An 85,852-nucleotide genomic window follows, 5' to 3' on the forward strand; every position below is an offset into this window, starting at 1 on the left:
CCCTGTCTGGAGTAATCACCAGATGAATCTAGAACTGAGTGATGATGCTATGTATTTTCAAAAGCAAAGAGGTTTTTATCCTAATGGAGATGCTGTTGAAATTACTGCGATGGATAAACTTAAGAACAAGATATGGAGTGCAAGTGTGCCTGCAATTAGTAGAATGTCAGTAAATTCCTCTGGGGTTTATATACTTACTTTAGACGGGATACTAGTGAGATTAAACTTATCTGATGGTCGCTCGAACGATTTGATAGAATTTATACCTCCTCCTGCCCTGTCTAGCACATTAGAAAATGGAGACGTAGCAGGGTATGGATATTATGTCGCCGTTGACCCTAATAATCAAACTATTTTTGTATATTCGGGGGATAGTGCCCAATTGTTTGCTTATCGTTTACCGATTTCTCCGTAAAGTAACAGCACCTTCAAATGCTCCTTGCGCCATTCTCGGCGATTTGAGCCTCTGGTGAGGAATATAAGGCCATGAAAAATCTGCTAAGTTTTTATGCGTTCGTTATCAGCATATTCATTTTCGGATGCTCAAGCAATATCGCATCCAATCCTGCTTCTACGCCATCGCCTGAGCAAATGGATAAGAGTCCATTCACAGGTATCCCTTGTGCCGCACCATGTTGGTATGGGCTTGAAGTTGGAGAATCGAGTGAGGGCGATGTGATGGCTGTTTTGCCTACATTGGCATTTATTCATCAAGATTCGATACAGGTGATTCGAAGGGATTCAATCACAAACCTTGACTATAAAACATTTTCCCCAGGAGTGGAAATTCGCGCAAGTTGTGTCAACCCTTTTCGAGAGTGCTTAACATTGACTATTGCGAACGATGCCTTAACTAAAATCGTCCTCGGACTGAATTACGAAATCATGGCCGATGAAGCGATCGGATATTTGGGAAATCCAGATTATTTAGGAGTTGCACCCATAGGTAGCGAATATTTTGTTTGCGAGGTGTACATGGTTTGGAGTCATAGCGGTCTAGCGCTCACATCAACTTTTGAGGCCCGAAACAATATAAAAGACATTGAAAAATATTGTGACATTGTTTACCAGACCGGTAAGCTTCCATCCAGTTTGTTAATTCAAGAAGCAAAATATTTGTCAGATGCGGAATTGAGGGCAATAATGTCGCCGGAAAGCTCCAATACGTTTTTTGAATTCACAGGAACAGCCCCAGACAATTGATAATTGAAAAATGTCGCGGAAACAAAAAAGACTGCGACCCCAAAAATCAAACCGATATCAAGTCTTTGATCTCATCAAAGGTGGAGGGGCCGATACCTGGCACTTCCATGATCTCTTCAATGGTGGAAAAGAGCCCGTTCTCGGTGCGATAGTCAATGATGCGTTGGGCGATGGTGGGGCCGATGCCAGGCAGGGTATCCAACTCTTCAGCGGTGGCAGTGTTGATATTGATCAAATCTGTGTTTGTACTCGTGCCCGAAGGTTCAACCGTCTCCGTGGCGCCAGGCAATTCCAGCGATGAAGCCTCCTCGGGGGGCTCTTGCCCCGTCAGATAAGGGATGACCAATTGCTGGCCGTCAGTAAGAAGCGCGGCCAGGTTGATCGCCTCAACATTTGCACTCGATAATAATCCGCCTGCCGCATCGATCGCATCCTGAATGCGCGCGCCTTCCGCGAATTCATATAAACCCGGGCGCGGCACAGCGCCGATCACATGTACCGCAATCGGTGCCTTGGTTGGCGCAGGCTGCAAGATGATCGGCTGACCCGCCGGTGCGCGCGAAACAAATACCAGCACGCCCGCCAGCACAAAACCTGCCATCACACCCAGCAATACATATAAAGCATTTTTCATAACTGCAATTCTACTCCAACTTCATCACCAGCAAGTCCTCGCCTGTTTGCCTGAACACGTCAGCAATATCAAATACCTTTTTCATTCGTTGAAAATAGCGCGGCATTCCTTCATAAGGAACCGCTTTGAACCCAAACTTTTCATACATCGGTCCGTTGTGAGCAATGCACATTAAGTATAACGGCCTCGAAGACCTTCTCAGCAACTCCTCAATCACCTTCCGCGCAATCCCCTGTCCGCGATATTCGGGCGGCACTGCAATCGAAGCCATTTCCTGGATGTCTGCCCCGTGAGGCTTGATCTGCCCGCAGCCGATCACTTCGCCTTTGTCATTCACCGCCACGATAAAACGCTTCCAATCCAAACCTGTGGGGTTGATCCCGACTAAATGAATCAGATCCTTAATTTGAGTGGATTCTGATTCCAAAGCAGGGCGAATTTCGTAATTGACCATAAGCTTATCCCGCTCCCGCCGCCACGATAATAATAAAGGCGGCAATGAACCAATGGATCAAAAAAGGCCAGACGAAGGATTTTGTTCGGTACGCCACCCAGCCGAAGGCAAATCCGCCAAAAATAGTGGAGAGGGTTTCGAGTTCTGGCTTGGTGATATGTGCCAGCGCAAATGGAACAGCCTGCAACCACATGGCTTCAGGCCCAAATTTGCGGGCATAGGCAAACAGAATCCAACCGCGAAAAATAAATTCCCAACCGATCAGGTCAAGGAATTGTATCCACGGCACGCCATACACATAGCGCTCATAATAGGCCTGCATGATAGGGTCGCCACTGCCTACAAAGTAAATAAGGGGAGCCAAAAAGAGAACACCAATGGCAGTGTAGGTCAGCCCGAGTTTCCAATCGCCAAGAGAAAACCCATACTCCCTCGGATTCTCACGGAATATGATCAGGATAATAAAAAGCGGAACTATAAGATATAAGATGACACGATCCCAATATTTATGGGCTGTCAGCCTGTGATAATGATCCACCATCAGCAACAAAGTGCTGACAATGGTGACGGTCACTACTTTCCAATCAAAGTTCAGTTTTTCGCCGAGAAGATATTTCATTATATTGTCTCTCAATCAGAATCTTTATTAAGGTGTCACCCTGAGCGACAGCGAAGGGTCTATAAGATAGTCGGAGAATTCTTCGCTATCGCTCAGAATGACAAGCAAAACAACTATCAATACGGGAAGTGCGCTTTATTTCCATCTGGAGCAAGTAAGGCTGCAATTTTATCCGCATCGCGCGATAACTCAAATCCCCAGTTCAGGAAGAGCAGGAAAATGCCAAAGACCGCAAATGCAACAATCCATTTTCCTGTATTCGACTCATTCCATCGTATCAAAACAACTTTAAGTCCCGCTGCCCAGAAATTGGCCGCGAGAATGGCAAAGTATGGGATCAACGCAAGGTGAAATCGGTCTTCTGCGAGGATGAAGACGTGAGGTAGTGTGTAAAAAGTTAAAAGCAAAAGCAAGAGAACCGTTTGCGGATTCCACTTCAAAAGTGTTAATCCAAATGAAGCAGAGATGGAAACTAACACAAACGGCAATAGCAAAATCGCAGAAATGGCAAGCAGGATTGGTTTTGGAATAAACCCGATAATATTATTGGAATAAAAATACATCAAGACGCGCTTTTCCAAGCCGAAGAAGAAGCCAAGCCTGTTGACAGCCAGTGGGATAAATCTCTCAGGTTGGGCTTTGATGAACTCCAATGCTTTTTGAGTGCCAACCTCATCACGCTCTGCATCGTCCATGATGGTGAGCAGATCCAGTGAGGGGCCAAAGATGAATGACCCGTTCCCTTGCGGGTGATAGCCGAGATAAAGGTTATATCCCATGGATGTCTCGATCCCTATGAGTTTGTGATGTAGCAGAGAATTGCGAATGACCCAGGGAGCGATGACTAAAACAAAAACTGCTGCAATCAACAAGGCTTTCCTGCGATGTAAATAAAATAGATAAAGAATAGCCAAACTTGCAAATGGAAGAATCACGGAACGTGTAAGAGCGGTTAATCCGAGGAAGAGGCCAGAAAATACGATGTTGAATTTAGACGGATTTTTAATGGATTTGAGAAGAAAGAGAAAAGAAGCAAGCAGGAGGATGAAGAAGGGATTCTCTGTGCCAAGCCCAAGGGGATAAACCAAAAGCATTGGATATGCAGCAGCAACCCATGCAGAAGCCTGAGCGGTTCTCTCAATCTTCTTTCTTCCTTCTTCTTTCATTTCAGTAGAGGAAAAAGGAAAGAAGGAAAGATGTTTTGCAACCCAATACGTCAACGGGGCCAGTGGCGCACCAAGAAAAATGACTTGCGCAAGGCGGGCGGCGAAGAAACGCGAGAAATCCAATCCATTGAAAAAATAGACAACCGCTAAGAACGCAGGGTAAAGCGGCGCGCGGAATGATGTATAGAGTCCGTATTTTGGGTCGTATCCATTTGCAGTTGAAAGGTCAAAGCTCACATATGGCGCAAGCAATTTCAAATCTTCTTGGGCATACCAGCGAAAGCCATGTCCAGAAGCGAGGCTGCGTGCGAGCATGTCATACTGGAACATGTCATCGAGGCCGATTCCCAGTCCGCGGGTAAGCAGGATGGGGATTAAACGCAAAACTAGCGCGATGATATAAATGCGAATTGGAAAAGATAATTTCATTTTCGCAATTTTTCAATTCGACGCACAAGATAAGGAGAGAAACGGTCTTTGTACTTTTCCCACAGTTCAGGCAGTTTCCAATCGTTGCCAGTTATTTTATGGCGACAATTTGGTGAGCCACAATAGCATTCGAATTCATCATAAGGGCCGCCGTCAGACATGGCGTAATCGAATGTCAACTCTTCACCCGAGTCGATATCGCGCATGGCTACCAAGCCTATCTGACCGAAGAAGCCTAAATTTGGATCGCAGGAATGATTGAAGCAATCATTCGGTTCTTTTTCCTCAGCGGTCAATAAATAAAGTTCTTCATTCACTTGCAAAACGCGTTGGGTGAAACGCGGCATGGTTGGATCCAATTCATCCTTATGGACGATCTTACCGCCCCACATGGAAACCAGCTCATCCTTCAAAATTTTTTCGCGCGCAAAAACACCGCATCCACCTTCAGCATGGTCACGCGCTTCACATTTTGGGTTGAGATAGGAAAAGGTCATTTCACCTCAGGTATTGAAAAAACTCTTAACACGAAGGGCACAAAGGGATTCTTAAGGGTTTCATCGAAAATAAAGTGGAGATAAAAGCTATAGAAAGCGAATCAGGCATAAAGTCCAGAAAGAAGCGAGGGAATGCTAGAGATAAGTTAGCGGGTGATAAGTCTGATTAAAATTTCCAGAGGGGATTCGGCATGAGTTGAATTATACAAAGAAAACGAGCGACAAGGAGACGCCTCGTCGCTCGTACAAGGATCAATCAATGTTTATTTGTTGCTGCCCTCTGTATCGGCTGTGCCAGCGGTGATTCTCTGAGCAAGCAGTATCGGCAAGGCTGTGATCAAAACAACCAGCATGGCAGTGACATTGGTGATGGGACGGCTGCGTGGCTTGAACATTTGACCAAGGATCCAAATCGGCAAAGTTTCCTGTTGGCCTGCGGTAAATGTCGTCACGATCACTTCATCGAAGGAAAGCGAAAATGCGAGGATCGCTCCTGCAAGCAGGGCTGTTGCAATATTTGGGAGAACGATATGCCAGAATGTTTGGAAGGAATTCGCACCCAGGTCCATCGAGGCCTCGATCATGGAGCCGCCAGATCGGCGGAAACGTGCAAGCACATTGTTATAAACGACAACCACACAAAACGTCGCATGTCCAATGACGATGGTCCAGTATGAAAAAGGAATGGTCATCAAACTCATGGCGGAGCGCAAGGCAATGCCTGTCACAATACCTGGCAGGGCAAGCGGCAGGATCAACATGAAGGAGATCGCTTCCCTGCCAAAGAAATTACTGCGATAAACAGCCGAAGCTGCAAGTGTGCCCAACACCAAAGCACTGACGGTTGCAAGCGACGCCACACGAAGAGACAACCCCAACGCTGATTGCATTTCTGGATTTGCAAGCGCTTGAGGAATCCATTTAAGGGTCAAGCCGGGTGGAGGAAAAGTATAAGCTGCGGTATCTGTGGTAAATGAATACAAAAAGATCAACCACAAAGGAATATGCAGGAAGAGGATGACTGCGAAGGCGCTAGCTTGCAAAAGCCACGATCCCCGCTCGCTGGAGGCGTGAGATAACTTTTTAGATAGCATCCAGGGCTCCTAACTTGCGGGCGATCAGAAGATAAACGACCATGATCAAAATAGGCCCCATCGTAAAGGCGGCAGCGAGAGGAATGTTATTGGATGTCCCTTGAAACGAGAGCACAGCGCGGCCAATGGTATAAGCTGAATTGCCGAAGAGCTGAGGGACGATGAAATCGCCGAGGGTCAACGAGAAGGTAAAGATCGAGCCTGCGATCACACCAGGAAAAGCCAGCGGCAAGATGACGTTACGAAAGGTCTGCGCAGGTCTTGCTCCGAGATCGCTGGAGGCTTCGATCAGGGATTTTGGCACACGTTCCAAAGCCGTTTGAATCGGAATCACCATATAAGGCAGCCAGATGTATACGAATACAAGAAAAATGCCTGTATAAGAAATTGCAAGCGAAGGCCCCCCAACTATGGGAAGCGATAAATACCAATCTAATAATCCATCCAGATGAACGATTCTGGCGAACCAGGAGACGATCCCCTCTTGAGCGAGCAGCAACTTCCAGGAATAGACGCGCACCACGTAACTTGACCAAAGCGGAAGTGTGACGCCAAGATACAGCAAGGTCTTCATGCGCGGGGAGGCAAAACGTGCCATGTAATAAGAAAGTGGAAAAGCCAGAATCGCACAAGCAATGGTCACTAATGCCGCCATCACTGTTGTGCGGGCAAATATCTGCAAATTGGATGTCTCAAATAACTTGGCGTAGGTATTCAGGGTGAACTCGCGCACGATCTGCCCAGTGAAACTATCCAATGAAAAAAAGCTGTTGATCAACAGGGAAATCAATGAGCCTACATAGATCACCAAAAACCAGATCAGAGGCGGCAGAAGTAGAAGCGCCAATACAAGTTTCGGCCTTAAGTATAAATAAGTTGAAATACGGCTTAACATGCTAGCCTCCCAACTTGCTGATATGTTCTTTCTTCCACAACAAACGAGCAGGTTGGCCTTTGGCTTTCATCACATCCATTGAAGTGGACTTGAGATTTTGTTCCACTACCACCAGGTCGCCGCCACCTTCCAATTCAACGAGGTAGCGCGTATATAAGCCAAGATAGATCACATCACGTACCTTACCTATCGCTGAGTACATATCGGTATCTGCTTTGGCATCCAAACTGGAGAGATGAATCTTTTCAGGGCGGATGGAGAATTTATCCTCCGAGCCTGTGATGCGTTTTGCCACTTCCCCGCCAATAAGGTTCGACACTCCCACAAAGCCTGCCACGAACGGAGTCTGTGGGTGCTCATAAATTTCAGCGGGCGACCCAATTTGCTCGACCTTGCCTTCGTTGAACACTGCGATGCGGTCACTCATGGTGAGCGCTTCTTCCTGATCGTGTGTTACAAAGATAAAAGTGATTCCCACTTCGCGTTGAATGTTCTTTAATTCGACCTGCATCTGCTGGCGCAATTTTAGGTCGAGTGCGCCAAGCGGCTCATCGAGCAGCAAAACTTTGGGATGATTGATCAAGGCACGGGCCAGCGCGACGCGTTGTCTTTGCCCTCCTGAAAGTTGGGACGGCTTGCGATATCCAAACCCAGGTAAACGCACAAGGTCGAGCATTTCGCCAACGCGTTTCATGCGCTCCAGTTTGGACATTCCCTTGATCATCAGGCCATAAGCAATGTTATCGTCGATGGTCATGTGAGGGAATAACGCATAGTCTTGAAAAACCGTGTTTACAGACCGCTCATAGGGCGGCAGGTTGGAGACATCCTGTCCGTATAAAAATATCTGCCCGCTGGAAGGGCGGTCAAACCCCGCGATCATTCGGAGGCAGGTTGTTTTCCCTGAACCCGAAGGCCCAAGCATGGAGAAGAATTCCCCATCTTGGATCTCCAACATTACATCATCCACCGCTTTCACTTCCCCAAAATGTCGGCTTACGTTTTTGAATAAAATTGCAGATTCGCTCATGCGCACTCTCTGGTGTCGTTTGTTTTTTATTAGGATATGAATTATACAGATGATTCCATTTAAGTCACTCAACTTGCGCGCCCAATTGTGATTCCCTGAGCGGAGCGAAGGGTCTCTACCTCTGAAATACGAGATGTTTCGCTCCGCTCAACATGACACTCCGCAGGATAAGTAATTCATATCCCAGAACAAATTTCAAGCCGCGTGGAGCTTCTCCACGCGGCTTGATCTTAATAGTTGAGAAATTTATTGGCTTTGAATCGCGATGTAATCTTCAGTCCACTTGTCGTATGTGACGCAGGTCAGGCCGTTGTAACATTCAGCCGTCGGTGTCTTCCAGAAATAAATCTTATCGAAGTCATCGAAGCCATTGACGGAACATCCCTCATCGGTCAGCAATTCGTTGCCAGTACAAGCGGCAGGAACAGCAGGAACGGAACCGAACCAGGCAGCCAGGTCACCCTGAAGCTTTACATCCAAAGAATGTTCCAGCCACAAGTAGGAACAAACGGGATGTGGAGCATCCTTGTGCATCATAGTGGTATCTGCCCAGCCAGTGGCGCCTTCCACAGGAATGACGGAGGCAATGGGTTGACCATCGTATTGCAAGAGGTTGACTTGAATAGGCCAGCTTGAGGAGGCTGCAAAGCCCTCGTTCGTGAAGTCTTCCATGTGAACGAGATAATCGTGCCAGTACTTCGGAACGATCTCGGCCTGTTGCTTCAGCAAATCGATGACAGCATCGTACTGTTCCGGTGTGAGGAAGTACGGATCATCGATGCCAAGCTCAGGGTTGTGATACTTCAAGTAGACAGCCGCATCCGCAATATAGATCGGGCCATCATAGGCCTGAACGCGGTCCTTGTTGGATTTACCGTCAGGAAGGGTCTGCTCTTCAAACACGACATTCCATGATGTAGGAGGTTCGGGGAATACATCGGTGTTGTACATCAACACATTCGGGCCCCACTGGTAGGGAACGCCATAATGTTTTCCATCAACAGTATGCCAGGGTGCATTCTGCAAACGTTCATCAACAGTATTGTAGGAAGGCACTTTGCTGATGTCGACTTCCTGCACAATACCACCCTGAATCAAACGCAGGCTGGCATCACCGGAAGCAGTTACGAGGTCATAACCGCCATCAGACATCAAACGAACCATTTCATCGGAAGTAGCGGCATCTTGAACTTTTACAACACAACCCGTTTCCTGTTCAAAGGTGGTAACCCAATCGTAGGCAGGGTCAGTTGCACCACGCTCGAGATAGCCAGGCCAGGCAATGATGGAAACTTCGCCTTCACCTTCGCCACCGCTTCCTGAACCTGATCCTCCAACAGAAGGCAAGACGACAGTCGGTACATCAGGCAGGTTACCTCCACCACCCCCACCACCGCTGCCTCCTCCACCGCCGCCACCAGTCTCAGGGGCGGAAGGCGCGCCACATGCAACGACCACAAAGCTGGCCAGCACCAGGATTACCAACAAGTTAAAAACAAACTTCTTCATTATTCTCTCTCCTTTAGAATATCAAAACACGTTTAGACAAAAGACGAGTTGAAGATAAAGCTCCGCCGCCACCTCCTTTCAAGCAATCATAATTACACCTAGGTTGCCCTTTGACCTAAAAAGAATGTGTCAACCTGAGGGAGCGTGTTCGTTGCGACCGAAGGGTCTCCGATTACATTATCACAGATGCTTCGGGCGAAGAACGCCCTCAGCATGACACAACGAGAGTATGGCAACACCTGAATTAATTACACCACCGTCATATATTGGATACGATTTATCTTGTTTTCACAATTATATTGAACGCGAACGGGAAGTCAATCACTAGTTGCCGAATAGGACATAGCGCATCTCGCCGCACTCAAACCTGCTGCAACAAAACCAGCCAAATCCAACGCTGACGGTGATTTCATAGCCTCTCATGGCGGTATAATCCCACATGGTAAAAAAATAATTTTGGAGAAAACAACCAATGACAGACCTTCCTATTCATGCGCTTAGCGCTGAACATAAAATGCTCCGGGATGCGGCGCGTGATTTTGCACAAAAAGAGATCGCCCCTATTGCCGCGCAATTCGATGAGAGCGGAGAGTTCCCATCTGCAACGATCAAGAAAATGGGCGAGCTGGGGTTCATGGGCATCGAAGTCCCTGAGCAATACGATGGCGCAGGCATGGATTCGCTTGCCTATGTTCTCGCCCTCGAAGAGATCTGCAAAGTGGATGCTTCGCATGGCGTCATTATGTCGGTCAATAATTCCTTGTATTGTCATGGCATTCTAAAATTCGGCACCGAAGAGCAAAAGAAAAAGTTCATTCCCCCCATCGCTTCTGGCAAAGCCATTGGCGCATATTCTCTCACCGAATCCCAAAGCGGATCGGATGCCGCCACCATGAAAAGCCGCGCCATACGCGATGGCGATTTTTATATATTGAATGGGCGCAAATCCTGGGTTACTAGTGGGCCCGTTGCAAATTATTTTGTCGTCTTTATGATGACAGACCCAACTAAAAAACAAAAAGGTGTAAGCGCATTTTTGGTGGAGGGCAATGCTCCTGGTTTGATACGTGGGAAGAAAGAACCGAAACTAGGCATCCGTGCTTCAGCCACCAGCGAGTTGATCTTTGAAGATTGCCGCATCCCCGCTGAAAATAGACTCGGCCAGGAAGGTGAAGGCTTCAAAGTCGCCATGACCGTTCTGGATGCAGGTCGCATTGGCATTGCGACACAAGCGCTTGGGATTGCAGAAGCGGCCTACGAAGCAGCGAGGCAGTATGCGAGTCAGCGTGAAGCGTTTGGCAAGCCAATCGGCTCATTCCAGGGAACAGGCTTCAAGATCGCAGATATGAAGACCCGCATCGAAGCATCCCGTTTGTTGATCTACAATGCCGCAATCGCAAAGGAAAATTCCAAACATAGCAGCGGACGATATTCCTTGGAAGCCTCCATGGCGAAATTATTTGCATCCGAAACCGCGATGTTCGTTGCACATCAGGCTGTGCAAATTCACGGCGGCATGGGCTATAGCAAAGAACTGCCCGTTGAACGATATTTCCGCGATGCGAAGATCACCGAAATTTACGAGGGCACAAGCGAAATTCAGCGCCTTGTGATCTCGCGCAGTGAATTGGGAATGAAATAATTCCACAAATGTACAGCAATAAAATAAAGGACTTTCTGGGTAAAACAGAAAAGGTCTTGCCCAAGCGTGGACTCCTCGCGCTTGGGTTTATTTTGCTGGTTTGTGCGCAGGTTTATTTTGAAACACGAGGGCCTTTTGGGGAACACATCACTTGGGCAATCATCTGGAATGCGGTCCACAAACTTGAGATCGTCAACTACGATAATGTTTGGTCTGCCCTGCCCTATTTGTTCGGCGGCCTTTTGCTCTGGCTATGGCTGGGGAATTTTCAATGGAATGAAGCGCCACATACTGGCGAAGTAGCGAAAGTAAAAAGTATTCGTTGGGCGCATATTTCTCCACAGCTAATCATCATTGGAACGCTTTACGTTTATCTTATCTTCCGCATCACACAGCATCACACTACAAATCTTGAACCCTTTTTGTGGATACTCTCTCTCATCTGGCTGACCTATCTTATTTGGAATTGGGACAGGCAAAGCAATACAGACCTTTCCCTGGATTTCGACGCATCCGACTTAACCTCCATTTTGCTCCTGCTCTTCATCGGTATCGCCATTGGAGCCTTTGCACTTACCGATCTTCCGATCCAGATCATCCATGACGAAGACCCATTTTGGGAAGCAGGCCGCATCATTACATTAGGGGAATATAAAGCCTCATTCTTTGATGTTGGCGTATTCACATTTCCGCTTTTGACTTCGATCTTTCAAAGCTGGGTCATGCGGATATTCGGCTTAACCTTTTGGAGTTGGAGATTTTCCTCTGTACTTGCAGGAGTTGCCACAGTTGTTCCTCTTTACCTCTTTGCGCGTAGTTGGTTTGGTCAACGTGTGGCATTCACGGCGGGGATGATGATGCTGGTCAACCCGTATTTTCTTTCATTCAGCAGGTTTGGCTATAATAACATCCAATCTTTATTCCCCGTCACACTCGCAATTTTTCTTTGGGAAAAAGGAATTCGTAAAAACAGCATCTTTTATCTCTGGCTGGGCGGGCTGGTCGCAGGGCTTGGTTACTACAGTTTCTTCGCCGCATGGATTGGCACAGTCGCCATAGGGTTGAGCATCTTCTATTTATGGTTTCGCAAACAGATTTCGCAAAAACAAGTTTGGATATTCCTCGCCATTCTCGTCATCGCCTTCACCCTCATGGCAGCCCCGCGGATTGCCTTTGCCACAAGCAGTGGCCGCAGTGAGGCATTGGTTTACAAGATATTTGAGGTAAGTTTCATAAACGTCACATATGGCAGGCATTATTATGCGGATACGGAGCTCGTCGACATAGCCCCGCTAATCGAAGTCGGCGAGCATCACGAATTGTTTTTTCATCCGCGCCTTTATTGGGAACTAATCACACGCGGCACAATTCGAACATTTCTTGCTCTGGTTGACCCATACATTGCTACAGAACATTTTCTTGTCTCTGGTTTTGCTGGAGTCATTGCACCGGTATTTTTCGTGATCGGGCTTGCCCTTGCGCTAAAAAACTGGAAGCAATATCGAATTGTCCTACTCCTGCTCTGGTTTTTTGGCGGGCTGCTTTTTCTGAGCATCCTGAATGCCATCCCGCCACGCCAGACTCATTTGGTGATCATAATTCCCGTCATTGCACTCTTCAGCGCGCTTGGATTAATCTCAACGATTGAGCAACTCATCAGGCATGATTCCATAAGCAAAGGCATATCGTCGCTGGCATTGATTGCCATTGTTTTCTTTAGCCTGCGCGCATTTTTCGTAAAACTCCCCAAAATTTATCCTGCGGGCTTTGAAGATTATTCCGCGTGGATCGCATTGCGCGCAGACAAGCCCGTCACCATCATTTACGCTGGTTCGATAGAGGAAACACATCGCATACAATATCTTGCCAATGTGAAGATGATTCCGAATAGATATCTTGCCATCCCTACACAAAATGTAGCGCAAGAAGCAGGTAAATATGCAAACATCCCCACGCTTATATTCTATGATGGTGAAAATGAAAATATCGTTGGCGATGTACAGGAATTGGGATTTGACAATTACACAACATATCAGAACAACAGCACATTCGGATATGCCTTCACCAACACATCCTTAAACCTTACACCTGATACCAGCCTATATGCCGAGCTAATCCTATTGCTCAAAAGTCCTGTGTCCGTTTTGCTAGGACTTTTGCTTGCGGCATTGGGGATTCATATCGTGAGGGAAAGGCATATCCGCCGCGCTCATCAATTGAAAGACATACCATAGTAAAATTGCTCGCCATCAAAAAGGATGCAGGATAATAAATGAAAGCTGTACTATTTCACAAACATGGTGGACCTGAAGTCCTTGAATATGCTAATTTCCCCACGCCTGAACCTAAAGCAGGGGAAGCTTTAATCCGATTACATGCCGCGGCCATCAACCGCATGGATGTGACGGTGCGCAATGGATGGCCTGGATTAAAACTTGAACTGCCTCACATCAATGGTGCAGATGGCGCAGGAGAAATTGTTGCATTCGGGAAGGGTTTGGAAAAATCAGAGACTGGGGAATTAAAGGTTGGCGATAGGGTTGTCATCAACGCAAATTTTGGATGTGGAAAATGTGAATTCTGCCTAAGCGGACGAGACAACCTGTGTATTAATTGGCATCTGCTTGGCGAAACCATCCGCGGGACGTATGCAGAGTATGTGTGCGCACCAGTGCGTCAGCTTTACAAATTACCAGGTGACTTCGACTTTCACGCGGCGGCTGCAGCAGCTTTGGTGTATCAAACTGCATGGCACTCTATGGCAAAGCGCGGGGGAGTAAAGGCCGGGGAAACAGTGGCAATTGTCGGCGCGGGCGGAGGCGTGAATTCTGCCAGCATCCAGATCGCAAAACACCTTGGCGCGCGAGTCATTGTCATTGGTTCAAATCAAAAGAAATTGGAACAGGCCGAGTCGCTTGGCGCAGATATTTTGATCGACCGCTCGAAAGAGGAGGATTGGTCGAAAGCGGTTTTTATTGCGAGCGAAAAACGCGGCGTGGATGTGATCGTGGATAATGTGGGCACTACATTTCCATTGAGTTTGCGCGCGCTCAGAAAAGGCGGGCGGCTGCTGACTGTTGGTAATAGCGGTGCACCGCGCTTTGAAATTGACAACCGTTACATTTTCGCAAAACATCTTTCGATCATCGGCTCAACCATGAGCACACTCGCAGACTTTGCCGAAGTCATGGACCTGGTGGTTGCTGGTAAACTTAAATCCGTTATAGATAAAACTTTTCCCCTGCAAGATGCCGCTACCGCACAAGAAAGATTGTGGCGCGGCGAAAATTTCGGCAAGATCACACTTAAAATTCCATAGGATTTTTACAAAACACATAATGAATTTTCTTAAACGATTCTCTTTATTTGAAGTCTCGCTCATCACCGTAATACTTGGCGTCCACCTTTATGCGGCACTTGCCGATGCATACACCTTTCCCAATGTATGGTTCAAGCGTGACGACGCCTATTATTATTTCAAGGTTGCACAAAATATTACCGAAGGGTATGGCAGCACTTTCGATGGCATTAACCTAACCAATGGATATCATCCACTATGGTTGGTCGTCTGTATTCCCATCTTTGCCCTCGCGCGCTTCGATGTGATCCTGCCTTTGCGTGTACTCTTGATGGTTGTGGCAGGTATCCAGGCGGCGAGCGCAGTGTTGATCTATAGGCTGGTGAAAAACCATCTGTCATATGCGGTTGCAATCCTGGCGGCAGTATTCTGGTCGTTTAATTATTACATTCACTTGACTGTATACGAGTATGGGTTGGAGACACCTGTCGCTGCGCTGGCGGTCATCTATTTCATTTACAAACTTTCTCAATTTGAAAAAGAATGGCGCACCAAAACGGTTTCATCGCGTGAAATTGCGACGCTTGCGTTAATTGCAGTAGTTGTCATGTTCAGCAGGCTCGACCTGGTCTTTCTTGCGATCATCGCAGGTGCGTGGATCATCTTCCGCAGCAAAGCCATTCGTTTCCTGCTTCCGCTGGATATATTCATCATATTCCTATCCATGATGAGCTCCGTTGCCTTGCGAACAGGCATTGTGCTTTATAACAACCAATACGCTTCCTCAGCTGTGGAAGCAGCCATCCTTGCGATGGCCGTCAAGTTGATTGCGTTGTACTTCTTCGGTGCGTATCAACACCCACACACAAAATCCATCTGGGTTATTTTCCGCCAAACTCTTTACGCCATTACAGTCAGCACCGCGATCACCATTGCCATATATATGCTCTTCGTTCAACTCGGATTCGGCAGGGCCTTTCCCAACACCGCCTTTCTGCTGGACTGGGGCATCAGCTTGTTCCTTATTTTTGCGCTCAGACTAACCGCATATTGGTTCAGCAGCACAAACAGTTCGCCACCCGAATCCCCTCTGTTTGAGTTCAAATCAAACTGGAAGAAATGGCTCACCGAAGGTTCTGCGTACTATGGCGTCGTCGGCGGATTTCTCGCTTCGTATATGCTCTTCAACAAGATCCTGTTTGGCACAACCAGCCCGGTCAGCGGGCAGATCAAACGCTGGTGGGGAAGCATACCCGATACAATTTATGAGCCTCCCGCTTCCAACTGGCCTTCCTTTTTAGGAATCGCCACAGAAGGAACATTTGAAACATGGCAGCCTATTTCTGAATTATTTTCATGGGTTGGAGAAGCCTTGCGCCGCATATACCCAGGCACAGACCAGGTGGATGAACGCTATTACATTGCAATGTTCATTTTCATCCTGCTTGTGTTCGTACTGCTTTTACTAAACAAACGCCGCTCCCTAAACATCTTTTCAAAATTAGGATTTATTCCATTGATAGCTGCCAGCGGAATTCAAGTCCTTTCATATTCAGCGACTTCCTATGGCGGGGCCAAAGAATGGTATTGGGTAACTCAAATGGTACTAATGACATTAGCAGGTAGTTTTCTGATCGACCTGCTTCTGAAACCATTACAGAAAATAAAAACAGCCCGCCTTGCATTGGAGATCACAGCGGTTCTGGTAGGCGCATATCTTGCGTACAGCCTTGGGAATTTTGTAGTCACCTCCATGCGCCACGGCTATTTTCCGCCTGACCGAGCCTACATGGAAGTAGTGCAATATCTCGAGGCAAACACACCGCCCGGCAGTATCATCGGCATGACCGGTGGAGGCAACGTTGGCTACCTGATACGTGATCGCACAATCGTCAACATGGACGGGCTGATCAATAGCAATGAATATTTCCACGCATTGCAAAACGGAGATGCGCCCACTTTCCTTTATGAGCGCGGCATGACCATCGTCTTTGCAAACCCACAATTGCTTGCAACTCCGCCCTACTACGGTCAATTTGCACCCTATCTCGAAAGATACAGCAGCTATGGCGGCAAAGGGTTATTGTATCTTTTGGAAGAACCAAAATATTAGGAGGATGTTTTGAAAACCAGATTGATCTCATTAATGACCTTTATCCTGCTGGCGGCTTGTGCCGCACCCCAGGCAACGCCTCAAAGCGCGGACCTTCAACCTGCTCCCGTTTTTACAGCCTTCCCCACGCTGACGGATGCTGACAAATTTGCAGTTTGGGTCGAGCCGCGCATTTTTAGACATCCTGGCATTTCCACACCCACACCATGAAGCGTCCTTTCCCTGTAACCCTCACCCTATGGCTGGTGTTAATTATCATCATATGGAACATCCTGCGAGTATGGACATCCATTGCCTGGCGCAGCGTACTGGTTGAGTTTTCGGCCACGATTACACCTGAAACCAGCGCGATCATCGGCGGAATATGGGTTGTCATCGGATGTATCCTGTACTGGGGAATTTGGCAGAAAAAAACATGGGCGGGAAAAATGCTCTTCGGGACTGCAGCAGGTTACACGGTCTGGTATTGGAGCGAGCGATTAGTCTTCCAAAATCCGCGACCAAATGTAATATTTGCTGTTATAGTAAATCTGGGATTGCTTATCTTGATCCTGTTTGCCATAAAATCACTTTCGAGAGAGGCCTATGAGCGAAAAATCGAAAATCAATAAGTTGAATGACTTAAAAGCTCAATCGCGGCTTGGCGGCGGCCAGTCACGAATTGATGCCCAACATAAAAAGGGACGCCTGACTGCGCGCGAAAGACTCGAGCTGTTATTAGACAAAGGTTCATTTCATGAAGTGGATTCTTTCGTTGTCCATCGCACGAATGATTTTGGACTCGATGAACAAAAATTCATGAGCGATTCGGTTGTAACAGGCTGGGGCACAATAGATGGACGTCTCGTTTATGTGTATTCGCAGGATTTCACCGTCTTCGGTGGAAGCCTGGGCGAAGTACATGCCGAAAAAATTTGCAAGATCATGGATATGGCAATGAAGAGTGGCGCGCCAATCATTGGGTTGAACGACTCAGGCGGTGCGCGCATTCAGGAAGGCGTCGTATCGCTTGCAGGCTACGCAGATATTTTCCTGCGTAACACGATGGCATCGGGCGTCATTCCGCAAATCTCTGCAATTATGGGGCCGTGCGCTGGCGGAGCAGTATATTCCCCCGCGCTCACAGATTTTATTTTCATGACCCGCAACACATCTTATATGTTCGTGACCGGGCCCGATGTTGTAAAAGCCGTAACTCATGAGGAAGTAACACAGGAAGAACTAGGCGGCGCAAGCGTACACTCCGAAAAATCGGGCGTGTGTCATGTTGCCGCAGACAGTGAAGCAGACACGCTATACCTGATCCGCAAGCTGCTTGGCTATTTGCCGCAGAATAACATGGAGGATTCGCCTTTTGTTTCAAGTGATGATCCGCTGCGCATGGAAGAAGGATTGAATGATATTGTCCCCGATGATGCCAACAAACCTTATGACATCAAGGAAGTGATTGGCATGATCGTGGATGGCGGGCAGTTCTTTGAAATCCACGAAAATTATGCGCAGAATATTGTGGTCGGCTTTGCACGGTTAGGTGGGCATTCTGTCGGCATCGTGGCAAATCAACCTGCTGTTCTGGCTGGTGTATTGGATATCGATGCAAGTGAAAAAGCCGCCCGCTTTGTGCGCTTCTGTGACGCATTCAATTTCCCGATCATCACTTTCGAAGATGTGCCGGGTTTCCTGCCCGGTACTTTTCAGGAACATCACGGTATTATCCGCTCTGGTGCAAAGTTATTGTATGCCTATTGCGAAGCGACTGTTCCAAAGTTAACCGTTATCACTCGCAAAGCCTATGGCGGAGCATATTGCGTGATGTCATCGAAACACATTCGCAGTGATGTGAACCTTGCCTGGCCGACTGCTGAAATCGCAGTGATGGGCCCAGACGGCGCTGTAAATATTATCTTTCGCAAGGAACTTGAAGCGGCAAAAGATCCTGTCAAAAAGAAGGCGGAATTGGTGGCAGAGTACAAGGAAAAATTTGCCAACCCATATGTCGCTGCACAGCGCGGATACGTTGACGATGTGATCGAGCCCAAGGAAACCCGTCCGCGCTTGATCAACGCCTTGGAGATGTTGAGCAATAAGCGCGATGCCAACCCAGCCAAGAAACATGGCAACATTCCATTGTAATGACCAACATGCAGCCAGAAGCAACCGAAAGATTAAGAAAAATTTCCGCATTTGTACTCGCCCGCCGCGCTGAAACAGAAGCCAAAGGCTACAAGAAATTTACAGCCTTCGATTATGAATATCGCTGGAAACACACCCTGCGTGTCGTGCAATATGGAAAACAGATTGCTGAAGCCGAAGGCGCGGATGTTGAGTTAACGATGGCGGCTTGCCTGCTTCACGACATTTCCAAGTTCGACGATGTGGAATATGGCAAAGACCATGGCCGTGTCAGCGCCAGAATGTCCCGTCCATTTTTAGAGACGCTTGGCTACACACCTGAGCAAATCAACAATATTTGCTTTTCCATTGCAGTTCATGTGGACGACAAGGCTGACTTCGAACACCCTGTTACGATTGAATCTAAAATCGTCAGTGATGCCGACAATGTAGATAGGTTCGGAGCCTATCGCCTGCTTCTTCAATTCAAAGACCATACGGAGAAATACGAGTCATTGGTTGAAAAAGCAAAAAACAGATTGCTAACTTTGAAAAAATATCGTTCCGAAAACATCATGGGAACTGCCAGCGGCGAACGCCTTTTCAACCGTCAGCTTGATTTACAGATTTCCTTCCTTGAGCATCTGGTAGAAGACAGCAAATTGATGGTTGAAGTATAAAATCCTTTAGAAGGATGGAGTATTTATGTTCAAAAAAGTATTAATTGCAAACCGTGGTGAGATCGCTGTCCGTATTATCCGCGCCTGCCGTGAGCTTGGTATTGAAACCGTGGCTGTGTTTTCAGAGGCAGACCGCAATGCGCTGCATGTCCGCTATGCAGACGAAGCCTATTTACTTGGGCCAGCCCCATCACGCGAATCCTATCTGCGGGCGGATAAGATTCTGGAGGTGGCAAAGAAGTCTGGCGCGGGTGCAATCCATCCTGGTTATGGTTTTCTGGCAGAACGCGAAGACTTTGCCGCAAAATGTGCGGAATTGAAGATCAATTTTATCGGCCCCAAACCCTCATCCATTGCGGCCATGGGAGATAAAGGCAAAGCTCGCGCAACGGTCATCAAGGCGGGTGTGCCTGTTGTCCCTGGTACCGAAGATGTGGGCAACATGACGGATGACGATCTATTAAGAATCGCACCAACCGTTGGATTCCCATTGCTGATCAAAGCCACCGCGGGTGGCGGCGGAAAAGGCATGAGAGAAGTAAAAAGCCTGGAGGAAATGCCGACCCTGCTCCAGTCCGCAAGACGCGAGGCCGAATCCGCATTCGGCGATGGAAATGTTTATCTTGAAAAATTAGTCGAAGGTGCGCGCCATATCGAATTCCAGATCATGGCGGATACGCACGGCAACGTGATCCATCTTGGCGAGCGTGAATGTTCCATCCAACGCCGCCATCAAAAACTATTGGAAGAAGCGCCTTCTGCTTTCCTGGATGCGGAATTGCGCGAAAAAATGGGAAGCGTTGCGGTAAAAGCTGCGCAGGCAGTGGATTACGTCAATGCAGGAACAATCGAATTTCTGGTGGATAAAGACCGCAACTTTTATTTTCTGGAAATGAACACCCGCCTGCAAGTGGAGCATCCCGTGACTGAAATGGTGACAGGGGTGGACATCGTCGCTGAACAGATCCGCGTCGCACGGGGCCGACAACTGAGTTATACACAAGAGCAGATTCAAATCAATGGGCATGCGATTGAGTGCCGTGTCAACGCCGAAGACCCATTCAACGGATTTCTGCCATCCACAGGGCGGATCACCCACAGCCTGATCCCCACAGGGCCCGGTGTGCGTGTGGATACTGGTGTATACCCAGGCTTTGAGATCACTGCATACTACGACCCAATGATCGCAAAATTGATCGTATGGGGCGAGACGCGCGCGCAAGCCATTTTGCGTATGCGCCGCGCGCTGGAAGAATATCGCATCGTTGGTGTGCGGACAAATATTCCATTTCACCAAACCCTGATGGATTCACACCGCTTCATGGGCGGGCAATTTGACACGCGCTTTGTAGAGGAACGTTTCTCGATGGAAACCGCTTCGGAAACAGAAAGCTCGCAAGCTGAGATTGCCGCCATTCTCGCTACACTGGTTGCGCACAAAGAGACCGAGCGCTCGGCACAAATCGTCCGCCGTAACGAACGTGATACCAGCAACTGGAAGTGGGTCGGGCGTTGGGAACGAATGCACAGGTAAGCGGATTTTAGATTTACAATTTTGGATACTTCGACAGGCTCAGTACAAGTTTACGATTGGTGGTCGAGTAATGTTGAGTGGCTTTCTCTGCTCAGATCGAGAATACGGTTTGCAAATGAAATTATCGATTGAGGTTAACCTATGAAGTATGTGACAACAATAGAGAATCAAAATTTTGAGATCGAGATCGTGGACGACCACCACATCCGCATCGGTGATCGTTTGCTGCAAGTGGATTTTGAAACGGTCAGCGGACAACCTGTCTTCTCACTGATACTCGATGGCAAATCCTATGAGTCTTTCGTTTATCAGGGCGAGGAAGACTGGGAGGTGCTTTTGCGCGGACGGCAGTATCAGGTCAAGGTTGAGGATGAACGTGAAAAACGCCTGAAATCGGCAGCAGGTGCAGGGGTTGCTGAGGGAGGCGAATTCCATCTTAAAGCACCCATGCCCGGGCTGGTGGTAAGCGTGCTCGTAGAGGAAGGCCAGGAGATCAAGAAAGGTCAGGTCATGTTGATCCTTGAATCCATGAAAATGCAGAACGAGCTTAAAGCCCCGCGAGACGGCACGATGGGACGCATCCGCGTAAAAGCTGGCGAGAGCGTGGAGCAGAAACAAACTCTATTGAGTATGCATTAACATGAACGGACAGGAAACCGAAGTAAAATTTTATGTGCACGATCTCAAAAAGATCGAATTGCGCCTTCTTGAATTGAAGGCGCAATTGATTCAACCACGTGTGCATGAGATCAATTTCCGCTTCGACACTTCAAACAACGAACTACGAAAGAGTAGCCGTGTCCTGAGGCTGAGGCAGGATAACAAAGCGCGCTTCACCTATAAAGGCCCAAGCCAGGAAAAAGAAGGCGGCGTGTTAACACGCGAAGAGATCGAATTTGTGGTTGGTGATTTTGAAAGCGCCAAACAATTTTTGCAGGCACTGGGGTTTGAACCGAAGATTTTTTACGAAAAATTCAGAACGACATTCGAGTTGGATAAAATTCACATCATGCTGGATGAATTACCTTATGGCGATTTTGTAGAGATCGAGGGCGAAAACGTTGAGGCCATACGGAATGTTTCTGATCTGCTCGGATTGAATTGGGATACAATGATAAAGGCTGGCTATCATTCATTGTTCGAGCGTGTAACCGCAAAATATGGACTGGATAAATCCAGATTAAGCTTTGAGGCACTAAAAAACATAAAGGTAGATTCAGCCGATCTAAGAATCATCTCAGCAGATTAATGCAGAAAATGGATGGTTGGCATGAAAATCAAAGGTTTTGACGCGCTTGCCAGGCACGTCCCTGAATTGAATACCGTGGGCGGGAAACTCAAGATCATATTGTATTTCATCAGCATTTTTACACTCACTACGATTTACTTCATCCTTACAGACCAAATCCCCACCTGGACTCTCGATAGCCAAATCGTAGTCATGGCCTTGGGATTTTTATTGCTCAGCCGTTTCTTTACCCAGAAAAAAACCTTCATCGAAAAATATAAGGATATGGCATATCGCCATGCTTTCGGGCGATATGTGCTTCCCGGTCTTGCCGTCATTTTCGCATCCGTTGTACATATTACCTACATGAACGGTCCAAAATTCACCCAGCCAACGATCACAACCATCCTTTCCGTTTTAGGGTGGCTTACTTTGATCATCGGCATAATATTGTGGCTTCGCGCGGTGTTGGCGTTTGGTTTCGACAATCTGGCCATGTTGTATGTTTATTATCCCGATGAAAGCAAAATTGTTAATTCCAGCATTTATAGCATTCTGCGTCATCCCGTTTATGCGGGCGTCATGCGAATCTGCATCGGGCTGGCCTTGCTCAACATGGGCATTTACCCCATCACCTTCATACTTCTTTTGCCATTGGGGTTTACAGGCTGGGTTCGGCTGGTGGAAGAAAAGGAATTGATCGAGCGCTTTCCAGGTTACGCGGAGTATCGAAAACGAGTTCCAGCATTTTGGGTAAGCCCTGGCAACATCGGTCGGTTCTGGAAGTTCATCGTCACTGGCAAATAGGTAACACACCATGAAAACCATTTTCATTCTCGGCGGCTACGGCTATACGGGGAAATTCTTAACGCGCCATCTGCTTAAGCAGACAGACGCAAACATCATCATCTCCGGGCGGCGTCTTGAGATGGCAAAATCTTTTGCAGATGAATTAAATGACTCGCGTGTGGCCGTGAGACAGGCCGATGCATCCAACCCTGACAGTCTCTCACAGGCGCTTCGAGGCGTGAACCTCTGCCTAGTCGCTGCCCCAACCACTCACCACGCCGAGACAGTTGTCCGCGCATGCCTGGACGCACACGTGGATTATCTGGATGTGCAGTTCTCGTCGAAAAAATTAAGTGTGTTGTATGCTGCGGAAAATGAGATCAAGCAGGCGGGGCTTTGCTTCATTACCGAAGGAGGCTATCACCCCGGCCTTCCCGCGGCTCTCATCCGCTATGCAGCCACAAAGTTAGACTACATTGAATCGGCAGTCACGGCTGGCTATCTCAACATCACCGACATCCCCTACACCGAAGCAGTGGATGAGCTTATGGAAGCCTTTATCGAGTATCAAGCGCAGGTCTACAAAAACGGTTCATGGACTAAACCCACAGCATGGGATTCGCGTTCCTTCAACTTTGGCAAGGACATCGGCAAAAGAACGTGCTACTCCATGTTCTTTGAAGAGTTACGCAACATCCCCAACATGTATCCATCTCTCAAAGAAGCAGGGTTTTATATTTCAGGTTCAAACTGGCTGGCAGACCTCATCATTACCCCGATTGTATTGATAGGCCTCAAACTTGCGCCAAAGCGCGGCATTCGCCCGCTGGGGAAGATGATGTGGTGGGCCATGGGAAAGTCCAAGCCGCCATATCTGGTGGCGCTCAAGGTGGAAGCCAAAGGTCAGTTGAATGGCAAGCAGGCTCAAGTCCAGGTGCGAGTCGCGCATCCCGATGGATACGAACTCACGGCGATCCCCGTCGTCGCGTATCTGCTTCAATATCTTGATGGCACAGCACGAAAAGCCGGCGTGCATATGATGGGACATATCGCCGAGCCAGTGCGCTTATTCAAAGATATGCAAAGAATGGGAGCGGAGATTATTGAATCTCCCGATCATTTTTCCACGTAACGGTTTCAACTTCACCCTCTGCGCCTAACAACAAAGGCAGCAGAGATTTGACCAGGGCGGCATCTCCCGAAGTGAAAAAGAGGACCCTTGCCTGCCTTCCCTTTTGATTCAACATCCCCCCCGCCTCCAGCAGACGTTGGGCCTGTTTCGCCACCGAGGGGGCTGGGTCGATCACCCGAACATTTTCTCCCACGATCTGCTCAATCAGCGGAATCACAAATGGATAGTGAGTGCATCCAAGCACAACTGTATCGATATTTTTTTCCAACATAGGGAGCAAAGCATCTTCAAGGATAGTACGAGTTTTTGTTGAGTCGAGTTCACCCGCCTCGATCTGGCTGACCAGCCCCGGGCAGGTATGTTGGAATAATTCCACGCCTACACCAAAGCGCTCCACCACGGAAGCATATAAAGCGCCCTGAAATGTAGCAGGCGTTGCCAGCACGCCCACCTTGCCAGTCTGTGTTTTTTCCGCAGCAGGTTTGACCGCAGGTTCCATGCCAACAAATTGAACATCGGGGAAGGTAGCACGCAAATATTTCAACGCCGCTGCTGAAGCCGTGTTGCATGCCACAACTATTATTTTCGAATTATGTTTAAGTAGAAATTTTGTGATCCCCTCTGAAAAACTTTGGATCTGCTCCATCGAGCGCGGCCCGTATGGTACATGCCCTTGATCACCAAAGTAAATGACATTCTCTGCGGGCATCAGTTTGCGAATCTCACGCAGGACGGAAAGCCCGCCCACACCCGAATCGAACACACCGATTGGATACTCTTGTTTTGTCATTTTCGGATTATGAGTTTACAAAATCCAGCGCGCGAGCCAGCGCTGCATCATAAGCAGGGTTGTAATCGTGTGTTGCATCAGGGACGGTATCCACTTTACAGGCAATTCCCGCTGATTTCAGTTTTTCAGCAAATACATGAATTTCATCTGGCTCAATATCCATATCCTTTTCGCCGATGATGAAATAAGAACGCAAACCGCGTTCACGAGCTGAGGGAAGTAGTTTTTCCAATTCATCCTGTTCATCACCAAAAGGTATGGCGGGGCCGTTGGCAATAAAACCACGCAGGTTCAACTCACCCGTCAACGCCATTTGGATCGCAATCAAACCACCCATTGAATGTCCCGCCAGGATGACTCGGTTTGGATCAAACTTTATTTCATTTTCCATTGACTCAAAACTTGACACGACGTCTTTGAATGAAGCGTCCAGGTTATCCCAGATATACGCTCCCTTGAACATCGCCTGTGATGACTGCGGTAATGCCAGCGCGTATCCCTTGTTCACTGACTCTTGCCAAAAAGGCAGAGTATCAGAGGCCATGCGTTGATTGCCGTGCAAGGCAATTAGGAGAGGTGATTTTTCAGAATGATTTTCGGGAAGATATTTTAGAAGAACTGATTCTTTTGAAGGCGAATTTTTTTCCTGCAAGGCCAGCGATTCTGTAACAATGCTTTCAAAGTCCGCATCACCCTGCAAGGCTTGGAAAGATGGGGTCATGCGCCACATCATTTCCCCGTACCACAGGCCATCGGCGAGGCATTTCTCAGCAACTTGATAAACCAGCTTACGATTGTCCAACCTTGCCGCTGAACACATTACCCAATAATCCACCAGGAGACGGTCTTTGGGGAAACCCGAACCTTCAAGGGAAATCAAATCAAGCGCTTGCTGGTATTCCTTGTTTTGAAAATGAAGGATCATTTGCTGGTTTAGTTCTGCGTAAGTGGAAAATGACATTACGACTCTCCATTTGGGTTAGTGGCTGATTTTCGACGCACATAAAGCAATTTCTCCACCTGGGCAATGATTTGCCCATCATCATCCAACACATCAACGGAGAAAGTTGGCTCTATTTTACCTGCCCGATCTACATCCACGCGGATTTGATCCACTCTTTCCTGCGGAATATGAAACCGCGCCCTAACCTTGCCGCGGCCAGGTTTTTTGAATTTGATAGCAGCAGCCTTATCCCACACTATGTAATCGGAACCAAGGAGACGCATTAAGATAAGCATGAACCAGGGATCACACATGGCATAGAGCGAACCGCCAAAATGTACATCAACAATGTTGCGATTGAAGACATTTAACTTCATTTCAACTTCAATCGTACGCTTATCAATGGAACGGGAGCGAATTCCTGCTCCAACGAGTGGTGGGTAGAAGTTGATAAATTTCTCAAGAAAGCGCTGGCGGAATGTAGCCATTCTAAACGAGAAAGTTATTTCCCCGAAGCATCCACGAAGGACTTGAACAATCTCTGCATGGCAGGCTGGTCTGTCAACCACTCAGGATGCCATTGTACAGCTACTGCGTAAGGGTGATCTGTTATTTCCACAACCTCCACCAGGCCATCTGGAGCATGGCCCGCAACTCTTAAACTTGGCGCAATATCCTTCAGGCCTTGATGATGCAAACTGTTAACGTTCAAGAGGGTTTCGCCAAATATCTCTGCGGAACGTGTGGTTTCATCCACATTTACAGGGTGGACGATTGTCCTGCGCAAGTCACCGGGATAGGCATGATCCAATGCGCCTTTCATTTGGTCATAGATGTGAGTATAAAGAGTGCCGCCCAGGGCCACGTTCATTACTTGAGCGCCGCGGCAGATTCCAAGGATCGGTTTGCCATCGTTAACTGCGGTACGCATCAAAACAAGCTCGGTAGTATCCCGCGCATCGTCCACCTCACCAATTCTCGGGTGGTCGGAGCCGTTGAAATGCTCAAGGGAAATATCCCCGCCTCCAGTGAAGAGAATCCCATTAAGGCGGGAATACAAATCGAGGAAGTCTTCTTCAGGCAAAATCACGGGAATCATTACAGGCAAACCGCCCGCCTGCAAAATCGCATTGATGTATGAATGTTGAAGCGCGGTTATCGGGTGCTCGTTCGCATCTTTTCCGTTGCGGGTGGTGATACCGATCAGTGGTTTTGCCATCATTCCTCCAAATAAAAAACCCTAAAGCCTTGGAGACCTTTAGGGTTTTATCCTTTAGGGCTTCCCAGAAACCCTAGTCGAATTTTTGCTTGAGGCGCGCACCCTTACCTGTGCGGTCACGCATGAAGTATAACTGTGCGCGGCGGACTTTGCCGTGGCGTTCGACAACGATCTTGTCGATGCGCGGGGAGCGAAGGAGAAAAGTACGTTCCACGCCGATACCGTTGGAGGCCATGCGGCGGACTGTGACATTGGCGTCGTTGCCGCTTTTGCGCAAACGAATCACAATGCCTTTGAACTCCTGAATACGTTCGCGCTCGCCTTCCTTGATCTTGACATGCACGCTAACTGTATCGCCAGAGCTTAACTGCGGGATTTTTTCATTAACTTTGGCCTCTACGGCCTTTATAAGATCTGCCATTTCCGTTCTTCCTAACTTTTGATATAGTTTCCAAAACGCGACTGCGGATTATAGCACGCATTTTTCGGCTTCACAAGACCGATTTCAGTTATATTTTCTGAGGGCCAGCACTGCATTATGCCCGCCAAAACCAAAGGCATTGCTAATGGCAAATGAGATATTTGCTTCACGCGCTTTATTCGGGATGTAATCAAGATCACATTCGGGGTCTGGAGTTTCGTAATGAACTGTGGGAGGCAGTATGCCCTCTCTGATTGCCTGAACACAGAAGATGGCCTCCAGAGCGCCCGTAGCACCCATCATGTGGCCCGTCATGGACTTTGTGGAAGAAATGGGAAGTTGATATGCCAACTCGCCAAATGCGGCTTTCACAGCGCGAGTCTCAGCCTGGTCATTCAAGAGCGTGCCTGTTCCATGAGCATTGATATAACCAATATCCTGCATATTTGCATTTGCAGATGACAAAGCCATCAGCATGGCCGCCGCGCCGCCCGCGCCATGCTCATGCGGCGCGGTGACGTGATAAGCGTCCGCGGTCGCGCCGTAACCTGCCAATTCAGCCAGGATATTCGCGCCGCGTGCTTTTGCATCAGATTCTCGTTCAAGCACCAATACAGCCCCACCTTCGCCCATCACGAGGCCATCACGGTTTTTATCAAATGGCTGAGGCGCCATGGAATAATCATCATTCTTGCGTGACATTGCACCGACACGGTCAAAGGCTGCCACACCCGTTGAGGTGATGGTGCACTCCGCAGCGCCCGCAAGAGCCGCATCGATCATGCCTGTCCGCAGCATCATCAAAGCCGTACCAATTCCATCCGAGCCTGAAGCGCAGGCAGAAGCCACCGAGAAGCTCGGGCCTTTGATTCCAAACTCAATCGCTGCCATGCCGGCGCCGCCATTTGCCATTAACATTGGGATCAAAAACGGGCTTACACGCCGAGGTCCTTCTGTGTGATTTGTCAGGATTGCATCTTGCAGTGATTGCAATCCGCCAATAGCCGATGAAATGATCACGCCGACCCTCCCGGCGTTTTTTTCTGTGATCTCCAAACCTGATTGAAACAACGCCTCTTTGGCCGATGCAATTGCGAATTGCTCAAAACGATCACGGCGGCGAGCTTCCTTCGCATCCATAAATTCGCCAGGATTAAATCCCTTTACCTCCGCAGCAATATGCACTTGGAGAGCCGCTGCATGAGAGTCAAATAAAGTGATCGGCCCAACACCTGAATTCCCCGCAACCAAATTACCCCAGGTTTCCTTTACATTCAAACCAAGGGGATTTACTGTCCCCATGCCTGTTATGACGATACGCTCCTGCATTGTTCCTCCAGCGATGAGTATTAGATAAATACGAGTCCAATATAGAACACCATTAGGTAAAAATCGTCACGCAGACAAAACGCTTCTCACCCCGCTCAAATCTGATCAGTCCCAAAAGGCTTTTATTCACACCCGGTCATTGGGATAGGTTATAAATGCATCAAGATCGCTTTCCACGAAATTACACAAGATCAATCGCTCAGTATGTAAAAACATATTATTCGCCAGGCTTGGGGATGTAATCGCCTTCCACCCATTCCTCGCCATGGGGGCCAATTTCCTTTTTCCACACGGGTACAATTTCCTTGAGACGGTCAATGCCATAACGTGCGGCATCAAAGACTCCTGTGTCACGATGCGCAGCGGTGCACGCAATTAGTACTGTCGGCGTCTTTGGGTATAACTTACCAATCCGCTGGACGATCGCAATCCCTTCGATGACAGGCCATTTTTCACGGATCTCATCCGCAACTTGTTTCATCTTGGCTTCTGCCATAGGGACGTAAGACTCATATTCAAGGTATTCGGTTTCGTGGGCATCGCCGCGTGTCGTCACACCGCGCACCATGCCCGTAAAAATCGCCGCCGCGCCGGTGCTGGTCAGTGTGATTTTCGCGAGCAGGTCGTTCAAGTCAATTTCGGATTCGGTGATTGAAAAGATGGTTGGAAAAGAAGATGTCATTTGGGCCCAAATTTGTGATTCGCAATACGTGATGCGTAAAAGGCGGTTATCCACCAGAGACAGGCGGGAACATGCCAATCTCTGCATTCGAAGGGACAACCGCTTCGTCAAAAGCATATTCACGGTTAATGGTCATAAGCACTGATTTCATGGATTCTTTCAAATTCGGAAAATCTGTTGAAAGTTTATCTTTCAATCCTTGTATGGTCATATCGGCAGGAATGTCCATTTCCATGAATTTAGTACCTGCACGATCCCGTAATGTTGCAAAAAATAAAAGTTTAATATGGTTCATTCCTATATCCAGACATCATTTGGAGCTGTAAGATCATCTTTAACGTCGCCAGTGTTGACCGTGCCCGCAGGTTCGATCAAAAGGATTTGACATTCGCTTTCGGCAACAGGCTTGTGCTGCACGCCCTTTGGCACAACGAACATCTCGCCTTCATTCAACGAGACTTTTCCATCGCGGAAGAAAATATCCAGATGACCTTTGATGACAATAAAAACCTCATCTGCTTCAGGATGGTCATGCCAAACAAATTCTCCCTGCACCTTCGCCAACTTGAGATGATAGTCATTCATCTGAGCAATGATCTTTGGCGACCACTGCTCAGAGAATTTCGAGAATTTTTCTTCAAAGTTAATTGAGGAGTATTCCATTATCTTCATTTTTCCATTGTGTCATTCTGAGCGGAGCGACACTTGCGCCTCGCGCCAGTGCGGTGAACATCTCTACGCCAATCCCTGAGATCCTTCAGTCGCAACGAACGCTCCCTCAGGATGACACATCAGTTATTCATTCACCACATCGCCCGACTGACCGCCATGTTTTTCAACAAGGCGGATATTTTGAATCCGCATCGTTTTCTCAGCAGCTTTCGCCATATCATAGACAGTCAATGCTGCAACAGAAACTGCCGTCAACGCTTCCATTTCGACGCCTGTTTTGCCAGTCACCTTGACGGTGGCTGTGATGACAACGCCAGGCAAAGAATCATCGAGAGCGAGGTCCACGTCAATTTTCGAGAGTGGGAGAGGATGACATAGCGGAATCAGGTCCGAGGTCCGCTTTGAGGCGGTGATGCCAGCGATCTGTGCCACAGTTAGCACATCGCCTTTCTTTATTTGCCCAGCGCGGATCAATTCCAGTGTCTCTTTTTTCATGTGTACTTCACCGCGCGCGATGGCAGTTCGTTCAGTATCGGGCTTGTGACCAACGTCCACCATTTTTGCGTGGCCTTGTTCATCAATGTGAGTTAGTTTTGACATGGGTGCGATTATACACTGGTATAATTCCGCCGCTATGGAAGGCATTTTAGGACATCAAATTGGCGGATATAAAGTGCAAACCTCGGTTTACGAGGGGCCGCTCGATCTTTTACTTAGCCTGATCGAACGCACCGAACTGGATATTACCGCTATTTCACTCGCATCGGTTACAGACCAGTATCTGTCGTATTTGCACGGGCTGGAACAGATGATGCCTGATGAGATTTCGGCTTTCCTTGTCATCGCGGCAAAGTTAGTGCAGATCAAATCGGAGGCGTTGCTGCCGCGCCCGCCAGAACGCGAACCTGGTGAAGCAGATCCCGGTACGGAACTGATCGACCAATTAAAACTTTACAAGCGCTACAAGGAAATTGCGGGCTGGCTGATGGAGCGGCAGGAAAATAATTTGCGCACCCACCTGCGTATCGCGCCCCCGCCGAAAGTGGAGGTAAAACTCGATCTTTCAAACCTGACTCTGGAAGGTTTGGTCACAGCCGCCGAATCGGCTTTCGCGAAAGGCAAAGAAAAGGAACCGCTGGGTGTCATCATTACTGCTCCCAAAGTTACCATACGCGAAAAGATCGAATACATTACGAAGACGATGAAGAATATTCAGCGCATGGCTTTCAGCGGGTTAATCAGCGACAAATCCACTCGCGTGGAGATCGTTGTTACGTTTTTGGCCCTTCTGGAACTGATCAAACGCTATCACATCGTCGCAAAGCAGGATCAATTATTTGGGGATATAGAGTTTGAACGAGTCGGTGAATGGACAGATGACGAAGAAATTGAAATAGAATTTGAATAGAATTTGTGAACGGAGCAAAAGGGAGGCCCCTACAAGGCTTCCCTTTTTTCATGCTACCTCCAAAAAACATAATGCAAGGACAACGCAAACATCGCACCAAGGTTGTCGAATATCAGCACATCCGTAATGGAAGCATGGCGGCCAGGTACAAAGGACTGATGAAACTCGTCGGTGGCAGAATACAACAATGCCATCAGCCATGCCAGCCAGTAATATTTCTTGTCCCGTTTATAAATATGAAGATATGACAAGGCAAGCAGACCGTACCCAATCATATGTGCCCCTTTCTTGATCAAATAGTCCCAGCCTTGAAAACTTGGGAGGGCATCATCAGGGCGCGAAGAAAATACAAAGATGGCTAGCATCAGAAGAAGAGCGGGAATCCAGCGAGGTACAATTGAAAGGAATTTTTTCATTTTGAGGGCACCTTGATCGAAACAAATGAAGTTTTGTTGAAAAACAACAGCGACTGGCTATATTATTCCCGCCCACATAAAGTCCTGCAATCAGAACGTGTGCGTGATGTGCTTGAGACGCTCAGGGAAGTGGAGAACCTTGTCAACAAAAATGGCTGGCATGCAACGGGGTTTCTCAGCTATGAGGCAGCACCTGCCTTTGACAGTGCCCTGCATGTTTTGGGCACAAGTGATTTTCCGTTGCTTTGGTTTGGCTTATATTCAGAACCACGTATCATTCAATTACCCACACCAAAAGAAACTTTTACGTCTCTCGATTGGCAGGCAACCACTGAGCGCGAGAGTTATAACACCGCCATTGAAAAAATAAAAGATGCAATCGCGGAGGGAAAGACCTATCAAGTCAATTACACAATGCGCCTGAAAACGGACTTCGTCACCGACTCGCGAATGAAAACAGACGAAGTTGCATGGCAATTATTTTTGCATCTTGCAAAGTCACAAAATAAATACGCAGCTTACATCAACACAGAACGCTATATCATTTGCTCGGCTTCGCCTGAATTGTTTTTCAAACTGGATGGAAACAAGATTTACAGTCATCCCATGAAAGGGACCGTAAGGCGCGGGCGGACAACACGGGAGGATAAAAAGCAAATTGAGTGGCTGCATCATTCCGCAAAAAACCGCGCTGAAAATGTAATGATCGTGGACATGGTTCGCAATGACCTTGGGCGAATTGCGGAAGTTGGAAGTGTGCAAGTTCCTGACTTATTTAAAGTGGAAAAATATCCAACTCTTTTCCAAATGATATCCACTGTACAGGCAAAGACAAATGCATCATTGTCTGAAATCTTCTCTGCGCTGTTTCCCTCCGCATCTATCACGGGCGCGCCGAAGGTCAGTACGATGAAAATCATTTCAGAGTTGGAAACCACTCCGCGAAATATTTATACAGGCAGCATCGGCTATATTGCACCAAACCGCAAAGCACAATTCAATGTTGCAATCCGCACAGCTTCGATCGACAAAGAAAATAGGCAAGCAGAATATGGTGTGGGCGGCGGCGTTGTCTGGGATTCGACCAGCGCAGATGAATACGACGAGGCTTTGCTCAAATCTCGTGTGCTGACCGAACGTCAACAGGAATTTTCCCTTTTTGAAACCATGCTTTGGGCGCCAGAAGAAAGTTACTTCTTATTGGAGAAGCATATTGCACGAATGGAAGATTCAGCAGGATATTTTGATTTTCCGTTTTCAAAAGAAGAGCTGGAAGTTTTTCTCGAACAAATTGCTAGTAAATTTGCATCACCAAAACGGGTAAAGATTTCACTCAACCGTTTGGGTGAACTTTCGCAAGAGACAAAAGATTTTCAACCGCAAGATAAGTCTTTCAAGGTTCGCCTTGCGGAGAAGGCAATAGATTCAAGCAATGTATTTCTTTTCCACAAGACCACACACCGCAAAATCTACCCAACAATCCCTGCACTAACCGTTGATGACATTCTATTATTCAATGAAAAGAATGAATTGACCGAATTCACTATCGGCAACCTGGTTGTTGAAATAGAAGGAGAACTCTCTACCCCTCCGCTCTCCTGCGGACTATTGGCTGGCACATTCCGCGCGCATTTGCTAGAGACGAATCAAATCAAAGAGAGAGACATCCGCAAAGACGAATTGCCAAAGTGCTCAAAAGTATTTTTGGTGAATTCCGTAAGAAAATGGGTGGAAGTTGAAATGAAAAAAGAGCCGACACTTTAGCAGTATCGACTCTTTTTCATCAAGCTAAACTAAACATCCTGGAGAGAAATATTTATATTTACAGTGCCATCGCCAAGGTCCACACCTTGAATGACGAGGGCTTGTCCGCTTTCGTGGCCGTCAAAGACAAAACTGAAAACGCCGTCCGAGGTTGTGGTCAATAGTTCGCGTTCGGTGAAACCTTGCTTACCAAGCTCGTCACGGTAGAAAGCCATGGCCTCATCCAAACTCAGATTGGTTTGGAAATTAACCACGCCGCCTACATCAACCACATTAAAGGCATCGCCAGGCATGGGAAATTCGACATCACCACTCAGGGAAAAATTAAAATCGTCTGATGACTCAGGTGAAGAGGTTGGGATGTCGCCTGTGTCATCAAGCGGGGGAAGGGTTTCCGTCTCATCGCTACCACTTCCGCCGCCCAATACCGTCTGGCAGGCAAGTGATGCGAATACAAGCACCAGGATCGCAAGTAAAATTCCGTACTTTTTCATCTCATTTCTCCTTATGATTAAATAATATTAATTTACATTTGGTATTATAGCTGCATACAGATTAGCGTTAATCCCCCATAAAGCATAATTTACGCAATATCTGAACAGGTATGGTGACATCCGCCATTCATGAAACAACGACCTTCGCTAGGTCAATTTTTGCAGAAATACGTAAAAATGAATAGGATGCCGTAATGCCGATGTGATATTTGTTATAATAGTTAGACAAGTAAAAAATTAAGTAAAAGAGGAATATTATGTATATTGACCCAAGTTCTGGTGGAATGTTATTCCAAATTCTCGCGGTAGTTTTTGGTATCCTTTCTGGCACGATTCTCATGTTTGCCGGTAGGATTAAGATTGGCATCGCAAAACTTCGCCGATCCATGCGAAAAAAGACTGATGAAGGCGAATCACCAGAAAAACAATCTGAAGCCGACCAATAACACCTAGCTTTCACATATATGCGCACATTTATTATTGGTCTGGATGCATTCGACCCACATTTTTTTGAACAACTCCATTCAAAAGGCAAAACCCCCAATCTGAGCAAGCTTGCCCGGTCAGGGGGTTATTCACGTTTCCGTGTAGCTGATCCGCCTCAAAGCGAAGTTTCGTGGACGAGCATTGCCACTGGGACGAACCCCGGCGATCATGGCATGTTTGACTTTGTGCATCGCAACCCATCCAATTATAGTTTGCAGGTTTCCCTGCTTCCTACTCAAAAAAACCTGCTTGGCCTCCAATTTGTCCCTCCGTACAATACACAGACTATCTTTGACGAGGCGGTCAACGATGGCTACCCCGCAACCTCTCTATGGTGGCCCGCAACCTTTCCGGCTCGTTACGCATCACCTGTTGCAACTATTCCTGGGCTTGGTACGCCGGATATTCTTGGCCGCCTTGGTGTGGGTACATTTTTTTCGCCAGAACAGCGGGCCGCGAATTCAGAGCAAAAAACTCCAACTCGCGTTTTAACGAAGAAAAGCGCATCTTCATATTCAGGTGTTTTGGAAGGTCCTGCAAAAAAGGGAGGTAACGTCAATGTCAGTTTTGAGCTGGACGTTGACAATAAACAAACCCCAACATTGCGGATCGGGAAACAAACGGTCGGGCTCAAGCAGGGCGAATGGAGTGAGATCTTTGAGCTTCCTTTCCCCGTTGGTTTTGGAATGACCGTCAAGGCAATTAGCCGTGCCATCTTAACTCAGCTGGATCCAATAGGTTTGTATTTCCTGCCGCTTCAACTTCACCCGCTTGCCTCACCGTGGCCTTATAGCACACCGAAAGGATTTATTCAGGATCAATGGAAATCGAATGGGCCCTTCCTTACGCTTGGGTGGCCTCAAGATACCACTGCGCTTAACGAGGGTTTCATCAACGATGATCAATTCCTCAAATTGTGTGAAATGGTCGATGCCGAACGCGAACGCGTACTGACCCGTTCCTTGAATAATTTTGATGAAGGCGTACTTGCTTGTGTTTTCGACAGCCTGGACCGAGTTCAACATATGTTCTGGAAAGGTCGCGAGGACGTCATTGAGGCGTACTACATTAAGCTTGATCTATTGATTGGTCGCATTCTGGAAAAAGCAACCACTAAAAATAATATAAGAGTTCTCGTTTTATCGGATCATGGTTTTGGAAGGTTCGATTACAAAGTTCATTTAAACCGATGGTTAATCGATCATGGATACATGACGACAAAGAACGCTTCTTCCTCCGACCTCAAAGAGGCTGACTGGTCCCAGACGGATGCCTACGCTTTAGGTTTGAATAGTCTCTATCTGAACATCGCTGGAAGAGAGGGCAAGGGTAAAGTTTCCGAGGGTGACAGCACCAACCTTCTCAACAAACTAAAGGATGACCTTCTCCAGTGGAAAGGCCCAGGTGGCGGGCAGGTCGTTCAAAAAGTTCTCATGCGTAAGGAAGCATTCCAGGGTCAACTTGCGGAATATGGACCCGATCTATTTATCGGCTATGCCCCTCCCTATCGTGGCTCGGCTGAAACAGGATTAGGTCAGTGGCGAAGCGAAGAAATCGAGATCAATCGAGAACATTGGGGAGCCGATCATTGCTTCGATTCCGATTCTGTGCCAGGTGTGATTTTCTCATCGGAAAGTCTTTTAAATTGGCCAACGCCCTCCTATCAAGATATTCCTGCCATAACAATCGGCAAGAATCTAAAGAAGACCAAAGACTCAGCTCCTCCCCCGTCATACAGTGACGAGGATGAAGAACAAGTTGAAAAAAGGTTGAAAGATCTTGGCTACCTCTAACATGAACTTCAAACTCTACTCACGCCAGGGATTGTGGTCATTGTTCCTGATGTGTGCACTTCCGCTTCACATCTGGACCTTCATCCTAGCCTTCAACGATTTTTCCTGGGTTACGGAGCGCACAAACTCGTGGGATGCAATTGGGGTAATGTCCTATGGGCTCATCTTCACTTTCGTTGAAAGCGTGGCTATATTCCTCATATCCGGCATACTTGGCCTATTGATCTCAACAAAGTGGGAGGAAAAAAGACGAATTGCCTTATCAAGTGTGCTGATCGTTGTTGCATCGCTTTGGGCAATGGTAAATCATCTGTATTTTCTCTGGGGAATTTCACCTTCACCACAAATAATCAGTTTCTTTGTAGGGTTTGATCATCCCTTGAGAATTCTATATGCGTCCATTCTCCTGATCGTTTTTCCAACTATTCTGATCCCAGCTTATTTCGTACTGAAATCTGATAAATTTCTTCAGTTCATTCAAGAGGGGATCGAGCGGCTCTCGCTGTTAATGACCATATATTTGTTCATTGATATTGCTGCGCTTGCCGTCATCCTTATCCGTAATTTTCAAGGTTGACAACATTGAAACACAGTCTTAGCCGCCGCGATTTTCTAAAATTAGCGGGAATACTTCCTTTTGGTATAGCGGCGCCTCCACTCATGAAAAAGCTTGGTGCAACACATCTGCTTCAGGGAGAAAAGAAAAATGTGTTGGTGATTCTATTCGACGCCCTCTCTGCTTACAACATCTCCTTGTATGGATACGGACGCAAGACCATGCCTAATTTGGAGCGGCTGGCAAAACGGGCAACCGTATACCACAATCATTTTGCTGCCGGTAATTTCACAACACCAGGCACAGCCTCATTGCTAACGATGACACTGCCCTGGACGCATCGCGCATTTCGATTCGGCGCAAAAGCCAGGGATGTGCTTACAAATAAAAGCGTGTTTCATGCATTTGATGACTATTACCGTGTTGCATATACACACAATCCGCTGGCGAATACCCTATTACAACAATTTGAAATGGATATCGACGAGTACATCCCGCGGGAAACGCTGTTCATCAACAATGATGGCTTGATCCGTAATTTATTTTCAAAGGATGAAGACATTGCCACGGTGAGCTGGGCAAGGGAAATGAAGCTCAGTGAGGGCGGCTACTCGTATTCCCTCTTTTTGTCACATTTATATGAAAAATATCAAGAAGGGAAAATCGCAGGTTATAAAGATCTCTTTCCCTACGGGCTGCCAAGTACCAACGGTGACAATTATTACACGCTTGAAGAGGGCATCAATTGGCTCGAAGATCAAGTAATCAATCTCCCCCAGCCTTTTTTCACATATTGTCATTATTTCCCGCCTCATTTTCCATATAAACCACGGCGCGAATTCACCAATACCTTTGTAAACGATTCGTGGAAGCCGTTAGATAAGCCCGACGATCTCTTTACAGAGGAAAATCCGTATGAGGTTTTGGCAAAGTCACGGGCTTATTATGACGAATTCATCTTGAACGTAGACAGTGAATTCGGACGACTATTTGACACCCTGGAATCATCAGGGCTGCTTGAGAACACCTGGGTTGTACTCACTTCCGATCACGGCGAGATGCAGGAGCGCGGCATATCAGGCCATACAACGGCTACTTTATATCAGCCCATCGTTCGGATACCCTTGCTGGTTTTTGAACCAGGAAGACAAACTGGCCGGGATATCTACACACCGACCAGCGCAGTTGATGTGATGACGACCCTCCTGCACGTAACAGACCACAACATTCCCGAATGGTCTGAAGGTGTCATTTTGCCTCCTTACAATTCACAAATCCTCCAGCAACATGAAGAAGTGTACTCGGTGCAGGCCCGGCAAAACGACCCCGCGCTTCCATTAACAAAGGCAACAGTTATGCTGGTTGAGGGAAACTACAAGCTAATTTATTATCTTGGATACGATGAACTCGGAAGCGATGGAGAACGTATTCAACTCTTTGATATCAGAACTGACCCTGAAGAATTTAACGAATTATCTCTTATAAAAAAGGATGTTGCTTCAGAATTACTCGCCTGGGTAAGAGCAAAACTAAAGGAAGTTAATGAACCTTTTTTGCCTGACTAGCCCAGGCAATCAATTTTGGGAAGAAGGCTTTCGCTGACGATAAAACTTCTCCTCGGGGACGCCCGCCATGACTTGAACATCCAGAGGCGTATCGAGAAAGCGGGCAATTTCCGCCGACATACTTTTGGGGTCTGACAACAAGTCGTTATATTTTATATAGGCGACCTGGATATTAGCCTGATCGGCAAGCCAGGTTTTTACTTTCAAGAGATGTTTTTTGTAAAGATTTGAAAACATCTCGTCATCATTCTCGTTACTGGGTTTCCCTCTTCGTTCCAGCATTTTTCTTTGTGACGCTAAAATCTCTGGCAAATTGCGTTCCATAAATATAATCTTATATCGGTAGTCTGCGGGCAGGTATTCCAACAGGGCGGATATGATTTTTACGACTTTTCCACAGGCATCTTCCACCCACGCCGAATCCCCTTCCTTTAATTGCTTTACTCTTTCGAATTCATAATATCCCTGCAAATTATCGTCATCTGCCGTGCGGATATTATCTGTTACTGTTTGCAATCCACCTGCTTCAAGCATTTGCATCATCATGGAAGTGCCCGACCTAGGCAATCCCGAAACGATATAAATTGTTTTGGCTGAGTCGCTCATTTTGAATAATCAATCCTTTTATCTTTATTGGTGAGTGTAATGAGTATACACTGAAAACCATCTCATGAATTGATGGGAGCAATTTGAAAATCGAGGCTATGCCTGCAAACAACAATGCAACAGCGATGAAAACTATATGATGAAACCCGAACAGTTAAAGGCGCGGAAAGAGAGGCGTGCATGCGTCATCACTTTTCATCGCAATAGGTATTGATGTCGCCTCAACCGTTTCTGTGAAAGTTTGAACGAGATCTGATAGCAGTCTATACAAGTAGCCCATTTGACCCATAACAAATCCTTGCATTTTTGTTAGGAATGACTATAATAACTTTAATAATTTGGTCTTATTTATCTTGTTTAGTGGGATTGTCCCACCACAATAAATGAAACGCGTTTGGTTTTACCTTCTCCTTCATTTATCAGTAGTTATCAATCAGACGGAGGAAACGCTATGGATCGGGTAAGTTATCAAAGAACAGTCATTTAGATAAAGGGGCAATGATGATCAACCTACGGCCTATTTCGTCTGGCGACGAAGAATTCCTATTCTCCGTTTATTCGAGCACGCGCATGGATGAAATGGCGTTGGTGGATTGGAACGTCGAGCAAAAAGACACCTTTTTGCGAATGCAATTTAATTCCCAGTATCAATACTACAAAGAAAACTATCCCGGTGCACAATATCAGGTAATCCTGCTTGATGACCAGCCGGTAGGACGGCTGTATCTGTATAAACGTGACGATGAAATTCGCATTATGGATATCACACTGCTGCCCGAGTTTCGGAAACAGGGTATCGGATCAGGCTTACTCAATAAGATTCTGGAAGAGGCGGCGAAAGATCATCTGGTGGTGACAATTCATGTTGAACGATTTAACCCAGCCTTGCATTTATATGAAAAGCTGGGTTTTCATTTGGCTGAAGACAAGGGTGTTTATTATTTTATGAAATGGTCACCTAAAATGAGGGAAGAACATGCTTACATTGGATAAACTGCAGAGTAGTCACTTTACTCCACACTTAAATCAGCCCTTTAGTATTCAGCTTGAGGGGATGGAATCTATCAGCCTGGAATTGGTTAGTGTAACAGAATCAGGCTCCCCGTCCCAGCCGGATGCGAGAACTCCATTTTCACTGCAATTCCTTGGCCCCGTCAGTCCACATTATCTGATGCAGCATATTTATCGTCTTGAACATGAAGAAATGGGCATGCTTGATCTATTCATCGTGCCGCTCGGCCCCGAAAGCGGGCGCATGCGTTATGAAGCGATCCTAACGTAGAAAATTCACAGCATATGGTCATCCATTTTTGTTTTATCCATAGTTAGGGAAAGGAACTCTTTATGTCTAAACTATCCACTTTCTTTTTGATCACAGTCATGGCACTTGGCTTGCTGGCCCCTGCGACTGCCGCCGCATCAAAAGGCCCGGCTGCGCCAGCCAACGTCCTGGAGCCTTTCTGTGGAGATCCAACCATTGTTCCGCTGCTCAGTGACAAAAATGTTGACATAGGCACGGTGACGGTTGCCAATAGCGAGACCACATTGTTCGTCACCTATACCGTCACGCCGCCGTGGACCTTGGTGAAAACCGATTTGGCCGTGACCAATTCACTGGCTGACATACCTGTCACCAATAAGGGCAACCCAAAGGTAGGCCAATTCCCTTATCACACCTCGCACTCTGGGATCACCGAGTTTACTTACGAAATCCCACTGAGTAGCTTGGGGAGCACTATATATATAGCGGCTCATGCAGATGTGCAAAATTCGGACTCGACTCAAACTGCCGGTGCATGGGCGCAAGGCACCCTCTTCGTTCCGAACAAGGGCAGTTGGGGCATGTACTTCACATATGCTATCCAGCCCTGTAATGAGCCTCCAGTGGCAGTGGATGATACAGCTACCGTTGCAGAAGATTCGGGCGCAACAGTCATTGATGTGCTTGTGAATGACACTGACCTGGAAGGCGACCCCTTCACTATTGACTCAGCTAGCGATCCTGCCAACGGGACAGTTGTTGTGGCAGTCGATGGGCTCAGCCTCACCTATGAGCCTGACCCGAATTACTGTAACGACGGCTCATCCACGGACGATTTCACATACACCTTAGACCCCGGCGGAGCAATAGCTACCGTTGTAGTCACAGTAACGTGTGTGGATGATTTACCAGTTGCAGTCGATGACTCGGCAACGGTTGCTGAGAATTCTGGCGCGACAACGATCAACGTGCTCACCAACGATAGCGACGCGGAAGGTGATCCATTTACCATTGCCTCTGCAAGCGATCCTGCCAACGGGACAGTTGTTGTGGCTGGCGACGGACTCAGCCTAAGCTATCAGCCTGATCCCGGGTATTGCAATGGCGGCTCACCCACCGACGATTTTACATATACCTTAACACCCGGCGGCTCAACAGCCACTGTGACTGTGACAGTTAGCTGTGAGGATGATCCACCTGTGGCAGTTAATGATGCAGCGACTGTTGCAGAAAATTCTGGAGCGACAACGATCAATGTTCTCGCCAATGACACCGACACCGATGGCGGCCCGATCAGCATCGACTCGGTCACACAACCCACAAATGGGACAGTGGTCATTACAAATACTGGCGCAGACCTCACCTATGAACCTGATGCCGACTACTGCAATGACGGCACGCCAACCGATGATTTCACATACACACTGACCCCCGGTGGCTCAATCGCTACAGTCGCTGTGACAGTCACATGTGTGGATGAAGCGCCGGTAGCAGTAGATGATACTGCAACTGTCGCCGAAGATTCTAGTGCGACAACAATCAATGTTCTCGCAAACGATACCGATGCAGATGGAGGTCCGATCAGCATTGACTCGGTCACCCAACCCACAAATGGCGCAGTGGTCATTACCAACGCTGGGGCAGACCTTACCTATCAACCCAATGCCAACTATTGCAACGATGGCTCACCCACCGATGACTTTACATATACCTTAACACCCGGTGGCTCAACAGCCACAGTCGAGGTGACGGTGACCTGCGTAGACGATCCGCCCACCGCGTTTGACGATACGGCAACAGTCGCCGAAGATTCAAGCGCAACAATGATAGACGTATTAGCCAACGATACGGATTTGGATGGCGGCGGCGGTTCCTTCACGATTGCTTCCGCCAGCGACCCCGCCAACGGGGCAGTTATTGTAGCAGGCGATGGACTTAGCCTCACCTATCAGCCCGACGCCAACTACTGTAATGGCGGCGTTCCAACCGATGACTTTACTTACACTCTAACGCCCGGCGGTTCGATAGCCACTGTCGCGGTCACAGTGACCTGCGTGAATGATGGACCTATCAATACCGTACCCGGTGCGCAGAATGCAAACGAAGATACCGATCTCTTTATCGCTGGCATCAGCATCGCTGATGTTGATTCTGGCGCTAGCAACATCCAAGCGACCTTCTCAGTAATTAATGGCGTTGTAACAGTCAAAACAACAGTTGCCAGCGGCGTAACAGCCGGGCAGGTTAGTGGCAACGGCACCAGCTCAGTGGTTGTGACTGCACCTCTCAGTGCCATCAATACAACGCTCGCCGATGCACAGGGACTTAAATATCGCGGCAATTTGAATTTCAATGATACGCGTGGCTCCGAGACACTAACTCTTGCCACAGATGATCTGGGTAACACCGGCTCTGGCGGCGCGCTCACTGATACAGATTTGGTGAACATCACGGTCAACGCGATCAATGATGCACCGAGTGCTATAGCGAAAAACTATAACGCGCAAGCCAATATGAAGATCACCGGCCTAACCGGGCTTTTGACCGGTGCAACGGATCCAGACACCGGCGACGGCGGCTACAGCGCTACATTCACCGTCGGCACTGTCAGCGCTACCACTCCGGCTGGCGGGACGATCAGCAATCTCAACAATGCCACTGGCTCCTTTGACTTTGATCCGCCCCCCGGAGCGACTGGCAATGTCACATTCACCTATACAGTCTGTGATAGCGGTAACCCTGCTCCCTCCGTTTGCAGTGCGCCTGCAACTGTCACAGTCAACGTTGCTGGCCCGGTCATCTGGTTCGTAAACCCAGCCGTTGCTGGACCGGGAGATGGGCGACTAAGCAACCCATTCAATCTTCTCTCCGCTGCAGCGGCTGTGGATGCATCCGGTCATCGCATCTTCGTCTACACCGGCACAGCCATAAGCGGTATCACCCTCAACTCCGATGAATGGTTAATCGGGCAGGGCGTAACTGGCGCAGGCTTCGACACCCTCTTCGGCATCACACCTCCGGCAGGCACGATAGCCCGTCCAAGCATCGGCGGGACTCGCCCAACGATTCAAGGCAATGTTGTGATGGCAACCAGTGATGCGGTGCGCGGCTTGAACATCCAGCCGGGCTCTGGAACGGCAGGATTAACTGCCAGCAGCGCAACCAGCCTAACGGTTGAAGAAGTAAGCGTTACTACATCGAATGCGGCCGCTGTTAATTTATCCAGTTCGGGCGGTACGATCAATCTCACATCTGTTTCTGCCAACGGCGGCTCAAACGGCATCGTGCTTAACAACACGACAGGCACGTTCACAGTCGCTGGCACCGGCGGGACATGCACTGAAGCCAATACAAGCGGATGCTCCGGCGGCACGATCCAGAACATGACTGGCGCAGACAATTCAACCGCCACACCAGTTGGGGCTGGGATCGCATTGAACAATGTCGTAGGTGTCTCGCTCACACGCATGTACATCCACGACATGTCCAATTATGGCATTAGAGGCACAGGCGTGAATGGGTTTACGCTGGACAATAGCGTGGTCAGCGGTGTGAACGGAACGAATGTTGCTTCACCATTCAATGACAGCAGCATATTGTTTATTAACTTGAACGGCACTTCGTCCATCTCCAATAACGCCATCACTGGCGGATTCTTCAGAAATATTCATATTGACAACTCCAGCGGCACGCTCAACCTGACTGTCAATAACAACAACATCCACCACACCGGCGCGGCACAGGGTGATGACGGGCTCTTCGTTGAAGCAGATACAACAGCCAACGTAACACTCAATGTGACCAACAACACCTTTGCGGCGCATGGTGGTGATCACTTCAACCTCAGCCTGCTCAATTCACCTACAGTTGACCTGAACTTCACCGGCAACTTGTGGAGCGGCGGGCACGCCATCGGGCTTGGACAAGGCTTGTTCATCCTCGGCGCTACCTTCAATGGTACGTTCACCTATGACATCCTGAACAACGGTACGGTAGGCAGCCCGCTGGTTGGCAATAACTCCGGCGGAGCAATCCATGTCAACAAGGGCAGCGGCACAGGCACCTTCAGCGGCACGATCTCAAACAATGTGATCGGCAACCCCGCTGTAAACAGTTCAGGCTCTCTAAATGCTTCCGGTATTGACGTGGAAGCGCATGGCGCTGGCGGCTCGCATACCACGCTGATCACCAATAACCTGGTGCGCCAATTCCATAACGACGGCATCCTCATCCTTGCGGGTGAAGGCAGCGCGGCGTTCAATGTGACCATGACTGGCAACACAGTTTCCAACCCGGATGCTTCGCTTGCCTCATTGCACGGCATTCACTTCAACATCGGCACATTGCCCGCAGACAACATGACAGCCTGCCTGGATGCGAAAAACAACACCCTCACTAACGCTGGGGCTGATGGGGCGGGTGGCACACCGGCCAATGGCGGTGTGGATTTGCGTATGCGCCAGCGTCAACTGACAACTGTGCGTTTGCCTGGTTACGCTGGAGCGAACAATGACAACGCCGCGGTTCAAACTTTCCTGTCAGTGACGAATAGCAATGCTGTCACAACCATCCTTGCAAGCAATACCGTGGCAGGTGGCGGCGGCGGCTTTATCGGCGGCGCAGCTTGCGCACAACCATAAGCGGCAAATAGTTCATGAGCAGTTGCACTGCGCATGTTCGCAGTGCAACTGCATACTGAATAAGAGTTCAAAGGAGTCATCAAATGGCCGAACCCTTTTTATCTGAAATCCGAATCATGAGTTTCGTCTTCGCCCCAAAAGGCTGGGCGCTGTGCAATGGTCAGTTACTACCCATCAATCAGAACCAGGCCCTCTTCTCGTTATTAGGAACAACTTTCGGCGGCGATGGACGCGTAAATTTCGCCCTGCCAGACCTGCGTGCCCGCGTACCCATCCATGAGGGGAGCGGCCATACTCTCGGTGAACGCGGTGGTGAGCAGGCTCATACCCTCAGCATAGCAGAACTCCCAACGCACACGCATCTTGAGCAGGCATCACCCAACGTTGCCGATGCAGTCAACCCTACCAATGCAGTGCTTGCCTCAGCCTCCAATGTGTATCGGACTGCTGATAATCTCACGGCGCTCAACGCTGCATCCGTGGCCAATGTTGGTGGCAGTCAGGCGCACCTCAATATGCAGCCCTTCCTAACGCTCAGTTTCTGCATTGCCCTGCAAGGCATTTTCCCCAGCCAGAACTAAGGAGCTAAAATGGCACAACCATACGTTGGTGAAATAAGAATGTTTGCCGGCAACTTTGCCCCCGCAGGCTGGATGTTTTGTGAAGGGCAACTGCTGCCTATCTCTGAGAATGAGACCCTGTTTCAATTGATCGGTACAACCTATGGCGGCGATGGGGAGTCTACATTTGCTCTACCGGACCTCCGCGGACGTCTTCCAATCCATCAGGGCAATGGATTTATCCTGGCTGAAACCGGGGGTGCGGAGGAAATTACGTTGACCGTTAACCAAATTCCGATTCATTCCCACCCTTTGCTTGCTTCTGCTGGCCCGGGCAATGCCAACGCCCCAGCCGGCAACATAACAGGCGAATCGGCGGCGGTGAAGATTTATATTTCAGAAATACCTACAGCAAATCTGAATCCTCAAGCTGTAACTCCTATTGGCGGCAGTCAGCCGCACACAAACTTCCAGCCGTATCTGTGTATCAATTTCATCATATCGTTGTTTGGGATCTTCCCATCCCCAACATAAGGAGTTTATTATGGCTGATCCATTTGTAGCTGAAATTCGTATTTTTCCGTTTAACTTCGCTCCAAAAGGCTGGGCTTTCTGTGATGGTCAACTACTGCCGTTGAGTCAAAACACCGCGCTGTTTGCGCTGCTTGGCACCACCTACGGTGGCAATGGCAAGAGCAATTTTGCTCTGCCTGACCTTCAGGGAAATGCACCCATGCACCCGGGTCAAGGCCCAGGCTTATCGCTTCACGACTTGGGCGAAATGAGTGGTTCTGAAACGGTGACATTACTCGAATCCGAAATTCCATTCCACACCCATAACCTGCGCGCCTGGCCAACGGATCCTGCCGATGTGCAGGCACCTCAGGCAGCGGTTGGGCTGGCGCGTTCCGCTGGCGGCAACGCCTACACAACGAATACGGCTGGCTTAGTGTCTATGGCCCCTGAGACACTGTCTCCGGCGGGTGGTGACCAGCCGCATAACAACATGATGCCGTATCTCACCCTCAACTTCTGCATCGCATTGCAGGGCGTCTTCCCGCCGCGTGGTTAAGGAGTTGACTATGAACAGAAGAGACTTTCTAAAACTCGGAGGGTTATTCTCCACTGCCGTCTTCGCCCAATTCAATTTACCGGGCAGTATTGCTATGATGCCTGTTGAAGTGGAATCTCAAGGCATGTTATTTCGCGCTACCTCAGACGGAAAAATCCTGATCTCAGCCAACACGGGTAAGACCTGGCAATTGCATACAAATTTCGGTTCAGAGTTTTTCGTCCGAAGCCTGGTAACAGATATACGAGGGCAGGTGAAAGCGCAACTTGAATTTTCAGGCTATCCTTTCGATCTGGTTCTGGCTCAAAACGGGAACACTTGGAAAACGGCATAATCCAATCAGCCAGAGAATTCAAACTATCATCCTATGATATAAGAGACGAAGTCAATGCGGCTTCGTCTCTTATATTTCCTCAAGGGTTAATCAGTATGAATTTCGGTAATACACATTGCGTTGCTATATTTTGCTGGGAAGATTGCGCTCATCAGCGCATTAGGGTAAAGTAAAATTATCCGGTAAGCTTGAAATCCACCATGAGAGTTTCTTGAAATCGCGCCATTCACATTAAAGGTATCCCATGCCGAATCATCTAATTAAATCTACTTCGCCCTATCTGATCCAACATGCCAATAACCCTGTGGACTGGTTCCCCTGGGGCGAAGAAGCGCTCGCAAAAGCCAAAGCCGAAGAAAAACCAATTTTTCTTAGCATCGGCTACGCTGCCTGTCATTGGTGTCATGTTATGGCACATGAATCTTTTGAAGACGAAGAAACAGCCGAGTTCATGAATGAGTTTTTTGTCAACATCAAAGTGGATCGTGAAGAGCGCCCCGATATTGACGGAATCTACATGCAGGCCGTGGTCGCCATGACAGGTTCAGGCGGCTGGCCCATGTCCGTCTTTCTCACACCTGAATTAAAGCCATTTTATACGGGCACATATTTTCCGCCTGTGCGCCGTTTCAACATGCCTGCTTTCAAAGATGTATTAAGCGGTCTCGCTAATGCCTGGAAAAATAACCGGGATGAAGTCGAGAAAACAGGGCTGCAAGTCAGCGGTCATTTGCAGGCACAGATCAAAAATCAAAACAACGATTCAATTACACCTGAACACCTGGATGCAATCGCAAAGGCCATGCAAGAATCGTACGATTGGGGCTATGGCGGCTGGGGCGATGCGCCCAAGTTCCCGCAGGCAATGGCGGTTGAGTTTCTCCTTCATCATTCGATTGCAAGCAAAAACGAAGAATACATAAAACTTATCAAACATTGTTTGCAGGCCATGGCTCGTGGCGGCATGTATGATGTTGTCGGCGGCGGTTTTGCACGCTACAGCACTGATAACCTTTGGCGGCTGCCGCATTTTGAGAACTAGGTGACCCAACCGATAGCTTGTTTCGACCTAGAAAGCACCATATATCAATGAATTTTTGACCGTCTTCTACAGTCATTAAAGCGCCAACATCTAGTAACTCAATCACGCGTCGCCGATCATCAAAGGTTTCATTTCCGGGGCCCAATCCTTCCGCAATATGTAAAGCAAACTCACGAATTTGCTGGATGTCTTTTTCTGTTATGGTTTCTGTTTCCAAATTCAGATTCAAATCGTCGCGTTCTTTCTCCAACGAGGTGAGGGTGGTTTCTAATTGCTGTTTCTTATCAACCAACAATTCTCTTGGAATGTCACCAGAAATATATAGGTCAAGTACGCGATCCAGTTGACTCTTCGAGTCCTGCCAAAGATCATCAAGAACGAGCAAACGGTCACGTATGGGTGCAATGAAATGCTCTCGACTTTCTTGATATTCTGCAAGCCCAGTTTCCAGAGTTCCCGGTTGAGTAAGAAGCGCCTTCACCCAATCCCGGACCAACTTGTCGACAACATCTACGCGAAAGCTTGGAAGATGGCACTTCACGTTGGCGATGGTCCCCATGAGCGCATTACATTTGTAATACAGGTAAAGTTTCCTTTCGTGAGGCACGGTAGCATAGCAATTGACGCTGGTATGACACAAACCACATCGGACACGTCCTCTCAGTAAGTACTCTCTTTTTATATTGCGTTTGGAGACACTTACATTTGCCTTTCGCTGAAGCTTAGCTTTCTCCCACATTTCCTCAGAGACAATAGCAGGCACGTTAAATGTCAGCCACCATTCGCGGGCGTTGGGCTTGTGGTAACCTCCGAAAGTGTTACGTTTTCCATAGTGCCAGTGTCCGGCATATGTCTCTGATTCCAGAATTCGATACACGAGTCTCCCTGACCATTCCCCTTTCCCGCGCTTTTTGAACATTCCACGCAGGTCTGCCCAAGTGGGAACCCGCATTTGGGTGAGTCGCTTTGAAATCTCGCGTGTGGATAGGCGCCGACCTTTTTCATCTCCTTCCACATACCATGTGTAAACCAACCGTACGACTGCTGCCTCCTCTTCATGAATCACCAAATTTTTTCCATCCTCTGATAAGCGATAACCAAATGGGGGTTTATTTCCATGAAGCATGATCTTCCCGTTTTTGACCACCTACCGCCTTCCGCGAACCATGCGTTCGGCAATTTTTTCACGTTCGTATTCAGCGATAGTCGCACGAATATGTTTGTTCAAACGCCCTTCCGGCGAGTTCTCATAGCTGGCTAGTACATAAACAACTTCGACACCGGCCCGGTTCAGTTGTTCTTCAACGATAAGTTGCTTCGCAAGCTTACGACTCAGGCGGTCGATCTCACGGACCACCAATACATCAAACTCTCCTTTTTGCGCCATATCACGTGCATGATTAAGTTCGGGTAATTCAAATGAAGCGCCAGATGCACCACGATCATCCTCGGACAATTCTGCGATGATTTGCCACCCATTGTCGAGTGCAAAATCCCGGCACATTTCCAATTGTCCAGCCAGATTGCGTCCTTCCTTGCCGCGGTCATCGCTGGAAACTCTTGCATAGAGTACAGCACGTTTAATTGTTTTCATGATCTTCCTTCAGGGGTGATATTATTTTTGGGGAATGGTATAGGATTAGCGGTGCCAGACCGGGCTGGCTGTCGCTTAGTTGCGGGACGGCTGGTAAAGGATTTCCCGCATTTCCTCGAAGAGTTGCGGTCCCAACACAAGGGATTGTTCATGGGAGGCAAGTTCAAAGGAATTCACAAGATCGGCCAATACCATGCCGATATTTCCTTCAACCTCCAGCAGGCTTTTTCCACTCGCTGCTTCCTGCCACTCCTGGCGGAACTTGGAAAGGATTGCAATTGCTTTCGTTCGTGGACTTGGATTCGTATTCAACATCAGAAGGCTCCTTTTGATTATTGGAGCGATCTCATTCTGCCCGGTCAGAAAAAGAAATCGCCCCGGTGAATCTCACCAGGGCGTGAAAACTGGGCTGATATAATGAAGTCAGCCCGTCCCTCCGCTACTATCGGTGGGTTGGGTTAGGGTCGTGCGTGTGTTCCACCACATTCACGGCCCGTTTCAACAGGTATAATTATCGTACTGATACGATAATTATACTACACAGAAATCAAAAGTCAATAATCCCCCACCCCATCGATTTATCGTCTTTTTGAACCAGGCTTCGGCTTTGCTCCGCGACGTTCCCCCAGTTTCTCTGCATGCTTTAGATAAGTTTCCAGGGAACGCCGGCTGACCTGCCATGACGGTCCCCACTTTCGCCCCACCACTTTGTTAGATCGAATCAATTGACGGATGTAATCCGGGTTATAGCCGCTTACGCGCGCAGCATCATAGGTAGTCAACCAATCGTCCATAAAACAATTCTCCCAAAATAATTATAACTTGGATGGCAGTAAGTTTGCTTGTCGTAAGGAGTATGTATTCGATACGACAGCCATTGGCATGGGTAATTTCCTGAATTCGTAGTTAGGTGATTGTAAGTTTTATCACATTCATTTTTTCGGGCTTCTCCATTAGAATTTTAGCCTTTTGGCTAAATACACCAAACGTAGTCATATTCATCCAAAATTACGAATCGTGTTGTATCTGATTCTGTTCACATGCGGTGGATTGTTGTTTGGTTCGATCATCTGGGTCTTCCATCGAATTCAAACACGATTTGGAGAAGAACTCGCCGAAGTTGCGGCAGCACTCATGTCCATTCTCATCCTCGCGTTGATCACGGTTGGAATGCGCGCCGGCTGGAGCCTAGACCGCTTCATTCGACATCGCAGAATCGACATCTGGCGAATTCACCGATCCATCAGGCAGACCGGATATTTCCTTTCGTTGCTGGGATATGAGGAAGCTCAACCTCAGACGAGACTGCTCGAATCAGGGATTTCAAACACAACCCAAATGCTGGCAAGCATGGATAGACCGAAACGACGTGGCAGACCACCCACCCACTCGCTTGATCGCTGGATGCGAGTCGTATTAGCGTGGGAAAATCGCGATCCATTCCGAAACCCCATGACCTTGACCGAGTTCCTTTCCCAGGAATTTGGTACGTATGCTGACGGTACTCCCTGCATGTCTGAAAACAGTTTCTACGAGAATCGAAAAAAGGTATTTGAGGAACTCCGCAAAAACGCTTCACTACAACGGGAAACTGGAACATAAAATCAAGAGATATTAATCTCAAAATAAAAGCCGCATGAGCAGCGGCTTTTATTTTTTCGCCAAGATCTGTAAAGACAAGTTGACAACGACGCGCACGTAAAACATTACATTTATCATAGGATTTATGTGATTTGCGTCTATGGCGGTTTCTACTTGGCATTAATCTTTTTGAAATACAATTATTTTTCACGCAAATGGGGTCCATGACACTTACGATAGAGGCGTTTACCATCCCGATTTCAATTCATACCGCATGAAATGGTGCTTGACGTAGTGTTTTTTTGACCCAGTATGATACCTAACGGGTAAAAAAAATGAATTCATTATTTATCGGCCTCCTTGTGGGCATTGTATTCTTCCTTTTTCCCATTGTGATTGGAATAGCGTTGTTCTTCATCCTGATATTCCGCGTCCGAGGGATATTCAGGAAAAGTGACGATGATATTCAATGACATCCAACCCACCTGTATAAGACTCATCTTTAATTTACTCCACTTCAATTTCCATAAAATCTCATGGGGGCAACATCAGTATCGAGAATACCCATCAAATAATGTCGCCGGAATTTCCGTAGAATTCCTGTGACTCAAAATGGGGAATTAATTGACTCCCGCCGTGTAAAAGAGCCGCTGTACGTGGCTCTTTTATCTTAACCCAAGCGAGGTTGAACATGGCAAGAGTTGTCATATACCTTCTCGAACCAGAAATGAACGCACTCAATCAATTAGCCCAACAGGAATATCGACCCGTGAAGTCGCAGGCAGCATTGATCATCAGAAATGAACTCAAGCGCCTTGGACTGATCGAGGGACAACTGGCAGGCGGAGACAAACAGCCCGAGTTATCTGCCGAAACCGATGACAGGGGTGCAGCATGTTAGAACAGCCCACCCAGGAAATCGAACTGACCGCCGAACAACGCCGCAATCTGGGGCATGTATATCGCATGATCCTTGGCTGGCGAAGGGATCGCAAAAATAAAACGGCATCCCCACCTGTAACCGAATCGATGTCCGGAGAACACCAATCGCCACAGACCGAATCGGGTTCCGCCGCACAGGCAGAAAGCGAGTCCTGAGATGTTCACAGGCATTTTCGTCGGACTCGCCATATTTGGCGGAAGCCTCCTTATCGGGGTGATCGTTTTCTTTCTTTTGTTCTGATCCCCTCAGAACCTGAAGCATCTTCATCGTTTTCAAAAATAGGAACATATCATGTCCACCAAAGTCATCTGTATTGCCAATCAAAAAGGCGGGGTCGGCAAGACCACGACTGCCGTATCCCTCGCCCACTGCCTGTCTCAAAAAGGCCGGCGCGTATTACTGATCGATCTTGACCCGCAGGGTCAATCCGCCACAGCACTGGGACACAACCCCGAACCCGGTGCGTTTTATCTGCTCACAATGGGAAGCACACCGCAGGAGACCACCTTTGTGCAGTCATGGGTGCGTTTCTCCGGTCGTGAAGGACTCTACCTCCTGCCCGGCAACCAACAGACGATGGCCGCCCAGACCGTACTCAACGCGCAGGACAAACCCATCTCTGCCATCCGCCAATCCATCCAGCGTTTTTTCAAAGATGGACTGCACTACATCCTCTTCGACACCGCGCCCAGTGTCGGTGGCATCCAGGAACGCGCGGTCTGGGCATCCGACCTGGTGATCGTGCCGACTGCCACCGAGTTCCTTTCCGCCGACGGCGTCTCGAAGGTGCTGCTCATGATGAGTGTGCTTCAGGAAAAGAAAAACTGGCGCGGAAATCTATTGGGCATCCTGCCGACCTTCTTTGATGAACAAACCCGCGAGAGCAAAGCCACGATGGAAAACCTGAAGGAACGGTTTGATGCAAGTGTTCTGCCACCCATCCATCGCTCCACGTTGTTACGGGAATGCGCCGCCGAAGGGAAAACCATTTTGGAATTTGATCCTGTGTGCCGGGCTGCCAAGGAATATCAAGCATTGACCCAGCACGTGCTGAAATTCTAGGAGTGGATATGACCGGACGACGTGACCCATTTGAAAAGACTGATACACCGACCCCAACTCAACCACCCAGCCTCTACGACTCCCTGCGCGTGGCAGCGCCGCGCAAACGCAGCCGTCAGCGGGAAAAACAACAACAGAGCCGCAAGGTGGTCTATCGCGGCATCGATCCAAAAGTGTCATTGAAAGTGAAGGCAATTGCCGATGACCTGCTGGTCCCCGCAGGAGAGGTGGCATGTGCAGTGCTCGAATACGCGCTGCGTTCCTATGAACGCGGTGATTTTGATCTCCACCCGCGTCCTAATCCGGAACGCATGCGCATGACCCTCTTCCCACGAAGCGACTCCGCACATTCGATCAACAGACCTCAACGTACTGCCAAACATAAACGACCGCAAGCCAGTGATGGGGCTGGCTGGCGGCGATGGCGACCAGAATGAGAAGCGTAGCGAGAGTTCTCATGATCCGTCTCCTTGTTTGGATTGGTTAAAAAGTTCCAGGGAGAAGGCATGATCACGCATCCGCGCAGTCCAGTGTGTCGGCTCATTCCACCTCCACACTGGCCCAGCTGGGCGCGGTGGTATACACGGCGGCATCTTCGCGCAGCAGTGTAATGTCGGCGGTATACAGGTAGTCCCCTTGCTGTCGTCCGGCGGAGGTGGCGACGTTGATCGCCTTGCCGTTCACGATCACCATGCGTTCATTGGCTTGGAGCGGAAAAGGCGCGTAAATCTTGACGGTTTTTACGGTTGTGATATGATCGGGCTTGTACATGTTTGTGCACCGAAGCCGTCCAGTTGCTGCTGGGCGGCTTCACTTTTTATCTGCCAGGCCTCTCACCCCGGCGAGTCCTCACTATAGAAAACGAAAACGGGCGTTGGCATGGGAAGTCCATGCATAACGCCCGTTTAGCTTGTGTGGGGATATGTAGTTATTGGATCGAATTCAGATTGCCTCCTGTGTGGGTTTCAAGGGAAGATTTACCGCCGACACGCCCATGAAAATCATGATGTGTGTCGGTTCCGACGTTGGGCTTGTTTGGGAAGCTTGAACCTGTTCTGATAGGTTCCCATTTCCCAAACGTTCGAGATTTCTTTCAGTGAGTTCATGCAAATTTCCAAACAAGCCTGTTTCTTACATGGGGGAAGTGGATGATACGGATGAATTGACTTGGTGATGGTGATTATGGTTTCCTTTCGTTGAGTTGAGGTTGGGGATTGGATACAACAAGAGAAGCCCGGCGGTTTGCCAGGCTTCTTGAAGAGAGGGATGGATTGTGGAAAATAGGAACAGTGCGGATTATATGGAGTTTGAGAAAACTGTCAAAGTACGTAGGCGGCAGATATTCCCCTTGAGTAACCTTATGCGACCTGAAAACACGCCCCTATTCCCTACGGGCGAACTTGCGTTTGAGAACTGGAAATTGCGAACATTGGATGCCATCGGATTTATCGAATATCCCAATTTCGAGAATTACACTGCGGGGAAATAGTAGCGACACGCTTCTCATACCCCTTGACTGCCTTTCGTATCATCGCGCAAAAAACAAAAAAGGATACGAAATGGATACCAAACAAGAATGGAAAAAACGAGTCATAAAGATAACACTTTTGGTCCTGACGCTGCTTGTATTGTTCGCGGGGCTCAACCTTCAGCAGTTGTATTCCGCCTGGACGGTCTGGAGCGAGGCCCAGCGGCTTGCGAAGCTGGCGGGAGACACACCGGATGACTTTGAAAATCCCGCACCACTCACGGAGGATTTCGAAAATGGGCTGTCCACGGCATTTTGGGATTTCACGATCATCAATGGCGCCGGGCAGGTCTCAAATGAAACCGGTTGGCATGCAGCGCAAATGGAAGTTGATCATCAACTGACCCTTCGGCATGTTCCAGATTCCGAATTCAATAGAGAAAGCGCGGAATGGCAGGAACCTTCCAGTGAGCAATATAACAATGTCACGTTGATCGGCGGCAGTGAGTTTCAGCCTACTCCATCAAGCGATGTGGTCTTGGAATTCAAAAGCCGGGTGGATGATAATTTTTATGGGACGGCGGGAGTTGTCCTGCAGCCGCAAGGGACGCTTCAGGCAGATGGAAGGTTTGCCAAGCCCTTCGATATGTTCGGACTTTCCATGATCGGCAAGGAGTCCTCCTTCAATGGCAATAATGGTGCGGTTTGTTATCTGGCGCTCAATTGGGCGCCTGCACAGGTCGAAGCCATGAATGTGGATACGGAACTCTGGCACAACTACCAGATTCGTCTGCATCGGATCAGTAGAACCCAATGGCTGGGAAACATGTCGGTGGACGGGTTGGAAGTGTGTCGGATGACGATGCCGGCGTTTGGACCGCTGGAGATCCAGGTCTGGAGCGATAATTATCTGGTGAACACCCAGCCGCAACGATGGTGGCAGATCGCACCGGTTCTTGAGTTGGGTTTCCAGGATGGCGGGAACAAGGAGTTTCATCTGGATGACATTCGTATCTTTGAGGAAGTTCAGGAATAAGCACACAATGAAAAATACGCCCGGTTCACGACCGGGCGTATTTTTTTAAAACGGTAAGCGACACATGCGACCCACCTTGTTCTCCTGAAAAGTATAGTCACGCCCATGAGTGAGTCATACCAGTCCAAACAGGATCGCCGGCAGCGGTTGTTGGAGTCACTGCCCGAGGGACTTCGTCCGCACGTTTCCGTGCGCAACATCGAAGCCGTGGCAGCGCTTTCCCCACAGGCACAAACACGATTGCTGGAAGCCGTTCAAGCCGGGCTCAAACGCCTGCCGCGTGCCATTGAACAATTACGCGCCGACCCGGAGACTTCCATTGCAGACCTGCTCGATCCTCCTGCACAATCTGAAACAGAACTGCCTGTGCAGAGCGACTCTTCATCCATTGGACAGGAAGTGGCGGATCTGATCCAGGAATGCTTTCCGGATATGCCACGTGTGTCGGCGGAAGCGCTGGCAGATGCGGATGTGATGCAGGTCGTTCGATCCCTTGCAGAGACCCATCAACAGGTATTCAAGTCCAGTCACATCCAGACGGATTTCGTCATGCTGACCCTGTATGGATTGATGCGCCAGACACTCGAACGACTCGAAGAGATCATTGAAGAAACCCCTGCCCTGCGGCAAGCATTTGAAAAAAACAACGAATGGAGAAAAGAAGAAACATGTTGAAACGAATTGCCTCAACCGGCGTGAACCTGGTGGTGCTGGGTGTGTCGGTTGGAATTTTTCTGGTTGCGTTCATCGCCTTGAATGCATTGGGTGCGGCGCAGAAACCGCCCACCGTTTCTGTGTTGTCTGCCACACGCGACTTGAACATCGGCGATGTCATTACAGCGAGTGACCTGGCGGTCAAGACCGTTTTTCAGGATGACAATGCCAGTATGTATATTCCCGGGGAGGAAGTTACCGGAGTGGTGGGTGGCATTGTCGCTCAACCGATCTTTATCGGGCAGCCTGTTTTTCGCAGTGCCATCGTCGCGCCGGCAGCAGAGGGTACGCGCTTGTCGGCGGTTCTTGCACAATTCCCCGGTCATAGTTTGTTCCCTCTGCCATTGGATGCCATGAATCTCGTGGCTCCGGATGCGGAAGCTTTTCTGCCCGGCGACCTGATCGGTGTGACCGTGGTGATCAGCACCCGCAACAGATGAGCACACCCACCCCGATGCCGGAATTGGTCATCGATCCTGGGTATGTTGAACCAACCGCCCAACCCTCTCCGCTTGAATTGGAACAGTCAGATGCGATCAACCGTTCGTTTCCGCCGCTTGCCAAGGATTTGTTCCCGATGGGCGTGCGCGTGATCGCGGTACAAGGCTTGCCTGCGCAGACGGACTCTACAGAGAACAGTGACAGCGGCTCCTCCTTCACGCTTGAAGATACGCAGAAAATGTTGATCCTGCTTGTCCCCAATGAGAGCCGTGAAGTGTTGTCCCTTGCACTTCAACAGGGTGACAAACTTATCGTTTCCCTGATGGCGCGCGGTGATGAAACACCGACAGCCGGCTTCACGTATTGGGACTTCGAAGATCTCTTCAAAGAGGATCGCGAGGGAGTTCTGGAAGGAGGCGAGTAATGCAGGTTCTCTTGCTTGGCGCGGGAACTGTGACTTCCCGTTTGAATATGCAACTAGCGGAACAAGGACATTCCGTTATTGCCCAGATCGCGGCCTTTACGCCGCAGCATATTGACCTGTTCGATTTCCGTGCGCTGGTGGTGGTCTCACCGGAGTCATCGGTATCGCCAGAGAGTCTGGTCAAGGCGGCAGAGCGTGGCAAGTTGATCTTCGTCATCGCCGGCGTGGGCGATGGCATGGCATCTTGGGCGAATGGTGTGGGTGTGCCTTCCATTGCTTACCCGCCCTCGGATGTGGATATCAATAAACTGTATGAAGAGATGCGCCGTGCTGATGCCGGCAATCTCGCGGCAGATGACCAGTATCGCCGGGCGGTGCCGGGCAGTGATATGTCGGCGCGCATTCAATCGGGGATGGCGGTGAGGAAGATTGCGATTACTTCCCCGAAAGGCGGAACAGGGAAAACCACGGTGGCTGTCAATCTCGCGGTTGCATTAGCGCTCAGCGGGATTACCACTTACCTTGTCGATGCAGACGGTAATGCCGGCGCACTGCAATATCACATGCGCCTGGAGCGCGTGAATACCACCATGATCGGTTTGTTACGACGTGAGATCGCCAAAGCCAACAAGGGCGTGATGAGCGATGTTGCCTCAGGTGCTGCGTATCTCACCTTTACACCCTTGGAAAATTTACCCACCCTGCGAGTCCTGCCGGGACTCATCACCGATGATCTGGGAGATGAAGTCCTGCAACAGGAAGGTAAAGTTGCAGAGGTTATTCAAGGGTTATACGAGGCAGGTGTCGCCGCAGGCGGTGTGGTGATTATGGATGTTGGCATCAATCCTGCGCACGTGGTGCATCGTGCGGCGCTTAAGTCCGCGGAAGGTATTGCGATTGTCATCAAACCGGAAATTCCTGATCTCGCAGAAACCCGTCGCTGGATCGCAAGGATGATCAACTCATTGGCAAGTGTGGTCGGCAAGGGCAGCGCCCATGAATTTATTGGCAGCCGCGTAAAGCTTTGCTACAACCAGGTGGTGGGCGATGGCTTCAAGTCGGCGCACAAGATGTTGCAGCAGGCGTTGAGCGAGGACAAGATTGAATTGGCATTGATTCCGAACGGCATCATTCCGATTGTCGATCCGCGCCTGGCGGCTCAAGCCGTGAACTCGGATCGACGCGAGGACATCCTGATCTGGCGCTACAAGAAGGAGAAGTTGGAGGAACTCGGACCGTTCGCCGACTCGTTATTAGGTTTCGCATCGCACTTTGTGCCGGCTGTCCGTGAAGGTGCTTCACGCATTGGACTATTACCCAGTCCAACGAAAAAACGCGGCTGGTTCGGAAAGGGTTAAGCCATGTTCGATATCGCTGGCAAAACTCTGAAGCCTGTTGCTGAAGCGCGTTCCTCGGATGAGATGGAGCGTTGGTGGAATCTCCTTGCCGAGGAAGGGCGTGCAAAGAAAGCGATTGAGTCTTTACAAAAAAGCATGACTTCAACGGAGATCGAAGCCCTGGCTCGTCAGGTTTTTGAAGAAGTGAGTATCCGTGCGGTGGATGCAGGAGTCTCCCTACCAAAAGAATACATCCTGCGTTTGATCGGTGAACTCTCCGGTATGGGACCGTTATTGGAACTGATTGCTCGCTCCGACATTGAAGACATCGCCATCAACCTGGGGCATATTTATGTGTACACCACAAGTAATGGCTGGGGAACATGCGGGAAATGCGCCGGATGGGATTGGCGATGCGCTCAGGGTCATGATCGACCGCGCTGGACAACGCGCGCCGACTCCCGATTATCCGATTGCGGATGCCATGTTGCAGGTCATGGTTCCGCTAGTCGATGGAACCGTGCGGAGGAAAGGTGTGCGTATCAACTATGTCATGCCACCTGCCTCACCCTATGGAGACACGATCACCTTACGTGTCTCCAATTATCGAACAGCATCCGATCTGACTCAAGGGAGCCTGGCCTTACTATGCCAAAACAGACTCCCGCCTGTGCCCAGGCCCAAATTCGATCCGAAAGACTTTCCGCGTGGCAATGGCATTCTCACTCCCGAAGCTGCAAATTACTTGTTGAGTGTGATGGTGCATGGCGGGACGCTCGTCATCGCCGGTACAACCGGTTCGGGCAAGACTTTTGTGGGTCAACGTATCTTGCAGGAGATGCTGGATTATTACCCGCGTGGCGCGATCCGTTTGTTTATTGTCGAGGATAGTAATGAAATCATCTTGAATGGTTGGAATGGAGATAGAAAGAGCGATACAGGCAATATTATTTATACCGTGACTCGTCCTGAAATTCGTGGAGGGCCGCCGCCTGTCACCATGTATGACCTGATCCGTTCGGCGTTGCGTTCGCGTCCACATGGAGTGGTGATTGGCGAAGCACGTGGAGCAGAAGCCTGGGAATTGATCCGTGCGGCAGCGACTGGGCATGGGCATTCAGCGTTTACGATCCATGCCACCAGTGCCGAGCATGTCTGGCCGCGTTTTCTACAGGTGGTACAGGCGCATCCCGATGCAGCGCGCATGTCCGAGATCCAGATCGCGCAGTCCTTTGCAGAAGCAATCACGGCAGCGGTGTATATCGAACGCAATCCGCAACATGGACAGATCGTGCGTGAGATCGTGGAAGTGTCCACCATTGTGGAACGCACCGCCGCACGTCCTTCGTTTTCGCCGTTGTTCAAGTATGAAGCTGGCAAGGGATTGATGCCAACAGGCAACCGTCCCATGCGACCGGGCTTTCGTGCCAATGACTTGAACATCCCTGAGTCCATTTTCAAGGCAGGGTTGTAATGGCAGAGCAGACCATTGGTTCAACCAGAACCTTTGTATTGGCAAAAGGCTTTATACAGCTCGGCAATCACTCGGCTTTGATGGGTGAAGATGATACCAAGCGCTTATTTGCCGAAGTGTACGCCGATCCGGATCGTCCTGATGTGCGACCGCAGGAGGCATACAAATCCATTCTCTCCTCGATACAACCGGGTTGGACACTACGTCTATTGCAATTGTTCTGGCCCGACCCGGAACCGAGGTTGGAGTTCCAGAAACAGGTTCAACGATGGAAACCTCCATCTTCCGAAGGTTTGGATATTCTGCACTAAGGCTTATTCCTTGCCGTGCAGGAATACCCGCTTCCCTTTGTGCGGCGAACTATATTTGAGTTTGTATTACCAGGCGATGAAGGGATTGCCTGGTGGGAAGGGCTGGTGGGATTGTGTGCCGGCTTTGGGTTGCGGATCCGGTATCTGGATCAGAATGCGATTGAAGGGTTGACCCGTTGGGTGCTCAATCCAAATTTGGAATATCAATCGTCAACATGAGATTATCGAACCGAAATCACTTTCTCAGCCCGTAAATACGGTTCCCCGCGTTCCTTGTCCATCTCCATCACCCCTGTGATCAACAGGGGTGGATTTGAATCTAGAAAGGATTTTGCGATCCGATACACATCCGGAAACAGAATCACATCCAGTGTCCCCTGCAGGTCTTCAATGGTCAGGAAGAGCATTGGATCACCCTTGGCAGTCCGGCTGCGGCGGGAGGTCTGGCGCACGCCAGCCACGGTCACACGTCGTCCGATCTTCTCCACAGCATCGATGGTGGAAATGGCTCCGGTGATCTTCTCTTTCACCAATTCCAGAGGGTGAGCTTCTAGGCTGGCGTCGAGAATTTCTATTTGAGCATCCACCTTTTGTTGCAGGGTCCAGTCTTCAGCGCTAGTGTCGGACCAGGAAAAGAGACTCATCTGATCCCGTTGCCAGCCGCCGGTTTGTAGTCGGCTCAAGATGGCGGGGGTTTTTCCAAAGCCATCCAATGCCCCGATCTTCGCCAGGTGTTCCGCTTCTTGCATACGTGGATCCACACGCGAAAGAAAATCATCCAGGGATGTGAATGGTGCATGTTGGATAATTCTTCCAATCGTACGCTGGGTCAATTCCTTGACCTGACCGAGTCCCATAAAGAGCGCACGATCTTCCGAGCGGGTCATCTTTTGCGCCGAGAACTGATGCCGTGAATAATTCACATGCGGGGGACGGACCTTCAATCCCAAACGCCTGGCTTCGCTTAGATAGACACGCTGGCTGTAATATCCACCCCAATTGGCAAGCACGGCCGCCATAAATTCTGCCGGGAAATATTGCTTGCACCAGGCGGAACGCCAGCCGATCCTGGCATAGGAGGCTGCATGTGCTTTCGGGAAACCGTAGCCGGCAAAGGCTGCCATCATTTCCCAGATGCGTTCGCCGGTCTCAACGGGAATGCCGCTTTGGGATTGCGCTTCATTGACAAATTTTCTTTCCAACTCCTGCATCTTCTTGCCAAGATCAAAATGACTCATCGCCCGTCTTAGCAGGCAGGCTTCGGCGAGGCTGAAGCCTGCCAGTTCATTGGCGATGCGCAACACCTGCTCCTGATACAGGATGACCCCGAAGGTCTCATCCAATAATGGGGCAAGCGCTGGATGAAGATGGCTGACCTTCTCTTCCCCTTTAAAACGACGCACGAAGGCATCCTTGAGTCCTCCCGTTAATGGACCGGGACGATACAACGCAAGAGCCGCCATGATGTCATCTTCGGTGCGGGCATGGATCTCGCGCAGGGTCGCACGCATCCCCGGACTTTCGATCTGGAAGCAACCAATGGTCTCACCCTTCTCGATGCGATTGGAAGTGGCTTCATCTGTTATGGGTGTGGAGTCTAGTGGTGCGTTTGAAAAGTAATTTAACATAGTCGTGTAGATTTTTTCTCAGCCCAATTACGAAGGTCACGGCGCGTCCACGACCAATTGATGAGATGAGCCCATAAGCGGTTGTATTCTGGTGTACTGGCATAGAGATGGTCAATCAAATGTTGGCGACTGGTCCAGTTGCCACGTTACAAGTAACGTACCTCGAAACACTTCAAAAGAATTTCTGCTTGATTGAGCCAAGAAGAATGAGCCGGAGTAGATACAACCCGCAGCCAGTCACCATAACGAGATTGTAAAAACGAGTTTGTTGCGGCAGATACATGGCTGGGACCGCCATCCCAAATCAGGTGAACCCGTTTGAAGGAATGAAATGGTTGCAATAAAGCAGGTAAAGATTTGCAAAGATGTTCACTGTCGTTTTTCTCTAAACAACAACTGCGCATTTTGCCGTTGTAAAGATTGAGCAAGGCAAGGAAGTTAACGATCCCATGCCGTACATACTCAAACTCTTGGCGTTCGATCCGTCCAGCACGCATGGGTTGGGTTGGATGGGTTCGTTGCAAGGCTTGAATATTGGGTTTCTCGTCCAACGCCAAAGCGATTTCATTTTGCGCCTGGAGTGTTTCGATCCTTTCATATATCCACAAAATCCGACTGGCCTGCTCCAAAAAGGTTTTGTTGAGTGTCGGTGTAATCCAGTAGCGGTTCCGATGAGGCTGCAAGTCTGCGTTACGCAAGATCAGCGACACCGTTGAATGTGCAATATGAGAAACCAAACCCTGTTTCATCGCGATCTTGGCTAAACTTCGGGTAGACCAGTGTGTCATTTCTAGCTCAACGCCTGATGGTTCACTGCAAGCCAATTGTTCTATGGAGACTCTTTCGAGTGCCGAAATCTCACGTGGACGACCTGAACGCGCCGCATCATAAACGGCGCTCAAACCAACTTTCTCATATCGACGACAGAGATAACAAATACCGACACGTGTCATTTGAACCTTCTGGCTTAGTTCGTCGACCACGGTTTTCTGATTTTTCATCGCTAACAAAACTTGTGCTCTTCGAATCACTCGTTGTTGCGTTCGCCCATCGCTAAGCAATTGCTTGATCTCTTTTTGATCTGCACGCGATATTTTGATTGTGTTGGGTTGGCGTCTTCTCATGCGCACTCCTTCAAGAAAATTGCGCGAGAAGTATACAGTTTATTAAAGTACTACGACTATGTTAAATTACTTATCATACAGACCACTAGGACCGACCGGCACAGGCAAACCCTTCCTGGCCTGTGCCTTTGGAACCGCAGCAACTCGCAATGGGTTCACCGTGCGCTACCACCGCACGTCCCGCTTGCTTCACACTCTCACCCAGGTCCGCGTGGATGGCTCCTTGACCAGCATGCTGCGCGCTCTTGCTAGATGTAGCCTGCTGGTTCTCGATGATTGGATGCGAGATGCTATTTTGATCCAGAATGCACAGGATATTTTAGAAGTACCGGATGATCGTTTTGGACATACCGCCACTCTCATCGCTACCCAGGTTTCCATTCCAGAGTGGCATCGGCGCATCCCGGATCCCACCCTGGCAGATGCGATCCTCGACCGTTTCGTTCACAACACACATCGTATTGAACTGAAAGGAGAATCGCAAAGAAAAATTCGAGCAAAACGGACTATGGCGAACACTTAGAGTACAATTCCGAACACAGCGCTTTTTCCTCTCCCCACTGTGCGGCATGGCCCGGCTTACCTGTGCGATTTCACCGGCCTACGCACTTTCGCCCTCGGCAGTTACAGCGAAACAACTGGAGGCACATGGAAAAGTGTTGAAAAGGGGACAGCGAATCAAGTTCATATACATTGCCCCTCACCGGGCGTCTATGCCTGGGATTTGCCAAAACTGCCAGATATCAAGATAGTGGATCGGGAAAGATACAGAGATCTTCTCATCCGAGCCGTACAAGAAGTTCTATAACCCCTTGGCGTAACAGAAATAATACTCAAAGATTGGTTGATCAGCCGTGCAGGTTATCTGGCACCACCCGGCCTGTTCCCCTATAGAGATCCAGAGAGAATTGCGCTACCGCTCTTGGCAGATGTGCGACACCTACGCCTTGGTTCCTGTTGAACCTTATCAAAACTTCCCGAACACTCTTTTCGCAGCGGTCTAAGATTCAAAACGTTTTGAACAGAAGCTTCTCAGATCACAGAACAAATTAGCAATTTGCGATCCAATAGATCTTCTCTACTCACAAATCAAAGAAATACCTAATATTAAGATAGTTTTCTTCTCCTTGGACGGCAAAAGAAGCTTGGTATTCTTTCAGAGGTCTAAACGAATGAATAATCCAGCCGGCTATAGGCTGTGGTTCCACGTCTAAATTAATAATCTCAGGCAAGCTTTGCTCGATTGAGATATCGAATCTTAATCCATGGGATATTCCCAGTCCCTTAGCCTTCAAATATGCCTCCTTTCGAGTCCATAAGTAGTAAAATGCCTCTAGCCTCTCACTTTCAGGGAGTTTATTGATTAATTTATTCTCATTTTTTGAAAAATAACGCGATACTATCGTTGTAAGATCATCGATGGGACGAATATACTCAATGTCAACACCAATCTCCCAGCCGATTGTCACAGCATAAAGTACAAATCCATTTGAGTGAGTCAAGTTGAACTGAAGCCCAGAATGCTCGAAGCCTTTGAGCAGACTAGGTTTCCCATGTAAGCCATACTGAAACTGCACATTGTTTGGCGGGCCGCTCAGATAGCGTGCCATAATAGTTCGCAAAGTCCCTCTGCTCACAATAAAATTCCTTCGATCCTGTTCAAAACGAAAACGGTCTGCCCGATCAGCCTCGTCCTTTGATAAATACCTATACAATCCTTCTACACGTTCACCGGGCTGCTCAACCGAGGTAGTCCATAAATGAATATGATGTCTGGAGAGTGTTAGGTCAGAAATGCTATATTTCTTTAGCATTATGGTGAATAGTCTCAATCTACTTGTTCATGAATTGAGATTGCGCCCGTGCTGTTTGAGTCCATTTTTTTTCGCAAACTCAGCGGCCTCATATCAGTCCAAACAGACTTGATGAATTCTAGACATTCTTCCTTTGTGCCTGTCTTGCCAACATCGCTCCAACCAGCGGGATTGGTGCGATCAACCAGCCAAATCGAATACTGTTCTTCATGATTGGCAACAACTTTATAGGTGTTCGTATCATCATTTTCATCTTGAAACATAGTTCGCTCCTGAGTGTCAAATATATTTTCGGATGAAGTTAATGTTATACAAGCTCAAAACTTCCTTTTTGCCGTGTCGCACGTAGACGATAACCAAAGGTTAGCCAGGCTAGCGTGCCATAGATGATCGCAATCAAGACTTCCTTGCCAACCAGAGGCAACACACTCGAGTATACTGCCCCATCGATCACCGCTCGGACTGCAAGCAGCCCATGAGTCACTGGCAATATGTTGCCTAGCATTTGCGCAAGTGGAGGCAAAGCACTGAGGGGAATATTGACTCCACAAAGAAAGACCATCAAATAGGCGAGCCAGTTGCAGATCATGTATCCCCAGCGTATTGGAAGTGAAATGGCTCCTATCAACCACCCCAGTGCACTTGCGGAGGCAATCGTGATCAGGATAATGGGTGCCGATCTTAATAAATCAATCGCAGAAATATGGATTTGGAGAATAGGGGCAAGAACAGCGAACAAGAGTGTGGTACTGAAAAGTGCTTCACCGTAATCTGCCATACCTTTCCCCAGCATCATGGGAAGCCAATTAGAAGGAGATGCTATTAAATACTGAAATGTATTGTTCCATTTCTCTGATTCGATCACTACTTCCATGGAGAGCATGACCATAAAAACTGAGGTCTGAATTGCGTTTCCGATCAGGGCAAAGCGCGCTAACTGCTCACCACCAGCTGCCTTGGCTAATAACACAAAGAAATGAGACTGCAACAGTATTCGAGGTACGCGAAAGCCAAGAAAGACAGTCGGGGTCAGTTCCACCAAGTAGTTCGACCAGGATGCTCGTGCACCACTCCAGAAGAGCCGAAAATTTGCATTCATTTACCATTGCTCCAATGTGCCTGCGCGAAGGGCTAAATATTCCACCCGCTTGTAAAGTACTCCTGCGATGATGAGATAAATAATTGATAAACCAATGATCCAGGCATAGTTGACGAACATGTTCTCACCTACATGAAATGCTGCCTGGTTCAGAACAATGTTCCCCCAAGTAGGAGTAAGGAGATTTGAAAGCGGACGCGCCCAAAACGGCAATAAGGTTAGCGGTATGGATAAGCCCGAAAGGATATAAACCGGAAAATTTGCCACCGAGACAAATTCGCCTGCATTACGAGTGAGGATAAATACGGATCCGAAGATCAGCCCAAGGCAAGTGATCGAGAATACGATAAAAACCAGCCCTGTAAAAAAGGCTATGGGATCTGCTATACCGATCGGCAAACGAAATACTACAATGCCAGTAGCAAATGTAATTCCCATGGTAAGAATGGATGTGAGCGCATTCGCAAAGCTCTTGCCGAGCAAGATCAGAGGCAAAGAGGTCGGTGTTACCATGACTAAAGAAAGTGTGCCAAGCCTCCGCTCTCTCCGAATAATCTCACTCGAGGTGAATAGGTTGTTATTCCAGATGGAAATGAGACCTGTCCCAGTGACTGCATACAGGCCAAGATCAGGTTTATTTCCGTAGAGATAGGTACTGACCGAGATTAAAGTAAATATGACCGGTTGAAAAAGCAGGGTGGCGACAAAAGATTGCGAGAGGGAATTTTCCTTTGCTTGAAGGATAAACGAGTTCCAGATGATCCTAAGTATTGCTCTGAAAGTGTTTTTGTTCATGCTTTATGCCTTGATGGATTCGCCTTCCATCAACTTAACATATGCATCTTCCAGCGTAGGCTGTCGAGTTACGACCTTGCGTACCTGCACTCCATTCAGGATACCCATAAACTCCTGAATCAGTTCTGCCCCAGCCGGAGCCTGGATCTGTAGAAGTTGTGTTTGATCAAGCCGTTCTATATTCACTGCCTCGACGCATGGATGTGCCTTAATTTTTTCAATCAACTCGACAGGGATGCCAAAACACTCGATCTCAACAACTTCAAGATTGGCAACAAGCTTCTTTAGAGCGGAAGGTGTATCCACGATGACGATTCTGCCTTTGTTGAGGACAGCCACGCGATCACAAAGAGCGTCCATCTCAAACATATAGTGGGAAGTGAGGAAAACTGTTTTTCCCGCCTTCTTTAAACCCAGGATCATTTCCCTCATATCGCGGGCGGCAACCGGATCCAGCCCAATCGTGGGTTCATCGAGGAAAAGCAATTCAGGATCATGGATTAGTCCTCGGGCAATATGTAAGCGCTGTTTCATTCCGCGAGAGTAACCCTCAATGCGCTCATTGGCTCGATCGGTCAATCCAACCATTTCAAGGAGTTCGGGAATTCTCTTTTTGGATATTTCTGGCGGCATCTTATAGAGATCAGCAAAGTACCGCAAATTATCACGTCCCGATAACCGCCAGTACAAACCGCGTTCGCCCCCGAAAACCAGCCCAATCCTCGGGCGGATTTTTTTGGCATCCTTTACCACGTCCAGCCCAAAGACTTTTGCTGAACCAGCAGATGGAAGAAGGATGGTTGCCAATATTCTGGTAATCGTGGTCTTGCCTGCGCCATTTGGGCCAAGTAATCCGAAGAGTTCACCGGAGCGAATCGATAGATTCACACTTTCTAAGGCGACGATTTCTTTAGATTTTCGTCGAATAATGCCGGTTGTAGTTTGGTAAACTCGCCTTAGGTTCTCGGTGGACAATATGATCATTGTAATTTCCTCAATACTGTGAGTATAGAAGGCCTAAATTTTTCTGCAAGAAGTTGAACGTGAGGTTCCAACATAATCGTATAGTGATTGCCAGGAACCCAGTCAACATCTATCTTACCATTGGCCAATTGATTCCAGCCTAATGTACTGTCAGATCCTTTCAATTGATGATCAATTGCTCTAAAAAGAGTGATATTTTGAGAAAAAGATCTTGGAGAGTAGCACGATAAAGCCCGCTGGTTGGCCGTATAGACGTCAAAGAATCTTTCTATTTCATGTGCAGTAATAGAAAGCGGCAGTGCTCTTTCTCTGTGCGCGCGGTCAACAACAAACTGAATCCTTTCGGAGGGGGCGAGCGAGTATAGTTCTTCAGAAGATATTGTGGAGCACCCACTTAAATTCACAGACAAGTCGTTAAAGAAACTGACTAACATTTGAACTTCATCTTCTATCAACGCATAATAACCAGGCAGAGGCGCGCCACTGTCAATGAGCGCCAAGAATACTATTTCACAACGCTGCTGTTTCAACTGTCGAGCCATTTCAAAAGCCACTACCCCTCCCATCGACCATCCGCAAAGTAGATATGGTCCATCCTGTTGAATAGAGCGAATTGCCGCAATATAGGACGCGGCTATTTCTTCGATACGATTCGAAGGTGCCTGTTTGCCATCCAAGCCAAGTGCCTGCAGGCCATAAAAGGGCTGTTCTAAGTTAAGATAATCAGCAAGTTTGGTATAACAAGAGCTGTTTCCACCGGCGGGGGGTACACAAAAGAAGGCTGGTTTTGCTTCACCACGCTTGATTTTAACAATTGGTAACTGATTTATCATCGGCTCATTGCGCTGTAACGAGTCGGCCATTTGACGAATGGTCGCATTTCGAAAGAACTCTGATAACGGAATACCCTTGTTGAAAGATTGCTTGACTCTAGTTATTAATTCAACAGCCAATAATGAATGTCCTCCTATATCGAAAAAATTATCATCTATACCTATTCTTTCTAGACGAATTAAATTCATCCATATTTCTGCCAAAGCTAATTCAACCGGAGTCTCAGGAGGGATAGACCACTGTCCTTGTTCTAATAAACTTACATCGACAGCCGACAACGCCTTTCGGTCAACCTTCCCATTATTCGTCAGGGGAAATGTGTCCAACCTGACAATCTGAGAAGGAACCATGTAGGTAGGCAGATGTTTCCTCAGGTATTGACGTAATTCTGTGCTACTCGCGGCGTAGCTATCATTAGCAATAAAATAAGCAACTAACCGCTTATCATCTTGCTGGTTCTCTTGGAGCAATGCTACGGCGGAAGTGATGCCCGGATATTTCACCAAGATCGTTTCAATCTCACCAAGTTCAATGCGATAACCACGCACTTTGACTTGATCATCTATACGCCCTAAGTATTCGAGATCGTGTCCTGACCGGAAGCAAGCTAAGTCGCCGGTTCGATATAACCTCCCTCCAGTTCGGTCACGAAATGGATTTGGTATAAAACGCTTTTGGGTTAGCTCTGGACGGTTAAGATAACCGCGTGCTAGGCCAGCTCCCCCGACATAAATCTCCCCAGGCAACCCAACAGGAGCCAGTTGTTGGTTAGGATCAAGAAGATAAATCTGCAGATCCGGGATCGGGCAACCGATTCTGCTCCCCCCCGACAGGTTTACGTCTTCAATCGTGAGCGGCCGGTAGGTTACATGGACGGTCGTTTCAGTAATCCCATACATATTAATCAATTCGGGCCGTTTGTCACCATACCACTCGAACCAAGTTTTCAAGCGTTGGAAATTAAGGGCTTCGCCACCAAAAATCACATAACGTAATACAAGTTCCCTGGGCCTGATTCTAGGATCAGCCGCATCTGCGAACTGGTAAAAAGCTGATGGCGTCTGGCATAGGACAGTGACCCCCTCTTTGCAGACCAAGCGAAAAAAATCACTCGGGGAACGGCTGATGAGATATGAAACAATCACCAATCTTCCGCCATAGATTAGCGCACCCCAGATCTCCCATACAGAGAAATCGAAAGCATAGGAATGGAACAGTGTCCAAACATCGTTTTCTCCAAAATGGAACCAACTTTCTGTAGAGTAAAACAGACGTGCCATGTTGCCATGAGTCGACATCACTCCTTTAGGCGTTCCAGTTGACCCTGAAGTGTAAATCACATAAGCTAGATTGTCCCAAATTGTTTGACAAGGGGGGTTGTAATCAGGAAATGAAGCTCTACTTCGTGTGTCCTCTTCCCGGTCAAGGCAGATGATCTTTGTTTCACCTAGAGGCAGTTCAGGTAAAAGATGCTGCTGAGTAAGCACTAGTGCAACAGCACTATCCTGAATCATGAATTGTAATCGTTCCTTTGGGTAAGCGAGATCAAACGGCACATATGCACCACCTGCCTTGAGAATTCCTAAGATGCCCACAATCATTTCTAGGGAACGCTCCACACAGATTCCCACCAGCACTTCTGGACCTATACCCAACTTCTGCAAATAATGGGCCAGTTGATTCGATCGTTGATTTAACTCGCGGTATGTCAACTGTTGATTTTCAAATACCACGGCCACAGCGTCTGGGGTTCGCTCCACTTGTTCCTCGAACAACTGATGGATACACTTCTCATGAGGATAATCTACTCGTGTCTCATTCCATTCCATCAGAATCTTATGTCTTTCCTGCTGTGTCAAAATGGCAAGTTCTGCAATGCGGCACTCTGGATCCGCTACGATCCCTTCCAACAAGACTTGCCAATGCCCTGCCATGCGCTCGATTGCATCTTTTTCAAATAGGTCTGTGCTGTATTCTATTGTCCCGGCTAACCAATTATTCGTTTCCCACATATTGAGACTAAGATCAAACTTAGATGTATGATTCTCCACTGGCCATGAGTGAATATTGATTCCCGATAACTTCAATGGATGTCGAGAAGTATTTTGCAGTATGAAGGCAATCTGGAACAAGGGATTATGATTGAGTGCCCGTTCTGGTCGTAGTTCTTCTACGAGCTTTTCAAATGGAAGATCCTGATGATCATAAGCACTCAACGCTGTATCCTTCACTTGTTGTATTAGCGCTCGGAAGTTCATAGTCGCAGAGAGTCGCGTGCGCATCACGAGAGTGTTGACAAAAAATCCGATCAATCCTTCAAGTTCCGGACGGGTACGACCAGCAATTGGGGCCCCCACCACAATATCCTCCTGGCTTGTATAACGGTAGAGCAACACATCAAATGCCGCTAACAATGTCATATATAGTGTGCATCCCTCTCGCTGCCCCAACTCCTTGAGTTTTTCACTTAATTCAAGTGGCAACACAAATTGTACTTCTCCCCCTTCATAACTAAGCTCGGGAGGTCGATGCTTGGCAATTGGCAGTTCTAGCAGTACAGGAATGTCAGCAAGTTGCTGTTTCCAATAATTCAACTGCTTCTCTAACACGTCCCCTCGCAGCCATTCCCGCTGCCACATGGCATAATCTGCATATTGAATGGGCAAATTGGAAAGAGGAGAAGGTCTTCCTGCTGCATACGCTTCATACAAAGCCATCACTTCTCGATTGAATATCCCCTCAGACCACCCATCAGAGATAATGTGGTGCATCACCGATACCATCACATGGTCTTCCTCACCTAACTTTAGTAAACTTACTCGAAATAGTGGGCCCTGACTTAAATCGAATGGCTGCCTAAATTCATCCTTCAACAGTCGCTTGACTTCCAATTGCTGTTCCTTCAATGACGGTCCTCTAATATGTACCACCGGTAACGGTATAGTCAAAGTGGGCGCAATTATTTGTAACGGGCGCCCATCTCTCGCAACAAAGTGAGTTCTCAACACCTCATGACGTCGCACTATCTCGTTCAGGCTACGCTCCAAAGCATGCACATCCAATCGGCCTTGTAGGTACCGCGCACTGAAAATGCTGTAAACAGATCTGCCCGATTCCAATTGGTCTATAATCCATAAACGCTCCTGCGCAAATGAAAGCAGACAATCCGAGCCAAAACGTGGACGGATTGTTTCACTCTTAGAATTCATGGGATTTACGCCCTGTAATCGCTGCTGCAGTAAGTTGTGTTTTGCCTGCGAAAGTTGTGCTTGACGAAATTTCCTGTCACTCATTTTTATTACCCTTGTCTGTCCAATCTGGGCTATCGGACCATTGACGGGATAAGTGAAATGCCTCTTCTTCCGGAAGCGCTTCTATTTCTTCCAAAAGTATGTCCTCTATACGTTGCCCCATTTCAGCAATTGTGGGTGTCTCAAACATAGTTCGAAGAGGAAGATGAACGCCGAAGGTTTTGTGCACACGAGAAACAACCTGACCTGCCAATAAAGAGTGTCCACCCAATGCAAAGAAGTTATCGTGAATCCCAACTGTCTGTAAACCCAATATGTCGACCCAAATCCGAGCAAGCATCTGCTCCGTTTCATTTCGGGCAGCAATAAACTCATTTCGTGTATCTGATATACCTGAAGTCGGTGATGGCAATAGTTTGCGATTTATTTTTCCACTCGGAGTTAATGGTATATCATTCAATTGTATAAAAAAAGAGGGGATCATGTATTCAGGTACTTTTGATCTCAAGAACTCCCGTAAGTCATTAACTACGATAGTCTCTCCAGGCTGTGGGATGAAATACGCCAGTAAACGTTTGCCACCAGAACTATCTTCACGGACCGCTGCAACATTTTCGTGGATTCCAGGATATTGGGCCAGAATGGATTCGATCTCGCCCAACTCAATCCGATAGCCACGTACTTTCACTTGGTTATCCATACGCCCTAGAAATTCAATGTTGCCGTCTTGCAAATAACGCGCTAAATCGCCAGTAAAATATAGTCTTTCTCCTTCTTCATTACTGAATCCATTGGGAATGAACTTTTCTGCCGTAAGACCGGGTTGTTTAAAGTATCCTTGGGCTAAGTTAACCCCACCAATGTACAGTCCGCCAACTACGCCAACTGGGACAGGAGTTAAGAATTGATCTAAGAGATAGATTTGTACATTAGCAATGGGCTTACCGATAGGAGGTAGCAACGTGCACTCATCAAGCGAATCTGGTAGGGTAAAAGCCGTGGCTACATGTGTTTCCGTTGGACCATAGTGATTGTACAGTTTACAGCCCGGAAGTCTCTGAAACCAACTCTTAATGGCGGGTGTGATCTGCAATTGCTCGCCCGCAGTAATAATTTCCTGTAAACATGGCCAGCTTTGGTCCCGAGCTACGGCAAATTCTGCAAGGTTCTGCAAAACTATGAAGGGCACAAAAATGCGCTCAATCGCTTGATCGACTATAAAATCTAACAATTCCTCCATATTGGTGTGTGATGCTTCAGAGATTAAGAACAGAGTCCCTCCGGAACAAATAGTTGAAGCAATTTCCTGAAAAGAGACATCAAAGCTTAGCGAAGCAAATTGCAGAGTTTTTAGTCCCGGTTTAGTCTCTTCGAGTTGCCATTTCAGTAGATTCGTTAGAGGTCTGTGTGACATAGCAACTGCCTTTGGGTTGCCAGTTGACCCAGAGGTATAAATCAAGTATGCCAAATTTTCTGGCGACGCGTTACTACATGGATTCTCGACCTCTTCTCCTGAAAACTTGTTCCAATCATCTACAGATAGTAAATTGCTTCTACCCTCTGCAAAAATGTTTGCCATCCGCTGTTGTGTCAGCAAAACAGTTGTTTCCGAATTGGTCATCATGTACCGGAGGCGTTCTGGAGGATAAGTGGGATCTAATGGAACATAAGCCCCACCGGCTTTGAGAATGCCCAATATGCCTACGATCATCTGTATAGAACGTTCCAAACACACTCCTACCAACTTCTCTGGCCCCACACCACATTTTTGTAGATGATGAGCGAGCTGATTTGCTCTCTGGTTAAGCTGGCGATACGTCAGACTCTCACCTTCAAATACCACTGCCACAGCATCAGGCGTCCGCTGCTCTTGTTCTTCAAATAATTCATGGACACACTTATCGGTATGATAATCAATATCTGTATTATTCCATTCCACCAGAATCTGATATCTCTCTTGCTCGGTGAGGATAGGCAGTTCTGAAATGCGACACTCTGGATTTGTCGCAATCCCCTCCAAGAGAGTTAGCAGGTGACCCACCATGCGTTGGATTACATCTCTTTCAAATAAGTCCGTGCTGTACTCAAAAGCTCCTGATATCGCTTGAGCAGCATCCCAAATGAAAAGGCTAAGATCAAATTTTGCCGTTTTGCTCTCACTCCTCCATGGGCTCGTTTTCAAAGTCAACACTTCGATGGGTGTTCGAGGATTACTCTCTAATATAAAGGCAATCTGGAAAAGCGGATTATGGTTAAGTGCTCTGTCTGGACGCAATTCTCGTACCAACATCTCAAAAGGCAGATCCTGATGATCATAAGCATCTAAAGCAGTGCTTTTCACTCGCTGCATGAGCTCTCTAAAACTCATGTGCGCACTAATCTGTGTGCGCATTACCAACGTGTTGAGAAAAAAACCAACCAGTTTCTCTAGCTCCGGATGAGTACGACCAGTGATGGGCGTGCCTACAACAATATCTCCTTGAGTTGTATAGCGATAAAGCAGCACATTGAAAGCTGCCAGCAAAGTCATGTAGAGTGTACACCCCTCTTTCTGACTCAATTGCTTGAGCCTTTCGCTTAACTCAACCGGCAAAAGAAACGGCAGATACTCACCTCTGTAACTAAGTTTAAGGGGCCGAGGTTTGGCGATTGGCAATTCAAGGAGAGGAGGCATCCCAGCTAGTTGTTTTTTCCAATAATGCAATTGCTCTTCCAATACTTCCCCTTCCAACCACTCTCTTTGCCAAGCAGCGTAATCTGCATATTGAATCGGAAGTTCTAATAGAGGGGAGGGTCTCCCTGCCAAAAATGCGTCGTACAATGCCATCAACTCGCGATTAAATACTCCATCTGACCAATCGTCAGAAATTATGTGGTGCATCACCAATACCATCACATAGTCTTCTTCGCCTAATCTGAGGAGGATGACTCGTAATAGAGGACCTTGAGCTAAATTGAAAGGTCGCCTAATCTCCTCAGATACCAATCGCTTTGCCTCTAATTCTCGGTCATCATCAGGAAGTGGTCTAAGATCTATCAATGGCAATGGTATAGTCAGAGTAGGAGAAATTACTGGCGATGGTTGTCCATCCAATGTTACAAAATGAGTTCGCAACACCTCATGACGTTTTATCAGTTCCGTCAGGCAACGTTCCAGGATCAAACAATTTAGTTCGCCTTGAATATGAACAGTAATAGGGATATTGTAAATAGATCCATTGGGTAATAGCTGATCCAGTAGCCACATTTGCTCTTGGGCAAATGAGAGAGTTATGGATTTTGAACGAGAAACCGGTAATATTGAACGATGCTTCCCACTTTTATTGATCTCCACCTTACTAAGAAACTCAATGAGTTCTTTTTTCTTTGCAATGATGGTTTCTTGTATTGCTGAAGTCAAAACGCCCTTAGGAGCGCTGTATCGTAATCGCCCGTCTTCCAGCCAGACTCTAATATCTAAATCTCGTAGAGAAGCGAAAAGTTCAGCTAAGTCGTTTGATATCATAAGTCTCTTCCAGTTGATGCAATAATTCAGACAAGATTATGGATGTCATAATTCACCACTTTCACGTTGCCCGCGATTTTCTCCAAGAGCATTATTGGTGTCTCTTTTGCTCTTAGCAACCCATTGTATCGCCTCTATTGTATTAGCAAGTTCAGCTACAGTTGGAGACTCAAACATCGTTTTTAGCGGTAAATCAATTTGGAATTCAGTGCGGATCGAGGAAATAACGCTCATTACTAAGAGAGAATGACCGCCTAATTCGAAGAAGTTATCGTGAACACCCATTTGTTCTACGGCTAGCTTCTGTTTTATTATTTCTACTAACCGCTTTTCGATAATAGTATCCGGGACCGCAGAAGATGGCTCCCGCTCTGACATATCCGTATCTGGTATAGGCAAGGACCTTCGATCTAGTTTTCCGTTTGGCGTAAGAGGTAAAACGGGCAACAAAACGATTGAAGCGGGTATCATATATCTTGGCAGGTATTCTCTTAGTCGCTCTTGTAATGACACTGCAAAGATCCTACCATCGCTCTCATCGGTTTTACCGTTATGAGGCACTACATAAGCTATTAGACGAGGTTCATTGTCAGGCCCCTTGTAAACCAAAACCGCAGCATTTTGCACACCGGGATAAGAAATAATTTGCGATTCAATCTCGCCCAGCTCAATTCGTAAGCCGTGAATTTTTATCTGAAAATCCACCCTCCCCAAGAATTCTAAAACGCCTGTGGATAAATACCGTCCGAGATCGCCGGTCTTGTACATCCGTGCACCTGGGTCAGACGCAAATGGGTCTGGATAAAAAACAGCAGCTGTTTTATAAGGATCGTGTAAATAACCTCGTCCCACGCCCTCACCGCCTACGTAGATTTCACCAATAACGCCAGCGGGTACAGGTTGTTGAAATTGATCAAGCACATAAATTCTTAAGTTTGCTATGGGACAGCCTATAGGTGTGCGCACATAGACATGTGATGATTCAACTCGATAATGAGTGACATCATCAGAGCATTCTGTCGGCCCATAGGCATTTAAGAGAGGAATTCCTTCATAACAGTTCGACCATCTTCTGCATAATTCCATAGGCAAATCTTCCCCTGTCACAATTAGCCAGCGGAGACATTTCAAATTCGGGCGCTCAATAGGATTGAGTGGTTCTAATTGGGAATCAAGTATTAGGCGTAATAATGCTGGAACGGTTTCCCAAATAGTAATCGCATGTTTTTCCAAAGAACGTACCAATCGATTTGGATCAAGAGCTACTTCGTCTTTGAAGATTTGAACTTGCCCACCTACAAGTAGTGGGACAAGGAACTGCCATACAGAGATATCGAAATACTGAGGGGCCGTTTGAGCCATTTTATCGGAGGCACTTATGTTTAAATCAGAGATTTTGGCATAAAGGTGATTTAGCATCCCGCGGTGCTCGACCATTGCCCCTTTCGGTATTCCGGTTGAACCTGATGTAAATATCACATAAGCTAAATTGCTAGTAGTGCAACGAGTAGATAGGTTGGTAGTTTCTCCAGCTTTCTCAAGGATATCTTCCAAAATCAGAATTTTTATCCCCTTTTCTCCCGTCTGGTCACAAATCATCTGGGACAGATGAGCCCCATGTTGGCGGGCCACTAGAATTAGACGAGCCCGACTTACTTCCAAAACTGTTTGCAGGCGTTGCTTCGGGTGATTTAGATCCAAAGGTAGATAAGCACCGCCAGCTTTAAACACTGCTAATATCGCTACTAAGTATAAAATACCACGCTCAAAGTAAAATCCCACCAAGTCATCTGCACCAATATTATTCACACTCAAGCAATGTGCCAGAATGTTAGCTTGTTTGTTTAGTTCTTGGTAAGTAAGGCATTGGCCTTCACATCCTGCCGCGATGGCGTTGGGAGTTCTCTGAACTTGCTCTTCAAACAACTGGTGAAACAGCTTCTCACGAGGATAATCAGCTTCAGTTTGATTCCACTTCGATATGCCTTGCCGTTCCATCTCTGTCAGAATCGGAAGCTTCCAGATAGGACTTTCCGCATCTGATACGATCCCTTGCAGTAAAACTTGCCAATGTCCAATCATTCGCTGGACCACATCTGCTTCAAACAGATCCGTGCTATATTCTAATATTCCTGCTAAACCATTACTCGTTTCCCACATGTTGAGGCTAAGATCAAATTTAGATGTATGATTCTCCACTGGCCATGAGCTAATTACTAAACCCTGTAAGTCAAGAGATACATTAGGAGCATTTTGTAAAGTAAATTCGATTTGAAATAGTGGATTCCAATTTAGGGAGCGCTCGGGCGCCAACTCTTCTACTAACTTTTCAAACGGCAAATCTTGATGGGCATATGCATCTAATGTAGTTTCTCTCACTTGATGCAACAAATCAAGAAAAGTAAGCCCTACAGAAAATCGCGTCCGCAATACCAATGTGTTGACAAAAAAACCAATCAACGCCTCCAATTCAGCGCGGTTGCGACCGGCCGTCGATGTGCCTATCAAAATATCCGTTCTACCTGAGTAACGATTAAGCAATACGTTAAATGCTGTTAACAAAGTCATATAAAGCGTGCAACCCTCTCGTTGACTTAAACGCTTGAGAGCAATACTCAGAGAATATGGGAGTTTAAATGACAGGACATCTCCTTTATAATTAGGAACCGTGGGGCGCGATTTCATAATCGGTAATTCAAATACGGGAGGTATCCCGGCCAGTTGTCCTTTCCAGTATGCCAATTGCTCTTCAAGAGCGTCCCCCTGCAACCATTCCCTTTGCCACACAGAATAATCGGCATACTGGATTGGGAGTTCGGGAAAAGGGGAGGATTTCCCGGCTAGGAAAGCGTTATATAAGGACATCAACTCACGAATGAATACTCCCATAGACCATCCATCTGTAATAATGTGATGCATCACCAATACGAATGTATAGACACGTGCATCCAATTTATACAAGACGACTCGCAACAGTGGTCCACGGGTCAGGTCAAAAGGCTGTTCTACCGCCTCGACTGCCAACCGTTTTGCCTCTATTTCACGTTTAGCTGCTGGATGCCCTGTCAAATCCACAACCTGGATTGCTAATGCAAGGAACGGTAGAATAATCTGGATTGGTTCATCATTATCATCAACTGCAAAAGTAGTACGCAGCGACTCGTGTCGGTTTATGATCTTGTCAACACTTTTTTGTAAGACCGAAATATTAAGCCCGTTTTCTATATGGAAAGCAGTGTACATGTTATAGGCAGAATTATTCGGCTCCAATCTATCAAGAAACCATAACCGCTGTTGAGAAAAGGACATCGGAAAAACAAAAACTTCTTTTTCAGCGTCCATTTACACACTTCTCCAAATAAGTAATCGTTATAGCATGCAAGATGTACCTACGGATTCTCCGCTCGCTACGATCTTATACGCCTTGCCGTTCTAGGAAGTTTAGTCAGAGAGTATTGCGGCAAAGAGGTATCGTCAACATCGACTTTCTGACAATCCAGTTGTTTTGCCAACTCATAAATCGTGGGGAAGTCAAAGATATTTCGCAAGGGTAAATTCACTTTAAAAGTGACCCCTACATGGTATAACACCTGAACTGCATTCAATGAATGTCCCCCGAGTTCGAAGAAATTATCGTGAATTCCCACCTGTTTAATCCCTAATACCTGTGACCAGATTTGCATTAATTTCTCTTCGGTAAGGGTCTGAGGGGCAATGTATTCCTCTTCCAGAGATGGACGAGCATGGTCCGGCACCGGTAGAGCATTCCGGTCGATTTTGCGATTCGGCGTGAGTGGTATGCTGGGAACGAACACGAATGTCGAAGGCACCATATAAACGGGCAGCATCTCTTTCAGATAATTGCACAGCGCACTGATGGAAGGCGTCGGTTCGCAATTGGCGACAAGATAAGCGACAAGCTGTTTATTACCGGGTACGTCTTCCCTTGCTATTACAACGGCATCCTTTATGTTGATATGTTGCTGCAAGGCAGCCGCAACTTCACCCGGTTCAATACGGTAACCGCGAATTTTGAACTGATGGTCTGTTCGGCCTAAAAATATTATGTTTCCATCAGGCAGGTAACGGGCCAAGTCTCCCGTCTTATATAGGCGCTCGCCCGGGTTATCGCTGAACGGATTGGGAATAAATTGCTCTTGGCTAAGCTCTGGCCTACCCAGGTAGCCTCGACTCAGTCCATCGCCCCCAATATATAAATTGCCGGGGACCCCCACTGGCACTGGCTGGAGCTGCGAGTCCAAGAGATATATTTTCGTATTGGCAATTGGACGCCCAATCGGGATCGCGCCATCTGCGTGAATTACCCGATGCGCCGTTGACCAAATAGTAGTCTCGGTCGGTCCGTAAAGATTCCAGAGAGTATCGCCCTTATCCATCAGCTGCAGGGCCAGATCTCGGGACAAATTTTCTCCGCCGCATAACATCTTCAGGCCAGGCGTACCTTGCCACCCCGCGAGTAGAAGAATTTGCCAACTGCTTGGTGTAGCCTGCATTACCGTCACATGCCCTTCTTTTAATCGCGACAGTAATAGATGTCCGTCAGTAACTTCCGTTTGGTTCGCCAGAAGGACCTTTGCCCCCACCATCAAAGGAAGATACAATTCCAGCGCAGCAATATCAAAAGATAGAGTAGTTATAGAGAGGAGGGTGTCTTCCGCCGTCAACTTCAACTCGCCTTGTACGCCGGTCAGAAAATTCACCACACTGTGGTGGGTAACCTGTACGCCCTTTGGCATGCCTGTCGATCCCGAGGTATAAATCACGTAAGCAAGATTGCCTGGCAGACAACTTGGGAGCGGATTAGCGGTTGTTTCAAGGTGTATCGCTTGCTTGTCACGATCAACACCTACTACACTCAAGTTTTCCATCTGCAAAGACAAAAGGCGGGATTGTTGAGTTATCACCACAGACAGGTCAGTATCCTGCAACATAAATTCCAACCGCTTGATGGGAAGTGCTGGATCTAATGGTACATACGCCCCACCTGCTTTCAAGATGCTAAGAAGACCAATTACCATTTCCAGCGAGCGCTCCATGTACACACCTACCAATGTCTCAGGGCCTACCCCTAGCTTCCGCAAATAATGAGCCAATTGGTTGGAACGCTCATTTAGCTCCTTATAAGTGAGTTGTTGATTCTCAAACACAACTGCTACTGCATTTGGGGTTAGCTTAACTTGCTCTTCAAACAACTCATGCAAACACATATCTTGCGGATACTTGATTTTTGTATCGTTCCATTCAAATAGAAGCTGATGCCGCTCCGCCTCAGTCAGTAATGGTATTAGCGACACTTTTTGCTGAGGATCACTTGCTATTCCCTCTAATAGAACTTCAAAATGTTTTAGCATCTTATTGATCGTGGTGTCATCAAATAAGTCCGGATCATATTCAGCTGTTCCCTGTAATCCATGGGACGTATCCCATACGTAAAGTGTCAAATCAAACATAGCCGCTCGGATGCTAGGCACCAGAAATAAACTTCGTGTTAGCCCTGACCATTGCAGATCACTAATCTCGTCTTGTGGCAAATTTTGAAAAGCAAACATCACTTGAAAAAGAGGCGAATTGCTTACGTCCCGTCTGGGTTGTAACAAATCCACTAACTGCTCAAAAGGGACATCCTGATGAACATATGCATCCAATGTAGTTTGACGCACTCGCTGCAACAGTTCTACAAAACTTGGATTACCACCAAACTGAGTGCGTAAAACTGATGTATTAACGAAGAAACCAATGAGACTGCTTATTTCAGTATTTGTTCGACCCGCAATAGGCGTGCCCACGCAGAAATCATCTTGGCCTGTATATCTATACAGGAGAGTTTGGAATGCTGCAAGCAGTAATATAAATAATGTTACATTTTCATGGCGGGCTAAAGCTATTAGTCTATCACTTAATGTCTTTGCAAAATGAAATTGCTGCCGCGCGCCGTGGCCAGACTGCCTCACTGGACGGGGTCGGTCCATAGGTAACTCTAGCACTGGAGGTACATCACCCAATTGACGCTTCCAGCAAGCTAAGTGAGTTTCCAGAACTTTATCTCGTAGCCATTCACGCTGCCATAAAGCATAATCTGCATATTGAATAGTTAGTTCTGGTAAGGGAGATGGCTGTCCATGACAAAAAGCATTATATAGTTGCGCCAATTCCCGTTTGAAGATTGCCATAGACCAACCGTCCGTAACCATGTGATGCATAGTTACAGCTAAAATATGCTCGTCAGAGGCTAACTCAACCAAAACTGCGCGGAATAAGGGCCCAGTGGACAAGTCAAATGGCCGATCTGTTTCCTCAGCTACAATCTTACGAGCGCACCGTTCACTCTCTGATTTGGGAAGGTTCTGCAAATCGATTATCTTTATTCGAAAAGTAATCGGAATTGCAATCAATTGGGTGGGCTCTCCATTGACTGTTGGAAAGGATGTTCTTAGAACTTCATGACGTCGTATTATTTCGGTGAGTGCCCATTCCAAAGCCCCAACATTGAGCGAGCCTACCAATCGACTTATCGATGGAATGTTATAAGCCGTAGCCCTTTCCGGCTCCAATTGATTCAAAATCCACAACCGCTGTTGGGCTAATGAGAGCGCCAAAGGCGCTATCCGGTCCGCTCGTCGCAGTGGCGGCATATGAAAGCCATTAAGAGTTTCATCCTTCGAAACTGCATAGGCATCATCAACTATGAGTGCCAGTTCTGCAATAGTCTGGTATCTAAAAATATCTGTCGGATGCAGTCTTAGGCCAGACTGGTCAGCCGAAGCCACAACTTGCATCGCAAGAAGAGAATCTCCGCCCAATTCAAAGAAATTGTTGTGCACTCCTATTTCGCTGATGTGCAATACTTGGGACCAAATCTGCACCAGCTTGTTTTCTGTAGGCGTCTGTGGAGGCGTAAAAGCAGATTGGGTGTCTTGAGGCGCTGACAGAACAGCTCTGGCAATCTGCCCATGCAGGCCACCTAGCAAGTTGACCAATTCAGTTTTATGTGCGAGCACCTCAGCGCGTAGATCAGGTGTTAAGATCCCTTTTGGCGCACTGTAACGCAGCTGGTCGCCATCTATCGCCAAGCTAACACCCAGTTCATAAAGCTTTGCCAATAACTCGACTGCCGTCATAGGGAATCGTCCTTTACACAGATAGTAGACATTTGACGTAGATTCAATCTAGCAAGTTTCACTTTACGATCATAGCGGCAACAGTTTACCCTTTGGTCAATATATAGCAGGACTTCTTACAATTAATGCTTTTGCTAATTCACTACAGATTCGCCAAAGGTCTCTGAGTAGGTATAGAAGGCGTTACACAAATTGGGCATGAGGCAATTGGGCTCATCAAATTACCTGTCTGCATCCTAGGTTCAGAGATAGTGAGTAATGATGAAAATCGTTAGATGAGTTTTCTGCTCGGCTCCTATCAAGCGCATCTAATGCCGCCGCAACTTTTGAAATAGTCTGAAATTCGAATAGGTGATGGGCAGCAAGTGATAATCCCAACTGAGTGACCCTAGCAGTAATCTGCATTGCCAACAAGGAGTCGCTGCCCAAATCGAAGAAATCGTCATGAATCCCAACATATTCAATCCCGAATACCTTGGACCAGAGTTGCGCTAGTTTTTCTTCAGTTAAAGTTTGCAGGGCAACAGAGACCGTCTCTGAATCATGAAAAAAAGCGACGGCTCCAGTATTGAACGGATTTTGAGCGCCTAGCAGGAATTCTCTTATCTCCGCCTTGTGCTCAACTAATTGTTTGCGAAGGGTAGGTGTCAAAATTCCTTTGGGGGCACTATAGCGCAAATAATTCCCTTCTACCCAAAGATTGATGCCCGATTTGCGAAGATTATTAATAAACTCTGAAGTACCCATTCAACGACCTTTCAGAAAAATAATTACCAGTTGATTCATGCACGAGTTTCTCCAACTTGAGCTAGTATTCTGTCAGCCGTGAATTGATGGGTGACAGATACCTGTTTTACGAGTAAACCGCCGATTTTTTACCCATCATTTTATGCTTGACACACTACTAGTTCAATTAAGCCACAAGTTGGAATAAGAAGGAACAAAAGAGGCGATTGAGCACGCGGAACTGGCCTGGCAACTACTTTGTATTTGATCTTGAGCTTCTTAAGTTGGCGCAAGGCCTCTTCTAAATCATCACAACGATAGCAGACGTGATAAGTTCCTGGGCCTAACCGATTAAGATAAAAGATGCATGGCGATTTTTCATTCAGTGGGGCAACTAATTCTATGACCGTACCCGCCCCATGACAGAAGACTACATTTACGTTCAACGCCGGATTATGGAGAATCTCACTACAAGCAAACCCTAACCGACAGTATAGCTGGCGGGCTGTAGTAATATCCCATACAGCTATACCTACATGGTCAAACTGCCAATTGAGCGATAACAATTTAGTCGTCATAAATAACCTTGATCGTAGTCTGTCAGAGTTCGCAATATGTAGCTGAAGAGTTGGCGTTCCTGTTGTTCTAGTTCAATGATTCGATATACAATCTGCTTCATAAGATTTTTTTCCTGTGCGTGGATAGCTGCACCAAAGCGCAGACCAACGGCTCTCCACGAAGGAATGATCATGGAAAATAGTTTATCTAAATGGGAAGTAAGGCCGCTAGACAGGGCAGGAGGTTTAGAAGTGGAGATCATCCTTTTTAACCAATAACGGGAATTTCCAATCGCGGTCACTTGAGCAGATAACTCAAGTAACTTGGTTGACGACTCAGCGAAATCCACATTAGTTAGCTCTTCTAAGTACTTAGAGAATAATAATATGCCTTCGAGCCCCAGTCGTTGGTTATCATGACCGTTGAATTCGTTTGGAATCTTTTGACCAAGCATATATTCACAACTTTCCTGAATCATTTCGTACACTTGGACAGCAGACAGGGTATTCCATTTGAGTTCAGGTACAAAGAAGAAACGAGGGTTTAAAGCAATTGGAGAGAATAAACCAGCGTGTACTACATTTGCATCTAACCAACCCTTGTAGTGATAATATGGAGATACGATGTAGTATTGATTCTCACGATAATTGAAAATGTCTACGTAATGAATAATATGTAGATGCTTGTAATGGGATGTGTGTGGCAGAAAGTACATATCAACTGGCAAACAAACTGGAATTCCGCTATTTAGCTTATTAACTAACTGTTGTCGGAATGTGATTTCGTCAACCACTGGAATAGACTTAAGTTCTAGGCCGTGAATACGTTGCCATTCGTATTGGAGTGAGTAAATTCTTGGATAAAGCGTATTCTTATCATAATCCCATACCAAATAGGTGTGTGTGGACATTAGGAACAACTCATTTGGCAGACCCATACACAAAATTATATTCATGATAGACGATTCAAAACAGTCATAATAGGGACTGGGATATCGATCATGTTCCATTTTAGTATTGTCCAATATCTGATCTATAGACAGAGTAGTTTAGCAAGGTGTTTGATGGTTGAACTGCTCATGCAACACCTTGCCTAGCAAGCTCAGATGCTAAAGCATTGCGATTCTAACCCTTGCTACGTCCTTAAATATTTAAGGACGATTTTCGCAAGAAGGCCAGTCTGCGAAAAAGAGGGTTGAATGAATAGACTCAACACTTATCTATAAGTTGCCATAATGTATTCTTACCCAAACAGCTTCAGAACGGCTAGTTGAGTATTCGGCCCTGCAGTTGCGTGCAGTGCTTCTCTATGGGGGCGGGCACTTAAGGTTGTTCCAATGCGCCTCTTCTCGGATTACCATCCATTTTTCAGGCGGGTGAATAGAATGCTTAATCTGAGAGCATAGCTCGACATGGATTGTGAGACTAAATATACTTCACCATCCATTTTAGGAATGGTAAGACGCATAAAACCATAATTCACAAATCATTATTCTGAGTAACCCTAAAACTAGTGTCTGACTTAGGAAGAGTTTGATCTATCCTAGCATCCACTTAACGATCTAATTGCTCTCATCTTAAGATCTAAAAGCAATTGAAAGGGACCATGAAACCTCCGTTTCATGAATCATGAATCATGCATCATAAGCGACGAACTTACGTTTGTTTCTCATCTAGGCCACTCTAAACAACGGCAAAGGGACATTGTCGCTAGAAGACTTAGCCTGATCAATATCGACTGTCGGAAAATGCGCACGATCATAGACATCGTAAAGCTTTACCTCTAATTCGGCTGGATATTGAATGAGAACCCCTGATTCAGGAACTGTGGAACGGGTAATCACAAACCTGTAATTTTCTCCCGGATTTACTCGGTAGCCCATTGGATTCTCACGGTTAC

The 85,852-nt window shown here is 47.6% G+C and carries 86 protein-coding genes and 1 pseudogene; 44 read left to right on the forward strand and 43 right to left on the reverse strand.

The genetic code is table 11. The features are described from left to right. A partial coding sequence (locus tag AC14M5_RS10780) for a hypothetical protein (protein ID WP_484029669.1) occupies positions 1-415 on the forward strand: 415 nt, incomplete at its 5' end. A gap of 71 nt (positions 416-486) precedes the next feature. Next, positions 487-1,203: a hypothetical protein gene (locus AC14M5_RS10785; RefSeq protein WP_484029670.1), complete on the forward strand. Its 717-nt coding sequence runs from the start codon at positions 487-489 to the stop codon at positions 1,201-1,203. Between the two features lie 46 nt (positions 1,204-1,249). Here AC14M5_RS10785 and AC14M5_RS10790 read toward each other — a convergent pair whose 3' ends face one another. From AC14M5_RS10790 to AC14M5_RS10830, 9 genes are all read right to left on the reverse strand, one after another. Beyond that, complete coding sequence (locus AC14M5_RS10790; protein ID WP_484029671.1) at positions 1,250-1,837, reverse strand: ComEA family DNA-binding protein; 588 nt, start codon at positions 1,835-1,837, stop codon at positions 1,250-1,252. A 10-nt stretch (positions 1,838-1,847) separates the two neighbouring features. After that, the gene (locus tag AC14M5_RS10795) at positions 1,848-2,291 is read right to left on the reverse strand and encodes a GNAT family N-acetyltransferase (RefSeq protein WP_484029672.1); all 444 of its coding nucleotides are present in this window, start codon (positions 2,289-2,291) and stop codon (positions 1,848-1,850) included. A gap of 4 nt (positions 2,292-2,295) precedes the next feature. Then, complete coding sequence (locus AC14M5_RS10800; protein ID WP_484029673.1) at positions 2,296-2,910, reverse strand: CPBP family intramembrane glutamic endopeptidase; 615 nt, start codon at positions 2,908-2,910, stop codon at positions 2,296-2,298. Between the two features lie 116 nt (positions 2,911-3,026). Next, on the reverse strand, positions 3,027-4,505 hold the full coding sequence (locus tag AC14M5_RS10805) for a hypothetical protein (protein WP_484029674.1): 1,479 nt from the start codon (positions 4,503-4,505) through the stop codon (positions 3,027-3,029). After that, on the reverse strand, positions 4,502-5,002 hold the full coding sequence (locus AC14M5_RS10810; RefSeq protein ID WP_484029675.1) for an SET domain-containing protein: 501 nt from the start codon (positions 5,000-5,002) through the stop codon (positions 4,502-4,504). The genes AC14M5_RS10805 and AC14M5_RS10810 overlap by 4 nt, the downstream gene beginning before the upstream one ends. Before the next feature lie 263 nt (positions 5,003-5,265). Further along, a complete protein-coding gene (locus tag AC14M5_RS10815; RefSeq protein WP_484029676.1) occupies positions 5,266-6,096 on the reverse strand; it encodes an ABC transporter permease in 831 nt (276 codons plus the stop codon). Further along, entirely contained in the window at positions 6,086-6,991 is a 906-nt protein-coding gene (locus AC14M5_RS10820) for an ABC transporter permease (protein WP_484029677.1), read from the reverse strand. Before AC14M5_RS10820 ends, AC14M5_RS10815 begins: the two co-directional genes overlap by 11 nt. Before the next feature lies 1 nt (position 6,992). Next, positions 6,993-8,021: an ABC transporter ATP-binding protein gene (locus AC14M5_RS10825; protein ID WP_484029678.1), complete on the reverse strand. Its 1,029-nt coding sequence runs from the start codon at positions 8,019-8,021 to the stop codon at positions 6,993-6,995. 246 nt (positions 8,022-8,267) lie between these two features. After that, complete coding sequence (locus AC14M5_RS10830; RefSeq protein ID WP_484029679.1) at positions 8,268-9,530, reverse strand: ABC transporter substrate-binding protein; 1,263 nt, start codon at positions 9,528-9,530, stop codon at positions 8,268-8,270. A 472-nt stretch (positions 9,531-10,002) separates the two neighbouring features. Here AC14M5_RS10830 and AC14M5_RS10835 point away from each other — a divergent pair, with 472 nt between their 5' ends. The 13 genes from AC14M5_RS10835 (at position 10,003) to AC14M5_RS10895 (ending at position 24,058) form a co-directional block, all read left to right on the forward strand. After that, entirely contained in the window at positions 10,003-11,172 is a 1,170-nt protein-coding gene (locus tag AC14M5_RS10835) for an acyl-CoA dehydrogenase (protein WP_484029680.1), read from the forward strand. A gap of 8 nt (positions 11,173-11,180) precedes the next feature. Beyond that, positions 11,181-13,406 carry an ArnT family glycosyltransferase gene (locus AC14M5_RS10840; protein WP_484029681.1) on the forward strand — a complete coding sequence of 742 codons (2,226 nt, stop codon included), beginning with the start codon at positions 11,181-11,183 and terminating at the stop codon, positions 13,404-13,406. Between the two features lie 38 nt (positions 13,407-13,444). After that, positions 13,445-14,491 carry a zinc-binding dehydrogenase gene (locus AC14M5_RS10845; protein WP_484029682.1) on the forward strand — a complete coding sequence of 349 codons (1,047 nt, stop codon included), beginning with the start codon at positions 13,445-13,447 and terminating at the stop codon, positions 14,489-14,491. Between the two features lie 19 nt (positions 14,492-14,510). Then, on the forward strand, positions 14,511-16,583 hold the full coding sequence (locus AC14M5_RS10850) for a hypothetical protein (RefSeq protein WP_484029683.1): 2,073 nt from the start codon (positions 14,511-14,513) through the stop codon (positions 16,581-16,583). A 9-nt stretch (positions 16,584-16,592) separates the two neighbouring features. Beyond that, positions 16,593-16,793: a hypothetical protein gene (locus AC14M5_RS10855; RefSeq protein ID WP_484029684.1), complete on the forward strand. Its 201-nt coding sequence runs from the start codon at positions 16,593-16,595 to the stop codon at positions 16,791-16,793. After that, positions 16,790-17,194, forward strand: a complete 405-nt coding sequence (locus AC14M5_RS10860; RefSeq protein ID WP_484029685.1) for a hypothetical protein — start codon at positions 16,790-16,792, stop codon at positions 17,192-17,194. The genes AC14M5_RS10855 and AC14M5_RS10860 overlap by 4 nt, the downstream gene beginning before the upstream one ends. Continuing rightward, positions 17,169-18,716 carry an acyl-CoA carboxylase subunit beta gene (locus AC14M5_RS10865; protein ID WP_484029686.1) on the forward strand — a complete coding sequence of 516 codons (1,548 nt, stop codon included), beginning with the start codon at positions 17,169-17,171 and terminating at the stop codon, positions 18,714-18,716. Before AC14M5_RS10860 ends, AC14M5_RS10865 begins: the two co-directional genes overlap by 26 nt. Beyond that, positions 18,716-19,375: an HD domain-containing protein gene (locus tag AC14M5_RS10870; protein WP_484029687.1), complete on the forward strand. Its 660-nt coding sequence runs from the start codon at positions 18,716-18,718 to the stop codon at positions 19,373-19,375. The genes AC14M5_RS10865 and AC14M5_RS10870 overlap by 1 nt, the downstream gene beginning before the upstream one ends. A 25-nt stretch (positions 19,376-19,400) precedes the next feature. After that, positions 19,401-20,909 carry an acetyl-CoA carboxylase biotin carboxylase subunit gene (gene accC / locus AC14M5_RS10875; RefSeq protein ID WP_484029688.1) on the forward strand — a complete coding sequence of 503 codons (1,509 nt, stop codon included), beginning with the start codon at positions 19,401-19,403 and terminating at the stop codon, positions 20,907-20,909. 141 nt (positions 20,910-21,050) lie between these two features. Beyond that, positions 21,051-21,548 (forward strand): acyl-CoA carboxylase biotin carboxyl carrier protein subunit, encoded by a 498-nt coding sequence (locus AC14M5_RS10880; protein WP_484029689.1) that lies wholly within the window; start codon positions 21,051-21,053, stop codon positions 21,546-21,548. 1 nt (position 21,549) lies between these two features. Beyond that, positions 21,550-22,158: a class IV adenylate cyclase gene (gene cyaB / locus AC14M5_RS10885; protein ID WP_484029690.1), complete on the forward strand. Its 609-nt coding sequence runs from the start codon at positions 21,550-21,552 to the stop codon at positions 22,156-22,158. Positions 22,159-22,179: 21 nt separating this feature from the next. Next, positions 22,180-22,944: a methyltransferase family protein gene (locus tag AC14M5_RS10890; RefSeq protein ID WP_484029691.1), complete on the forward strand. Its 765-nt coding sequence runs from the start codon at positions 22,180-22,182 to the stop codon at positions 22,942-22,944. Positions 22,945-22,954: 10 nt separating this feature from the next. Then, positions 22,955-24,058, forward strand: coding sequence for a saccharopine dehydrogenase family protein (locus AC14M5_RS10895; protein WP_484029692.1), 1,104 nt, complete (start codon positions 22,955-22,957; stop codon positions 24,056-24,058). Here AC14M5_RS10895 and murI read toward each other — a convergent pair. The 10 genes from murI to moaC all read right to left on the reverse strand — a co-directional run bounded on the left by murI (position 24,027) and on the right by moaC (position 30,714). Next, positions 24,027-24,848, reverse strand: a complete 822-nt coding sequence (gene murI, locus AC14M5_RS10900) for a glutamate racemase (protein ID WP_484029693.1) — start codon at positions 24,846-24,848, stop codon at positions 24,027-24,029. The two genes, AC14M5_RS10895 and murI, sit on opposite strands and share 32 nt — an antisense overlap. Before the next feature lie 7 nt (positions 24,849-24,855). After that, on the reverse strand, positions 24,856-25,809 hold the full coding sequence (locus AC14M5_RS10905) for an alpha/beta hydrolase (RefSeq protein ID WP_484029694.1): 954 nt from the start codon (positions 25,807-25,809) through the stop codon (positions 24,856-24,858). Next, positions 25,809-26,279, reverse strand: coding sequence for a YiiD C-terminal domain-containing protein (locus AC14M5_RS10910; RefSeq protein ID WP_484029695.1), 471 nt, complete (start codon positions 26,277-26,279; stop codon positions 25,809-25,811). Before AC14M5_RS10910 ends, AC14M5_RS10905 begins: the two co-directional genes overlap by 1 nt. Before the next feature lie 14 nt (positions 26,280-26,293). Beyond that, positions 26,294-27,010 carry a gamma-glutamyl-gamma-aminobutyrate hydrolase family protein gene (locus AC14M5_RS10915; RefSeq protein WP_484029696.1) on the reverse strand — a complete coding sequence of 239 codons (717 nt, stop codon included), beginning with the start codon at positions 27,008-27,010 and terminating at the stop codon, positions 26,294-26,296. Between the two features lie 73 nt (positions 27,011-27,083). Beyond that, positions 27,084-27,431: a 50S ribosomal protein L19 gene (gene rplS / locus AC14M5_RS10920; RefSeq protein ID WP_484029697.1), complete on the reverse strand. Its 348-nt coding sequence runs from the start codon at positions 27,429-27,431 to the stop codon at positions 27,084-27,086. An 84-nt stretch (positions 27,432-27,515) separates the two neighbouring features. Beyond that, positions 27,516-28,760: a beta-ketoacyl-ACP synthase II gene (fabF, locus tag AC14M5_RS10925; protein WP_484029699.1), complete on the reverse strand. Its 1,245-nt coding sequence runs from the start codon at positions 28,758-28,760 to the stop codon at positions 27,516-27,518. A gap of 217 nt (positions 28,761-28,977) precedes the next feature. Continuing rightward, positions 28,978-29,442, reverse strand: a complete 465-nt coding sequence (locus tag AC14M5_RS10930; RefSeq protein ID WP_484029700.1) for a molybdenum cofactor biosynthesis protein MoaE — start codon at positions 29,440-29,442, stop codon at positions 28,978-28,980. 46 nt (positions 29,443-29,488) lie between these two features. Then, a complete protein-coding gene (locus AC14M5_RS10935) occupies positions 29,489-29,737 on the reverse strand; it encodes a MoaD/ThiS family protein (protein WP_484029701.1) in 249 nt (82 codons plus the stop codon). Positions 29,738-29,739: 2 nt separating this feature from the next. Continuing rightward, positions 29,740-30,105 carry a cupin domain-containing protein gene (locus AC14M5_RS10940; protein WP_484029702.1) on the reverse strand — a complete coding sequence of 122 codons (366 nt, stop codon included), beginning with the start codon at positions 30,103-30,105 and terminating at the stop codon, positions 29,740-29,742. Between the two features lie 132 nt (positions 30,106-30,237). Continuing rightward, positions 30,238-30,714, reverse strand: a complete 477-nt coding sequence (gene moaC / locus AC14M5_RS10945) for a cyclic pyranopterin monophosphate synthase MoaC (RefSeq protein WP_484029703.1) — start codon at positions 30,712-30,714, stop codon at positions 30,238-30,240. Here moaC and AC14M5_RS10950 point away from each other — a divergent pair. Continuing rightward, on the forward strand, positions 30,713-31,522 hold the full coding sequence (locus AC14M5_RS10950; RefSeq protein ID WP_484029704.1) for a segregation and condensation protein A: 810 nt from the start codon (positions 30,713-30,715) through the stop codon (positions 31,520-31,522). The two genes, moaC and AC14M5_RS10950, sit on opposite strands and share 2 nt — an antisense overlap. A gap of 53 nt (positions 31,523-31,575) precedes the next feature. On the opposite strand, the gene AC14M5_RS10955 is transcribed toward AC14M5_RS10950, so the two are convergent. Beyond that, a complete protein-coding gene (locus AC14M5_RS10955; RefSeq protein WP_484029705.1) occupies positions 31,576-31,938 on the reverse strand; it encodes a VanZ family protein in 363 nt (120 codons plus the stop codon). A gap of 12 nt (positions 31,939-31,950) precedes the next feature. Between AC14M5_RS10955 and pabB the strand changes: the two genes are divergently transcribed. Further along, positions 31,951-33,702: an aminodeoxychorismate synthase component I gene (gene pabB / locus AC14M5_RS10960; protein ID WP_484029706.1), complete on the forward strand. Its 1,752-nt coding sequence runs from the start codon at positions 31,951-31,953 to the stop codon at positions 33,700-33,702. A gap of 29 nt (positions 33,703-33,731) precedes the next feature. Here pabB and AC14M5_RS10965 read toward each other — a convergent pair whose 3' ends face one another. Further along, positions 33,732-34,196, reverse strand: coding sequence for a hypothetical protein (locus tag AC14M5_RS10965; RefSeq protein ID WP_484029707.1), 465 nt, complete (start codon positions 34,194-34,196; stop codon positions 33,732-33,734). Positions 34,197-34,453: 257 nt separating this feature from the next. On the opposite strand from AC14M5_RS10965, the gene AC14M5_RS10970 reads away from it, so the two are divergent. From AC14M5_RS10970 to AC14M5_RS10985, 4 genes are all read left to right on the forward strand, one after another. Beyond that, positions 34,454-34,642, forward strand: coding sequence for a hypothetical protein (locus tag AC14M5_RS10970; protein ID WP_484029708.1), 189 nt, complete (start codon positions 34,454-34,456; stop codon positions 34,640-34,642). 18 nt (positions 34,643-34,660) lie between these two features. Continuing rightward, positions 34,661-36,475: an alkaline phosphatase family protein gene (locus AC14M5_RS10975; RefSeq protein WP_484029709.1), complete on the forward strand. Its 1,815-nt coding sequence runs from the start codon at positions 34,661-34,663 to the stop codon at positions 36,473-36,475. A 1-nt stretch (position 36,476) separates the two neighbouring features. Further along, on the forward strand, positions 36,477-37,052 hold the full coding sequence (locus tag AC14M5_RS10980) for a hypothetical protein (protein WP_484029710.1): 576 nt from the start codon (positions 36,477-36,479) through the stop codon (positions 37,050-37,052). Positions 37,053-37,135: 83 nt separating this feature from the next. Then, entirely contained in the window at positions 37,136-38,596 is a 1,461-nt protein-coding gene (locus AC14M5_RS10985) for a sulfatase family protein (protein WP_484029711.1), read from the forward strand. Between the two features lie 9 nt (positions 38,597-38,605). Here the strand turns inward: AC14M5_RS10985 and AC14M5_RS10990 are convergent, their stop codons facing one another. After that, positions 38,606-39,202: a sulfotransferase gene (locus AC14M5_RS10990; protein ID WP_484029712.1), complete on the reverse strand. Its 597-nt coding sequence runs from the start codon at positions 39,200-39,202 to the stop codon at positions 38,606-38,608. Between the two features lie 498 nt (positions 39,203-39,700). On the opposite strand from AC14M5_RS10990, the gene AC14M5_RS10995 reads away from it, so the two are divergent. The 8 genes from AC14M5_RS10995 to AC14M5_RS11030 all read left to right on the forward strand — a co-directional run bounded on the left by AC14M5_RS10995 (position 39,701) and on the right by AC14M5_RS11030 (position 48,111). Next, positions 39,701-40,195, forward strand: coding sequence for a GNAT family N-acetyltransferase (locus AC14M5_RS10995; RefSeq protein ID WP_484029713.1), 495 nt, complete (start codon positions 39,701-39,703; stop codon positions 40,193-40,195). After that, positions 40,179-40,484 (forward strand): DUF6916 family protein, encoded by a 306-nt coding sequence (locus AC14M5_RS11000; protein ID WP_484029714.1) that lies wholly within the window; start codon positions 40,179-40,181, stop codon positions 40,482-40,484. The genes AC14M5_RS10995 and AC14M5_RS11000 overlap by 17 nt, the downstream gene beginning before the upstream one ends. Positions 40,485-40,546: 62 nt before the next feature. Then, positions 40,547-45,103 (forward strand): beta strand repeat-containing protein, encoded by a 4,557-nt coding sequence (locus tag AC14M5_RS11005; RefSeq protein ID WP_484029715.1) that lies wholly within the window; start codon positions 40,547-40,549, stop codon positions 45,101-45,103. 83 nt (positions 45,104-45,186) lie between these two features. Continuing rightward, positions 45,187-45,684, forward strand: coding sequence for a phage tail protein (locus AC14M5_RS11010; protein ID WP_484029716.1), 498 nt, complete (start codon positions 45,187-45,189; stop codon positions 45,682-45,684). A 9-nt stretch (positions 45,685-45,693) separates the two neighbouring features. Next, positions 45,694-46,197, forward strand: a complete 504-nt coding sequence (locus tag AC14M5_RS11015; protein WP_484029717.1) for a phage tail protein — start codon at positions 45,694-45,696, stop codon at positions 46,195-46,197. A 10-nt stretch (positions 46,198-46,207) separates the two neighbouring features. Next, positions 46,208-46,735, forward strand: coding sequence for a phage tail protein (locus AC14M5_RS11020; RefSeq protein WP_484029718.1), 528 nt, complete (start codon positions 46,208-46,210; stop codon positions 46,733-46,735). Positions 46,736-46,745: 10 nt separating this feature from the next. After that, a complete protein-coding gene (locus AC14M5_RS11025; RefSeq protein ID WP_484029719.1) occupies positions 46,746-47,069 on the forward strand; it encodes a hypothetical protein in 324 nt (107 codons plus the stop codon). 244 nt (positions 47,070-47,313) lie between these two features. Continuing rightward, complete coding sequence (locus AC14M5_RS11030; RefSeq protein ID WP_484029720.1) at positions 47,314-48,111, forward strand: thioredoxin domain-containing protein; 798 nt, start codon at positions 47,314-47,316, stop codon at positions 48,109-48,111. Here AC14M5_RS11030 and AC14M5_RS11035 read toward each other — a convergent pair. The 4 genes from AC14M5_RS11035 to AC14M5_RS11050 form a co-directional block, all read right to left on the reverse strand. After that, the gene (locus tag AC14M5_RS11035) at positions 47,999-49,237 is read right to left on the reverse strand and encodes a recombinase family protein (protein WP_484029721.1); all 1,239 of its coding nucleotides are present in this window, start codon (positions 49,235-49,237) and stop codon (positions 47,999-48,001) included. The genes AC14M5_RS11030 and AC14M5_RS11035 overlap by 113 nt on opposite strands. Before the next feature lie 21 nt (positions 49,238-49,258). Next, a complete protein-coding gene (locus AC14M5_RS11040) occupies positions 49,259-49,705 on the reverse strand; it encodes a recombinase family protein (protein WP_484029722.1) in 447 nt (148 codons plus the stop codon). A gap of 75 nt (positions 49,706-49,780) precedes the next feature. After that, on the reverse strand, positions 49,781-50,020 hold the full coding sequence (locus AC14M5_RS11045) for a hypothetical protein (RefSeq protein WP_484029723.1): 240 nt from the start codon (positions 50,018-50,020) through the stop codon (positions 49,781-49,783). Between the two features lie 263 nt (positions 50,021-50,283). Continuing rightward, a complete protein-coding gene (locus AC14M5_RS11050) occupies positions 50,284-50,499 on the reverse strand; it encodes a hypothetical protein (RefSeq protein ID WP_484029724.1) in 216 nt (71 codons plus the stop codon). Between the two features lie 175 nt (positions 50,500-50,674). Here AC14M5_RS11050 and AC14M5_RS11055 point away from each other — a divergent pair, with 175 nt between their 5' ends. Beyond that, positions 50,675-51,307, forward strand: a complete 633-nt coding sequence (locus AC14M5_RS11055; RefSeq protein WP_484029725.1) for a hypothetical protein — start codon at positions 50,675-50,677, stop codon at positions 51,305-51,307. 323 nt (positions 51,308-51,630) lie between these two features. On the opposite strand, the gene AC14M5_RS11060 is transcribed toward AC14M5_RS11055, so the two are convergent. Then, the gene (locus tag AC14M5_RS11060; protein WP_484029726.1) at positions 51,631-51,762 is read right to left on the reverse strand and encodes a hypothetical protein; all 132 of its coding nucleotides are present in this window, start codon (positions 51,760-51,762) and stop codon (positions 51,631-51,633) included. A 215-nt stretch (positions 51,763-51,977) separates the two neighbouring features. On the opposite strand from AC14M5_RS11060, the gene AC14M5_RS11065 reads away from it, so the two are divergent. From AC14M5_RS11065 to AC14M5_RS11080, 4 genes are all read left to right on the forward strand, one after another. Further along, positions 51,978-52,187, forward strand: a complete 210-nt coding sequence (locus AC14M5_RS11065; RefSeq protein ID WP_484029727.1) for a hypothetical protein — start codon at positions 51,978-51,980, stop codon at positions 52,185-52,187. Continuing rightward, positions 52,181-52,384, forward strand: a complete 204-nt coding sequence (locus AC14M5_RS11070) for a hypothetical protein (protein ID WP_484029728.1) — start codon at positions 52,181-52,183, stop codon at positions 52,382-52,384. The genes AC14M5_RS11065 and AC14M5_RS11070 overlap by 7 nt, the downstream gene beginning before the upstream one ends. 136 nt (positions 52,385-52,520) lie before the next feature. After that, entirely contained in the window at positions 52,521-53,291 is a 771-nt protein-coding gene (locus tag AC14M5_RS11075) for a ParA family protein (RefSeq protein WP_484029729.1), read from the forward strand. Positions 53,292-53,299: 8 nt separating this feature from the next. Further along, complete coding sequence (locus AC14M5_RS11080) at positions 53,300-53,728, forward strand: hypothetical protein (protein ID WP_484029730.1); 429 nt, start codon at positions 53,300-53,302, stop codon at positions 53,726-53,728. A gap of 103 nt (positions 53,729-53,831) precedes the next feature. On the opposite strand, the gene AC14M5_RS11085 is transcribed toward AC14M5_RS11080, so the two are convergent. Beyond that, positions 53,832-54,062 carry a hypothetical protein gene (locus AC14M5_RS11085; RefSeq protein ID WP_484029731.1) on the reverse strand — a complete coding sequence of 77 codons (231 nt, stop codon included), beginning with the start codon at positions 54,060-54,062 and terminating at the stop codon, positions 53,832-53,834. Between the two features lie 589 nt (positions 54,063-54,651). Between AC14M5_RS11085 and AC14M5_RS11090 the strand changes: the two genes are divergently transcribed. From AC14M5_RS11090 to AC14M5_RS11130, 9 genes are all read left to right on the forward strand, one after another. Continuing rightward, on the forward strand, positions 54,652-54,780 hold the full coding sequence (locus AC14M5_RS11090; RefSeq protein WP_484029732.1) for a hypothetical protein: 129 nt from the start codon (positions 54,652-54,654) through the stop codon (positions 54,778-54,780). A 70-nt stretch (positions 54,781-54,850) separates the two neighbouring features. Further along, positions 54,851-55,795, forward strand: coding sequence for a hypothetical protein (locus tag AC14M5_RS11095; protein WP_484029733.1), 945 nt, complete (start codon positions 54,851-54,853; stop codon positions 55,793-55,795). Between the two features lie 105 nt (positions 55,796-55,900). After that, on the forward strand, positions 55,901-56,470 hold the full coding sequence (locus AC14M5_RS11100) for a hypothetical protein (protein ID WP_484029734.1): 570 nt from the start codon (positions 55,901-55,903) through the stop codon (positions 56,468-56,470). Next, positions 56,464-56,949 carry an SAF domain-containing protein gene (locus AC14M5_RS11105; protein WP_484029735.1) on the forward strand — a complete coding sequence of 162 codons (486 nt, stop codon included), beginning with the start codon at positions 56,464-56,466 and terminating at the stop codon, positions 56,947-56,949. Before AC14M5_RS11100 ends, AC14M5_RS11105 begins: the two co-directional genes overlap by 7 nt. Then, complete coding sequence (locus AC14M5_RS11110; protein ID WP_484029736.1) at positions 56,946-57,374, forward strand: hypothetical protein; 429 nt, start codon at positions 56,946-56,948, stop codon at positions 57,372-57,374. Before AC14M5_RS11105 ends, AC14M5_RS11110 begins: the two co-directional genes overlap by 4 nt. Beyond that, positions 57,374-58,732: a ParA family protein gene (locus tag AC14M5_RS11115; protein WP_484029737.1), complete on the forward strand. Its 1,359-nt coding sequence runs from the start codon at positions 57,374-57,376 to the stop codon at positions 58,730-58,732. Before AC14M5_RS11110 ends, AC14M5_RS11115 begins: the two co-directional genes overlap by 1 nt. Positions 58,733-59,063: 331 nt before the next feature. After that, the gene (locus AC14M5_RS11120; protein ID WP_484029738.1) at positions 59,064-60,185 is read left to right on the forward strand and encodes an ATPase, T2SS/T4P/T4SS family; all 1,122 of its coding nucleotides are present in this window, start codon (positions 59,064-59,066) and stop codon (positions 60,183-60,185) included. Next, positions 60,185-60,496 (forward strand): hypothetical protein, encoded by a 312-nt coding sequence (locus AC14M5_RS11125; RefSeq protein WP_484029739.1) that lies wholly within the window; start codon positions 60,185-60,187, stop codon positions 60,494-60,496. The genes AC14M5_RS11120 and AC14M5_RS11125 overlap by 1 nt, the downstream gene beginning before the upstream one ends. 39 nt (positions 60,497-60,535) lie before the next feature. Next, the gene (locus AC14M5_RS11130) at positions 60,536-60,715 is read left to right on the forward strand and encodes a hypothetical protein (RefSeq protein ID WP_484029740.1); all 180 of its coding nucleotides are present in this window, start codon (positions 60,536-60,538) and stop codon (positions 60,713-60,715) included. A 2-nt stretch (positions 60,716-60,717) separates the two neighbouring features. On the opposite strand, the gene AC14M5_RS11135 is transcribed toward AC14M5_RS11130, so the two are convergent. Both AC14M5_RS11135 and AC14M5_RS11140 read right to left on the reverse strand, forming a co-directional pair. Further along, positions 60,718-62,124, reverse strand: coding sequence for a helix-hairpin-helix domain-containing protein (locus AC14M5_RS11135; protein ID WP_484029741.1), 1,407 nt, complete (start codon positions 62,122-62,124; stop codon positions 60,718-60,720). 146 nt (positions 62,125-62,270) lie between these two features. Next, positions 62,271-63,248, reverse strand: a complete 978-nt coding sequence (locus AC14M5_RS11140; RefSeq protein ID WP_484029742.1) for an IS630 family transposase — start codon at positions 63,246-63,248, stop codon at positions 62,271-62,273. 58 nt (positions 63,249-63,306) lie between these two features. Between AC14M5_RS11140 and AC14M5_RS11145 the strand changes: the two genes are divergently transcribed. Then, a complete protein-coding gene (locus tag AC14M5_RS11145) occupies positions 63,307-63,771 on the forward strand; it encodes an ATP-binding protein (protein WP_484029743.1) in 465 nt (154 codons plus the stop codon). 559 nt (positions 63,772-64,330) lie between these two features. Here the strand turns inward: AC14M5_RS11145 and AC14M5_RS11150 are convergent. The 13 genes and pseudogenes from AC14M5_RS11150 to AC14M5_RS11210 all read right to left on the reverse strand — a co-directional run. Continuing rightward, on the reverse strand, positions 64,331-65,062 hold the full coding sequence (locus AC14M5_RS11150; protein ID WP_484029744.1) for a 4'-phosphopantetheinyl transferase family protein: 732 nt from the start codon (positions 65,060-65,062) through the stop codon (positions 64,331-64,333). Positions 65,063-65,076: 14 nt separating this feature from the next. Further along, the gene (locus AC14M5_RS11155; RefSeq protein ID WP_484029745.1) at positions 65,077-65,325 is read right to left on the reverse strand and encodes an MbtH family protein; all 249 of its coding nucleotides are present in this window, start codon (positions 65,323-65,325) and stop codon (positions 65,077-65,079) included. Positions 65,326-65,369: 44 nt separating this feature from the next. Next, a complete protein-coding gene (locus AC14M5_RS11160; protein ID WP_484029746.1) occupies positions 65,370-66,161 on the reverse strand; it encodes an ABC transporter permease in 792 nt (263 codons plus the stop codon). Continuing rightward, entirely contained in the window at positions 66,162-66,956 is a 795-nt protein-coding gene (locus AC14M5_RS11165) for an ABC transporter permease (RefSeq protein WP_484029747.1), read from the reverse strand. A gap of 3 nt (positions 66,957-66,959) precedes the next feature. Beyond that, positions 66,960-67,940 carry an ABC transporter ATP-binding protein gene (locus AC14M5_RS11170; protein WP_484029748.1) on the reverse strand — a complete coding sequence of 327 codons (981 nt, stop codon included), beginning with the start codon at positions 67,938-67,940 and terminating at the stop codon, positions 66,960-66,962. Then, complete coding sequence (locus AC14M5_RS11175; protein WP_484029749.1) at positions 67,937-72,067, reverse strand: non-ribosomal peptide synthetase; 4,131 nt, start codon at positions 72,065-72,067, stop codon at positions 67,937-67,939. The genes AC14M5_RS11170 and AC14M5_RS11175 overlap by 4 nt, the downstream gene beginning before the upstream one ends. Next, positions 72,060-75,530: a non-ribosomal peptide synthetase gene (locus AC14M5_RS11180; RefSeq protein WP_484029750.1), complete on the reverse strand. Its 3,471-nt coding sequence runs from the start codon at positions 75,528-75,530 to the stop codon at positions 72,060-72,062. Before AC14M5_RS11180 ends, AC14M5_RS11175 begins: the two co-directional genes overlap by 8 nt. Positions 75,531-75,575: 45 nt before the next feature. Continuing rightward, complete coding sequence (locus AC14M5_RS11185; RefSeq protein ID WP_484029751.1) at positions 75,576-78,872, reverse strand: non-ribosomal peptide synthetase; 3,297 nt, start codon at positions 78,870-78,872, stop codon at positions 75,576-75,578. 65 nt (positions 78,873-78,937) lie between these two features. Further along, complete coding sequence (locus AC14M5_RS11190) at positions 78,938-82,669, reverse strand: non-ribosomal peptide synthetase (RefSeq protein WP_484029752.1); 3,732 nt, start codon at positions 82,667-82,669, stop codon at positions 78,938-78,940. A gap of 216 nt (positions 82,670-82,885) precedes the next feature. Continuing rightward, the gene (locus tag AC14M5_RS11195; RefSeq protein ID WP_484029753.1) at positions 82,886-83,416 is read right to left on the reverse strand and encodes a TubC N-terminal docking domain-related protein; all 531 of its coding nucleotides are present in this window, start codon (positions 83,414-83,416) and stop codon (positions 82,886-82,888) included. 140 nt (positions 83,417-83,556) lie between these two features. Further along, the gene (locus AC14M5_RS11200) at positions 83,557-83,973 is read right to left on the reverse strand and encodes a VOC family protein (RefSeq protein WP_484029754.1); all 417 of its coding nucleotides are present in this window, start codon (positions 83,971-83,973) and stop codon (positions 83,557-83,559) included. After that, a complete protein-coding gene (locus tag AC14M5_RS11205; RefSeq protein ID WP_484029755.1) occupies positions 83,970-84,863 on the reverse strand; it encodes a BtrH N-terminal domain-containing protein in 894 nt (297 codons plus the stop codon). Before AC14M5_RS11205 ends, AC14M5_RS11200 begins: the two co-directional genes overlap by 4 nt. Before the next feature lie 762 nt (positions 84,864-85,625). Further along, positions 85,626-85,852, reverse strand: a pseudogene (locus AC14M5_RS11210) (hypothetical protein); the annotation flags it as partial.

It is taken from the genome of Candidatus Villigracilis sp. (assembly GCF_057083605.1).

What these genes read in the sequence shown, in the direction of transcription:
- AC14M5_RS11110 (WP_484029736.1), top strand. Translation starts at nt 56,946, where the DNA reads ATGAGCACACCCACCCCGATGCCGGAATTGGTCATCGATCCTGGGTAT.
- AC14M5_RS11065 (WP_484029727.1), top strand. Translation starts at nt 51,978, where the DNA reads ATGGCAAGAGTTGTCATATACCTTCTCGAACCAGAAATGAACGCACTC.
- AC14M5_RS11070 (WP_484029728.1), top strand. Translation starts at nt 52,181, where the DNA reads ATGTTAGAACAGCCCACCCAGGAAATCGAACTGACCGCCGAACAACGC.
- murI (WP_484029693.1), bottom strand. Translation starts at nt 24,848, where the DNA reads ATGACAAAACAAGAGTATCCAATCGGTGTGTTCGATTCGGGTGTGGGC.
- AC14M5_RS11150 (WP_484029744.1), bottom strand. Translation starts at nt 65,062, where the DNA reads ATGCTAAAGAAATATAGCATTTCTGACCTAACACTCTCCAGACATCAT.
- AC14M5_RS11035 (WP_484029721.1), bottom strand. Translation starts at nt 49,237, where the DNA reads ATGCTTCATGGAAATAAACCCCCATTTGGTTATCGCTTATCAGAGGAT.
- AC14M5_RS11020 (WP_484029718.1), top strand. Translation starts at nt 46,208, where the DNA reads ATGGCTGATCCATTTGTAGCTGAAATTCGTATTTTTCCGTTTAACTTC.
- AC14M5_RS10915 (WP_484029696.1), bottom strand. Translation starts at nt 27,010, where the DNA reads ATGGCAAAACCACTGATCGGTATCACCACCCGCAACGGAAAAGATGCG.
- AC14M5_RS10970 (WP_484029708.1), top strand. Translation starts at nt 34,454, where the DNA reads ATGTATATTGACCCAAGTTCTGGTGGAATGTTATTCCAAATTCTCGCG.
- accC (WP_484029688.1), top strand. Translation starts at nt 19,401, where the DNA reads ATGTTCAAAAAAGTATTAATTGCAAACCGTGGTGAGATCGCTGTCCGT.
- AC14M5_RS10840 (WP_484029681.1), top strand. Translation starts at nt 11,181, where the DNA reads ATGTACAGCAATAAAATAAAGGACTTTCTGGGTAAAACAGAAAAGGTC.
- AC14M5_RS11100 (WP_484029734.1), top strand. Translation starts at nt 55,901, where the DNA reads ATGAGTGAGTCATACCAGTCCAAACAGGATCGCCGGCAGCGGTTGTTG.
- AC14M5_RS10810 (WP_484029675.1), bottom strand. Translation starts at nt 5,002, where the DNA reads ATGACCTTTTCCTATCTCAACCCAAAATGTGAAGCGCGTGACCATGCT.
- AC14M5_RS10805 (WP_484029674.1), bottom strand. Translation starts at nt 4,505, where the DNA reads ATGAAATTATCTTTTCCAATTCGCATTTATATCATCGCGCTAGTTTTG.
- AC14M5_RS11075 (WP_484029729.1), top strand. Translation starts at nt 52,521, where the DNA reads ATGTCCACCAAAGTCATCTGTATTGCCAATCAAAAAGGCGGGGTCGGC.
- AC14M5_RS11195 (WP_484029753.1), bottom strand. Translation starts at nt 83,416, where the DNA reads ATGGGTACTTCAGAGTTTATTAATAATCTTCGCAAATCGGGCATCAAT.
- rplS (WP_484029697.1), bottom strand. Translation starts at nt 27,431, where the DNA reads ATGGCAGATCTTATAAAGGCCGTAGAGGCCAAAGTTAATGAAAAAATC.
- AC14M5_RS10830 (WP_484029679.1), bottom strand. Translation starts at nt 9,530, where the DNA reads ATGAAGAAGTTTGTTTTTAACTTGTTGGTAATCCTGGTGCTGGCCAGC.
- AC14M5_RS11000 (WP_484029714.1), top strand. Translation starts at nt 40,179, where the DNA reads ATGCTTACATTGGATAAACTGCAGAGTAGTCACTTTACTCCACACTTA.
- AC14M5_RS10910 (WP_484029695.1), bottom strand. Translation starts at nt 26,279, where the DNA reads ATGGCTACATTCCGCCAGCGCTTTCTTGAGAAATTTATCAACTTCTAC.
- fabF (WP_484029699.1), bottom strand. Translation starts at nt 28,760, where the DNA reads ATGCAGGAGCGTATCGTCATAACAGGCATGGGGACAGTAAATCCCCTT.
- AC14M5_RS11140 (WP_484029742.1), bottom strand. Translation starts at nt 63,248, where the DNA reads ATGAGAAGACGCCAACCCAACACAATCAAAATATCGCGTGCAGATCAA.
- AC14M5_RS10935 (WP_484029701.1), bottom strand. Translation starts at nt 29,737, where the DNA reads ATGAACCATATTAAACTTTTATTTTTTGCAACATTACGGGATCGTGCA.
- AC14M5_RS11045 (WP_484029723.1), bottom strand. Translation starts at nt 50,020, where the DNA reads ATGTTGAATACGAATCCAAGTCCACGAACGAAAGCAATTGCAATCCTT.
- AC14M5_RS10895 (WP_484029692.1), top strand. Translation starts at nt 22,955, where the DNA reads ATGAAAACCATTTTCATTCTCGGCGGCTACGGCTATACGGGGAAATTC.
- AC14M5_RS10985 (WP_484029711.1), top strand. Translation starts at nt 37,136, where the DNA reads ATGAAAAAGCTTGGTGCAACACATCTGCTTCAGGGAGAAAAGAAAAAT.
- AC14M5_RS11185 (WP_484029751.1), bottom strand. Translation starts at nt 78,872, where the DNA reads ATGGACGCTGAAAAAGAAGTTTTTGTTTTTCCGATGTCCTTTTCTCAA.
- AC14M5_RS10950 (WP_484029704.1), top strand. Translation starts at nt 30,713, where the DNA reads ATGGGTGCGATTATACACTGGTATAATTCCGCCGCTATGGAAGGCATT.
- AC14M5_RS10835 (WP_484029680.1), top strand. Translation starts at nt 10,003, where the DNA reads ATGACAGACCTTCCTATTCATGCGCTTAGCGCTGAACATAAAATGCTC.
- AC14M5_RS11095 (WP_484029733.1), top strand. Translation starts at nt 54,851, where the DNA reads ATGGATACCAAACAAGAATGGAAAAAACGAGTCATAAAGATAACACTT.
- AC14M5_RS10820 (WP_484029677.1), bottom strand. Translation starts at nt 6,991, where the DNA reads ATGTTAAGCCGTATTTCAACTTATTTATACTTAAGGCCGAAACTTGTA.
- AC14M5_RS10815 (WP_484029676.1), bottom strand. Translation starts at nt 6,096, where the DNA reads ATGCTATCTAAAAAGTTATCTCACGCCTCCAGCGAGCGGGGATCGTGG.
- AC14M5_RS10905 (WP_484029694.1), bottom strand. Translation starts at nt 25,809, where the DNA reads ATGTCATTTTCCACTTACGCAGAACTAAACCAGCAAATGATCCTTCAT.
- AC14M5_RS10800 (WP_484029673.1), bottom strand. Translation starts at nt 2,910, where the DNA reads ATGAAATATCTTCTCGGCGAAAAACTGAACTTTGATTGGAAAGTAGTG.
- AC14M5_RS11170 (WP_484029748.1), bottom strand. Translation starts at nt 67,940, where the DNA reads ATGATCATATTGTCCACCGAGAACCTAAGGCGAGTTTACCAAACTACA.
- AC14M5_RS11205 (WP_484029755.1), bottom strand. Translation starts at nt 84,863, where the DNA reads ATGTCCACACACACCTATTTGGTATGGGATTATGATAAGAATACGCTT.
- AC14M5_RS10880 (WP_484029689.1), top strand. Translation starts at nt 21,051, where the DNA reads ATGAAGTATGTGACAACAATAGAGAATCAAAATTTTGAGATCGAGATC.
- AC14M5_RS10860 (WP_484029685.1), top strand. Translation starts at nt 16,790, where the DNA reads ATGAAGCGTCCTTTCCCTGTAACCCTCACCCTATGGCTGGTGTTAATT.
- AC14M5_RS10790 (WP_484029671.1), bottom strand. Translation starts at nt 1,837, where the DNA reads ATGAAAAATGCTTTATATGTATTGCTGGGTGTGATGGCAGGTTTTGTG.
- AC14M5_RS10995 (WP_484029713.1), top strand. Translation starts at nt 39,701, where the DNA reads ATGATGATCAACCTACGGCCTATTTCGTCTGGCGACGAAGAATTCCTA.
- AC14M5_RS11090 (WP_484029732.1), top strand. Translation starts at nt 54,652, where the DNA reads ATGCGACCTGAAAACACGCCCCTATTCCCTACGGGCGAACTTGCGTTT.
- AC14M5_RS11120 (WP_484029738.1), top strand. Translation starts at nt 59,064, where the DNA reads ATGTGTACACCACAAGTAATGGCTGGGGAACATGCGGGAAATGCGCCG.
- AC14M5_RS10940 (WP_484029702.1), bottom strand. Translation starts at nt 30,105, where the DNA reads ATGGAATACTCCTCAATTAACTTTGAAGAAAAATTCTCGAAATTCTCT.
- AC14M5_RS11025 (WP_484029719.1), top strand. Translation starts at nt 46,746, where the DNA reads ATGAACAGAAGAGACTTTCTAAAACTCGGAGGGTTATTCTCCACTGCC.
- AC14M5_RS11165 (WP_484029747.1), bottom strand. Translation starts at nt 66,956, where the DNA reads ATGAACAAAAACACTTTCAGAGCAATACTTAGGATCATCTGGAACTCG.
- AC14M5_RS10890 (WP_484029691.1), top strand. Translation starts at nt 22,180, where the DNA reads ATGAAAATCAAAGGTTTTGACGCGCTTGCCAGGCACGTCCCTGAATTG.
- AC14M5_RS11105 (WP_484029735.1), top strand. Translation starts at nt 56,464, where the DNA reads ATGTTGAAACGAATTGCCTCAACCGGCGTGAACCTGGTGGTGCTGGGT.
- AC14M5_RS11190 (WP_484029752.1), bottom strand. Translation starts at nt 82,669, where the DNA reads ATGACGGCAGTCGAGTTATTGGCAAAGCTTTATGAACTGGGTGTTAGC.
- AC14M5_RS11030 (WP_484029720.1), top strand. Translation starts at nt 47,314, where the DNA reads ATGCCGAATCATCTAATTAAATCTACTTCGCCCTATCTGATCCAACAT.
- AC14M5_RS11200 (WP_484029754.1), bottom strand. Translation starts at nt 83,973, where the DNA reads ATGACGACTAAATTGTTATCGCTCAATTGGCAGTTTGACCATGTAGGT.
- AC14M5_RS10795 (WP_484029672.1), bottom strand. Translation starts at nt 2,291, where the DNA reads ATGGTCAATTACGAAATTCGCCCTGCTTTGGAATCAGAATCCACTCAA.
- AC14M5_RS10930 (WP_484029700.1), bottom strand. Translation starts at nt 29,442, where the DNA reads ATGACATCTTCTTTTCCAACCATCTTTTCAATCACCGAATCCGAAATT.
- AC14M5_RS11040 (WP_484029722.1), bottom strand. Translation starts at nt 49,705, where the DNA reads ATGAAAACAATTAAACGTGCTGTACTCTATGCAAGAGTTTCCAGCGAT.
- AC14M5_RS10975 (WP_484029709.1), top strand. Translation starts at nt 34,661, where the DNA reads ATGCGCACATTTATTATTGGTCTGGATGCATTCGACCCACATTTTTTT.
- AC14M5_RS10870 (WP_484029687.1), top strand. Translation starts at nt 18,716, where the DNA reads ATGACCAACATGCAGCCAGAAGCAACCGAAAGATTAAGAAAAATTTCC.
- cyaB (WP_484029690.1), top strand. Translation starts at nt 21,550, where the DNA reads ATGAACGGACAGGAAACCGAAGTAAAATTTTATGTGCACGATCTCAAA.
- AC14M5_RS10850 (WP_484029683.1), top strand. Translation starts at nt 14,511, where the DNA reads ATGAATTTTCTTAAACGATTCTCTTTATTTGAAGTCTCGCTCATCACC.
- AC14M5_RS10990 (WP_484029712.1), bottom strand. Translation starts at nt 39,202, where the DNA reads ATGAGCGACTCAGCCAAAACAATTTATATCGTTTCGGGATTGCCTAGG.
- AC14M5_RS11135 (WP_484029741.1), bottom strand. Translation starts at nt 62,124, where the DNA reads ATGTTAAATTACTTTTCAAACGCACCACTAGACTCCACACCCATAACA.
- AC14M5_RS10955 (WP_484029705.1), bottom strand. Translation starts at nt 31,938, where the DNA reads ATGAAAAAATTCCTTTCAATTGTACCTCGCTGGATTCCCGCTCTTCTT.
- AC14M5_RS11050 (WP_484029724.1), bottom strand. Translation starts at nt 50,499, where the DNA reads ATGGACGATTGGTTGACTACCTATGATGCTGCGCGCGTAAGCGGCTAT.
- AC14M5_RS10865 (WP_484029686.1), top strand. Translation starts at nt 17,169, where the DNA reads ATGAGCGAAAAATCGAAAATCAATAAGTTGAATGACTTAAAAGCTCAA.
- AC14M5_RS11145 (WP_484029743.1), top strand. Translation starts at nt 63,307, where the DNA reads ATGTTAAATTACTTATCATACAGACCACTAGGACCGACCGGCACAGGC.
- moaC (WP_484029703.1), bottom strand. Translation starts at nt 30,714, where the DNA reads ATGTCAAAACTAACTCACATTGATGAACAAGGCCACGCAAAAATGGTG.
- AC14M5_RS11115 (WP_484029737.1), top strand. Translation starts at nt 57,374, where the DNA reads ATGCAGGTTCTCTTGCTTGGCGCGGGAACTGTGACTTCCCGTTTGAAT.
- AC14M5_RS10825 (WP_484029678.1), bottom strand. Translation starts at nt 8,021, where the DNA reads ATGAGCGAATCTGCAATTTTATTCAAAAACGTAAGCCGACATTTTGGG.
- AC14M5_RS11015 (WP_484029717.1), top strand. Translation starts at nt 45,694, where the DNA reads ATGGCACAACCATACGTTGGTGAAATAAGAATGTTTGCCGGCAACTTT.
- AC14M5_RS11005 (WP_484029715.1), top strand. Translation starts at nt 40,547, where the DNA reads ATGTCTAAACTATCCACTTTCTTTTTGATCACAGTCATGGCACTTGGC.
- AC14M5_RS10845 (WP_484029682.1), top strand. Translation starts at nt 13,445, where the DNA reads ATGAAAGCTGTACTATTTCACAAACATGGTGGACCTGAAGTCCTTGAA.
- AC14M5_RS10965 (WP_484029707.1), bottom strand. Translation starts at nt 34,196, where the DNA reads ATGAAAAAGTACGGAATTTTACTTGCGATCCTGGTGCTTGTATTCGCA.
- AC14M5_RS11010 (WP_484029716.1), top strand. Translation starts at nt 45,187, where the DNA reads ATGGCCGAACCCTTTTTATCTGAAATCCGAATCATGAGTTTCGTCTTC.
- AC14M5_RS11175 (WP_484029749.1), bottom strand. Translation starts at nt 72,067, where the DNA reads ATGAGTGACAGGAAATTTCGTCAAGCACAACTTTCGCAGGCAAAACAC.
- AC14M5_RS11155 (WP_484029745.1), bottom strand. Translation starts at nt 65,325, where the DNA reads ATGTTTCAAGATGAAAATGATGATACGAACACCTATAAAGTTGTTGCC.
- AC14M5_RS11085 (WP_484029731.1), bottom strand. Translation starts at nt 54,062, where the DNA reads ATGTACAAGCCCGATCATATCACAACCGTAAAAACCGTCAAGATTTAC.
- AC14M5_RS11080 (WP_484029730.1), top strand. Translation starts at nt 53,300, where the DNA reads ATGACCGGACGACGTGACCCATTTGAAAAGACTGATACACCGACCCCA.
- AC14M5_RS10980 (WP_484029710.1), top strand. Translation starts at nt 36,477, where the DNA reads ATGAACTTCAAACTCTACTCACGCCAGGGATTGTGGTCATTGTTCCTG.
- AC14M5_RS10785 (WP_484029670.1), top strand. Translation starts at nt 487, where the DNA reads ATGAAAAATCTGCTAAGTTTTTATGCGTTCGTTATCAGCATATTCATT.
- AC14M5_RS11180 (WP_484029750.1), bottom strand. Translation starts at nt 75,530, where the DNA reads ATGATATCAAACGACTTAGCTGAACTTTTCGCTTCTCTACGAGATTTA.
- AC14M5_RS11160 (WP_484029746.1), bottom strand. Translation starts at nt 66,161, where the DNA reads ATGAATGCAAATTTTCGGCTCTTCTGGAGTGGTGCACGAGCATCCTGG.
- AC14M5_RS11125 (WP_484029739.1), top strand. Translation starts at nt 60,185, where the DNA reads ATGGCAGAGCAGACCATTGGTTCAACCAGAACCTTTGTATTGGCAAAA.
- AC14M5_RS11060 (WP_484029726.1), bottom strand. Translation starts at nt 51,762, where the DNA reads ATGTCATTGAATATCATCGTCACTTTTCCTGAATATCCCTCGGACGCG.